Source organism: Rhodococcus ruitaii (genome assembly GCF_055230935.1).
In genome coordinates this window covers 1-115343 of sequence record NZ_JBUYWC010000003.1, presented here as the reverse complement: position 1 = coordinate 115343, position 115343 = coordinate 1, and the positions used below count along the sequence as shown (strand labels likewise).

Genomic DNA, 115343 nt, shown 5'->3' with positions numbered 1-115343 from the left:
TCACCAATGCGTGCCAGTTCTCGACCTCGATGCCTTCGATGGAACCGACGGTGACATCACCGATTCGCACCGGTGAATTCTGCGTCAAGGTAGTCACGTTCGGCATTCTGATCTGAATCAGGTAGGCGTCGTCACCTCGCCCCGCGGCACCGGGCAGCGGAACGGAGTTGAGCCCGTCCCACTCGCACGCCGATACTGTCGCCGCAGCGGCGACGATCGAGACCATCGCCGCGAACCGAGTTGCCTTCCGGCCGATTCTCATCGTCCTCCTCCCGGCTGCAGTAGCGATCCCAGATCGTCCGGAACCGTGATTCCGGGAAGTCCCGAGATCAGCCCGTCCAGCGGCGATGCCGGCATCTCCGCCTGCTGCGGCGCCGTTCCCCGCCCGGCAGACGCACCTTCGAGCCACGGCTCGGAGTATTCGATCTGGTCGGGGAAGGCCTGTACCCCGGCCAGCGGATTTGTCATGAACGGAAGATAATTGGCCTGTATCGAGTTCAGAACCGGACCGAGCTGCTGTCTGCACAGTTCCTCGCTCCGTTCCGACGTGGCGTTCGCCGCGGCACCGGCAGCACCACACATCCATTCGATCGGGTTCGCCGCATTGTTGAGCGCCAGCGCACCGGTGAGCGATCCCTGGGCCGGCTTGTAGATGTTGTAGAAGTTCGACAATGCGGTGGGCGCAGAGTGCAGGACGTGCTCGATCTCGGGGCGTTTGTCCGCGAGCACTTGGGTCGCGTCGGCGAGTCGTTGCACCGATTCGGTCAATCCTGCCCGGTTGTCCTGCACGAATCTCTGCACGTCTCCTACCGCTACATTCAGGTCGGCGAGAGAGACGCCGAGTTGGTCCGAGCTCTGGGCGAGCACGTCCGACACGGACGCCAAGCGGCCACCGAACTGAACGATCTGTTCATTGCTCTGCGACAGCACCGACACGAATGTCTGCAGGTTGCGGATCGTCCCGAAGAGATCGGTGCGCCCTTCCGACAGTATGTGCATCGTGTGGGACAGTTCGCGCAATGTGCTGTTGATCGTCGCGCCATTGCCATCGAGATTCTCCGCGGCGGTGTCGATGAATCGCCCGAGCGAACCCTGCGGATCGAGCTCTTCCGGCCCGAGCGCTTCCGACAAGCGCATCAGCTCGGTCTTGATCTCGTCCCATTCCACCGGAGATGCGGTGCGCTCCAACGGGATCGTCGCACCGTCCGAGATCTCGTCGCCACCCGAGTACACGGGTGTCAACTGCACGAATCGCGCCGACACGAGACTTTGCGCAATCGTCACGGCCTTCGCATCGGCCGGCACGTCCACCGAGCCGTCGATTCGCATCGTCACCCGAACGACCTCGTCTCCTGGGTCGATGTCGGTGACCTTCCCGACCGGAACGCCCAGCACACGCACGTCGTCGCCCTCGTACAGCCCACTCGTCGAGAGGAACTCGGCATGAATCGTGCGCTTACCCCAGCCGGAGAACACGACGAACCCGACGGCGACGAGCACGACGACCACAACACCGGCGATCGCAGGTATCACCCAGGCGGGTCGGCCTCGGGCGGCATTCTCGTTGGGTGTGGTCTGCGCGTTCATTCGCCATCCCTCTTGATCGACGGCGGATCCGTCGGAATTATGTCCTGCAGATCCTGCGGCAACAGCTCGGGTGCCACTTGACTGTCCACGATGGCCTTCCACCACGGTGCCGGGAGGATATTCGACACATAGGCATTGAAGAACGGTCCGCTCGCAACGGATTCGCCGAGCGCACTGACGTAAGGGCCGAGCCCGTCGAGCGCAGCGGCGATATTCTCCTTGTTCGCCTGCAGGTTCTCGGTGACGGAATTGAGCACCTCGAGCGTCGGCCCCATCTGGGCCTGATTGTCCTGGACGAGGCCGGTCAACTCACGCGACACCGACGAGATGTTCGTGATGAGTGCGGTGATGGCATCGCGTCGCAGGCTCAGCTCACCGAAGAGCGCGTTCGCGTCGACGATCAGCGCGTTCACCTGATCGCTGCGCTCCGACAGGATCCCGGTGACCCCCTCCGCGCGTTCGAGCAGCTGAGTGAGCGACTCGTCGCGCGCATTGATGGATTGGGACAGTCTCGTCATCCCTTCGAGGGCACCGCGAATCTCGGGGGATGTGTCCTGCAACGAATCCGAGAGCGCCTCGAGCGATTCGTTGATCTGCTCCGTGTCGAGTTCCGACGCAGTCGTCGTGAGATCGCCGAGTGCGTCGGTCAGGGAGTACGGCGAGTTGGTGCGCTCGAGGGCGATCACGGAGCCCGGCCGCATCACGCCATCTCCACTCGGTCGGACCGCCAAGGATTTCGCCCCGAGCACCGTATTGGTCTTGATGTCGGCACCGGTGCCGTCGCCGAGCCCGATGCCATCGCGCACGGTGAACGTGACGAGCACTGCCTCACCGTCGAGCTCGACATCGGTGACCGAGCCGACGTCGACGCCGGAAAGCATGACATCGTCTCCTGCCATGAGGCCGCCTGCGTCGGCGAACCGCGCCGAATAGGTCAGGCCACCGGACAGGAATTGCAGCTGATCGTATTGCAGGCCCGCCACCACGATCGAGACGGATACAGCCAGACCGATGGCGCCGATCCGGAGCGTATTTGGTTCTCGGATTCCACTCATTCGATCTTCGCGCACCTTCCGGTCGTCTGTGCGGCAGACTCGAACCGGATGGTCGTACCGTCCGGACCGGACACCTTGAAAGTGTTGGCGCACAGGAAGAATTGGAAGAAGTTTCCGTATGCACCCACGCGGATCAGCTTCTTGTAGTCCGACGGGAGCCGTTCGAGGGTGGTATTGATGTCGTCCTCACCCAGGTCCAATTGGGTCATGGTGCGGTTCGTCTCGGCGATCACCGATTGCAGGTCCGGTCTCGTGTTCTGCAACAGTGACGCCAGATCTGCGGTGCCAGCGGCGATCTGCGGGATCGCGGCGCCGATCGGATCTCGATCCTCGGCGAGTCCACCGACCAACGCATGCAGTTGGTCGATGGTCTCGGTGAACTCCTGATCGTGGTCGTCGATGGTACCGAGAACGTCGTTGAGGTTGTTGATGACGTCGCCGATCAGTTGATCGCGGTCGGCGAGTGAATTGGTGAACGAGTTGGTGGTTCCGAGCAACGACACCAGCGTGTCGCCCTGGCCTTGGAAGACCTGCAGCAACGCACCGGAGAGGTCGTTCACCTGCTGGGAATCGAGCCCCTTGAGCAGAGGCTTGAATCCGCCGAGCAGAAGGTCGAGGTCGAGAGCGGGCTCGGTCTGGTCGAGCGGGATAGCGCCTCCCGCGGCGAGAATCTCCACACTCCCCGGCCCCTCGAGGAGCTCGAGATAGCGATCGCCGACCAGGTTCTCGTAGCGCACCGTGGCCCGGGTGCCCTGGAACAGGGTGTGATGGGAATCCACATCGAAGGCGACTTCCGCATGATTGCCATCCCCGATGTCGACGCCCGTGACCGACCCGACCTGCACTCCTGCGATGCGCACTTTGTCTCCGGCCTCGAGTCCCGACGCGTCGGCGAACGTGGCGTGGTAGTCCTCGGTACTCGTGAAGCGCGCTTGACTGAATACCACTGCAAGGCCTGCGAACACGAGAACCATGACAACGGCGAACACGGTGAACTTGACCGTGGTGTCTCTCATGGTCACCGCCCTGTCGGAAGGTAGTCGCCGAACATGTATCCGAAGATCGTCGGGTACCGAATCCACGCTTCCGTGGTCGGCTTGTACGGAACGGTCGCAGTGTCGGTCACCACGAACGACGCGTTACCGTCGCGGACCGGATCGAAGTTCGGCATGCCGTGGCAGTTGGGGCCGCCCGATGCACCGACCACCGGTAGATCGTCCTCCTGGTTGTAGGCCGTCGCACCACCCATGAAGCTGGTACTGAGCATCAGGGCCGGGTACTTTCCGGTGCCCGTCATCGGCTCGAATGCAATTCGAGCGTCGTTGAGGCCGATGATGAAGCATGTGAGCTCGGGCGAATACTCACCGAGCAGTGTGGTCGTATCGGTGAGGAGATCGAGCGCCGTCGTGAGCTGCCCTTCGTTCTCCGACAACACGTCCCGGCCCGTGTTGGCCAATCCGGTGAGATTCATCAGCAGAAGGTCGAGCTGCTCTTGCTCGTCGACGATGGTGTTGCCGACATCCGTTGCGTTCCCCACCGTCGCCATCAGATCGGGTGCGGTGTCGGCATACAGTTGTGCAACAGTGGCTCCCACTTCGAGGTCGTATTCCAGTTGCGGCAGCGAGGGGTTCATCTCGGCGAGGTAGTCGTCTGCTGCGACGAGAGTGGCACCGAGCTCGTCTCCCCGTCCGTTGAGCGCCTCGGACAGCGCACCGAGGGTCGCGTTGAGCTTCTCGGGCTGAATCTGCGCCAGCACCTCGGAGAGGTGTTCGAAGACGGTGTTGAACTCGACGGTCACGTTGTCGGCCGCTATCACCGCACCCTCCTGCAACGATGTCGACGACGGGTCGTCGGGGACGATGAGGTTGACGAACTTCGCGCCGAACACGGTGGTCGATTCGATCGACACCTGTGCGTTCGAGGGGATCAGGTTCATCTGACCCGGCTGCATCGCGAGTTCGAGAACGGCACCGGACGGACTGTGCTCTACCGACGCGACCCTGCCCACCTCGACCCCACGCAGTTTCACCTTGGCATCGGTCTCCATCACCAGACCCGACCGGGCCGAGGTGACGGTGACCGGTGTCGTGGACGTGAACCCGCCGACGAACAGAGTCAGTGCCACGACGACCATCACGATCAGTCCGCCGACGAACACGCCGGCGGCAAGTTTCTTCTTCCACGAGGGAGTATCCATGCGCTTCGCCCTACCCCGACAGGTTGAAGTTGCCCGAGGTGCCGTACACCGCGAGGGAGATGAGCAAGGTGACGGTGACAACGGCGATCAGGGACGCCCGCACCGCGTTGCCGACCGCGACGCCCACGCCGACGGGGCCGCCGCTCGCGTTGAATCCGTAGTAGGTGTGGATCAGCATCACTGCGATCGCCATCACGATGGCCTGCACGAACGACCACAGGATGTCGGTCGGAGCGAGGAACGTCGAGAAGTAGTGATCGTAGACACCGGCCGACTGCCCGTACAGCACGACCGTCGCGAAGCGGCTGGCGATGAACGAAGCGATGACTGCGAGCGAGTACAGCGGAATGATCGAGATCATCCCGGCCATGACGCGCGTGGAGACGAGATACGGAATCGACGGAATCGCCATGGTCTCGAGCGCGTCGATCTCCTCGGACACTCGCATCGCGCCGAGTTGCGCGGTCGAGCCTGCGCCGATCGTCGCCGCGAGACCGATGCCCGCGATGGTCGGTGCGGCGATTCGCACGTTGATGAATGCGGCGAAGAAGCCGGTGAGTGCCTCTACCCCGATATTGCCGAGCGAGCTGAATCCCTGCACTGCGATGATTCCGCCGGTGAACAACGTCAGGAAACCGACAATGACGACGGTTCCGCCGATCACCGCGAGAGCGCCCGTTCCCATGCTGATCTCCGCGATCAGCCGTACCGTCTCCTTCGGGTAGTGCATCACCGCGCGCGGCATGGTCCCCACCGCGCGGGCGAAAAACAACGCCTGCTCGCCGATCTTGTCGATCGAACCTGACGTCTTTCCGAGTTTTCTTGTGACTCTGGAGAATCGACCTGTCATCAATGCCATAGCGTGTTTCCCCTCCCCCTCATCCGCCGGTCAGCTTGATGCCGACGGCAGTGACAAGGAGGTTGACGACGAACAGCGCCATGAATGCGAACACAACCGTCTGGTTGACCGCGTCGCCGACACTCTTCGCACCGCCCCTGACGTTCAGGCCGAGATACGAGGCGACCAGCCCGGCAATCATGCCGAACAGACCCGCTTTGATCTGAGAGATCATGAGTTCCCCGAATCCGGTGAGCAGAGTGATGCCGTTGACGAAAGCGCCCGGGTTCACACCCTGGAAAAAGACAGAGAATCCGAAACCGCCGAGGATGCCGATGGTGCAGACGAGTCCGTTGAGTAGCAACGCGACCACGGTGGAGGCGAGAACCCTGGGCACCACGAGGCGCTGAATCGGATCGATTCCCAGCACCTTCATCGCGTCGATTTCCTCACGAATGGTTCGCGCGGCGAGGTCGGCGCAGATCGCGGTCGCTCCGGCGCCGGCGACGATGAGCACCGTGACCATGGGACCGACCTGAGTGACGGCACCCAGCGCAGCTCCCGCACCACTGAGGTCGGCCGCGCCGATCTCCCTCAGCAAGATGTTCAACGTGAAGCTGACGAGCACGGTGAAGGGAATCGCGACGAGGATGGTCGGCATCAGGGAAACCCTGGCGACGAACCATGCCTGGTCGATGAATTCGCGCCGCTGGAACGGACGGACGAAGGCGGCACGCGCGGTCTCGCCCGTCATGGCGAACAATCCGCCGACGGCACGAAGGGGAACTTCGAAGAGGTCTACCACCGCACTCCCCCTTCGATCGCTGATTTGCTTGCGCCACGCCACAACAGCGGCACCGCTGTGACCCGCATCATATTAACTAGAACGTGTTCACGTGTCAAAGATGCATCGCTTCCACGGGATGTGTACCGGTTTCACTGACGAGAGAACTCGATCGGACCTCAGGGCGCCGACCGCATAGAATGCTGTTTACGCTGGTAATTCAAGGTAATGCGAACCACCGAGCAACCTGAACGCATCGCCGGGACGATGGCGCTACGGCAGCGAAAAGGGGGCGCGACCGGGACGCAAAACTAGAACAGATTCTCTGTTTAGTTCGACATCGAGAATGCCACCCTCACAACTGTCGGAGTCCGGGCGCCGACACCCCGAGGGCGCCCGGACTGCACAGTAACCGACACCGATAGTTGCAGTAAACCCGATCCGGACGGATGTCCGAGTCGAGCCTTGATGCAAAGCTTAGAGGTGAATCACAGATCGAGAGCCGCGGACGCCGAGAACGTCTTGGCCGGATCCCGGTCGGCGAAGTACCCGCCGAGCTCGGCCGCGAGATCAGCCGGGGTCCACCTTCCGTCCGCGTCGAAGCGCTGCTCGACGGTCGGCGCTGCCATCAACGCAACCATCGGGCCGTAGACGATGAAGACCTGACCGTTGATCGTCTCTGCCGCAGGAGAGGCGAGATACGACACCAATGACGCGACATGGTCGGGGGAAAGGGGATCGATCTCCCCGTCGGGGGCGTCGCCGAACACGGCTTCGGTCATGGCGGTGCGAGCCCGCGGGCAGATCGCGTTGGCACGGACGCCGTACCGTGACAGACCACGAGCCGCCGACACGGTGAGCGACGTGATCCCCGCTTTGGCTGCACCGTAATTGGCCTGCCCCTCGGGGCCGAGGAGCCCGGCTTCGGACGAGGTGTTCACGATCCGCGCGTACACGGGACCGCCGGCCTCCTTCGACTTCCCGCGCCAGAATGCAGCGGCGTTGCGGCACAGGAGGAAGTGACCGCGCAGGTGCACCGAGACGACGGTGTCCCACTCCTCGTCCGACATGTTCGGAAGCATCCGGTCGCGAACGACGCCGGCGTTGTTCACCACGATATCGAGACCGCCGAACCGGTCCACAGCGGTGGCGACCATTGCATCGGCGGTCTCCCGTTCGGCGACGCTGCCGGGCACGAACTCGGCGTCGACCCCCAGCTCCCGGATCTGCGCGAGGGTGTGCTCCACTGCCTCACCGGCCGCGAGGTCGTTGACGATCACCGTCGCTCCCGCACGGGCCAGCCCGAGCGCTTCTGCTCGCCCGAGGCCGGCACCGGCACCGGTGACAACCGCAACCTTGCCTTCGAGCGACACATCCTCGTCGCGACCGTTGCCGACAGCACTCATTCACGCACTCCCTTGCGAAAATCGAGCGGGGCATCCGAGATACCCCCACCCGTGGTCCACCCCGGAGATCCGAAGTCGCCCCGGAATCTAGAACTTGTTGCTGTTTATGACAAGCCCCGGTGGACCTTCCGCCGGCTCGGCGCTACCCGACTTCGGACAGCGCCGCACGCGGGCACTGCGCGATCGCGTCGCGAACCAGCTCCTCGCTCCCCGCCGGAACAGGGTGCACGACGATCAGTTCGTCGTCGTCGTTCAGATCGAAGACCTCGGGTGCGATACCCACGCACACACCATTGGCCTCACAGCGGTCGAAGTCGACCTCGACATCCATTTCCGGACCTCATTTCCTCGCCGTACGAGTCGTTCGAACTTACACTAGAACGCGTTACAATTCTGTGCAATGATTCGTCGGATCCTAGACGACGAAGGAGCGTTCGTGGACATCGATTACACCCCCGAGCAGCAACATCTGCGCGAAGAGCTTCGCGAGTACTTCACCGGCCTGATGACAGACGAACGACGCGAAGCACTCGCAGCCACCACCGGCGAGTACGGCTCGGGCAACGTGTACCGCGAAGTCGTCCAGCAGATGGGCAAGGACGGGTGGCTCACCCTCGGCTGGCCCGAAGAGTTCGGCGGCCAGAACCGCTCCGCGATGGATCAGCTGATCTTCAGCGACGAAGCCGCGATCGCCGGCGCACCTGTTCCATTCCTGACCATCGACTCGGTCGCGCCGACGATCATGCACTACGGCACCGACGAACAGAAGGCATACTTCCTCCCTCGCATCTCCGCCGGTGAACTCCACTTTTCCATCGGATACTCCGAACCGGAAGCCGGCACCGACCTCGCGGCACTGCGCACCAGCGCCGTACGCGACGGCGACGAGTGGGTGATCAACGGGCAGAAGATGTGGACGAGCTTGATCGCGTATGCCGACTACGTGTGGCTTGCTGTCCGGACCGACCCGGGGGCAAAGAAGCACAAGGGGATCAGCATCCTCATCGTCCCCACCGATGCCGAGGGATTCTCCTACACGCCGGTGCACACCATGGCCGGCCCGGACACCAGCGCCACCTACTACCAGGACGTCCGGGTACCCGCCTCCGCCCTCGTCGGCGAAGAGAACGGCGGCTGGGCCCTGATCACCAATCAACTCAATCACGAGCGGGTCGCCCTGACATCCGCCGGGCCGGTCCTCAGTGCCCTGCGCGAAGTCCGGACCTGGGCCCAGCAGACGACACTTGCCGACGGCCGGCGTGTCATCGATCAGGAGTGGGTACAGATCAACCTTGCCCGGGTGCACGCCAAGGCCGAGTACCTCCAGCTCATGAACTGGGACATCGCTTCCGGCACCGGACCGCTCGGCCCCGCCCCGGCCTCCGCGAACAAGGTCTTCGGCACCGAGTTCGCCACCGAGGCATACCGCCTGCTCATGGAGATTCTCGGCCCCGCCGCGACAGTGCGGCAGAATTCGCCCGGCGCACTGCTGCGCGGACGCATCGAGCGGATGCATCGCAGTTCGCTGATTCTCACCTTCGGCGGCGGCACCAACGAAGTGCAACGCGACATCATCGCGATGACCGCACTCGGCCTGCCGCCGTCCAAGCGCTAGAAAAGGACATCCAGCGTGGATTTCACCCTCACCGAAGCGCAGCAGGACCTCTCGGAACTCACGCGCAGCATCGTCACCGACGTCGTCACCAACGAACATCAGCGCAGCCTCGATACGGCGCACGACCGCACCGATCATGCCCTGTGGGATGCACTTGCGTCGTCGGGTGTGCTCGGGGCAGCGCTTCCCGATTCCGTCGGCGGCGACGACTTCGGCCCTCTCGAACAGGCCGGCGTCCTCATCGAACTCGGACGCGGCGCTGCAACGGTCCCCTATCTCACCTCGATCGTCGTATCTGCGTCCGCAATAGCGGAGTTCGGTGCGGCGTCACAGTGCAAGGAGTGGGGCGAACCCGCCGCGTCCGGCGAGACGATCCTGACGGCCGCGTTGACCGAAGAGGTCAACGACGATCCACTGCACCCCACCACCTCCGCCACCGCGTCCGGTACCGGCCATGTGCTCGACGGCACCAAGATCGTCGTCGACACCGCACCCGCCGCCGACGGCTTCCTCGTACCCGCCGCCACTGAGAACGGGGTGGTGGTGTTCCTGGTGCGCGCGGATGATCCCGGCGTGCGGGTCACCCCGCAACAGACCACCGGTGCCGGATCCGTCGGCATGGTTGCATTGGACGGGGTCGAGCTCGGGCCGGATCGCGTGCTCGGCCGTGACGGCGCCGCCGTCGCGGCCCGGCTTCGCGACCGTCTGCTCCTCGGATCGGCCGCCTACCAGAGCGGTGTCCTGGAGCGAGGCCTCGAACTCACTGCCGAGTACGCGCGCGAACGAATCCAGTTCGATCGGCCCATCGGCAGCTTCCAGGCCGTCGCTCAACGTCTGGCCGATGCGTATATCGACGTCAGAGGCGTTCGACTGACATTGTGGCAGGCAGCCTTCCGTATCGCCCAGGGCTCCCCCCACATCACTGCCCTACGCACCGCCGCATTCTGGGCCGCCGATGCCGGACACCGGGTCGCGCACACCGTCGTGCACGTCCACGGTGGAGTCGGACTCGACGAAGACCATCCCGCTCACCGGTACTTCCTCGTTGCGAAGCATCACGAGTTCCTGCTGGGATCTGCCACGACGCAGTTGCGCGCACTCGGCCGGGAACTCGCCGACGCTCCTGCCTGACGTTCGGAGGTTGTCATCATGTCCGACACCGTGGCCGCTCTGCTCGGTCGCCTGGCCGGAATCGACGACCGCGGCCTGCGGTTCGAAGGGTCCTTCGTCTCGTGGAGCGAGCACGTCACGCTCTCGCACGACCGAGCAGCGCTGCTGCGCGCCATTCTCGATCCGTCGCGTCCACGGCACGTCGGCGTGCTCCTCGACAACGTGCCGGAGTTCTCGCTGCTGCTCGGGGCTGCGGCGTTCTCGGGATCGGTAGTGGCCGGCCTGAACACCACCCGGCGAGGTGAGGCGCTCGCCCGCGACATCCTGCTCGCGGATTGTCAGGTCGTGTTCACCGAGACCGCACACATCGGACTTCTCGACGGCCTCGATCTTCCGGGTGTGCGGGTGATCGATGTCGATTCCGCCGAGTGGCGCGCGACGATATCCCCTTACGCCGACTCCGAGCAGGTCGTCGACGCCACCGAACCGGATGACCTCCTCATGCTGATCTTCACCTCCGGTACCAGTGGTGATCCGAAGGCCGTGCGGTGTACCCACGCGAAGATCTCCGACCCCGGCAGCATGCTGGCCGAGCGGTTCGGTCTGGGTCCGGCCGACACCGTCTATCTCTCGATGCCGATGTTCCATTCGAACGCGATGATGGCCGGCTGGGGCGTCGCGTTGGCCGCCGAGAGTTCGATCGCGCTGCGTCGCCGGTTCTCCGCGTCGGGGTTCCTGCCCGACCTGCGCAAGTTCTCGGTCACGTACGCGAACTACGTGGGTAAGCCGCTGTCCTACATCGTCGCGACACCTGAACTACCTGACGATGCCGACAACCCGTTGCGCATCATGTACGGAAACGAAGGTAGCGCGCCCGCTGTCGCCGAGTTCGCCCGCCGATTCGACGCGACCGTCGTGGACGGGTTCGGTTCCACCGAGGGTGGTATCTCTATCCGCGCCACTGCCGGCAGGCCTCCCGGCTCATTGGGGTTGCTTCCCGACAATGTCGTGATCCTCCACCCGGACACCGGGCTGGAGTGCCCGGTCGCGGAGTTCGACGCGAACGGCCGCATCGTCAACGCCGACGAGGCCACCGGAGAACTCGTCAACAACGAAGGCGCCGGAGCATTCTCCGGCTACTACAAGAACCCACAGGCCGACGCGGAGCGAATCCGCGACGGCAGGTACCACAGCGGCGACCTCGCCTACCGAGACGTCGACGGCTTCGTGTATTTCGCGGGCCGTAGTTCCGGGTGGTTGCGGGTGGACGGCGAGAATCTGGGTGCCGCCCCCATCGAACGAGTCCTGCAGCGCTATCCAGGATTCGCACAGGTGACGGTGTACGGTGTGCCGGACCGAGATGTGGGCGACCGGGTGATGGCTGCGGTCGTGCCCACTGCCGACGACGAGTTCGACCCGATCGCCTTCGCCGCATTCCTCCGGGCTCAGACCGACCTCGGACCCAAACAAACTCCGACGTTCATTCGGGTGGCCCGAAGCCTGCCACGTACTGCAACGTTCAAGATCCTCACTCGTTCACTCTCAGCGGAGCGGTGGGACTGCGAGGACCCAGTCTGGATCCGCGCTCGCAACGAGAACGAATTTCGTTTGCTTACAACCGAACCGAACCAGTCCATGGAACCACGCCCGGCGCGTACCTGATACCACAGCTCCTTCTACCGCAACGAGAGAGTCCCACGTGAGCATCAAATTGGTTGCAACAGAGAGACTCCGGAACACTTCCGGTCGACATATATGCTCCCGACATACACGAGTACGACGGCGAGCATGAGACCTCCGACAACACCGAGAGCATAATCGACAAATGGGACCACGGTCACGGCGATCCACACGAGGGGCCGCCGCTCCTGAATCGGCGGTGCATGCCTGGCGCGGAACTTTCCCCACGGCTTGGAAATCGCCACGAATCCGACTGCGATAAGCACGATGACAAGGATCCAACCCGAGACGATGGTGGCGCGCGCTGGCCCATACTCTCCGTGATGAGTAGCGTCGACGGTGGCATGTAACCACCCGCCGACCGCAAGTGAACCGAACACGAGTCCCGCGATAGTGGCGACGAGTTTCACTGTGACCCAGTAGTACCGCATCAACCCCCACGATGTCATCAGCGCAAGCATGATTCCTGTGTAGGTGACCGCAAGCGCACATGGTACGAGTAGTTCGTCGTCCAGGAACAAGCTCATTTCAGCTGCAAACCGCTGGTCGAGTGGATCGCCTCCGAGGGCGCGCGTCAGCAATGCAGCTTCAGCGACGGCCGTAACAATCCATCCGCATCCGGCGGTGATGTGGACCAACAGGAGCAGTTGCCGAAGACGTCTCACGGTCAGAACATCTGCCAGTCGCATCCGTACACTCCTACATTGATCAGACTCTTGTACCGGCCGGTCGTGCCGGTCCCGTTCCCACCGACGACGTCGTCCGCCACACCGCAATCGCCAGGGCGATGATCCAGATCCAGGTCAAGGTCGTGAAGGGAACGATGATGGCGAAGTTGACGAGAAGGGCACCGAGGAGCCAACCGAGACCGGCCACGATCCCTACGCCACCAAGCACCTTCGACCAGGTTTGCGCTCCGATCACCGCCAAGGCCAGCAGTCCTACCGCTGCGCCCAGGAGCGCCTGGGAGACGAACGCCGCGCTGCCGAGAACCAGCAGCATCGCTTCGGCGCGCTCGGTCACTACAGCCGTCGGCACGTCGTGGAGTTGAGCAGCCGCAGACCAGAGCCCGACAGCGTGGATTCCGAAGTAGATGCCGAAGGCACCACCTGCAATGCTCCAGACGGAGTTTGCTACCGCCCCACGACCACTCGACAACACACCGCTGACCCGCATCAACGCGGCAGCACTGGCCCACATGACCACAGCCGCAACATTTGCAAAATGTGCGATTGTCCATAGCCCACGTTCGTTCACGTACTCGAGCGTGGCCGCAGCATCCTCTATCGGCGGGTTCCCGTGCAATGCGGTTGGCAGAACATAGAACACGACTCCGGTCGCCAGGAGCGCAACGGCACTCCGGCGCTGAGTACGGATGGTGTTCATACTGCTCGTCGACCGATCGACGGTCTCCGATCGGGCTTTCATTCGTTCTCTACCGAGTTCGGACATGACACATCCTTCTTAGTAGGCATGTTATGTCTATGAGGATAGACCGCTTAGGCATAGAATGTCTAGGTGCCAGATTCGACGCAGAGTTTCAGGTCTCCACTCGCCCTGCTGTTACTCGGATTGCTGTCCGAGCATCCGATGCACGTGTACGGGCTGCAGAAGGTGATCCGCGAACGCGGCCAGGACCGCTTGGTGAATGTGGAACACCGCAACAGCGTCCGCCAGACCGTGGACCGGCTCGAGCGCCAAGGCTGCGTGAGTGTTTCCGATGTCCGGACCAGCAACGCTGGGCCTCACCGGACGGTGTATCGCATTACTGCGCACGGCGAGTCGATGCTGCACTCGTGGCTTACCAACAGCATTACGAGTCCCCGGCCTGAGTATCCAACCTTCCCGGTTGCTGTGTCGTTGATGTCGTTCCTCTCACCCGCGCATGCCGGCAAGCTCCTCGAGGTCCGCCGTGAACGGCTCACCGACCAACTCGACACCCTGACCGAGGCGACGGAGTCCGCCACGGACCACCTTCCGGAAGTGTTCCTGGTGGAGAACGAACTCGTCATCGCGATGCTGCGCGCCGAGATGCGGTGGATCGACGACACCCTCGAGAGGATCAGTACCGGCGACCTGACATGGGATACGCAGGAACTCTTGGACGCCTCGCCCTTACCGGAGGTACTCGCGACCGGCGACTGATCCGAGTTTCCTCCGATACGCGCCGGAAGAATCGAGAAGGTCGAAGTTTCGGTTGTGTGTTCTCGGTCAGGGTGGTGAACCGATGGGTCAGATGACGCCTTGCTCTCGTAGCTGACCACGCTCGCTCTCGGTCACGCCCAACAGGTCGCCGTACACTGCGGCGTTGTCGTATCCGGCGATCGGCGGACCGGCATGCCTCACCGACCCCGGAGTGCCCGTCATGCGCGGCACCACACCGGGTCCGAGAATATCGCTGCCGGTTCGCTCGTCGCGGTGAGGCACCAGCATCTCGCGAGCCTGGAACTGCTCGTCGGTAACCACCTCGGCGACCGTGTTGACCGGTCCGGCAACGACACCCGACGACGAGAGGTGATCGAGCAGGTCCGCAAGGGGCCACTTCGCCGCCCACGCGCCGATGAGGTCGTCGAGCTCGTCCTGGTGGACGCCACGTGCTAGGTGGTCGGCGAACTTTGCGTCGTCGGCCAGGTCGGGACGGTTCATCGCCGCGCACAAGCGTCGGAAGACGGTGTCCTGGTTGGCGGCGATGATGATCCACATGTCGTCGGACGTGCGGTACAGATTCGACGGCGCGATGCCCTCGAGTCGGGTGCCGGACGGGCCGCGAACCACACCGGCAGCGTCGTAGTCGGGTATGACCGATTCCTGGATGGCGAGGCATGCCTCGGTCAGCGCTACGTCGACGACCTGCCCACGCCCGGTCCGCTCGCGGCTGAGCAGCGCAGCGAGCACGCCCTGGACGGCGAACATGCCCCCGAGGGTGTCGCCGAGAGACAACGCAAGTCGAGGCGGAGCCTGACCCGGGTAGCCGTTCAAATGCCGCAGACCGCTTTCCGCCTCCGCGACCGAGGCGTATCCCGCGCGCGTCGCCCTGGGGCCGGTCTGTCCGTACCCGGAGACACGGGCGAGCACGATTCCCGGATTGACTTCGGAGAGCACGTCATAGCCGAGGCCCCACCTTTCGAGGGTGCCGGGGCGGAAGTTCTCGACAATGACGTCGGATTCGGCGACCAGACGACGGAACAGGTCCTGCCCGTCCGGCGAGCGCAGATCGAGGGTGATGCACCGCTTGTTGCGGGCATGCACGGTCCAGAAGAATCGGTGACCGTCCCGCTCCCCCTGCCCCCACGTGCGCAGCGGGTCGGGGCGCTTCGGGTCCTCGATCTTGATGACGTCGGCACCCATGTCGCCGAGCAGTCGCCCGGCGAACGGCCCCGCGATCAGCGTGCCCAATTCGAGCACCCTGATCTCCCCGAGCGCACCCGTGGACGGGGTCTGTGCTGCCGATTCGCTTTCGTTCGACGTACCCACATCAATCACTCGGTGTCCCCATTCCGTCCGGTCAGTTACCGAGGTGAACCGACTTCTCCTCGGTGAAGGCCGCGAGGCTGCTGCGCCCGAGCTCGCGCCCGGTATCGCTCGCGTAGCGACTCACCCAGGGTAGTGCCGAATGAGCACATTACGTCTACGGGTCGAGCCCACCTCGACTCACCACATCGACATCGGAAGGGCGCTTCTCGACCGTCAGACGGAGCTGGTCGCGGGCACCCACGTCAGGCGTAGTCGCCAAGCCTCAGGGCCCCGCTCCATGTAGTCGACACCGAGCCGTCCGTCGACACGGTCGGCGAGTTGACGGAGCAGTGGGATCGGATCGTGAGGTGCGACGAGCACGAGCGCCCCACCTTCGGGAACCGCGTCGAAGGCCCCGAACACCGTAGCGTGCCGGATGGCATGCGGGATCTCCCGCACGTCGAGAACGGGCTCGGGGCGGCCGTGTTCCCCACACTCGCATGCGTGGCCCTCACGATCCGGTTCCGCGTGCCCGCCCAGCAGGTCGTGCATGCCCTGCAGGACCCCGGCCAGCGAGACGTCGGGGTCTGCGGCGACGAGCGGGAGTATCCGGTCGTTCTCATCGACAAGGTGCGCGTCGAACACGATCTTCAACGCATACGCTGCCGCAGCGACACGCACCGGAGACGTGTCGTTCGCGATCCGGTCGACGAGGTCACCGATCACTCGGTGCACTGCGATCATGGATTCGACGAGCAGCTTGGCTTCACCGCGACGGGCGGCCGCGGGGTAGAGCGCGTCCTCCTCGGCAACGGCATGCGGCAGCAGCGTGCCGGTGAGGTAGTCGACCAGCGCGCGGCGAGATCCGTCGACGTCCGTTTCTCCGGCTCCGACGGTATCCCGGGCGACGGCGGTATCCCGGGCGACAGCGTCGAGCAGGTTATCGGTGAGGGTCGCGATACGTCCTGCGATCTCACTGTGGTGATTCTTTACGGCGTCGACGGCGTACGCATCCTCCGCTGTGGTGGCGACGACGACCTGGTCGGTACTCATGCCGGCTCCTCTCGGTGGCGCCGCGACGGATGCGCGGCGGGCTGGCTTTGCCTCCGTCAATTTACTACAGTTATTTCCGTGGAAACTAGGGAACTTCGGCCCGGCCCGCACGCGACACCGGCACCGGCGTCTCACCTCGCGCTGTCGCCTCAACGGATCACGGTCCTCGACGATGTCCGCGCTCATGCCCCCACGCGCATCAACGACATCGCCCAGCGGCTCGGCCTGCACGCCAATACCGTGCGCGAGCACCTCGACGCGCTCGTCGGGCATGCCCTCGTCGAACGCACCACCGAAGCCGCCCGGGGACGCGGGCGTCCCGCCAAGGTCTACCGGCCCACACCCGCGGCCGACCCGACTCTGTCCGGACGCGACTACGCCGGTCTCGCGACCGCCCTCGCCGGACACATCGCCCGAACCAGCACCGATCCGGAGGGCGACGCGCGTGCCGCCGGACGCGAATGGGGACGCGAACTCGCTCTCGAATCCGACTACGACACCGCAGATCCGCACGCATTCACCCTCGACCTACTCACGCGTCTCGGATTCGCACCCCACGACCGCGGACCCGCACTCGGTGTCGCGCTGCCGCTGTGCCCCCTGCTCGACGCTGCGCGCCGCTACCCGACCGTCGTGTGCCAGGTACACCTCGGGATCGTCGAGGGCGCGCTCGAAGAAATCGGCGCACCGACCCGCCCAGGACTCGATCTCCTCCCGTTCGCCGAACCCGACGCGTGCCGGCTTTTCCTGCCCGAACCCACGATTCCCGAGGTGTGCTGCTGTCCGCGGAGCGAATCGTGAGCTCCGCACTCCCGGAGGTGTCCGAGTGAACGAGCGTGGCAGCTGGCATCTTCGGGCCGGCGCGGTGGTCGCTGCGTGGTTCGCGGCACTGGTGGTTGTAGCCGTCGCCCACCGGTGGATTCCGCAATCCGGTTGGCTACTCGTGCATCTGCTCGGCCTCGGGGCCGCGAGCAACGCGATCCTGATCTGGAGTGGGCATTTCACCGATGCACTCCTCCGGCGACCCGCCGGAGAAACCCGGCGTGCCGATACCCGGCGCCTGATCGCATTCAACACCGGTGCGGTCGTCGTAGTTGCCGGCATGGTTACCGGATGGTGGCCCGCGGTATTGGCCGGTGGGACGGTCGTCGTCGGTGTCGCCGGATCGCACGGCATCACGCTGCTGAGGCGGCTGCGGTCTGCACTGCCGTCGCGGTTCGGGCACACCGTGCGCTACTACATCGCCGCAGCGGCCATGCTACCGATCGGTGCGGGGATCGGCATCGCCATGGCGAACTCCGGTCTACCCAACGATCTGCACGAACGACTCGTACTCGGCCACGCGGCCGTCAACATCCTGGGCTGGGTGGGGTTGACGGTGCTGGGCACGCTCGTGACCCTGTGGCCGACGATGCTCCGCACCCGCATGGCTCAGCGCGTGGAAACCGCAGCACAGCGCGGACTCCCAGCGCTACTGCTCGCTCTCGCAGTCGGTGTCGCCGGTGCGATCGCGGGTGTGCCCCTCCTCGCGGCAGCAGGCGCCCTCGGGTATCTCGCCGCCGCGGTCTATGTCCTCGAACCACACCTCGACGAGATCCGTCGCAAGCATCCCACCGATTTCGCGACGTTGTCGGTGTTCGCGGGTATCGCGTGGCTGCTCGGCTCACTTGCCTACCTCACGATAGGCCTGGCCACCGCAGCAACCCCGCTGGACGCCGCCGAGGCAGCGGGTGCGGTGACTGCGGCGCTGCTCGCCGGGTTCCTCGTCCAGGTACTGCTCGGCGCTTTGACGTATCTCGTTCCGGTCGTCATCGGTGGCCGCGCCGCGGTACAAGGCGCGATGGCCGAACTCGAACGCGGCGCTCCATGGCGCCTGTCGGTCGCCAATGCGGGCCTGCTCCTGTGTGTCCTTCCGGTACCGAGCCTGGTGCGCGTGGCGTGCTCGGTGCTGGTCCTGGTGGCGTTCGCATCGTTCCTCCCGCTGGTTGTGCGCGCGGTTCTGATCGCTCGCCGTATGCAGGGGGTGCCGTCGAAACCGGGCCGCCCCGAACCTGTTCCGGTACGCAGGCGCCTCGGAGTCGCGGCCGCGGGCCTCGGGGTCGTCGTGTTCGCGGCCGCAGCCGGTGTCGCAGCCGACCCCGCAGCCGTCGGCATCTCCACTGCCGATGTCGGAAATGTGGCAGCCAGTGGGCACACCACCGAAATCGAGGTGCGCGTCGAGGGGATGCGGTTCGTTCCCGATGTACTCGACGTGCCGGTGGGTGATCGCCTGGTGATCACCCTGGTGAACACCGGCACCGATCGTCACGACCTCGTGCTCGCCAACGGTACCCGCACCGGCCGTATCGACCCGGGTGAGACTTCGACGCTCGACGCCGGGCCGGTTGGAGGACAGCTGGACGGGTGGTGTTCGGTCGCCGGGCACCGACAGATGGGGATGACACTCGCCGTCCAGCCGATCGGCGTCGTCGACGATCTGGCACATTCCGATCACAAGTCCGGCACGACGGAAGCTTCTCTCAACTCGTCCGATGTGTCGCGGAGCCTCGGCGCGCAGCCCGACGACGACTTCGTCGCACACGATCCGACCGCGCCTCCTGTGGCGGCCGATCACCGGATCACCCTGGCGGCAACGGACGAGCAACGTGAGGTCGCACCTGGGCTCACCCAGCGACTGTGGACCTTCGGTGGCACCGCCCCCGGCCCCACGCTGCGTGGAAAGATCGGAGACGTCTTCGAAATCACCCTGGTCAATGACGGATCCATCGGCCATTCCATCGACTTCCACGCGGGTTCGCTGGCCCCGGACGAACCGATGCGCACCATCGAACCGGGTGAGTCGCTCGTCTACCGATTCACCGCGACCCGGTCCGGAGTGTGGTTGTATCACTGCTCGACGATGCCGATGTCGCTGCACATCGCGAACGGAATGTTCGGTGCCGTCATCATCGATCCACCCGATCTGCCGCCCGTCGACCGCGAGTATGTCCTGGTGCAGTCGGAGCTGTATCTGGGTCCGGCAGGTGGAGAGGCCGACGCCGACAAGGTACTCGCCGACGAGCCGGATCTCGTTGTGTTCAACGGATATGCAAACCAATACGATTACGATCCGCTCGACGCGAAGGTCGGCGAACGTGTCCGTATCTGGGTGCTCACCGCTGGACCGAACCGTGGTTCGGCGTTCCATATCGTCGGCGGGCAGTTCGACACCGTGTGGTCGGAAGGTGACTACCGCCTGCAACCGGGCTCCGGCGGAAGCCAGACCCTCGGATTGTTTCCGGCACAGGGAGGATTCGTCGAACTCGAATTCCCCGAGCCAGGACGCTATCCGTTCGTGTCACACTCGATGGTCGACGCCGAGCGCGGCGCGCACGGTGTCGTCGACGTCCAGGAGTGACCGGGTACTACCGCGCCCGGTTCAACCGCGCGACAGCCGTGTCGTAGCCGTCGACGAGCTCCGCCATGATCTCCGCCACCGGCCGGATCTCATTCATCCGTCCGACGATCTGCCCCACCGGCATCGCCACGACCTCCGGATCGTTTCCGGCCGAAATACGCTGGTGTGCTTCGCTGACGAGGATGTTCTGCAACGGCATGGGTAGCGGGCTCGGCGCGTCGGGCTTCGCCCAGGCTTCGGTCCACTTCGTCTTGAGCAATCGCGCCGGCTTGCCCGAATAGATACGCGACCGAACGGTGTCGGACGAGCTCGCGCCGAGCAACGCCCGTTGGATCGACGACGGGCCGTCGGCCGCTGAACCGAGCTTGTACTCGGAGGTGGTCAGCCAGTACGAACCCATCCAGACACCGGAAGCTCCCAGCGCGAGAGCTGCGGCGACCTGTCGTCCTGACCCGACGCCACCCGCAGCGAGCACGGTCGCGGAATCGCCGACAGCATCGACGATCTCGGGCCACAGCACCATCGACGCGACCTCGCCGGTGTGGCCGCCGGCTTCGTACCCCTGTGCGATGACGATGTCCACACCGTTCTCGACGTGCCGCTTCGCATGGTCGACGGCGCCGGCCAGAGCAGCGACCGGCACCCCCTTCTCGTGTGCGAGATCGATAACGTCCTTCGGCGGCGACCCGAGAGCGTTGGCGATGAGCGCGGGGCGGTGCCCCAGTGCCACGTCGACGTGGGAGCGCGCGACCGAGTGCAGCCAGCCCAGCACACCGGTGGCGTGTTGCGCGTCGTCGCCGAGCGGTGGAACTCCCAGCTCTGTGAGTGTGCGATCGACGAACGCACGGTGTTCGGCCGGTATGAGGCTGTCGAGATCGACGGCGGTACCTTCGGTGGGCACCTTCGCAGGCATCACGATGTCGACACCGTACGGCTTACCGTCGGTGTTCTCGTCCATCCAGGTGAGGACCGCGTCGAGTTCTTCGGGATCGTTGAACCGGACACAGCCCAGCACCCCGAGACCACCGGCCCTGCTGATGGCCGCCGCGACATGCTCGGACGGCGTGAACCCGAAGACGGGGTACTCGATGCCGAACTTCTTGCTGAGATCGGTCTGCATGTGTGTCCTTATCATCCTGTCGATGCGGTGGCTTCGCCGCCGGGTCTCACGCCCTGCTCCTGCGGGCGGTGAGGGAGGCTGTGGGCACGACGTCGATTGCATGCTTCACGTGGGCTGCGAAATCGAGTGCCATCTCATCAAAATAGAACGTGTTACTGTCCCTGGCAAGGCTCGGTTGAGATCCAGTTCACAACACATCAGGAGTTCTCAGTGTCCCCCACAGCATCCACCGGCGCTGCCGAAACGTCGGGCACCTCGGAGCGTGCTCCGCACTGCCTCGTCGAGCAACGCGGGCACACCTTGATTGTCACGATGAATCGCCCCGAAGCACGAAATGCGCTGTCCGGCGAGATGATGGCAATCATGACCGAGGCGTGGGATCGCGTCGACAACGATCCCGAGATCCGTGTCGCAATCCTGACCGGAGCGGGAGGCGCCTTCTGCGCGGGCGCCGACCTCAAGGACATGAACAAGTCCGCACCCGGCGACAAGTTCGAAGGTGGCGGCTGGGATCTGTCGAAACTGCCCGCGCTCCTCAAAGGGCGCCGGCTGAAGAAGCCCCTGATCGCGGCAGTCGAAGGACCTGCCATCGCAGGCGGCACCGAGATCCTTCAGGCCACCGACATTCGTGTCGCTGGTGAGAGCGCGAAGTTCGGTGTGTCCGAGGCGAAGTGGGGACTGTTCCCGCTCGGGGGCTCGGCGGTGCGCCTCGTCCGTCAGATCCCGTACACGATCGCCGCAGACATCCTGCTCACCGGCCGTCATCTGAAGGCCCCCGAAGCCAGGGAGATCGGGCTCATCGGTCATGTCGTCGAGGACGGTCAGGCACTCGGCAAGGCTCTCGAGATCGCCGAGATGATCTCTACCAACGGACCGGTCGCGGTGCAGGCGATCCTCGAAACCATCCGCCGCTCCGAGGGGCTCCACGAAGAAGAGGCCTTCCGCATCGACGCAGAACTCGGAGCTGCCGTATTCAAGAGCGCCGACGCGAAAGAAGGCCCCCGCGCCTTCGCCGAGAAGCGCACCCCGAAGTTCACCGGCCGCTGATCACGTACGCGCGGTGCGCGGGCAGAAACACCCGGTCGACGGAGTGCGCCTGCCCGCGCGCCGCGCGTACGTGTCGTTGATCAATTATCCCAGAACTACCTCGGCGAGTGACCGCACATGCTCCGCGTCGCGACACGACACCAGGAGCATCGTGACGCCGGCGGCTTCCCACCGCTTCACTCCCCGGCGCACGTCATCGTGGTTGCCGACGATCATCGTCTCGGTGACCATATCGTCGGGGATCGCTTCAGCTGCCTCGTCCTTGCGCCCGGAACGGAACAACTCGGTGACCTCGTCGACGACGTCGCCGTAGCCCATCCGCCGATAGACCTGGGCGTGGAAGTTCAATTCGGGGGCACCCATACCTCCGACATAGAGCGCGGTGACGGGCTTCATCGAGGCGATCGTCGCGACACGGTCATCGGTCACCACCACCTGGCAGGTCGCCGCGATCTCGAAGTCTTCACGAGCGCGACGCGCCCCCGGACGGGCGAATCCTTCGTCGAGCCATTCGTCGTACATCGGTGCGAGGCGCGGGGAGTAGTAGATCGCGAGCCAGCCGTCGGCGATCTCGGCGGTGAGCGCGACGTTCTTCGGCCCTTCGGCCCCGAGCCAGATCGGAATGTCCGGCCGGAGCGGATGGGTGATGGGTTTGAGTGGCTTGCCGAGTCCGGTCGCGTCGTCCCCGGTGTACGGCAGTCGATAGTGCGGGCCGTCGCTGGTGACCGGCCCGGTGCGCGCGAGGACGTCGCGGACGATCGACACATATTCCCGGGTCCGGGCGAGCGGCTTCGCGAACGGCTGCCCGTACCAGCCTTCGACCACCTGCGGCCCGGATACCCCCAAGCCGAGGATGTGCCGGCCACCCGACAGGTGATCGAGGGTCAGGGCGTGCATCGCGCAATTCGTCGGGGTGCGCGCCGAGATCTGCGCGACCGAGGTGCCGAGCCGCACTCGCTCGGTCGCCGATCCCCACCACGCGAGCGGGGTGAACGCATCCGATCCCCACGACTCGGCCGCGAAGACCGCGTCGAAACCCGCGGCTTCGGCAGCAGTAACAAGTTCCGGTCCGTTCGCGAGCGGCTGCGCACCCCAGTACCCCAGTTGCAGTCCCAGTTTCATTGCACGCCTTCCAGGTCGGGCGATTGGCCATGCCGTGCTGTTCACACGCTACTCTTGCCAGCGACTTTAGAACCTGTTCTACTCGAATACGTGAGCCTGGGAAAGAGCGCGGTCGTCGAGCCGCCACTGAGCGCCCCGTTGAATCTGCAGTTCGACTACACCCGATCCACCGGTCCGACGATCGGGGCCTTCGTCACCGGGTTGCGCGACGGACGAATCATCGGCGCGCGTAGTTCGGACGGCCGGGTTCTCGTCCCTCCCCCGGAATACGACGCGGTCACTCACGAGCCTCTCGTCGATTTCGTCGAGGTCGCCCGGACCGGCACCGTGGTGAGCTGGACGTGGAATCCCGACCCATTGCCCGGGCAGCCGTTCGACCGGCCGTTCGCCTGGGCCCTGATCCGACTCGACGGCGCCGACTCATCGCTGCTGCACGCCGTCGATGTCGCGTCACCCGAGGACATCAGCACCGGGATGCGGGTGCGCGTGCGTTGGGCCGACGAGCGGGTGGGCGACATCCACGACATCGTTGCGTTCGAACCCGGCGAGGCCGACGACACACCTGCGTCCGTCGCCGATTCCGACCCGGTCATCATGATCTCCACCCCGCTCGACCTGCACTACACCCACACCGCGTCTCCCGAGGAATCGTGGTACCTGCGCGGATTGAAGGAAGGGCGGATTGTCGGCGGACGCACCGGCCCCGGCGACAAGGTGTACATCCCGCCGCGCGGCGCAAGCCCCACCGACGGCGTTCCGACGAAGGAACACGTCGAACTTTCCGACAAGGGCATCATCACCACATTTTGCATCGTCAACGTGCCGTTCATGGGCCAGCAGATCAAGCCTCCGTACGTTGCGGCATACGTGCTACTCGACGGCGCCGACATCCCGTTCCTCCACTTGATCCTCGAGTGCGACGCCGCAGACGTCCGCATGGGCATGCGCGTCGAAGCGAAGTGGCGACCGCAGAAGGACTGGGACTACACCCTGCGAAACATCGAATACTTCCGTCCCACCGGCGAACCCGACGCCGACTTCGACGCGTTCAAACACCACCTCTAGGAGCCGCGGAATCATGACAGACATTGCAGTCGTCGGCTTCGCGCACGCTCCACACGTCCGCGAAACGCACGGCACCACCAACGGTGTCGAAATGCTCGTGCCCTGCTTCCAGGATCTCTACGGAAGGCTCGGAATCACCAAGTCCGACATCGGTTTCTGGTGTTCCGGATCGTCCGACTATCTCGCGGGCCGCTCATTCTCGTTCATCTCGGCCATCGACGCGATCGGCGCAGTCCCTCCGATCAACGAGTCGCACGTCGAAATGGACGCGGCGTGGGCGCTCTACGAGGCGTGGGTCAAGCTCATCACGGGCGAGGTCGACACCGCGCTCGTGTACGGGTTCGGCAAGTCGTCTGCCGGCACTCTGCGTCGCACCTTGTCGCTGCAGCTCGATCCGTATCTCGTCGCCCCGCTCGGTCTCGACGCCGTTTCTCTCGCCGGTCTGCAAGCGCGGATCGGACTCGACTCCGGCAAGTGGACCGCAGAGCAGATGGCCGAGGTCGCTGTGCGAGCCCGCGCTGCGGCGAAGGCCCGGCCCGACGCCCAGATCAGTGGCGATGTCACCGTCGAGGAACTTCTCGCACAGCCGTACGTCGCCGATCCACTGCGCCCTCACGACTGTGCTCCGGTCACCGACGGTGCCGCCGCAATCATTCTCGCGTCCGGCGACCGCGCGCGGGAACTGTGCGCGAACCCCGCCTGGATCACCGGGATCGAGCATCGCATCGACTCCCCGAACTTCGGTGCATCCGACCTCACCACTGCACCATCCGCACGCGCTGCCGCACAGTCCGTCACCGGTGGTGACACTTCGTTCGACATCGCCGAACTGCATGCGCCGTTCACCCACCAGGAATTGATCCTGCGCGAGGAAATCGGATTGAGCGGCAACACCGCGATCAATCCGTCGGGTGGCCCGCTGACCGGCAATCCGATGTTCTCCGGCGGGCTCGAACGCATCGGTTTCGCCGCTCAGGCGATCATGGACGGAAAGGCCGGCAGGGCACTCGCCCACGCGACGGGTGGCGCTGTGCTGCAACAGAATCTGGTGGCCGTTCTGGAGGGACGAAACTGATGGCGAAACAACCTGCGGCGGTCCTCGGAACCGGACAGACCTACTACGTCGCGAAACGGAACGACGTCTCGATGGCGGGGCTCGTCCGCGAAGCACTCGACCGCGCCATGGCCGACGCCCACGTCGGTTGGGACGACATCGATGCCGTCGTGATCGGCAAGGCACCCGATCTGTTCGAGGGCGTCATGATGCCCGAACTGTCGATGGCCGACGCGATCGGCGCCACCGGCAAGCCACTGCTGCGCGTGCATACCGCCGGCTCTGTCGGCGGCTCCACCGCAAACGTGGCCACGAGCCTGATCCAGGCCGGTGTCCACCGTCGCGTGCTCGCCGTGGCATGGGAGAAGCAGTCCGAATCCAACGCGATGTGGGCGTTGTCCACACCGGTGCCGTTCACGATGCCGGTCGGCGCCGGAGCCGGTGGTTACTTCGCGCCGCACGTCCGGTCGTACATCCGTCGTTCTGCTGCCCCCGAGCACATCGGTTCGATGGTCGCGGTCAAGGATCGGCTCAATGGCGCGAAGAACCCGTACGCCCACCTCAAGCAGCCCGACATCACCCTCGAGAAAGTCCAGGCATCGCAGATGCTCTGGGATCCCATCCGCTACGACGAGACCTGCCCGTCATCGGACGGGGCGTGCGCCGTGGTGCTCGGCGATGCGGAGAGTGCGATGGCGTCCGAAGCTGCCGGACGCACCGTCGCGTGGATCCACGCGACCGCGATGCGCACCGAACCCACCACCTATGCCGGCCGCGACCAGGTCAGCCCCGAAGCCGGCCGGATCGCCGCCACAGCACTGTGGCGGCAGGCGGGGATCACCGATCCCCTCACCGAGATCGACTGCGCGGAAATCTACGTGCCGTTCTCGTGGTTCGAACCGATGTGGCTCGAGAACTTGGGATTCGCCCCGGAAGGTGAGGGGTGGAAGCTGACGGAGGCGGGCGAGACCGCGATCGGCGGGCAGCTTCCCGTCAATATGTCCGGCGGTGTATTGTCATCCAACCCGATCGGTGCATCGGGGATGATTCGCTTTGCCGAAGCCGCAATGCAGGTCATGGGCAAGGCCGGCGACCACCAGGTGGACGGTGCGCGTAAAGCACTCGGCCACGCGTATGGTGGTGGATCACAGTACTTCTCGATGTGGGTCGTCGGGGCGGACAAACCCACCCACTAGCCATACCACCAGGAGGATCCCCCCAGTGAAGTTCACCGTCGGCGTCGCCATGACACCGCTCGACCAGTTACCCGGTATCGCGCAGACCGCCGAGCAGTGCGGCTTCTCGTCGATCGCACTGCCGGATTCCCTGTTCTACATGGAGAAGCAGACCGTCGACTATCCGTACACACCGGATGGGTCGCGGATGTGGACGGCCGACACGCCGTGGGTGGACCCGTTGATCGCCGCAGCTGCGATGGGGGCAGCTACGTCGACCATCGGGTTCTACACCCAGGTGCTCAAACTCGGCTCCCGCAACCCGGTCCTGCTTGCCCGTCAGGTCGGCTCGGTCGCAAATCTCACGGGGAACCGGTTCGGTCTCGGCGTCGGGATCGGTTGGGCTCCTGAAGAGTTCGACTGGTGTGGGGTTCCGTATGCGAAGCGGGGCAAGCGGGTCGACGAGATGATCGATGTACTGAAGCTGATCCTCGACGGCGGGATGGTCGAGCATCACGGTGAGTTCTACGATTTCGACAAACTCCAGATGAGTCCCGCCCCCAGCAAACCGGTACCCCTCTACGTAGGTGGGCACACCGACGTAGCGCTGCGCCGCGCGGCGAGAGTCGGCGACGGCTGGACGTCGGCGATGATCAAGTTCGACGATCTGGTTTCGGTGATCGACCGGCTTCGGACGCTGCGTAGTGAATACGGCCGCAGCGACACACCCTTCGAGATCCAGACGGTCTGCATCGACAGGTTCGGCTCGTCCGGGTACGCCGAACTCGCCGACGCCGGTGTCACCGACAGCATCGTGGTGCCGTGGATATTCGACGGCCACGGATTCGACTCTCCGCTCGAAGCGAAGCAGGAATCGATGCGGACGTTCGCCGACAAGTTCATCCACGGGAAGGTCACAGCATGAGCGAGGAACATCCCGCACGCATCGCAGCGCGCGCATCGCAGACCGCCGCGAGCAGCAAGCGTAAGGACGAGTGGCTCGCATTGTTCGCCGACGATGCCTGTGTCGAGGATCCAGTCGGTCCGTCGGGTTTCGATCCGGAAGGTAAAGGACATCACGGGATCGAGGCGATCGCGAAGTTCTACGACATGACGATCGCGAACACCGACAGTCTCGAATTCCTCGTCGACGACGTGCTGGTGTGCGGCGACGAGTGCGTCAACATCGGCACCATTCGCACCACGATGGCCGGCAACATCATCGACGCCGAGGGCGCGTTCGTGTATCGGGTGAACGACGCAGGCAAGATCGTGTCGCTGCGCGCATTCTGGGAGGTCGATCGAGCAATGAAGACGGTGCGTCCGGCCCCGTAGAGTCGGGGTATGGGTACTGCCGGGATCGTGCTCGCTGCTGGGGACGGCTCACGGTTGGGTGGACGGGCCAAGGCCCTGCTCTCCCACCGGGGCCGTCCCCTGCTGCATTCTGTCATCGACGCTCTCGAACACGGCGGGTGTGACGAGGCGATCGTGGTGGTCGGCGCATACGCCGACGAGGTGGCCGCGGCATGCCCGCCCGGCGTGACGGTGGCACGGAACTCCCGATGGGAGGAGGGCATGTCGACGTCGCTTCGGTGCGGGGTCGACGCCGCCGGCGGCGCGGACGTGATCGCGTTGACGGTCGTGGACTTCCCGGGCATCACCGCCGAGCTGGTACACGCAGCACTGATGGCGCACGAGGCAGGAACCGTGACGCTGCCGATATTCGCCGACCTACCGGGCCATCCCGTCGTCTTCGATCTCGCCGACGCCATTGAGGCAGCTCAGCAGGCAACCGGCGACGAGGGCGCCCGATCGTTCCTCTCCCGCAACCGCGGCCGCGTCCGACGACTGGACTGCACGGGTCTCGCGGACGTCGGTGACATCGACACTGTCGACGACCTGCGCCGGTTGAACTGACTCTCCCGTTACCGATCCACGCACACAGGAATAATTAATTGACTTACTAGTCGATCAATTATTAACCTGAGGTCATGGCCCGCACCGCAGACCCCGAACTGCAAGCGCAACGCCGCGCCACCATCACCGACGCTGCTGCCGCGCTCTTCGCCGAACGCGGCTACGACGCAACACCTGTCACCGCGATCGCGAAGATCGCAGGCGTCAGTTCGGGCACAGTGTTCCACTACTTCGGCGACAAACGCGGGGTCTTCCGAGCAATCTTCGAGCGCGACATCCCGGAGGCACGGGCGATGGTCGAACGCTACCGAGATGCCGAAGATCCCCTCGCGGCGATACTCGACACCGTCACCGAACTGGTCGAACCCGCCTCCGACCCACTCGCCGCAGGACTCGTGATCGAGGTGATACGGCAGGTGTCGCACGACCCACAACTCGCCGCTGTCCTCGACGAGACGGACGCCATTGTGAACCAAGGGCTCAGCGACCTTCTTCGTCGCGCACACGCCCGGATCGACCCCTTGCTCGACCCGGACATGACCGCCACCTGGATCCGCGCGATCACAGATTCAGCGTTTCTCTACGCAGACAACCCGGCCGCCAGAGCACCCGTGGATACCGTGCGGACGATCATCCACCGCTATCTCACCGGACACCGAGGAGCGACATCGTGACCACAATACGGGACGACGCAACGAAAATTTCGGCTTCCTGGGCAATCCCCGCCGTGGTGGCAGTGGTCTGCACCCTGATCGGCATCGGGCTCGGCTTCGCCGCTCCCCCGATCTGCCGCTGGGCGGTCGACACCCTGCCGGCAGTCCCCGGGCCGGTCGAACTCCTCGCGGAGGTCACCACGGCGTGGTCGCTCCCGATCCTGACCATCGCCGGAATCATCGGAGGCGCGATTCTCGCCATGATCACCATCGGTGAATCACTCACCATCACAGTCGATTCCGACGGCGTACTGCTCGAACAGGACGACGACGCACTCTATGTTGCGCGAGCAAAGATCGTCGATGTCCACCGCGAGGAGAACGACCTGGTCCTCACCGATGCCGACGAACGCGAACTGTCCCGCCGCGGCCTCGGCGACCTCAACCGCGCTGCCGTCGCTCGCGCATTCAGCACCCATGGATATCCGTGGACGGACACACCGATGAGGACGAGCACCTTCACCCGGTGGGTCGACGGCGACCCCGCCCTCGAGGATGCGACCCACGACCTACTGCGCGAACGACGTACCGCGCTCTCCCGCGGGGAATCCCATGTGGCCCAGCGACTCCATGGAACACTGCAGGAACGCGGTATCGTCGTTCGCGATCGCAACAAGCGTCAGGAATACCGCCGGATCAGTGCTTGACCGGGCATCCACCCTGGGTCTTGTAGTCGACCTGGAACTCCTTGATGCCGTTGAGCCACGCAGACCGCAGACGCTGCGGATCGCCAACCTTCGTGATATCCGGGATGTGGTCGGCAATCGCATTGAAGATCAGGTCGATCTCCATGCGCGCGAGGTTGGCGCCGAGGCAGTAGTGCGCACCCGTGCCACCGAATGACAGGTGCGGGTTGGGATCCCGCAGGATGTCGAACGTCCGCGGGTTCTCGAAGACCTCTTCGTCGTTGTTGGCCGACGCGTACAACATCACGACGCGGTCGTCCTTCTTGATCGTCTGCCCACCGAGTTCGGTGTCTTCGAGCGCAGTGCGCTGGAACGAGGTCACCGGGGTAGCCCAGCGGATGATCTCGTCGGCGGCCGTCTTGGGGCGGTCTCGCTTGTAGATCTCCCACTGCTCGGGGTGCTCGATGAACGCCACCATGCCGTGGGTGATCGCGTTGCGGGTGGTCTCGTTACCCGCAACCGCCAGCACGATGAAGAAGAAGCCGAATTCTTCGGGCAGGAGCTCGTCGCCGTCGATGTCGGCCTCGATGAGGGTGGTGACGATGTCGTCGGCCGGATTCGCCTTGCGCTCTGCGGCCATCTGGTAGGCGTAGCCGAGCACCTCCATCGACGCCTCGGCCGGATCCGCGGTGTTCTCGGGATCGTCGTAACCCGTCATCTGGTTGGACCACTCGAAGATCTTCGCGCGATCGTCCTGGGGCACACCGATGAGGTCGGCGATGGCCTGCAGCGGGAGTTCGGCCGCGATCTGGGTGACGAAATCGCCCTGCGCTTCCCGGCATGCTTCCGCCACGATCGTGCGGGCACGCGAATCGAGTTCTTCGCGAAGACCGTTGATGGCGCGCGGTGTGAAGCCGCGTGCCACGAGCTTGCGGAGTTTGGTGTGCTCGGGAGCATCCTTGTTGAGCAGGATGTGGCGTTGAAGTTCGATGGCCTCGCGCGGCATGTCGTCGTTGAAGCGCGGAACTGCGGTGTTCACCCAGTTGGAGAACACATCGCTCCGGCGGGACACTTCGCGGACCTCTTCGTGGCGAGACACCACCCAGAAGCCCTCGTCGTGAAAGCCGCCGACATCCGGCGACTTCTTGTTCCACCACACCGGTGCAGTCTTACGCAGTTCGGCGAACTCTTCGAACGGCATTCGCTCTGCGAAAAGATCGGGATCTGTGAAGTCGATACCTTCGGGGATGTTGGGCTGTGCCACCACTGAACCTCTCCTGCCCTTGCGTGGGATATCACGCTGTAATGTGGAACACGTTCTAGAATCATTGAATCACAGCGCGCGCGTGACGCCAAGGAATCCGTGCATCCAACCAGCGAGACCACGTCTTGCACCGTAGAATAACGTGTTCTACTTTTCGAGGTATCCAGGATTTCCCGAAAGGGCACACAGGAAGGAGCCCGTTGTGGGCACACCCGTCATCGTCGAGGCCGCACGAACCCCGATCGGCAAGCGCGGCGGATGGCTCGCGGGCCTTCACGCCGCCGAGATCCTCGGCGCAGCGCAGAGCGGGCTGATCGAGCGGGCCGGGATCGACCCGGAACTCGTCGAGCAGGTCATCGGCGGTTGCGTCACGCAGGCCGGCGCGCAGTCGAACAACATCACCCGTACCGCCTGGCTGCATGCCGGACTTCCGTGGCAGGTCGGTGCCACCACGATCGATTGCCAGTGTGGTTCCGCGCAGCAGGCCAATCACCTGATCGCGGGTCTCATCGCGACCGGCGCCATCGACACCGGAATCGCGTGCGGTATCGAGGCCATGACGCAGGTGCCGCTCGGCGCGAACGTCGGCGACCAGGCCGGACCCCGCCGTCCGGAATCATGGAACATCGACATGCCGAACCAGTTCGAGGCCGCCGAGCGAATCGCCCGCCGCCGTGGCATCACCCGTGCCGACGTCGACGCCCTCGGCGTGCGTTCCCAGGCCCTCGCGAAGCAGGCGTGGGACGAAGCGCGCTTCGAACGTGAAGTGCTGCAGGTCGTCGCACCCGTGGTCGACAAGGAAGGCAACCACACCGGTGAGAAGCAGACCGTCACCCGCGACCAGGGTCTGCGCGACACCTCACCTGAGTCCTTGGCAAAGTTGAAGCCCGTGCTCGACGGCGGCATCCACACCGCCGGCACCTCGTCGCAGATCTCCGACGGCGCTGCCGCAGTTCTCCTGATGGACGAGGACAAGGCGAAGGCGCTGGGGCTGACGCCGCGCGCACGCATCGTCTCGCAGGCACTCGTCGGCGCCGAGCCCGAGTTCCACCTCGACGGCCCCGTCCAGGCGACGTCGAAGGTGCTCGAGAAGTCCGGAATGAGCATCGGCGACCTGGACCTGTTCGAGGTCAACGAGGCTTTCGCATCGGTGCTGCTGTCATGGGCGCAGGTCCACGGTCCCGACATGGACAAGGTCAACGTCAACGGCGGCGCGATCGCGCTGGGCCACCCGGTCGGGTCGACGGGGTCGCGGCTGATCACCACAGCGCTGCACGAACTCGAGCGGCGCGACGCGTCGACCGCGCTGATCACGATGTGTGCGGGTGGCGCCCTCGCCACGGGCACCATCATCGAACGTATCTGACATGCCGGCCGCCGCAGCCCCCAAGGGACTAGATTCGAAGGCGACGTCCTCGATCATCAAATGGATGTCGCGGGGGAATGTCGCCCTCTACCGGGCCACCGGCGGCCGTCTCGGTGGTAAGTGGCGGGTGGGCAGCGCATTTCCCTGGGGTATCCCGGTGTGCCTGCTCACCACCATCGGCCGGAAGTCAGGGAAGCCGCGCACAGCGCCGCTGCTGTTCCTCGAAGACGGCGATACCGTGGTGCTTGTCGCATCCCAGGGCGGGCTGCCCAAGCACCCGCTGTGGTTCCGCAACATCGAGGCGAACCCCGAGGTGACCGTCCAGATCCGGTCGGACATCCGTCAGATGAAGGCGCGTGTCGCAACCGACGACGAACGGGCGCGTTACTGGCCGAAACTCACGGCGATGTACTCAGATTTCGACAACTACCAATCGTGGACCGAACGTGTCATCCCCGTGGTTGTCTGCGAATGATGTCGACCTCCCCCGACAGCCTCAGGAAGGGCGATACTGGGAACGGTCTTTCCATGCTCTCGAGAAGGGATGTCATCCGATGGCAACCACGAATCACGACCAGGCGCTCGATCGCCGCGAGATCGCGGCCGCGCTACTGCGGGCCCTCGAACGTCGTCACGAGGTACTCGACGCCATCGTCGAAAGCAACGATCGCGCCGCCGCCATCGCCACCGTCAGGTCGCTGCTCGATACCACCGATTTCTGCGCGGAAGCAGTGCTTGCCTTGCCGCTGGGCCGTCTGACGAAGGCCGAGCGCAAGAAGATCCGCGCGGAGCTCGATGATCTCGACGCGATCGTGAAGTGGACGACTGATGCGCGCCCGTACGCGACCGGGGAGCATTTCCGGCTGCGTCCGATCAGCGAGGATCCCGCGGACACCGACCTACTCAAGGCACGCTGCGCCGAGCAACTCGGCGACGGCAGCGACGAGACCGTGGAGACGGAGCGCCGGAAGGGCGCAGCACTGATGGACGACGAGTCGGGCATGTGGCTCGTCGCCGAGGACCTCTCCGGTGACGAGCCGAAAAAGATCGGTTTCGCGTTCGGTGAGCTCAGCGGTAATGAGGTGGAAGTGCGGATCTGGGTTCGCCCCGAGGCTCGCAAGCAGGGCTACGGCACTGCCGCGCTCAAGCAGGCGCGCGTCGAACTCGCGGCGTACTTCCCCGGCTCGACACTGATCATCCGCACACCCGCATAAGGCAGCTGCGCTGCCCGTGCGCGTTTCTGGTAGCCCGCGCTACCAGAAACGCGCACAGGGGGTTATGCGCCGTAGACCGGGGTCGGCGGCTCGGTGGAGGCGATGAGCTTCTCGACGACCGGTCCGAGTTCCTTCGGATCCCAGCGGTCGCCCTTGTCGACGGCCTCGCCGTGTCGCCAGCCGTCGGCCAGCGACACCTTGCCGCCTTCCGCCTCGAACACGCGTCCGGTGACATCCTTCGATTCGCTGCTGCCCAGCCACACGACGAGCGGCGAGACATTCTCGGGCGCCATGGCGTCGAATCCTTCGTCCGGCGCGGCCATCATCTCCGCCATCGCGCCGCCGGCCCCGACGGTCATCCGGGTGCGTGCGGAAGGTGCGATCGCGTTGACGGTGACGCCGTAACGACCGAACTCGGCGGCGGCCTGAATCGTCAGTGTCGTGATGCCGGCCTTGGCAGCGGCGTAGTTGCCCTGGCCGATGCTGCCCATCAGGCCGGCACCGGAGCTGGTGTTGATGATGCGGGCGTCGACCGGGTTACCGGCCTTCGACTCGGCACGCCAGTAGGTCATCGCGTGCCGCATCGGCGCGAAATGGCCCTTGAGGTGCACGCGGGTCACCGCGTCCCACTCCTGCTCGCTCATGTTCGCGAGCATGCGGTCGCGCAGGAAACCCGCGTTGTTGACGAGCACGTCGAGACGACCGAAGTTGTCGAGCGCCGTCTTGATGAGGTTCTCGGCGCCGGCCCAGTCTGCGACGTCGTCACCGTTGATGACGGCCTCACCACCGGCCGCCTTGATCTCGTCGACGACCTGCTCGGCTGGGGTCTCCCCCGTCGCGGAACCATCGGCGCCGGCACCGATGTCGTTGACGACGACCTTCGCGCCCTCGGCGGCGAAGGCCAGCGCGTGGGCGCGTCCGAGCCCACGTCCGGCCCCCGTCACGATGACGACGCGTCCGTCCAGCAGTCCACTCACTTTGTCTCCTTCGTTCGGGCCGCTGCCATGTAGGCAGGGCGTTCACCGCCGCCGTGGACGGTCAAAGTCGATCCGCTGACGTATGCCGACAGCGGCGAGGCCAGGAAGGCCGCAGAATTCCCGATGTCGTCGGGGGTGGCCAGACGCCCCAGCGGCACGGTCTCGCCGACCGCAGCGATTCCGGCGTCGTCGCCGTAGAACAGGTGCGACTGCTCGGTGTGCACCATGCCCACCACCACGGAGTTGACACGCACTTTCGGCGCCCATTCGACCGCGAGGGAGGCTCCGAGACTGTCGATTCCAGCCTTCGCCGCGCCGTACGCGGCGGTGCCGGGCGACGGGCGCGACCCGCTCACACTCGAGATGTTGACGATCGATCCACCGCCGTCCTGCGTCTGCATGACCGCGTTCGCGGCCTGCGCAACGAGCAATGGTGCGAGCAGGTTGAGCTCGACGATCTTCGCGTGGAACTTCGGGCTCGCGTCGGCTGCGAGTGCGTACGGGGAACCGCCGGCATTGTTGACGAGCGCGTCGAGGTGCCCGTGTCGTTCGACGAGGGTCGCCACCATGGCATGGACCTGGTCGGCATCGCGGACATCGCATGCGAGGAACTCCGCGGTGCGTCCGTCCACCTCGATCGGGTTCTCCGGTTCGTTGCGTGCGCACGTCACCACGGTCGCGCCTGCGCGGAGGAACACCCTGGTGATGCCCGCACCGACTCCTCGCACACCGCCGGTGACGAGTACTACTGCGCCGTCGAGTCCGAGATCCATCCTGCCTCCGCATCGATTCCTCACGGCTCCGATTGTGAGCCGTACCTGAAACTTACCAAGCAATCGCTTGGTTCGGTACTGCGGGCCCAGGGAAGTACCGAGCCGACGAACTCGGTACGCGGTCGATATGCGGGTCAGGACGAGCGAGGGCTCAGTTCGACGAGCAGCAGATCGCAGCTGCGCCGGATGTCTGCCTCCGTCTCGGCTGTGGTCGATCTGCCGTTGAGGAACGCGGTGATCACCCCGAACCAGAGCATCGACAGCAACCGCAGCAGGTCCTTGTCACGCTCGGTCGGATCGACGATACCGGCGGTGGCCAGCAGAATCCCCTGGAAGGCCGCCTCGATCTTGACCGTATCGGGCACCGCGGACGGCACCGCCGCGCTGTTGGACTGCAGCATCGCCAACGCGAGCGACGGATAGGCGACCAGTTCCCGGGTCATTCCGATCAACGCGTCGCAGATCGCGGCCTGCACCGACACAGGCGAATCGCTGACGGGCGTGTACCCCCTGAACCGCTCAAGGCGATCGAGCATCACCCCGACGAACAGGTGGGTCTTCGACGGGAAATAGCGGTACAGCGTGCCGATCGCGACACCGGCCCGTTTCGCGACCTCGGTCATCTGCACGCGCGGCAGGTCGAATTCCGTCGCCAGGTGAGCCGCCGCGTCGAGAATGCGCTCGTGCCGGTCGCGCTGCTCGGCCGATGTGGGTTCGGCCCCGTCTCGCGCCACCCCGATCCTGGGCATCGACAACTCTCCCTTCTGTACCGATCGACCTGCCGTGCTGATCTGCACTGACGATCGGCATCGATTGTCCCACCGAGGGGACGATCACCGTTATCGCGCCCACTCCCGCACACTGAGATCCATCATCGGACGGGACGCTTCGCCGTCAACGTGCTCGGTGCAGAACAGTGCGCCCTGTGCGTTCGGTGAAGTCAGACCAGGTTGTCTTCGACCGGAAGCCCGAACGCGGCCCGGCCGTATTGCGCCAGTGCGCGTTCCGGCTCGTTGGCGACGTGCACGCTTCCTGCGTGAGCGTCGCGCCAGGCACGCTGCACGATGTTTCCCAGGAACAGCGACGAACCGCCTGACGTCTTGAACAACAGGTCGATCGCCTCGACGGCGCGTTCAGTCGCCCGCACCTGGTCGCGGCGGGTACGAGCGCGCAGCAGCATCGGGATCTCCCGGCCATCGACCGCATGCTCCCACAGTTCGCGCAGGTTTCGGGTGAGCTGCAAGATCGCCGCGTCGATCTCGGAAGCAGCGCGCCCCACCGACGTCTGCGCGAACGGGTCATCGACGAATCGTCCACCACCCAGGCTCAATCGGACACGTTCGCGCATCGCGGCGAGGTAGTGCTCGTAGCAACCGTCGACAACTCCGACGACAGGCATGCTCACCGCCGTGCCGAACAATGCGCCGAACGGAAGCCGGTACAACGGACCGGTGTTGACCTTCTGGCCGGGCCCACACAGGTTCGCTGTCTCGAAGTTGCTCTTGACCCGGTACTCCGGCACGAACGCCCGTTCGACGGTGATCTCGTTGCTACAGGTGCCGCGCATCCCGATCACGTTCCACACGTCGCGGATCCCGTAGTCGGTGCGCGGCACAAGTACGGTCATGAAGTCGACGGGTCGACCTTCCGGCCCGGTGACGACGGCGCCGAGCAACGCCCATGACGCGTATTCGCAGCCGGATGAGAACAGCCAAGTGCCGGAGAGTTCGTAGCCACCGTCCACCGGGATCAGCTGCCCGACGGGCGCGTATGCCGAACTCACGAGCTCCGACGGGTCGTCACCCCACACGTCGTGCTGTGCGCGGTCGTCGAACAACGCGAGGTGCCACGGATGGACACCGAGCACCGAGGTGACCCATCCGGTCGAACCGCACGCCGCAGATATCTCCCGCACCACCTCGTAGAACCGGACCGGGTCGCTCTCGGTACCGCCGTAGCGGCGCGGCTGCAGCATCCGAACCACCCCGGTCGCGGCAAGCGCGTCGACTACGGCGTCGGGAACCCGTCTCGTCTCGTCGATCGTGGCGGCCCTGCCGGCGATGTCCGGAAGCAACGCACGTACCGCCGTCAGTATGTCGTTGCTCATCTCGAACTCCTGTGGGTGAAACGGACGATGCCACGCCGCGCAGCGGTCGTGGCATCGTCGGGTACAGCATCGGGTCGTGCTGGATCAGCCCTGCTTCGGTGGCGTGAACGCCGCGAGCGGCTCCGATTCGGACCAGTCGTGGCCCCAATAGCTATCGGCTGTGATTTCTTCTGCGGTGTAAAAGCTTTCGTCGACGAGCATGCCTTCAGTGCCGAACTCGATGTCCCAGCCTCCCGGAGCGCGCACGTAGAACGACACCATCTTGTCGTTCGTGTGCCGGCCGAGAGTCGACGAGATCGAGAAACCCAGCTTCCGGACGCGATCGAGCGCCTGTCCGACGGCGTCGAGGGTGTCAACCTCGAGCATCAGGTGCACGAGACCGGGTTCGTCGCCCGGAGGCGCCGGGCACATCGCCAGACTGTGGTGCCGACGGTTCACGCCGAGGAAACGTACCCGGCGCACCGGCGGCGGCGCCGACGGCCCGCCGAGGCGGATGGCGCCACGCGGAAGGAATCCGAGTACCTCGGTGTAGAAGGCGTATTCGGGGTCGAAGTTCGTCACGGGCAGCACGACGTGGCCGAGACCCTCGTCGCCCGTGTGGAAACGGCCGCCGAACGGGGTGACGATCGGGCTGTGGTCGAGGACGGGTCCGAAGAAGACCTCGACACGATTTCCGGCCGGGTCGTCGAACGCGATGACCTGTTCCGCGTCTCGGTAGGTCGCCTCCTCCTCCGACAGGAGCTGGACCTCGACGCCGGCTTTCTCGACGGCTTCGCGCACACGCTGCAGTGCGAACTGATCGCGCACTTCCCAGCCGACAGCGAGCGCCTTGTCGGTGTCGCCGGGCAGCACGATCAGGCGTGCCCGACGCTCGTCGATCCGCAGGTACAGACCGTCTTCCTCGGGCCCGCTGCCGACCGCCATACCGAGCCCGTCGACGACGAGCTCGCGCCACCGCGGAATGTCTGTGGTCTGGATCCTGAGATAGCCCAGGCCCCGGATATCCGTCATGTCCGAATATTCCTTCGCAGTTGTGGTTTCGAGGTTCTCAAATCATTCCGCGCATCGCACCCTGGGGTTCTCCACCGAGTTGCGTGAGCGTTGCCGCGTGGAAGATCGAACCGGGTACGTGAATCGCGTGGCTCAGACCCGCGTGCGCATCGCGCCAGAAGCGCTGCAGTGGATTGGTCAGCTGAAGGGCACCACCCCCCGCGCGGGAGAAGATCTCGTCGACGGCGCGCACCGCACGCCACGCAGCCGCGGTCTGGGTCCGCCGGCCGATTGCCCGCTGATCGAACGTGACCTCCTGGCCTTTCTCCGTCATGTCCCAGAACCTGTCGACGGTCTCGAGCAGCGCTGCGCGCGACGCCGCGATCTCGGCCGCCGCGTCACCGAGCGCCGACAGCACGTAGGGGTCCTGCTTGATCGCCGTTCCGGTGACCGTGACACGCTCGCGTTGTGTCTCGATGTAGCTGTCGAGCGCGCCCTGCGCGATGCCCACCAACGACGACGTGATGCCGAGCGGGAAGATGCACGAGAACGGGAACTTGTAGAGCGTCTCCTCCCGGCCCGCGTCCTTCCACGCGACACCGCCCATGACACGTTCAGCAGACAAGGTGCGGTACTCGGGCAGGAAGGCGTCCTTGACGATCAGGTCCTTCGAACCCGTGCCGCGCAGGCCGACGACGTTCCAGCTGTCCTGGTCGATCTCGTAGTCCGACCGCGGGAGCAGGACGTGCAGGGCCTGCGGCGGGGTCAGTCGGTTGCCGTCCTTGTCGCCGATGGCCGCACCGATCATGACCCACTGGCAGTGGTCGGTGCCCGACGAGAACGACCAGCGGCCGTTGAGGATGTACCCGCCGTCGACGGGCGTGGCAACACCCATCGGGGCGTAGGGCGATGCGATCCAGGTGTCGGGGTCGTCGCCCCAGACCTCCTGCTGTGCCTTCCGATCGAAGAAGGCCATCTCCCACGGGTGCACCCCGACGATGCCACTGACCCAACCGGTGGCTCCGTCCATCGCGCCGATTGCCATGGCAGTTTCGGCGAATTCGCGAGGGTGCGCCTCCAAACCGCCGAACTCCTTGGGCTGCAGCATCCGGATGACACCGGCGTCCTTGAGCCGCTTGGCGCTGCGGTCGGTCAGGCGCATGAGCTGGTCGCCTTCTGCACCGTCGGCACGGATCTCGTCGGCGAACGGCGAGATGGAGTCGAGAACCTGTCCCATTTTCTCTCCAGCTTTCTGATGTGGCGCCCGGAGCTGCCCGGGCGAGGTCTTGTCAGGCCGCTTACCGTCTCGACCTGGCTACGGGGCGAGCAGAGCGACGGGGGATGATGGCTTCTACGGTGGAGGATCAGCGACCGTTGTGTGCGAAATTTCCGCTCAGCGGGAGTTCCACGAGCCGACCGATGCCCGGCAGATCATGCGTCGTTCCGCTTCAGGAACGCGAGGACGGTTGCCAGCCATGCCTCGCGGGCTTCGATCATGGCCCAGTGCCCGCAGTTCGGGAAGATGTGCAGCTCGCCGTGTGCCAGCTCCCGCATCGGCATCATCGCCATGTCGACCGGGCTGACACGGTCGTCGCGACCCCAGGTGAGCAGCGTGGGGACCTTGATCTTCCCGAGCTGCGCCCAGTACGGCGTCTCGTTCGAGGCAGCGGCGGCGCGAGCTCCCGCCTTGAACGCCTCGGTGCCGTACATGCGACGGGCGATCTCGAGAGTCTTCGGTTCCGTGGCCAGGGCCCAGCGCTCCTCGATGAGTTCCTCGGTGACGATCGCCGGATCGAAGACCATCGAACGCAGCCAGCGAACCAGCTTCTCGCGGGTCGGGTCGTCGGTGAACTCCATGAGCAACCGGATGCCCTCACCCGGCGTGGGTGCGAACACGGAGCGGCCGGTGCCGCCGATCGTGACGAGCTTGTTGACTCGCTCGGGTTCGGTGAGAGCGAACTGGGTTGCGACGATGCCGCCCATCGAGTTGCCGATGATCGCGACGTCGGACAGGCCGAGCCCGTCGAGGAAGTCCTTGACCGCGAACTTGGCCATCGCCATGGGGTGCCCGTCGCACGGATCGCTGACGCCGAAGCCGGGGAACTCCAGGACGAGGCAACGGTAGTGTTCCGCGAAGTCGGCGAGGACTCCGCGGTAGTTCCGCCATCCCGTCACGCCCGGGCCCGAGCCGTGCAGCAACAGGAGCGGCGGGCCGTCGCCGGCTTCGTGATAGCGGAGAACTCCGCGATCGGTTGCGAGCTCGCGTGCGGTGCCTTCTTGCGTCAGTTCCGTCGTCATATCCTCGACATTTCCAGTGATACCGTTCACAATGCGCCGGAGTTCCCGTTCAACGAGACGATTTCATTCACATCCACCGCCCGGGTCGGGCCTTACATCCACCGACCGGATTGGGTCGTGACCAAGCGCTCCATCGCTTGCGGCGACCACGACCGAGTGGGCTCGGCCGCGGCGCGGCGGGCACGTCGCGGTGTTCCTAGTTCGGGATGCAGGATGCGGGAGATGTCGCGGGCGGCGTCGGCGACCAGTGGCGCGACACGCTCGAGATGCCCGGGGCGCGCGGGCCCGCACAGGGAGATGCCCGCGACCGGACCGACCGGACTGCGCACGGCTGCACCTACGCATGCCATGCCGTTCTGGGCTTCACCGGTTTCGAAGGCCAGTCCGTGGCGCTGCCTGATGCGGCCGAGTTCCTGATGGAGGGTGGCGAGGTCGGGGATCGTTCGTTCGGTGCGACGCACGAGGTGGGTGTCGTAGAACGCGTCGACCTGCTCGGGCTCGAGGCCTGCAAGGACTGCCTTTCCGCACGCGGTGATGTACGCGGGGACGCGTCCACCTACGCGGGAGGTGAGTGTGGCAGCGAGTTGCCCACCGATCTTGTCGAGGTAGATGCAGTCGCCGCGGTCGAGAATGGCGAGGTGCGCGACCATGCCGGTCTGCAGATGGAGTTCGTGGAGGAGCGGTGCCGCGGCCTCACGGATGCGACTGTGACCGTTGTCGCTTGCGCCGAGCGACTTCGCACGGCGCCCGAGGCAGTAGCCGAACGAAGCGTGGTCGACCCATTCGAGGCGGACCATCTGGTCGAGGATGCGGTGGACGGTCGAGCGGGGCAGACCGGTGCGGCATGCCACCTCTTCGAGGGTCAGGCGCGAACCCGCACCGTCGAATGCATCGAGGATCAGCGTCATGCGCTCGACCATCGACGCCGGAAGCTCACGCTTGGACTCCGACGTGCTCTGCGCGGTGGAGTCCGACGCTTCAACGGCCTGCATCTCTGCAAACTGGACCATCGTTTCTTCCTCTCCGAAATTTGCTTCTACCTGGAAAAACGACAAAAACTGAAATTCATTCTTGTGCCTCCGTGACAAGTATCACCCAGGCAGGGCAGATAACACAAGCGAAACCTTCGTGCACTTCGTCGCCCACTCACCGAACCCGACTCGGCGCAGCCACTCCGGTCCGTCCCACTGAGCAGGAGATCGCGTGGCCCACCGCGTTTCGACGGGTAGAAAAGTCGGACAGGACGTGCATGTGTCCACCCCGCGCTGCCGCGCCCAAATCGGTTCGAGGTGATCGGTCGGATGTATATAGGGATCACGTCACCGGTGGTGGTAGGCCACCCGGCCACTCTCTCCGAGTGGGAACGCTCCGCAGGTATCACCGAACTCGCACGTGTCGCGGAGACCGCCGACGACCTCGGATTCCACCATCTCAGCTGCAGTGAACACGTCGCCGTGCCGACGGACGTCGCACGCGAACGCGGCGGCGTCTACTGGGATCCCCTCGCGACGTTCGGCTACCTCGCCGCGCGGACCTCACGGATCCGGCTCAACACCCGGGTCCTCGTCCTCGGCTATCACCACCCCCTCGAAATCGCGAAGCGCTACGGCACCCTCGACACCGTCAGCGGCGGCCGGCTGATTCTCGGTCTGGGAGTCGGAAGCCTCGAAGAAGAATTCGACCTCCTCGGAGCATCCTTCGCCGACCGCGGCGCACGTGCCGACGAAGCGCTCACCGCCCTGCGCGTCTCCATGTCGACCCCGACACCCGAATTCCACGGCACCTACTACGACTTCGCCGACATCCGTGTCCAACCACATGCGATCCAGCCCCGTGTCCCGTTCTGGATCGGCGGGCGCACCGCTCGTTCCCTGCGACGCGCGACGACCCTCGGCGACGGCTGGTTGCCGTTCGGGCTCACCATCGAACAGACCGAGTCGATGCTGGCGAAAGTGGAGCTTCCGCACGATTTCGAGGTCGTGCTCGCCACCGGCAACCCCCTCGATCCGCTCGGTGCACCCGAGCAGACGCTGCGCGCGCTCGACCGCCGCAGACAGGCCGGAGCAACCATCGTGAGCGCGGCCGTCTCCGCCACTGGTGTCGAGCACTATTGCGACCAAGTGCACGCGCTGCGCGATCTCGCCACCCAGATCGGAGCTGTGTTCGACGCACCTGACGAAACGGCACCTTGCCAGTGACGCGAACGCTCTCCCCTCTGTTCCGGCCCCTGTCGATCCGGTCGCTCGAGCTACCCAACCGCATCGTGATGTCACCGATGACGCGCTCACACTCCCCCGGCGGAGTACCCGGACCCGACGTCGCCGAGTACTACCGGCGACGGGCAGCGGGTGGTACGGGGCTGATCGTCACCGAGGGCGCCGCGATCGGACATCCCACCGCGGTCGACAACCCGCGCGTCCCCCGTATGCACGGCGACGACGCACTCGAGGGCTGGCAGCGTGTGGTCGACGCAGTGCATGCCGAGGGCGGCCGGATCATCCCGCAGCTGTGGCACGTCGGACCGCTCTGGGGAGCGATGAGCTCGGACGTCGATCCCGCTCTCACCCCGATGCGTCCGTCCGGGATCTGGGGCGAGGTCGGCTTGACCTCCTACTCCGAGGAGTACGTCGCGCGGGCATCCGAGCCGTGCCGCGCTATGACCGAGGAGGACATCGCCGACGTCATCGCCGCCTACACCCGGGCGGCACGCAACGCCCTCGAGGCCGGGTTCGACGGTATCGCACTGCACGGTGGGCACGGCTACCTGCTCGATTCGTTCCTGTGGGGCTCCACCAACCGGCGCGACGACGAGTGGGGCGGCGATCTCGCACGTCGCACCCGTTTTCCCGCCGCGGTGGTGGCATCCATCCGGTCCGCGATCGGCGAGGGCTCCCCGCTCTTCTTCCGCTTCTCACAGCACAAGCAGCAGGACTACCGGGCGCGGATCGCGCAGACCCCCGACGAATTGCGGACGATCCTGCGCGCGTTGGCCGATGCCGGCGTCGATGTCTTCGACGCGAGCATCCGCCGCTTCGACGCCGCCGTCTTCGAGGGCAGCGACCTCTCGCTGGCCGGGTGGGCCAAGAAGCTGACCGGCGCGATGTCCATGGCGGTCGGCAGCGTCGGAATCGGGACAAGCCTCCGCGAGAACCGTGCTGGCAGTACGGCTTCCAGCGTCGACAATATTCCCGAGCTCGAGGCAAGACTCTCTGGTGAGGAGTTCGATCTCGCCGCCATCGGCCGGCTCCACCTCGCCGATCCTTCGCTCGCAACCACGCTCCGCGACGGTTCGGCACTACCGGAGTTCGATCGGTCGGTACACGAAGCCACCCTCACCTGACGATCGGTCCACCGACACCACTTTCGCCAGTCCCGATCCCCTCGGCGCCCCGACCTTGCTGTCCCAGCCAACGGGAGATCACGTCGTCGGCAATGCCACGCACGTTAGCGTGGGCGTCGCACCCCGTTCGTTTCATATCGAAGGAAAACCGCCATGACATCCGTTCAAACGCCGGTGAGCACGCGTGCGGTGGCGGTCACCGTGGCCGCCGTCGTACGAGAGACTGCCGACGCATGCTCGCTGGTATTCGACATCCCCGCGGACGCGAAAGACCGGTTCATCTACAAACCCGGCCAGTTCCTGACCCTCCGCATCCCGAGCGATCGGACGGGCTCGGTGGCGCGCTGCTACTCGCTCGCGAGCTCGCCTCACTGCGACGACCGGCTCAAGGTCACGGTCAAGCGCACGGTCGACGGATACGGATCGAACTGGTTGTGCGACAACGTCTCGTCCGGTGATGAACTCGTGGTGCTGCCGCCGGCCGGTGTGTTCACCCCGAGCAGCCTCGACGACAAACTGTTGTTGTGCGCGGCGGGTAGCGGAATCACGCCGGTGATGTCGATCCTCAAGTCGGCGCTCGCGGCCGGCAACCGCAACATCGTCGTGTTCTACGCCAACCGCGACGAGAACTCCGTCATCTTCGCGCAGGAACTGCGCGATCTGGCGCTCCGTCACCCCGGCGCCTTCACCGTTCTGCACTGGCTCGAAACCGTGCAGGGCCTACCCGTCACGGGTCAGCTCACAGCGTTGCTCTCGCCGTACGCCGGGCATCATGCGTACATGTGCGGCCCGCAGCCGTTCATGGATGCGGTACGCGACGGACTCGGGGCGGCCGGGATGCCGTCGGACCGGATCCACGCCGAGGTGTTCACGTCCCTGACCGGAGACCCCTTCGCCGAGATCGACCCGATCGAGGTGTCGGACGACGACGAGACCGCTTCCGTTCAGGTGAGCCTCGACGGCGAGAACCACGAACTGTCGTGGCCTCGTTCCGCAACCCTCGTCGATGTCATGCTCTCCAAGGGTCTCGACGTACCGTACTCCTGCCGTGAGGGCGAATGTGGTTCGTGCGCATGCACGGTCGTGTCCGGCAAGGTCGACATGCCCGAGTCGGCGATCCTCGACGACGACGACGTCGCCAGCGGATACGTGCTCGCGTGTCAGGCCCGTCCGATCAGCGACAGCATCGAGATCGAGTTCTGACCGAGCCAACTCGAACATGTTGAAGGGCCGGTGAGGTGTCCACCTCACCGGCCCTTCAACAGAGTTTCAGCGGTTCAGCAGTGCCCGCATCGCCTTCGCGGCGCCGTGCACCATCCTGTCACGGGGGAAGCCACTGCGCTTGATCGCCGCATCGTAGTTGCCGCCCGCGACCCACACCGGGCCGTCCGCCAGATGCTTCAGCCCCTCACGCGCCACATCCTCAGGCTCCGATACCACCATGCCCGGGACGTCGAAGTTCAGGCCGGCGCGCTCCATGGCGGGTGTACGGGTGACACCGAGGACCAACTCGACCACGTGCACGTTGTACGGCTCGAGTTCGATCCACAGACTCTCTGCAAAGACCCGGCTGAACGCCTTCGACGCGGCGTAGATGCTCTGATGCTCCGAGCCCATGTAGCCGGCCAAGGACCCGAGCAGCATGATGCCGCCGCGACCCATCTCCTTCATGCGCGACCCGAAAAGGTGCGACAACTCGATCTGACGATGCACGTTCAGTTCGATCACGCCGCGGAACCCGTCGAGGTCGCCGGTGACGAACTCGTGGCCGTAGCTGTTGGCTCCGGCGTTGAAGATGAACAGGCCAACCTCGAGTTCGGCGGTCGCCGACCGGATCGTCTCGACAGCGTCGGCCGTGAGTAGGTCCAAGGAGAGCGTGCGCACTTCACCGCCGTGCGCACGCACCTTTGCCGCGGTGTCCTCGAGAGGCCCCGGCTTGCGGGCGATGAGCAGCAGGTCGAATCCGGCGCGGGCAAGTTCGTCGGCGAAGGCCGCACCGACGCCCTCGGAACCACCGGCGATCACCGCCCATCGTCCGTAGCGGGCGCGGTCGATCGAAATTGGTTCGGTCATCAAGATCCTTCGAAAGCGGTTGTTGTGCTTGACGAGCGAGCTCCTGGACGAGCGAGCTACTGAACGATCGGCGCCGGGACGGGCGCGTCGTCGAGGATGTCGATCAGCCCGTCGGAGGCGGCGCGGGTGATGGTGGCCGTCATCGACGGGCACATCGGCGCCGGCGCACCCGGGCGCCGGGGCGCCTGAACCCCGGCCCCGGATTCCCGGTCCCGATACTGATGACACTGCCGACGCGACTGCTGGTCCCACTGCACCTCGGTGTGTTCCCAGCTGTTCTTCTTCACCAGCACCTGCGCCATGCAGTCCTTACACCTGAGGGGCTGCATTCGCGTTCTCCGCATCGGCCTTCGCGGCGACGTTGGCTTCGACTTCCTTCATCCAAGCAGCGACCGGCCGGGTGGTGTCCATCTCGAATTCGAAGCGGTCGGTCATCTCCGGCAAGATGTCGTCGACGTCGACGTAGAACTGTTCGTACCAGCGACGCAGCTGGTAGACCGGCCCGTCCTCCTCGCACAGGAGCGGGTTCTCGATCCGGGTCTTGTTCTTCCAGATCTCGATGTCCTGCTCGAAACCGCGCGCGATGAACTTACCGAACTTCTGCGCGGTCTCCAGGGCTGCATCGCCTTCGAGCTTGTCGGACTTCTTGACGATCATCCCGTACATCAGCACGAACTTGTCGGCCGAGATCGGGTAGTGGCAGTTGAGCAGCACCGATTCGACGTCGTAGCCCTCGTACTCGTACTTCAGATCGTCGATCATGAACGACGGGCCGAAGTACGATGCCTCGGAACGGCTACCGAGCAATTTCGGCTGTCCCGGAGTGTTCGGGCGCATATCGTCACGGGCCTTGCCCTTCATGACCTGCGTCGCCACGTGACCTTCGAAGATGTTCTTGAAGTACACGGGGAACGAGTAGTGCACGTAGAAGAAGTGCGCCATGTCGACGATGTTGTCGATGATCTCGCGGCAGTTGGTGTCGACCTCGGTGGTGTACCAGATCCAGTCGGTCCACTCGTCGCTGTTCGCGCCTTCGATCCGGGGGATCGCGAAGTCGTCCGTCGGCGGATTACCCTGCGGGTCGTGCCAGACGAAGAACAGTCCGTCCTGCTCGAGGGTGTGCCACGAACGGGTCTTCGCGACCGGGGGTACACGACGGGCGTACGGGATCTCCTTGCAGCGGCCGTTGCCGCCCCATCGCCAGTCGTGGAACGGGCAGGCGACGTTGTCGCCCTTGACGGTGCCCTGACTCAGGTCGCCGCCCATGTGACGGCAGTATCCGTCGAGCACCTTCAGCTCGCCTTTGCTGTCCGCCCATGCGACGAGCTTCGTGCCGAACGCCTCGATGGAATGCGGTTTGCCGTCCTTGAAGGACTCCGCCAATCCGAGGCAGTGCCATCCGCGAGCGAAGCGGGTAGGAGCGGAGCCGACGACGATTTCGCGGATTTCGGTGTTACCGGAAGTATCCAGGCTCACGGTCGTCCGTCCTTTCGGAAGTAGTGATCGAGTGAGCGGAACTCTTGTTCCGTTCGTGGCGCGGACTCGTCGCGGGCTGCGAGACAAGTCCTGGTGAGGCTGTACGAACGTCACGGTAGGTGGGTGATGTCGCCGCTGAGCTGCGGATCCCGCTCGGTGAGACCATCGCGCGGCTGCCGTGACAGCCGCGGCCCACCGCGACCTACGCGGAGGTCAACGGCGCCGGCAGCAGCGCGGCCCGGCCTTGCTCGGTGAAGTCGCGTTCGATCTGCGTGCGCGCCTCATCGTCGAGCAGAACGTATTCGGGGGTACGGCCCACCCGGACGTACACCGGGTCGGCGGCGCTCCACGCGGCGGCGCGCAGCGGCGCCTTGTCGATTTTGTTGCTGCCGGTGAGGGGAATGTGGTCGGTCACACGCACGAAGCGCGGCCACCACTTGTCACCCATATCCGGCTGCTCGGCGAGTATCTGCCCGAATACCTGCGGATCGAACACCGCACCGGCATCGAGCTCGACCGCGCACATCACCTGATCGCCCGTCGCAGGGTCCGGGACCGCGAACACCGGCGCCGACAAGATGCCGGGAATTCGTACCAGGATGCGCTCGACGGGTGCTGCCGAGAAATTCTCGCTGTCCACACGCAACCAATCCGATGCGCGGCCGGCGAAGTAGAAAAATCCATCGGCGTCGCGGTAGGCGAGGTCGCCGGACCAGAAGTCGTCGCCTTTGACACGTTCGGCGGCGGCCCCCGGGTTCTTGTAGTAGCCCTCGAAGGCGGCGGCGCCGCCGATCGCAACTATCTGCCCGACGGCCTCGGAGTTGAGCAACCGGCCGGCGGTGTCGAACTGTGCGCGGGGGCATTCCTCGCCGGAGTTCTCGTCCAGGACCCGCACATCGGCGCCGCCCGGCGCCACCCCCAGCGACCCGGCAGGGGTGTCCGGGGTGCGGTTGATACGGAAAACGCCCTCGCTCGAGCCGTAACCCTCGATCACGGTGCACCCGAATCGCTCGGAGAACCGGGCAACATCGACCTCGGATGCTTCGGTGCCGAAGGCGACGTCGAGAGTCCCGGTGCGGTCACGCGGATCTTCGGGTTTGTTGAGCACGTACGACAACGCACGTCCGACGTAGTTGACGAAGGTCGCGCCGTAACGGTGGATGTCGTCGGAGAACCGGCTGGTCGAAAACTTCCGGATCAGGCCGACTGTTGCGCCGACGCGCATGGCGGTGCCGAGATTGAGCATGACGGCGTTGCCGTGGAACAGTGGCATACACAGGTACGCCACCGAGTCGCGGCGCATCTGCGTGCGCTCGACGAGGACGTCGAGGAGCTTGCCGAGCCTGCCCTGCGTGACGATCACTGCCTTCGGCCGACCCGTCGACCCGGAACTGAACAGCAGCAGAGCGATGTCGCCGGGGGCGGGCAAGGTCTCGGGCAGGCCGGCGCCGCGATGCGGTTCGAGGAAACGCTGGTATTCGGGCGAGTCGATGTCGAGGATCCGGCTGGCGGGCAGACCGTGGCCGGTGTCGTCCACGAGGTGCGCGAGGCGCGATTCGGTGATGACGACATCCACGTCGGCCTGCCGGATGTCGTCGGCGATCTCCGCTCCGCTGCGACTCGCATTGATGCCCACCACCACGGCACCGGCGAGCGCACCGGCCCCGATCCAGAACACGAAATCCGGGACGTTCTCGAGAAGAACACCGATGTGTCGCCGACGATCGGCAGGTTCTTCGACGGCGGCGGTGAGCGCAGCCGCACGGTCGGCGCTCTCCTGAACCACCTGGTCCCAGGTCCATTGCCGGTCCTCGAACCGCAAGCCGGTCTTGTCGTCGCCTTTGCGAGAACACACTACTTCCGCGAACGTGTCCAACTTTTCCTCCAGAAAGGTTCGGTCCTGCGCGAGGGCGGTCAGGCGAACGTCGCGCGCCCGCCCGACACCACGGCGTTGTCGCCGGCGCGGACATCGAATTGCAGATCGGTGCTCTCGCCCCAGACGCGGATCTCGTGGTCGTCGCCGGGGAAGGCGGGGGCCGCGAAACGTCCGGACAGCGCCGTCAGGTCTGCCGGGTGCGCGCCGAGAGCGCGGGCCAGCGGAATCGTCGACGCGGCGAGCGTGCACAGTCCGTGCATGATCGGGCGCGGCTGCCCGATGTACGCCGCAGCCTCGGGATCGATGTGGATGTGGTGCCGGTCGCCGGTCAATCGGTACAGCGCCGCCTGATCCTCGCGGGTGTGCAGGTTGACCGTGAACTCCGGTTCGCCGTCGGGTGCGGGCGCTGCCGACGGTCCGCGTTCACCACCGAACCCGCCCGCGCCCGGCGCGAACAGCGACCATGTGGCGGCGAAGAACTCCGATTCGACCAGGACCTCGAACACCGCGGCACGACCCTTGTCCCACACCTCGCCGACCTTGGCCGACATCGTGAGTTCACCCGCCCGCGGCAACGGTGCGCGAACCTCGAGACGTTGCGACCCGTGCACTGCGGTGCGGGTGTCGAACCCACCGCGAGTACCGAGCTCGTCGGGTGCCCACTGCGCGAGTGTGAGGGCGAAGGTCGGGAGCACTCGGAGCCGGTCCTCGAACACGAGATCGAGGTCGGTCGCGGGCGCTCCGACCGCGAGGGCATAGAGGATCGCGTCGCTCTCGTCGTAACGGACGGTGCGCGAACCCAGTTCGACGCCGCGCCAGCGAGCGGCCGACGAGTCTTCGATGATGGTCATGTCGGTCGGTCCTTTCTCCACTGTGAGCAGGCTAAGTGGGGCCGTGACCGCCCTCCTCGAATATCTCACTCACCGGTACATTCGAAGGTCGTGGTCCGGAGCATGAGAGCCTTTCGCGACACGTAAGCGCCGTCGAGGAGGGGAGAGTTCATGACCGTCCCGTCTGATCCGCGGCCGTTCCTGGACCAGCTGATTTCTCGTCTCACGGGCCGGGGTGGGGCCTTCGAGATCGTCATGGGTGAGGTTCTGGGCACCGAGATGCCGGTGATGAAGCACCGGGCGCGGGCAGTCGCCGACCTGCTGTCGCAGTCGCTCGCGTGGGGGGACAGAGAGTATCTCGTCACGTCGGAGCGCAGAATCACGTTCGCCGAGCACGCGCGGGAGGCCTACGCGCTCGCCGCCGCGCTACGTGAACGTTACGGAGTTGCGGTCGGCGACCGGGTCGCTATCCTCTCGGCTAATCGACCCGAATGGGTTACTGCTTTCTGGGCGACGCAGGCGCTGGGCGCCATCACCGTGGGGCTCAATGCGTGGTGGGTGCGGCCAGAAATCGAGTTCGGGATCCGGTACTCGCGTCCGCGGGTGGTGTTCGTGGACGAACAACGTGCCGAAGCCGTTGCCGCTATGGGCGCGAGCGACGCGATCGTCCTCACCATCGAGGATGACATGCCGCGGTTGATCGGAGAGTTCGCCGGTGCGCAGCCTCCCCCGCCGAGGGTCGATGAGGATGATCCGGCGGTGCTTCTGTTCACCTCCGGCACGAGCGGTGAGCCCAAGGGTGCATTGCATTCGCAGCGGAATCTGCTGGCGGTGGCCGACTATCACCGCTACTCCGACGCGATCACCGCCGCCTGGTCCGGGGAGCAGTACGCACACGGCGTCCCCTCCGATACCCGCCATCTACTCACCTCCTCGCTGTGCCACATCACGAGCCTGCACAACACCGTGGTGCCCCGCCTAGCGGCCGGCAGCACCGTTGTCATGAACCAGGGCTGGCTCGGAATCCGGCCCGTACTGGAACTCATCGAAAGCGAACAGGTCACTCATTGGAATGCCGTTCCGTCGATGGCGGCGCGCATGCTGGAAGTCGACGATCTCGACCGGTACGACCTCACGTCACTGATCGGGTTCACGTTGTCCTCGGAACCGTCGACCCCCGAGCTCAAACAGCGCATCCGCGAGAGGTTGCCCTTCGGCAGCCATGCCGTCGTCGACAACTACACGATCACCGAATGCAGCACCTCGATCACTGCCGCAACTGCCGCGTCGCTCCACGAATATCCAGGGACAGTCGGCGAACCGGTGATCACGGTGAGCCTCGAGATCCGTGACCAACACGGAGGATGGCTCCCCGACGGTCAGCTCGGCGAGGTGTGTGTGCGCAGCCCGTTCGTGATGCTCGGGTACTGGGACGACCCCGAGGCCACCGCGGAGGCGATCACCGCCGACCGGTGGCTGCGGACCGGTGATTACGGCATTGTCGAGGGCGGCCGGTTACGGCTCCTCGGGCGGCGGGCCGATCTCATCGAACAGAACGGGGAATCGATCTACCCATCGGAGGTCGAGCGAGCACTCGGAGGCCACCCTGCGGTGCGTGAATGCCTGGTCAGCGGCGTGTCGCATCCTGAGTGGGGGCAGGAGGTGTGCGCCGTCGTCGTACTGAATCCAGGGTCGTCCACGACGAAGGAAGAGCTGACGGCCTATGTCGCCGATCGCCTCGCGTACTTCAAGGTGCCCACCCGCTGGCGGCTCACGCGGGATCTGCTGCCTCGGAACACCACCGGCAAGATCGTCCGACGCCGCTTTCCCGGGGACGACCTGCCCGGATACTGATCTGCAACTCGATGTCGCTGCATCGGAGAACGGGCATGTGCTAACTTACCAAGCAATCGCTTGGTTTGGTACCGAAGTAAGGAATACGCCATGGGCATCGCCTCCACCTCCGACGGAGCGGGGATCACCACGGTCACCGTCGACTTCCCGCCCGTGAACGCACTCCCCTCCGCCGCATGGTTCGAGCTTGCCGACGCCATCGTGGCCGCCGGCAAGGACATGAGCACGCACGTCGTCGTCCTGCGCGCCGAGGGTCGCGGCTTCAACGCCGGCGTCGACATCAAGGAAATGCAGGCCACCGAAGGCTTCGATGCCCTCATCGCCGCCAATCACGGCTGCGCCGCCGCCTTCGCCGCGGTATACGACTGCGAGGTCCCCGTCGTCGTCGCGGTCAACGGCTTCTGCGTCGGAGGCGGCATCGGACTCGTGGGCAACGCGGATGTCATCGTCGCATCCGACGACGCGGTGTTCGGGCTCCCCGAGGTCGACCGTGGCGCTCTGGGCGCCGCAACGCACCTCGCGCGCCTCGTGCCGCAGCACCTGATGCGGACGCTGTACTACACCGCGCAGAACGTCACGGCGCAGCAGCTCGAGCACTTCGGGTCCGTCTACAAAGTGGTTCCGCGCGAGGAGCTCGATGCCGCCGCCCTCGAGGTCGCAGGCATGATCGCCGCAAAAGACACCCGCGTCATCCGCCGGGCCAAGGAAGCGATCAACCGGATCGATCCGGTCGATGTGAAGACCGCATACCGCATCGAGCAGGGCTTCACCTTCGAATTGAACCTCGCCGGTGTCGCCGACGAACACCGCGACGAGTTCGTCGCCACGGGTAAGCCCCGAAGCAACCACTGAGTAGTACGAGAACTGGGCAGTACAGAGAACTGAGCAGTACGAGAAGGAGCTTGAACACTCATGCGTGACAAGAGGATGTCGCTCGACGAGGTCGTCGGCGAACTGCGCAGCGGAATGACCATCGGTCTCGGTGGCTGGGGTTCGCGTCGCAAGCCCATGGCGTTCGTCCGCGCGATTCTGCGTTCGGACATCAAGGACCTGACCGTCGTCACGTACGGCGGACCCGACCTGGGTCTACTGTGCTCGGCCGGCAAGGTCAAGAAGGCGTACTACGGCTTCGTGTCGCTCGACTCGGCACCGTTCTACGACCCCTGGTTCGCGAAGGCCCGTACCTCCGGCGAACTCGTCGCCCGCGAAATGGACGAGGGCATGGTCAAGTGCGGTCTCGAAGCCGCTGCCGCGCGTCTGCCGTTCCTGCCGATCCGCGCCGGACTCGGCTCCGACGTGCAGGCCTTCTGGGGCGACGAACTGCAGACCGTCACCTCCCCGTACGCCGACGAATCCGGCAAGCGCGAGACCCTGATCGCGATGCCCGCGCTGAACCTCGACGCTTCGTTCGTACACCTGAACATCGGCGACAAACACGGCAACGCCGGCTACCAGGGCGTCGACCCCTACTTCGACGATCTCTACTGCATGGCCGCCGAGAAGCGGTACGTCTCCGTCGAGAAGGTCGTCGAGACCGAGCAGCTCGTCAAGGAAGTTCCGCTGCAGCAGCTGCTGCTCAATCGCCTGATGGTCGACGGTGTCGTCGAGGCACCGAACGGCGCCCACTTCACCCTCGCCGGCGACTCGTACGGTCGCGACGAGAAGTTCCAGCGCCACTACGCCGAGGCCGCGAAGACCCCCGAGTCGTGGCAGGCATTCGTCGACCGGTTCCTCTCGGGCACCGAGGACGAGTACCAGGCCGCCGTGAAGAAGTTTGCAGAGGAGCAGGCATGACCACCACCGAAACCGTGACCCGCGCCGAGTACTGTGCGATCGCCTGTGCCGAGATCTTCTCCGGTGCAGGGGAAATCGTCGCAAGCCCGATGGCGACGCTCCCGCAGATCGGCGCTCGCCTGGCCAAGCTCACCACGGAACCGGACCTGGTGATCACCGACGGTGAGGCGCTCATCCTCGCCGAGGTACCCGCGCTCGGCGCGAAGGCCCCGGTGGAAGGCTGGATGCCGTTCCGCAAGGTGTTCGACGTCGTTGCGTCGGGTCGCAGGCACGTGGTGATGGGCGCGAACCAGATCGACCGGTACGGCAACCAGAACCTCTCCGCTTTCGGCCCGCTCCAGCAGCCGACGCGTCAGATGTTCGGCGTGCGCGGCGCGCCGGGCAACAGCATCAACCACGCCACCAGTTACTGGGTCGGCAAGCACTCCACTCGCGTCTTCACTGACAAGGTCGACGTCGTGTGTGGCGTCGGCTACGACAAGATCGACCCCGAGAACCCCGCGTTCCGTTTCCTCGACATCCCCCGCGTGGTCACCAACCTCGGCGTCTTCGACTTCGGCGGCCCGGACCACACCTTCCGCGCTGTGACCCTGCACCCGGGTGTCGACGCCGACACCGTCACCACCAACACGTCGTTCGAGGTCGCCGGTCTCGCCGAGGCAGGCGTGACCCGCGAGCCCACCGCCGAAGAGCTGCGGCTGATCCGCGAGGTCATCGACCCGAAGAGCCTGCGCGACCGAGAGGTCTCGCTGTGAGCAACGGGGGAACTGCACAGCTCCTGCGCACCCCGCTGACCGAACTCGTCGGCATCGAGCACCCCATCGTCCAGACGGGCATGGGGTGGGTGTCGGGTCCGCGCCTGACCGCCGCGACATCGAATGCCGGCGGTCTGGGCATTCTTGCGTCCGCGACGATGACCTACCCGGAACTCGAAGCGGCAGTGGCGAAGACGAAATCGCTGACCGACAAGCCGTTCGGTGTGAACATGCGCGCCGATGCGTCGGATGCGGGTGAGCGTATCGATCTGCTGATCCGCGAGAAGGTCAAGGTCGCGTCGTTCGCGCTGGCCCCCAAGAAGGAACTCATCTCGAAGCTCAAGGATCACGGCATCGTCGTGGTTCCGTCGATCGGAGCCGCCAAGCATGCGGTGAAGGTCGCGTCGTGGGGTGCGGACGCGGTGATCGTGCAGGGCGGTGAGGGCGGTGGTCACACCGGCCCGGTCGCCACCACGCTGCTGCTACCCAGCGTGCTCGACGCCGTCGACATCCCCGTGATCGCCGCAGGTGGATTCTTCGACGGTCGCGGCCTCGCCGCAGCGCTGTCGTACGGTGCGGCCGGTGTCGCGATGGGCACCCGCTTCCTGCTCACCCGCGACAGCGCGGTCCCCGATTCGGTGAAGCAGCAGTACCTCACCCGCGGACTGCAGGACACCACCGTCTCCCTCAAGGTCGACGGAATGCCCCACCGCGTTCTCAACACCGAGCTGGTGAACAGCCTCGAGAAGTCCAGCTACGTCAAGGGACTCGTGGCGGCCGCGCGGAACGCGACGAAGTTCAAGTCGATGACCGGCATGAAGTGGTCCACCCTCGTCAAGGACGGACTTGCCATGAAGAAGGCGAGCGACCGTACCTGGCAGCAGATCATCATGGCAGCCAACACACCCATGCTGCTCAAAGCCGGTCTCGTCGAAGGTAATACCGAGGCCGGTGTGCTTGCCTCGGGCCAGGCCGTGGGCATGGTCGACGATCTGCCGAGCTGCGCTGAGCTGATCGACCGGATCATGACCGATGCCGTCGCGCGCATCGACGCGGTCGGTGCACTGCGGGCCTCCAAGAACGTCGTCTGACGAAGCTCGCAGCCCTGGAGTAAAGTTCGCAGCCCTGGTGGATGACCACCAGGGCTGCGAGCTTTACATTTGCCCTGCCTACTTCTGTTCACGGTCGCAGCATGCGCACGATCATCTCCACCGTCCGCGCAGCCGGGTCGGGTCGGGAGTCGGTGATCGGCACGACGATGCGCGTCCAAACCGCGCCGAGGAGCATGTCGAACACGTCGTTGGGATCGATCGTCGGATCGACGGTACCCGGTGGCGCAGCTTCCAGTATCGCGAAGAACTGGGGCCGCACCGAGACGCGCTGATAGGCCGCGCCGTGACCGGCGCCGGACCGGCGATACGCCAGCAGGGGCCCCGCTGCCGCACGTGTCGCCGGATCACTGAACGTGCCGATGTACGCGCGGATGAATCGGTGCAGATCCTCTCGAAGATCCCCAGTCGGGTCCACCTGCAGCGGAGTCTCCATGGGGAAGGCCGCGTCCTCGATCAATTCGATCCGCGACGACCACCTGCGATAGATCGCCGACGCGTGAACACCCGACCGCGCTGCCACGGCCTGGATCGTTGTCGCCTCGAACCCCTGTTCGGCGAGCAGTTCGCGCGCGGCAGCAAGCGTCCGTTCGTCGATGCTGGTGTCGCGCGGTCTGCCCGGACGACGGGACGTGTCCACCATGCGGGCGATCGTACCCAGCCCCACTATTTCAGGAGATAGTCTTCTATATTTCTCCCGACCTTGCTAGCTTTTCTCTCCAGGACTGTGTGACTCGCCACACAATGAGGGAGATCAATGATCCGGCGCACTCTTACCACCGTCGTCGCGGCATGCTCGGCGCTACTACTCGTGGGGGCATGCGGTGCGCCCAACTCCGGCGGCAACTCGGACGAACCGGTCGGAGACCCGGTCTCCGGCGGCTCGGCCACCATGATCCAGGTACGTGAACCCATGTCGCTCGACCCCGCGGCGTTGAGCAACAACTGGGTCGGCCAGAGCCTCCTCGGAAACGCGCTCTACGGAACGTTGATGATCGACAATCCCGACACGCTCGAGATCGAATATCGGATGGCGACCGACTTCTCCACGGCCGACGGCGGCAACACGTTCACCCTCGAGCTGCAGCCGGGGCTGACTTTCACCGACGGCACTCCCCTCGACGCCGAAGCGGTGCACCTCAATTGGTTGCGCATCGCCGACCCCGACACGGGCTCGAGTTCCTTTCCACAGGCCTCCCAGATCTCCGCAACGGAGGTGGTCGACGACCTCACACTGAGGGTGGTCATGGCTGACCCGAATCCGATGTTCGCCTACTCGATCACGAACAGCACGCTGAACTGGATCGCCTCCCCCACCGCGCTGGAGAAGGGCAAGGACGCCTTCAACAACGCCCCGATCGGTGCGGGCCCGTTCACACTCACGGAGTGGCGTCGCCAGGATCGCATGGAATTCATACGCAACCCCGACTACTGGGATGCACCCCGGCCGTACCTCGACAGCATGACCCTCCTCAGTGTCCCCGACGGAAGCCAGCGGGTGAACATGCTCGCATCGGGCGGCGCCGATCTCGCGTCGGAAACCAGCTGGACGGCTCTTGCCAGAGCCGAGGATGCCGGGCTCAGCACCGAACTTGCGACCGTCGGTGGCGGGCAGTACTTCGCGATGAACACCCGACGTGCCCCATTCGACGACCCCCGTGCACGTCGTGCCGTCTCGATGGCACTGGATCTCGACGACATCAACGTCGCCGCGTTCGAAGGCACCGGCGACGTCCCGGAAACACTGTTCCCCGAGTCATCACCGTTCTACCAGGACATTCCGCTGGCCGAGAACAACCCCGAAGAGGCCCAGCGTCTGTTCGACGAGCTCGCCGCAGAAGGAAAGCCCGTCGACTTCACGTTCCTTGCAACGACATTGCCGGAGACCAAGGCAGCCGCGGAAGTCACCCAGGCGCAACTGGCCGCATACGACAACGTGACCGTGAACGTCGAGGCCGTCGATTTCGCCGCGTTCATTCCGCGCAACATCGCCCGCGACTACGACATGATGATCTCGTCGGCGAATGTCCAGGAACCCGATTCCACGTTGTGGAACGCCTTCCACTCACGGTCGACGGGAAACGTCACCGGCGTCTCCGACCCCGAACTCGACGCGGCCCTCGATGCCGGCCGAGTGGGCACGACACCCGAGGAACGCGCCACCGCCTACGAGATCGTGCAGAAACGACTCACCGAAGTCGCCCCGGCCGTCTGGTACACACGGGCGGCTCCGGCGGTCATGACCACCGACAACATTCACGGCATCCGCATGTACTCGCTCGGTTCCCCGCTCCCCGCCGAAATGTGGGTCACGGGTTAACGACACGCCCAGACTCCGCTCTATGAAAGACAGGTACATCCATGTTCGGATGGGTTGTTCGGCACAGAAATCCGGTCTCCGCGCTCGGCGTCTTCTGCGCGGCAACACTGCTCCTCACCGCCTGCGGGTCGGGCGCCGGCTCCACCACGTCTGCCGGGTCCGACGGTGAGCCGGTATCGGGCGGCGTCGCACGTGTCATCCAGGTGCGCGAACCGCTTTCGCTCGACCCCGCGATCCTCGCCAACAACTGGGTCGGCCAGGGTCTGCTGGGCAATTCCCTGTACGGGACGCTCATGATCGACGACCCGCACACGCTCGAACTCGAGTATCGGATGGCGACCGACTTCTCCACGTCCGACGGCGGTGCCACCTTCTTGCTCACCCTGCAACCCGATCTCGTGTTCACCGACGGAACACCACTCGACGCCGAAGCTGTGAAGGTCAACTGGGATCGCATTCTCGACCCCTCGCTCGGATCCGGTTCGCTGACATTGGCGTCGCAGATCGCGGCGACCGAGGTCGTGGACGACGCAACATTGAAAGTCACTCTGGTCGCGCCCAACCCGAAGTTCGGGAATTCGATCACGTCGAGCGGGCTCAATTGGATAGCGTCCCCCACCGCGTTGAGCAAGGGGACCGACGCCTTCAACGCAGATCCCGTAGGTGCGGGCCCGTTCACACTGACGGAGTGGGCACGCCAGGATCGCATGAAACTCGAGCGCAACCCTCACTACTGGGATGCTCCACGCCCCTATCTCGACGCCATCGAGCTCCGCGCCGTCCCTGACGCCAACCAGCGCGTCAACATGATGGTCAGCGGTGGCGCCGATCTCGCGTCCGAATCCAGCTGGGCGGCATTGGCCAAGGCAGAACAGGCGGGCCTGGTCACCGACGCCGTGCCCGTCGGCGGCGGACAGTACCTGGTCATGAACACCCGACGTGCCCCGTTCGACGATCCCCGAGCCCGGGAGGCCGTGAGCGCGGCGGTGGACCTGGACGACATCAACACCGCCGTGTTCGAGGGTCACGGTCAGGTTCCCGACACACTGTTCCCGGAGTCCTCACCGTTCCACGCAGACATTCCCCTCCGCCAGGACGATCCCGAGCGGGCACAGCAACTCTTCGACGAACTGGCCGCAGAAGGAAAACCCGTCGAATTCACCTTCACCGCGACCTCGCTCGTCGAGATCAAAGCCGTCGCAGAGAGCGTGCAAGCCCAGCTCGCAGCGTACGACAACGTCGACGTCCAGGTAGAGGTGCTCGACATCGCGGGATACATGCCTCGTACCGCAGCCCGCGACTTCGACATGATCATCTGGGCCGCGGACAGCCCCGAACCCGACACCACCTTGTGGAACGCCTTCCATTCCACGTCGTCGGGCAATCACACCGGCATCTCCGACCCCGAACTGGACGCCGCCCTCGACGCCGGTCGCACGGGCACCTCGGGCGAGGAGCGCGTGGCCGCCTATCGCACGGTGCAGGAACGGCTCGCCGCGCTCGAACCGGGGATCTGGTACATCCGGTCTGCACCGTCGGTGATCAGCAGTCAGAATCTCCACGGCGTGCAGATGTACGCACTCGGATCTGCACTGCCCGACGGACTGTGGATGACACCGTAGCTATTGAAGCAGGCCGTCGAGTGTGCGGTTCTTGTCGCGTTTCGTGGGTAGTAGCGACGAAAAGTGCACACTCAACGGTGTTTTCAGGCTTTTCCCACGCGCATATTGACTGGCGTGCCGTTCAGATCCCACGCCGTGGATCTGCATCGGTGGAGCCGGTTGCTCGCCGAAGGGAAGGTCGATGTCGGCGTACCCACTGTCGACGTGCTTGCGTTCCTCCGGCCAGTACGGGCCGATCTCGGTCTGGTAGAAGTGCTGGAACCGATCGTCGAGGTCCGCGTCGAGTTGTATCACCCCGTAGCTGACCAACGCGAGAACGGCATCGAAATGTGATGCGAACTGCACCGTCAGCTGGCCTTGACCACATCCGACATCGACCGCGAGATCGGTCGCCGGAGCGAGGGAGGCGAGGAACTCCGCGAGCTCCGCCGGATACGCGGGTCGAAACTGCGCGTAGGCCTGACCACCACGATCGAACCAGTTCTTTCCCGCCATCACGCTGCGAAAGATACATCAGTGATCATCCACAAATCGGTAAACCGACGTGTGCACATCGTTGACCTGGGAATAGCCGACGGTTAACGTTGCCGAAAGCTGTTACTGCCGGTACGGGGGGAATACAAGGTGAAAAGACGCTTCATGAGTGCTGTCGTCCTGGCGGCGGCGACCGCGACCGCGATCACGCTCGCACCTCCGGCCGCAGCCGATCCGTCGGGTGGGGCCGACGCGGCCGGGTGGCAGGAAGTAGTCGATGCGCCCGACGCCTATCCGAACACCGCAGTCGAGTGGGACGTTCCGATCACCCTCAGCGATGGAACCATTCTCCGCGCGAACGTGTTCCGCCCAGCAATGGCAGACGGAACACCGATCACCGAGCAGACCCCGGTGGTTCTCAATCTCACGCCCTACACGAAACTCCTGTCGACGCTCGCGTCCGTCGCGATGGAGGACCCCACGCTCCAACCGCTCGTCGAAGACCTCGGGACGATCCTGGATCTCGATGCGCCCTTCGACGGAATCACCGAGTTTGCCGCCCCCACCGCGCAGCTCGGACGCACCTTCGGGCTCAACCGCGACCTCGTACAGAACGGCTACACCCAAGTCATCGTCGACGTCCGCGGCACCGGCTTCTCCCAAGGCGAATGGCAGGTGCTCGGCCCCCGCGAACAGCAGGACACCGTCGAGGTCATCGACTGGGCGGCGTCGCAGCCGTGGTCCAACGGGCGTATCGGCACCACGGGCGTGTCGTATTCGGCGATCAATCAGATCCAGGCCGCAGGGCACCGGCCTGCCGAACTCGACGCGGTCTTTGCCGTCGAGCCCGGCAACGACCTCCTCCGCGACATCGTCGGCACCGGCGGTGCGATCGGCGTCGGATTCATGCCGGCCTGGCTCGGGCTCGTCAACGGACTCAAATGGGTACCCGACGTCGAAGCGCTGCTGCAGGGCAGATTCGATGCGCAATGGCTCCGCGACCGGATGGCCGATCCGTTCACCAAGATCCCCGAACTCGTCGAGGCGCTCACCGCACCCACCATCGAGGGCGTCTCCCCCGAGGCACTCGAAGTCGCGCAGGACGGCCCGTTCTACCAGGACCGACAAGCCAATCTCGACGCCGTCGAAGTTCCTACATTCGTGTTCGGCAACTGGCACGACATCTTCGCCAACAGCGAGCCTGAGATCTACAATTCGATTCCCGTGTCGCCGGGCCACAAGCAGCTCGTGATGGGCGACGGCTACCACGCCGTGCTCGGCGAAGGCTTCGGAACACCCGGGCATCCGCCGACGATGGCGGCATTGCAGCGCGCCTGGTTCGACCACTGGCTCAAGGACATCGACAACGGCATCACCGAATACGGACCGGTGACGTTGCTGCAGCAGGGCGGCGGCTGGACCACCACCGACCAGTTCCCGCGCGCGGGTGTCGAGTACCAGCGTATGTACCTGTCGGCAGCATCGAGCGGCAGCGCCGCACACGCGGTGCACGACGGAAGCCTGCAGCCCACCGCGCCGGACTCACCTGCACGGCTGACCGTCGCACCTGGCCTGCGTGGAGTGTGCTCGCGGGAGGCCGCACAGGGCACAGCGGGTATCGCAGTTCTCCTCGGATCGAACTGCACGAAAGACGCGCGATTCAACGAGGCGGAGGGCCTGACCTTCACATCCGGGCCGATGGCAGAACCGACACCACTCTCCGGCCCCATCAACCTGCATCTGAACACGGTGCTCGACAGCCCGGACGGATTCTGGTCGGTGTCGATCAACGATGTTGCCCCCGATGGTCGCTCCACCGTATTGTCGTCCGGGTCGCTGGTCTCTTCATTGCGTGAAATCGACGATTCCAAGAGCACGTTCACCGAGTCGGGCGACTACGCGCAAGCTCACCCCTACCTCACCCTCGACACCTATCAACCGGTGGTCCCAGGTCGACCCACCCAGCTCGACATCAGCATGATCCCCACCGACGCGATCCTGCAGCCGGGTCACCGAATCCGGATCGACGTGTACGCGTCGAGCATTCCGCGGTCGCTGCCGCTCGGCCCGATGCTCCACGACAGTGGGCTCGCGCCTCAGCACCTCGAACTCGACCCGTCGGCACCGAGTTTCGTGACGTTGCCGGTCGTGCCCCAGTAGCGCGTCGCGCGTGCCATCTGCACCAGAATGCCGGGTCGGCCATGCCCGCCGAGTGCACTGGTCGGGATGACCATCAGCAACAGCGCTCCCCTGGGTTCACATCACTGGCAGCATGCCGCTCACGCCAGTACTCGCGCTCGGTCATGACCTGGCAGCCGGGATGCAGTCGCCGCTGCAGTGCGACATACCGCATGTAGTCGTGGTCGCCCATCAACGCACCGACCCACCACCACGCTCGACGGACCGCCGTGATCACGGCGTCTCCTCGTCGCGCTGATGAGCGTGATCAGCGTGAGCATGAGCGGCACCAGGTGCACGCACCTTCCCGGAAGCAATGAGCTCGTTCCACTGCTTCTGCAACTCGCGTTCGGCCGGTGTGGGCACGAACCCGGCTGGAGCGAAGATCTTCGACGGCACATCAGGTGACTCGGTCGTAGGCATTCCGCCCATCCGCATCGACCGGATGCACACTACCGCGCCCGCAATCGCGACAATGAGCACGAGCACCGCGAACACGATCGACAGGGTGCCCTGGATGAACGTGTTGCGGATGACGGCGTCGATCGCGTCCGACGAGGAAGCCGAACCGAAACTGGTTGCACCCGAGTTCTTTGCGTCGACAAACGCATTGTGCTGCGCCCAGTAACCGACCGCACGGTCGCTGGAGAAGATCTTCTGCCACGACGCCGTCATCGTCACAACGAGGTCCCAGGCCAGCGGGATCCCAGGGATCCACGCCCACTTCAGCAAACCCCTCTTGACCACGATCGTGAGGACGATCGTCAGTGCGATCGCGGCAAGCAACTGGTTGGCGATACCGAACAGCGGGAACAGTGTGTTGATGCCCCCGAGCGGATCGGTGACGCCCATGAGCAGGATCGCGCCCCACAACGCGCAAACGACGAACGAACAGAACCATGCTCCGGGGCGCCACGATGGGTCCTTGAATCGTTGAGCAGCACCGCCGAAGTTGCCGAGGGAGTCCGACAACATGAAGCGCGCGACACGGGTTCCGGCGTCGACGGTCGTGAGGATGAACAACGCCTCGAACATGATCGCGAAGTGGTACCAGAACGATTTGAGACTGTCGCCGCCGAACAGGTCAGAAAGTACGTTCGACATGCCGAATGCGAGCGTGGGCGCACCGCCGGTTCTGGAGATGATCGACTCCTCCCCCACCGCGGCCGCCGCGCCGGCGATCTGTTCGGGTGTGACATCCGGCGATGACAGTCCGAGGCTGTTCACGTATGCCGCAGCGGTTTCGGGCGTCCCACCGGTGAGTGCTTCCGGAGCGTTGAGTGCGAAGTACAGGTGCTGATCGATGATGCACGCCGTGACCAAGGCCATGATCGCCACGAACGATTCGGTGAGCATGCCGCCGTACCCGATGAGTCGGGTCTGCTTCTCCTTTTCCAGCATCTTCGGAGTCGTGCCCGACGAGATCAGTGCGTGGAACCCGGACAACGCACCACACGCGATGGTAATGAACAGGAACGGGAACAACGATCCCGCGAAAGCAGGCCCGTCACCGTCTATCGCGAACGAGGTGACGTCGGGCATCTGGACCTCGGGGCGGGCGACGAGGATTCCGATCGCGAGCAACGCTATGGTGCCGACCTTCATGAATGTCGACAGGTAGTCGCGTGGGGCCAGCAGCAACCAGACCGGCAGGACCGATGCCGCGAATCCGTACGCGATCATCAGCCATGCAATCGTCACCTTCGAGAGGGTGAACCATTCGACACCCCAATCTGTTTCGGCGACCCAGCCGCCGGCCACGATAGCCAAGACCAAGAGCACCACGCCGATCCCTGAGACTTCGGCGACCTTGCCCGGACGCAGGAATCGCAGGTACACACCCATGAACAATGCGATCGGAATGGTCATTGCGATGGAGAACAGCCCCCATGGGCTTTCGGCGAGCGCGTTGACGACCACGAGTGCGAGGACGGCGATGATGATAATCATGATGACGAAGACGGCGACCAGAGCAGCGATACCCCCGATCGGACCGAGTTCGTCACGTCCCATCTGCCCGAGGCTGCGGCCGCGGCGGCGCGACGAAATCCACAACACGAGGAAATCCTGGACACCACCGGCCAGCACGACGCCGACGATTATCCAGATCGTTCCCGGAAGATAGCCCATCTGAGCGGCGAGAACCGGGCCGACGAGCGGACCGGCTCCGGCGATCGCGGCGAAGTGATGTCCGAACAGCACCCGCCGGTCCGTGGGCATGTAGTCCTTGCCGTTTTCCAGAACCTCGGCGGGCGTCGCGCGATCGTCGCGCGGTTGCACGATCTTGCGTTCGATGAATTTGGCATAGAACCGGTATGCGACAAGGTATGTGCACACCGCCGCGATCACGAACCAGACCGCGTTGATGTTCTCTCCGCGAACCACCGCAATCATCGACCACGCGAATCCGCCGACGATTGCCAAGATCACGAACACGATACGCGCTGTAGCGGACATCGGGGTCCGATCGACGACCCCGACCGGGGGCAGGTCCGGATCTGTCCGCAGATATTCGACATTCGGATCGGTCTGCGACGCGGGGTCGACGGCCATCTCCGCTCCTCACCAGAGCCGATCTGGGGGCGGCAACCGATACGCCCGACGACTCTCGACAACGTGCACAGTTCTGGCCTGCGTCACGCTACCCGCGGGCAGGAGAGCACGAACCCGAATTGCGGATTCAGCGGGCCGCGATCCTCGCCTGGACTTCGGGACGACGTAGAGGTGGCACCGTCGGTGGAGGTTGTCTGCGTTCGGGGAGAAGAGCGAGCAGCCTGGTGGTCGTCGCAGTGACCTCCGCGACCGCCTGCTCGAACGGCTCCCGGGTGGCATCGGACAGTTTGTGGATTCCGCTGACCTTGCGGACGTATTGCCGAGCGGCCGCCTCGATCTCTTCGGCGGTCGCTACCGGCTCGAGCCCGCGCAGCTCCGTGATGTTCCGGCACATACATTCGAGGGTAGGCCTCGTCGTCGAACCGGCTGAGAGAAAACGCGCGCCCGTTCGCTTCCCACACCTGCAATTGCAGTCGCGGGAAGCTGACGGGCGCGCGAGAAGGGCTACCGACTTCAGAGGCGCTCGATGATCGTCACGTTGGCGGTGCCGCCACCCTCGCAGATCGTGAGCAAGCCGTAGCGGCCCTCACGACGCTCGAGCTCGTTCAGCAGGGTTGCCATGAGCTTGGTGCCGGTCGCGCCGAGCGGGTGACCGAGTGCGATGGCGCCGCCGTTGACATTGACCTTGGCCGGGTCGGCGCCGATCTCCTTGATCCACGCGAGCACGACCGGCGCGAACGCCTCGTTGATCTCGATGACGTCGATGTCGTCGATGGTCAAACCGGTCTTCTCGAGAGCGTGCTGCGTTGCTGGGATCGGTGCCGACAACATGAAGATCGGATCGTCGCCGCGTGCGCTCACATGGTGGATTCGCGCGCGAGGCTTCAGCCCGTGCTTCTCGACGGCCTCATCGGATGCGAGCAACAGCGCGCTGGCACCGTCGGAGATCTGGCTGGCGACCGCGGCGGTCATCTTGCCGCCCTCGACGAGCACGTTCAGGCCGGCCATCTTCTCGAGGCTGGTCTCGCGCGGACCTTCGTCGACGGTCGCCTCACCGAGCGGCACCACCTCATTGTCGAATCGACCGGCCGCGATGGCGGCCTTCGCGCGCTCGTGGCTCTGCAGCGCCCACTTCTCGAGGTCCTCGCGGCTGATGTCCCACTTGTCGGCAATCATCTCGGCGCCCTTGAACTGGGACACCTCCTGGTTGCCGTACCGCTCGGTCCAGCCCTTCGACTCGGCCGTGGGGGTGGAGAATCCGAACTGGTCGCCGACGATCATCGCTGCTGAGATCGGGATCTGGCTCATGTTCTGGACACCGCCTGCGACGATCAGATCAGCGGTGCCGGCGAGGATCGCCTGCGCACCGAACTGGATGGCCTGCTGACTCGAACCGCACTGACGGTCGACCGTCACTCCCGGCACGTGCTGCGGCAGTCCCGCCGCCAGCCACGACATGCGCGCGATGTTGCCTGCCTGTCCACCGACGGCGTCGACACAGCCGAACACGACGTCGTCGACCTGGGACGGGTCGATACCGGTGCGCTCGACCAGCGCGGTGATGATGTGCGCGCCCAGGTCGATCGGATGGACGCCGGCCAGGCCACCGTTCTTCTTACCGATCGGTGTGCGTACCGCGTCGACGATGTAGGCCTCGGTCATGATTTCTCCTTATGCGGGGTTCGGATTCGACAATCCGTCGAGAACGATGGATAGGTACTGCTGCGCAACCTGTTCGACTCTGAGCGCACCGCCCGGCCGATACCAGCGCACCGCGACCCACACCGTGTCGCGGAGAAAACGGAAGACGACGTCGACGTCCACGTCGGGCCGGAATGCCCCCTCGGAGATCCCGCGCTCGAGCACCCCCGACCACAGTGTGCGGAACTCGGTGTTGAGTTCGGCGATGTAGGAGAACTTGTCGCCGTCGAGGTGCTTGGCTTCGTCCTGGTAGATCGCGACCGCGGCATGTGATCGGTCGATCGATTCGTAGGACGTGGTGACGAGCGCTTCGAGGGTCTCGCGCGGGTCGAGACCGGCTGCCACGATCTTGCGGTACCGATCGAACAGGTCGTCGAGGAAGCTTCGCAGGATCTCGTCGACCATCGACTCCTTGGAGTCGAAGTGGTGGTAGAGGCTGCCCGAGAGGATGCCCGCGGCGTCGGCGATGTCGCGGACCGTGGTGGCGCGGACACCGCGCGAGGCGAAGAGGTCGGCCGCGATGTGGAGCAATTCTGCGCGGCGGCCGCTCTTCGCCGAGTCGTCGCGAGGTGGGGTCATGAGGGAAGAACCTTTCGAAGAACTACTAGGCCCGCTGCGAGGAGATCGACACGATCTCACCGGTCAGATAGGTGGTGTAGTCGCTCGCCAGCATCGCAATCGTCGCCGCGATCTCCCACACCTCCGCCGCTCGACCGTACGCTTCGTCGGAGGCCAGCTTGTCGAGCAGTTCCTCGCTGGTCACCTTCGCGAGGAAGGCGTGGCGCGCGATGGACGGCGCGACGGCGTTGATGCGGACGCCGTATTCGGCTGCCTCGATCGCCGAGCACCGGGTGAGCGCCATGACGCCGGCCTTCGCCGCGGCGTAGTGCGCTTGCGAATGCTGGGCACGCCAGCCGAGAACCGACGCGTTGTTGACGAGGACACCGCCGTGGCCCGCCGACTTGAAGTAACGCAGGGCTGCACGTGTCGCGCGGAAGGTGCTGGTGAGGGTGACGTCGAGGACGCGGTCCCACTGCTCATCGGTCATGTCGACGACCGGGGTCTCACCGCCGAGACCGGCATTGTTGATCAGCGTGTCGATGCGGCCGAGTTGCTCGGCGGCGCCCGCGATGAGGGCATCGACCTGTTCGGTCGACGACACATCGCACACGATGGACGAAACCTGCTGCTCGGGGAACTCCGCGGCGAGCTTGTCGGCGGCCTCGCCGAGGCGGCGCTCGTGGAAGTCGGAGACGAGCACGTCGGCGCCCTCGAGCAGGGCGCGCCGGGCGGACGAGAAGCCGATGCCCGTTCCGGCCGCCGCGGTGACGACGACTTTCTTGCCGGCGAGCAGTCCGTGGCCCGGGGTTTCGGCCGGGGGAACCGACAGGGGTGAGGTGGTCATGCGCGTGCCTCTCGGGGTAGGCCGAGCACCCGCTCGGCGATGACGTTGCGTTGGATCTCGTTGGATCCGCCGTAGATGGTGTCGGCTCGGGTGAACAGGAACAGCCGCTGCCACTCGGCGAGCTCGAGATGTTCCGGGTCGCCGATGTTCGAGGGTGTTCCCGCGTGATCGTGGTCGGGGCCGACGAGGGAGGCCGCGCCTTGGGCCTCCATCGCTAGGGCACCGAGGTCACGATGCCAGTTGGCCCACAACAGTTTGGCGACCGAAGCCTGCCCGGGATCGGCGTCGCCCAGGGTGCGGAGCGCGTGGGCGCGCATCACGCGCAACCCGACGCGGGCGCGGGCGATCTTCTCCCGGATGTTCGGATCGTCGATCGAGCCGTTGGCCCGTGCGAGGTCGACGACACCGTCGAGTTCGCGGGCGAATCCGATCTGCTGGCCGAGCGTGGAGACGCCGCGCTCGAAAGTCAGCAGACCCATCGCGACCTTCCACCCGTCACCGGGTTCGCCGACGACGAGGTCGGCGTCGGTCACCGCGTCGTCGAAGAAGACCTCGTTGAACTCGGACGTGCCGGTGAGTTGCTGGATGGGCCGCACCGTCACACCGGGCTGATCCAGGGGGACGAGCAGAAAGCTGAGGCCCTTGTGACGGGTCGAGCCCGGCTCGGTGCGGGCGATCACGAACGCCCACTGCGCGACGTGCGCGAGGGACGTCCACACCTTCTGGCCATTGATGACCCATTTACCGTCTTCGAGCCGTGCGGTGGTCGAGACGTTGGCGAGGTCGGATCCGGCGCCGGGCTCGGAGTAGCCCTGGGCCCACAGTTCGGTGACGCTGCGGATACCGGGCAGGAAGCGCTGCTTCTGCTCTTCGGTACCGAACGCGATCAAGGTGGGGCCCAGCAACTCTTCACCGAGGTGGTTCACCCGGGCCGGGGCATCGGCCTTCGCGTATTCCTCGTGGAAGGTGACACGCTGCTCCATGGTGGCTCCGCGTCCGCCGTATTCGGTGGGCCAGCCGATGCAGGTCCACCCGGCCTCGGCGAGGTGACGGTCCCACGCGAGTCGCTGTTCGAAGAACTCGTGCTCGCTGCCGGGCCCGCCCTTGCCTCTGAGCGTGGCGAATTCCCCGGTCAGGTTATCGTCGAGCCACGTCCGCACGGTGGCCGCGTACTCGGTATTTTCCAGGCTCTCGCTCTCTTGCACGTCTGTACGATAACCTACCAAGCAATTGCTAGGTAGGGAGCTCCGTGAACACATATCCGAGAACCACGCCGGCCGCCTTGGCCGAAGCTGCCGGCACCCGGCCGGACCGGCTCGCGATCGCCGACGGCGACACCCGTCTGACCTTCGCACAACTGCACGACCTCGTGCGTGATTTCGCTGCCGCCCTCGTTGCTCGCGACGTAGAACCCGGTGCGCGCGTCGCGATCTGGTCGCCCAACACATTCCACTGGGTGGTCGCAGCACTCGGTGTGCACTGGGCCGGCTGCGTGGTGGTGCCGATCAATACCCGCTACACCGGAAACGAAGCCGCCGACATCATCCGGCGCGTGGACGCTGCGGCACTCGTCGTCGTCGGGGACTTCCTCGGCGCCCAACGCTACGCGCAGCTGCAGCAGACCGACCCTGAGCTCACCATCCCGACGATCGTGCGAGTCCCGGTGGGTGGGAACGACACCCCCACCGACGATGTGCTCGAGTGGGAGGACTTCCTCACCCTCGCCACCGACGCCTCCCGCGCGGAGGCCGACACCCGCGCGGAGGCCGTCACGCCCGACGACATCGCCGACATCCTCTTCACGTCCGGCACCACCGGCAAGAGCAAGGGCGTACTCAGCGCACACCGGCAGACGCTCGGCGTCGCGCGGGCATGGGTCGAGTGCTCGGAACTCACCGAAGACGACAACTACCTGATCATCAATCCGTTCTTCCACACATTCGGCTACAAGGCCGGCATCGCCACCTGTCTGCTGGCCGGCGCGACCGTCATCCCGATGGCCGTGTTCGACGTGGAGAAGGTCATGGCCATGGTCTCGGCCGAGCGGATCAGCGTGCTCCCCGGCGCCCCCACGATCTACCAGAGCATCCTCGATCATCCCCGGCGCGACGACTACGATCTGTCGAACCTTCGTCTCGCCGTCACCGGAGCCGCTCCGGTGCCCGTCTCACTCGTCGAACGCATGCAGAACGAACTGAGCTTCGACGCGGTGATCACCGCGTACGGCCAGACCGAGGCGGTGGTGGCGACGATGTGCCGCACCGACGACGACCCCGTCACGGTGTCCACCTCGTCCGGTCGCGCGATCGCCGACTTCGAGGTCCGCATCGGCGACAAAGGGGAAATCCTGCTGCGCGGCTCCAACGTGATGCTCGGCTACCTCGACGACCCCGAGGCCACGGCCAAGACGATCGACGCCGACGGCTGGCTGCACACCGGAGATGTGGGCACCCTCGACGAACGCGGATATCTCGACATCACCGACCGCCTCAAAGACATGTACATCAGCAACGGGTTCAACGTCTACCCCGCCGAGGTCGAGGCAACATTGCTGCGTACCCCGGGAGTGCGTGAAGTCGCCGTCATCGGCATCCCCGACGACCGCGCCGGCGAAATCGGCCGCGCCTACATTGCCACGCTGGAGGGGCACGAACTCACCGAGGACGACGTACTCGCGTACGCCAAGGAGAACCTCGCGAACTTCAAGCGACCTCGGTCAGTGCGGTTCGTCGACCACCTACCCCGGAATGCGTCCGGCAAGGTCCTGAAAAACGATCTGCGACAGGAGAAGTCATGACAGTCCCATTCGAGCCCGACGTCGTCACCTGCGAGGTGCGCGACGGCGTCGCGATCGTCACCCTCAACCGCCCGGACTACCGGAACGCGCAGAACTCGGTGATGACGTACGCCCTCGACGCCGCCTTCGAAAAGGCTGTCGAGGACGACGACGTGAAGGTGATCGTGCTCGCCGGTAACGGCAAGCATTTCTCGGCCGGCCACGATCTCGGCACTCCCGGTCGCGACCACCACGTGCACTACGACAACAAGGCCGTCATGTGGTGGGACCACGTCGACAAGCCCGGCGGCGACCAGCGGTATGCCCGCGAGATGGAGGTCTACCTCGGGATGTGCCGCCGCTGGCGGGAGATCCCCAAGCCGACTATCGCGATGGTCCAGGGCGCGTGCATCGCCGGTGGCCTCATGCTCGCGTGGGTGTGCGATCTCATCGTCGCATCCGAGGACGCATTCTTCTCCGATCCCGTGGTGCGCATGGGCATCCCGGGCGTCGAGTACTTCGCGCACCCGTGGATCCTGGGCACCCGCTTCGCGAAGGAGATCCTCTACACCGGCGACCGTTTCACCGCGCAGCGCGCGTACGAGGTGGGCATGGTCAACCGGGTCGTGTCGCGCGACGATCTCGAGTCCGAGACACTCGCCCTGGCCGGACGGATCGCCGAGATGCCGCGCTTCGGCCTGGCACTGACCAAGCGCGCCGTCAACCAGTGCGAGGACCAGATGGGCATGCGCAACGGCATGGATTCGGTCTTCGGTCTGCATCACTTCGCGCACTCCTACAACGCCGAGGCCGGGGCCGACTCCCTCGGTGGGATGGACGCCAAGTCGATGGCCGCCAGCGCACGTCCGGTCGAAGGGAGCAAGTAGTGGATCTCGAACTCGACGCCGCCACCGTCGCTTTCCGCGACGAGGTCCGGGCGTTTCTCGCCGAGAACGTCCCGAAGACACCGCTGAAGTCGATGGACACCGCGGAGGGCTTCGAGGAGCACCGGGAGTGGGAACGCACCCTCGCCGATGCTCGCCTGTCGGTCGTGTCGTGGCCCGAATCGCTCGGCGGCCGCGACGCGACGCTCGAACAGTGGGTCGTGTTCGAGGAGGAGTACTACCGCTCCGGTGCGCCCGGTCGGGTGAGCCAGAACGGTATCTTCCTGCTCGCCCCCACCTTGTTCGAGCACGCGAAGCCCGAGCAGCTCGACCGGATCATGCCGCGGATGGCCCGCGCCGACGACATCTGGGCACAGGCCTGGTCGGAACCCGAATCCGGCAGCGACCTCGCGTCGCTGCGCTCGACGGCGACGAAGGTCGACGGCGGATGGCTGCTCAACGGCCAGAAGACATGGAGCTCACGGGCCTCGTTCGCCGACATGGGCTTCGGCCTGTTCCGCTCCGACCCGGAGGCACAGCGCCACAAGGGCGTCACGTACTTCATGTTCGATCTGCGCGCCGAAGGGGTAACCGTCCGCCCGATCGACCAGCTCGACGGCGAACCCGGCTTCGCTGAGATCTTCCTCGAGAACGTGTTCGTCCCCGACGATCCGGCGAACCCCGCCGAGTCCGGCGTGATCGGTGAAGTCAACGCGGGATGGCGTGTCGCGATGAGCACCGCCTCCAACGAACGTGGTCTGTCGCTGCGCGCGCCGGGACGGTTTCTCGCGACCACCGACCGCCTGCTCGACCTGTACTCGACCTCGGAGCGCCGCGGCGAGACGGCGATGCAGAACAAGGTTGCCGACGCATGGATCGGTGCGCGTGCCTACGAACTGTCGACGTGGGGCACCGTCACCCGGCTCACGAACGGCGGACAACTCGGCGCCGAATCGTCGATCAACAAGGTCTTCTGGTCCGAGTGGGACATCGCCGCACACGAGACCGCCCTCGAACTGCAGGGCGCGCACGCGGAAGTCGTCGACAACTGGACCGACGGCTACCTGTTCTCGCTATCCGGGCCGATCTACGCCGGTACCAACGAAATTCAGAAGAACGTCATCGCCGAGCGGCTGCTCGGCCTCCCGAAGGGCGACCGATGAGATTCGCACTCGATGAATCCAACGAGGATTTCGCGTCGAGCATCGACGCGCTCCTCACCAAGTCCGATATGCCCGCCGTCATCCGCGCCTGGAACACCGGCGACACCGCGCCCTGCCTGACGGTGTGGCAGCGTCTCGCCGAGACCGGTGTCAACGGCCTGCTCATCGCCGAGGAGCACGATGGTCTCGGCGCCGACGCGGTCGACCTCGTCGTCGCCGTCGAACAACTCGGCCGCCACGCGGTACCGGGACCGGTCGTCGAAACCGTCGCAGTCGTTCCGGCGCTGCTCGCCGCGGTCGCTCCCGAGCGTCTCGCGGCGCTGGCATCCGGGTCGCTGGCGACGGTCGCGGCAGCCCCGCACGTACCGTTCGCGGTCGATGCCGACGCCGTCGACCTGATCCTGAATGTGGCTGGCGATACCGTCTCCACCGCCGTCGCCGGTGCGCAGCACGCGTCGGTGGATCTGGCGCGTCGTCTGTTCGACGTGTCGCCCGCCGAGACACTGGGTTCGACCGCGTTCGACGCCGCCTTCGACCTGGGTGCACTCGCGACGGCTGCGCAGTTGCAGGGCCTCGGCCGGACCCTGCTCGACACCTCCGTCGAATACGTGCAGCAGCGCAAGCAGTTCGGTCGCGTCATCGGGTCGTTCCAGGCGATCAAGCACCACCTCGCGGAGGTAGCCATCGCGTTGGAGATGGCCCGTCCCCTGCTGCACGGCGCAGCAATCGCCGTCCGCGACGGTCTCCCCACCGCGGCGCGCGACGTGTCGGCCGCCAAGGTCGCGTGCGGCGACGCCGCGTACCTCGCGGCTCGTACGGCACTGCAGGTGCACGGCGCGATCGGATACACGCAGGAACACGATCTGTCGCTATGGATCACGAAGGTCCGTGCGCTCGTCACCGCATGGGGCACACCGGATCTCCACCGCGCGCGCGTGGTGGCAGCCCTCGAGAGCGACGTGGCGTCATGACTTTCGAAACCGAGGAGCGCGCGGCACTGCGGGAGTCGGTGCGCAACCTGCTCGCGAAGCATTCCGACTCCGCCGCGGTCCGCACGGCGATCAGCTCCACCGACGGCTACGATCCCGGCCTGTGGTCGCGGCTCGTCGAGCAGATCGGTGTCGCGGCACTTGCGATTCCCGAAGAGTACGACGGCGTGGGTGCGTCGTGGGCCGAAACCCACGTGGTACTCGAAGAACTCGGCCGCACGCTGACGCCGTCACCGTTCCTCGGTTCGGCGGTGCTCGCCGCGCGGGCTGTGCTGCTGTCCGGCGACGCCGACGCCGCATCTCGCCTGCTGCCGGGCATCGCGGCCGGGGAGATCGTCGCCGTGTGTTGGGCGTCGGAAGCGGGCTGGCATCGACCCGGTGTGGTTACCGACGGTGAGTCGCTCACCGGTACCGCGCATTACGTACTCGGCGGCGATACCGCATCGACACTGCTGGTGATCGCCGCCGACGGCGAGTCGACAGCACTGTTCGAGGTGGATCCGGAAGCGGACGGTGTCGTGTGTCGTCGGGTTCCGACGATGGACCCGACCCGCACGCTGGCCGAGGTGTCGTTTTCGGCTGTCACCGCACGCCGGCTGTCGTCGCCCGACGATCTGGTGGAAAAACTGCGGACGGCCGCGGTGATCGCGGTGTCGGCGGAGCAGGTGGGTGCTGCGCAAGCGACACTGGATCTGACGGTCGAATACACGAAGAACCGCAAGCAGTTCGGACGCGTGATCGGCTCGTTCCAGGCGCTCAAGCACCGCATGGCCGACATGTACGCGCTGGTGGAGACCGCGCGGTCGATGTCATACGCGGCTGCGCTGTCACAGGATCCGCAGGATGCCTACGCGGCGAAGATCTACTGCTCGGAAGCATTCCAGCAGGTCGCGGCCGAGGCGGTGCAGTTGCACGGCGGCATCGCGATCACCTGGGAGCACGACACGCAGTTGTTCTTCAAGCGCGCGCACGGTACCGCGCAGCTGTTCGGGCAGCCGCGCGAATATCTGCTCGCAGTCTCTGCCTGACCGCGCTAACCTTCCGCGGTGCCACTTCTCGATGCCTCCGCGCTTGTCCCCGACCGCCCCCGCCGCATCGTCGTGGCGGGGGCGGCGGGCTCGGGCAAAACCACGCTCGCGGCGCGGATTGGCGAGCAACTCGGCATCGCGCACATCGAGATCGACGGACTGCACCACGGACCGAACTGGACGCCGCGGCCGTCGTTCGTCGCCGACGTCGAGGACTTCACTTCGAAGTCTTACTGGGTGACCGAATGGCAGTACACGGTGGTGCGTCCGCTGCTCGCCGACCGCGCCGATCTGATGGTGTGGCTCGATCTCCCTCGCTCCATCGTGATGCGGCAGGTGATTCGGCGGACGCTACGCCGCCGGATCCGCCGTGAGGTGCTGTGGAACGGCAACGTCGAACCGCCGCTGCACACCATCTTCACCGACCGCACCTACATCATCCGCTGGGCGTGGTCGACGTACGCCCTCTTCCCCGAGCGCATTCGCGAGGTTCTCGAGCGGCGTCCCGAACTTCCGGTTGTGCGGTTGACGAGCAGATCCGATGTCGACGACTGGGTGCACCGTCTCGAGATGTGAGTCGCGACGTTTGCGCACAGGCCGGTTCCTGGTGTGTGCTGTCCCTCGAGCTGGACAACCGACCAGTTCACTGAGGAGGCCCCGATGCACGCACGCCGCAGAACCGTCCTCGCCGGGTTCATGGCGGCCCCCGCAGTTGCGGCACTCGCCGGGCCCGCACACGCCGAGTCCATACACGCACCTGCGCGACGGAACCCACCTGCCGGATCTGGTTTCCGCGCCGGTGTCGGCGTCTCCGACGTCACCGGGCCCGTCGCAGAGGTCGGCATGATGGGCTATTCGAGCTTCGATCAGGTCGCGCACGGCCTGCACCAGCGCACCCGCGCCCGCGCCTATGTGTTCGACACCGGCGACGGCTCCGCTCGCGTCGCGTATGTCTGCACCGACACCTGCATGATCTTCCAGTCGGTCCACGACGCCGTCCTCGCGCGCCTCGCGCAGCGCTACGGCGACCTGTACACCGAACGGAACGTGCTACTCACCGCCGTGCACTCGCACGCAGCGTGTGGCGGGTCGTCGCACGACTACGCGTACAACCTGGCGGTACTCGGCTTTCGGCAGCAGGTGTTCGACGCAGAGGTCGACGGCATCGTCGAAGCGATCACGACGGCCCACGACGACCTCGCGGACGCCTCACTGTCATTCGGCCGCAGCGAACTGCTCGACGCGAGCGTCAACCGCTCGCGGGACGCGTTCGACCGCAATCCCGCTGTCGACCGCGACTACTACCCGCACGGCATCGATCCTTGGATGCGGGTACTGCGTATCAGCCGCGACGGCACCGACGTGGGTGCCGTCAATTGGTTCCCGACACACTGCTCCTCGCTGACCAACGAGAACCTGCTCGTCTCGGGCGACAACAAGGGTGCCGCAGCGTACTTCTGGGAGTCCGACGCGGGCGTCCGCCACCTCGACGGTGTCGTACCGTTTGTCGCGTCGTTTCCGCAGACCAACAGCGGTGACATGTCACCGAACCTCGCATTGGAACCCGGCAGCGGACCCACCGACGACGAGTTCGCCAATGCCCGCATCATCGGCGAACGTCAGGTTTCGGCGGCACGCGCGGCGTTCGAAGCAGCGTCGACGCTTCCGGCCGGTCCGATCGACTCCCGCATCCTGTATCTCGACATGGCCGATCAGACCGTCACGGGGCGTTTCACCGACGACGGTCGCGAACACCGCACGTCACCCGCATGTATCGGTGCGGCGATGAGCGCCGGGAGCACCGAGGACGGACCCGCACTCGGCCTGTTTCCGGAGGGAGCACCGAACCCTGTTGCCGATGCGCTCGGCGGCATGAACATCGACGTCCCGCAATGGCTCGCCGATGCGCAGTACCCGAAACTTGTGCTCGCGCCGGTCGGGTTGCTTCCTCCAGACGGTTGGGTGCCACACGTCGTCAAGATCCAGCTTCTTCGGATCGGCGATCTCTACATCGCCGGTGGCCCCGCCGAATTCACGATCGTCGCGGGGCTGCGCATCCGGCGCACCGTCGCCGAAGAACTCGGGGTTCCGCTCGAGAACGTGATCTTCCAGGGATACGCGAACTCGTACTGCAGCTACTGCACCACGCCCGAAGAGTACGACGCACAGCATTACGAAGGTGGCTCCACCCTGTTCGGCCGCTACACCCTTCCCGCGTATCAGCAGGGTTTCGTGCGACTCGCGTCTGGGCTGCGCGACGGAACCGACGTTCCGCGCGGCCCTGCACCGCGCGACCTGTCGCACATGCAACCGTTCTTCGGTCCGACTGTCGACTACGACGAACCGCTGCCGGGAACGACTTTCGGTGACGTGATCCTGGATGCCGCGACCTCGGTGCGTGCGGGAGAACTCGTCGCGATCGAAGTCGTCACCGGCCACCCGCAAAACGACATTCGCCGCGGCAGCACCTTCCTCGAGGTGCAGTACCACGACGGCACGCAGTGGGTACGGCACGCCGACGACGGCGACTGGACCACCAAGTTCCACTGGCGTCGCGAAGGCACACACTCCGCGATCGCGCGGATCACCTGGGACATTCCTGTGGGAACCCCGCCCGGCCGCTACCGCATCCGGCATTTCGGCGAGGCGAAGGGTCGCAGCGACGGTGCTGTCTCGTCGTTCACGGGCACCAGCAGCGAATTCGACGTGATGTGACCGGATCGTACCGTTCCCACGAGGGGAGGTGCGTGATCCACAACGGTGCACCCCGGTGCACCGTTAGCCTCGAGGCATGAGCGCTCCCGACATCACGCTGAATTCCGGAACCACCATCCCGCAGCTCGGTCTGGGAGTGTGGCAAGCCACCAACGACGAGACCGAGCACGCCGTACGATTCGCGATCGACGACGCCGGCTACCGGCACATCGACACCGCCGCGGCCTACGGAAACGAGGAGGGCGTGGGCCGCGCACTCGCGGGCACGTCGGTTCCGCGCGAGGACATCTTCGTCACCACCAAGCTGTGGAACTCCGACCAGGGCTACGAGCCGGCGTTGAAGGCGTTCGACGCGAGCCTGGCAAAGCTCGGCACCGAGTACGTCGATCTGTACTTGATCCACTGGCCGCTGCAGGACAACGATCGTCTGCTGCGCACGTGGGATGCGCTGGAGAAGATCGCCGAGTCGGGTCGGGCGAAAGCCGTGGGTGTGTGCAACTTCGAACCGCACCACCTGCAGTTGCTCGTCGACCGCGGTGGGTTGCTTCCCGCCGTCGACCAAGTGGAACTGCACCCGAACCTGCCTCAGCAGGCGATCCGCAGGGCCGCCGCCGAACACGGCATCGCGGTCGAGTCGTGGAGTCCGCTCGGCGGTACCAGCAACTCCGGTTGGGGCCCGAATTCGAAGCCCAACACGCTGCTCACCGATCCCGTGATCGACCGGATCGCAGATCGCCACAGCACGAGCGCGGCGCAGGTGCTGATCCGGTGGCATCTGCAGAACGGTCTGATCGTGATCCCGAAATCGGTGCACGACGAGCGCATCGCGCAGAACATCGACGTGCTCGATTTCGAACTGTCCGACCTCGATCTCAGCGAGATCGACACACTCGACAACGGCAATCGCGTGGGCGCGCATCCGGACGACATGAATGTCGGTGCGCCGAATTGAGCATCGTCGCCCTGTTCCCATAGTTTCTAGAACGTGTTCTCATTACTGCTATGAGCGACATTCACATGGTGCTGGGCACACCCGTCGAGATGCCCGTACAGGTGCGCACAGCGACGGCGTTCATGGGCGTCTTCTCCGTCCCCGTCTCTCCCGCTCAGGCCCTGATCGACCACACCGGACTCGAGATCCTGCAGTACCGGCCCGGGCGCGGACTGTGCACACTCGTGTTCGTCGACTACGTGGACGGCGATCTCGGCCCGTACAACGAGTTCGGCGTCTGCTTCCTCGTGCGCGACCACGCCCGGCGCGGCGGCGGCGTACCGCAGGATCTGCGCGACCTCGCGACCGGGGGCGCGGGCGCGCTGATCCATCAGTTGCCGGTCGACGGCGAGTTCACACGCGCGGCAGGCCGGGACATCTGGGGCTTCCCGAAGATCCTCGCGGATTTCGACACCGACCACCGCAGCGCCACCAAACGAGGAACTGTGAGCTGCGGCGGCGAACTGATCGCGGAGATGTCGGTAACCCCCGGAATCCCCGTCCCGGGCAAGGGCCTCGCCGCGTCGCTGGCCGCATACTCGCACCTCGCCGGCGTCACGCGTCGGACCAGGTGGGACATGAATCCCAGCGGCGTGCGCACCCGACTCGGCGGTGCGACACTGCGGCTGGGCACCCATCCGATCGCCGAGGAACTACGCCGCCTGGGTCTGCCACGACGCGCACTTGTCACGTCGTCGATCCCCGATCTGAAGATGACGTTCGGCAACGCGGTCGCTCTCGGCGACTGACAAAAATGTGGATCCGAACCCGGTTTCCGGGCTCGGATCCACACTTTCTCATCTGCCGTCGCGGAGCCGATCGACGGTGTCGTGCATGTGCTCGACAAGAAGCTTGCGCACGACGCCGGGCTCGGCGGTGCGGATCGCCTCGCGCAGCGCAACGTGCTCGTCGACCTGCACGTGCAGATCCCGGTAGGTCGTGTGCAGCGCCCCGAGACACATGCGAGTCTCGACGAGGAGCGTGCGCGCCGACCGGATCAGCCGCGGGCTCGCGGCACCGGCGACGAGGGTCTCGTGGAACATCTGGTCGCCGTCGGAGACACCGCCGGCGTCGCCCCTGTCCGCTGCCGCGCGCATTGCGTCGATCGCTGCACCGAGATCCTGCCACGTCTTCTCACGCTGCCCGTCGAGTACGAGATCCAGCGCACCGCCCTCGATGACGCGACGATTGTTGTAGATGTCGACGACGTCGTCGAAGGTCAGTTCGGTGACGAAGATGCCGCGGTTCCTGACGCTGTAGAGCAACCCCTCCGACACGAGACGCTGCATGGCCTCCCGCAGCGGCCCGCGCGACACGGCAAAACGTGTCGCGAGTTCGGCTTCGCCGAGCTGTGCGCCCGGTTCGAGGGCTCCGCGGACAATTGCCGACCGCAGTTGATCGGCGATCAGTTCTGCCGTCGACGGTTGAGCCACGGGGTGGAGATCCCCGAGATCACCGAGCGCCATGATCGACACCTTCCTCGAACAGTGTGCCCAATTCCGGGCGTACACATGTATATCCCGCGAGCCGGAGTCCCTCCCACACCGAGACCTGATTGGCGGTGAGAACCGGTTTGCCAACACGCTTCTCGATCTCCGGCAAGAACCGCAGCGTGTGCATAGCGGTGTCGGGGACGAGAAGCACCTGCGCGTCGGGGTGATCGTTGGCTGCGGCGAGGTCGAGCACCTCGCGGGAGGTCAGGGTGCCCACTTGGGCTGCAGTCTCGATGCCCGCGCCGGTGAACGAGACGACGTCGATGCCCGCCACCCGCAGGAACTCGACGAACAGTTCGCTCACGTCGCGGGGGTAGCTGGCGGCGACGGCGACACGTGTCGCACTGAGCCGCAAGTCGAGGGCGCGCACCGCTTCCACGAACGCGAAGCTCGTGCTCGACGCCGGGATTCCACCCGCAGCTGCCGACAGCCGGTCGACCTGCCCACGAGCACCGTCCGGTCCGTACACGAAACTGCCGGACGTGCACGCCCACACGATGACGTCGGGCGACTCCGGTTCGAGTTTCGCCGCGCCGGCCGCCAGCTTGGTAGGGCTGCCCAGATCGAGGAGTTCGGGCACCGCATGTAGGTCGGTACCATAGATGTGGACGATGGGGAGCCGGACATCGAGGAGTTCGGCGGCGAACGGATAGTCGTCCTCCGCGGCGTGGTCGGGGTAGATGATCCCGACCGCCGGACGGCTGTACATCAGAAAACTCCCCTCAGCCACTGCCCTGGCCCGGTCATCGGCAGGTTCATCCGCCCCAGGCACGCCCAGATCGTGAGCTGATTCGCGGTGAGCACCGGTTTGCCGAGTTCACGTTCCAGCGGTGTGATCAGGTCGTAGGTCGGTAGGTTGGTGCAGCTGACGAAGATCGCCTGGGATTCGGGGGTATCGGCACCGATGATGCGTTCGGCGATCGTGCGGTAGTTGACCTTCCATATTCCACCGCCGAGCCCGAGATACTCGGAACGCAGAACTTCGGTTCCCGCTTCCGCAAGGAAGTCGCGCAAGAGCAGCGTCAGCTCCTCGTCGTACGGTGTGAGCACCGAGATCTTCGTCAGGTTCAGTTCGTGGAGCGCTTCGAGCAGCGCTCCCGAGGTCGTCAGCGCGGTGGGCGCACCGGCCTCACAGATCGCATCGCACAGTGTCTTCTCGAACGTCACGCCCTTGATGAAAGACCCGGAGCTGCAGAGGTAGGCGACCACCTCGGGTTCGACCTGCAGGATGTCGCGGGTAGCGGCCATGAGGTGACGACGATCGGAGACGAGTTCGGCCATCGCTCTGCTCACCGCGACGGGCTCGAAGGGTGTGCGCGCGAGGTGCAGGCTCACTTCGAGCGGAGCCCACCGCCACAACTCGCGTTCGAGCGCGAGATCGAACGGTGCGATGATGCCGATGCCTCGCTGCGCGAGGGGTCCCTCGAACTCGGGGATGTTCAGTTCCATGGGGCCCTCTACTTCTACCCGACGACACCACCGTACGAGGATTGTTGACAATAATACGATGCACTCATACGGTGTCAATCGTGACAGCGAATCCTGTGGTAGCGGTGCTACATGCCGAGACCGTGCCGGACGAGACGCTCCTGGCCCCGGTGGCCGAACACGCCGAAATCCGATACACCGACAGCGTCGGCCTTGCTACAGCCCTGAGGGGCGCCGACGCCCTGTTCGTCTACGACTTCCTCACCGACGCACTCCCCCACGCATGGCACGCTGCCGAGTCGCTGCGCTGGGTGCACGTGGCAGCCGCAGGCGTGGATCCCCTCATGTTCCCGGACCTACGCGACAGCGACGTCATCGTCACGAACTCCCGTGGGGTTTTCGATCAACCCATCGCCGAATACGTTCTGGCGCAGATCCTCTCGTTCGCGAAGGATCTTCCCGAGTCGTTGCGGCTCCAGCGCGAACACACGTGGCACCACCGCGAATCCGAACGTATCTCCGGACGAACCGCGCTCGTCGTCGGGACCGGCCCCATCGGGCGCACGATCGCACGCGTGCTCACCGCGGTCGGCATGAAGGTTCGGGGCTCGGGCCGACGCGCACGCGACGAAGACCCCGACTTCGGCATCGTGACCGCCACCGAAGATCTACCCGACGCACTCGCGAGCGCCGACTTCGTGGTCGTCGCCGCGCCGCTGACCGAACAGACACGCGACATGTTCGACGCCACACTGTTCCGTGCAATGAAACCGAGTGCGCGCTTCATCAATGTCGGACGTGGCGATCTCGTCCGCACCGACGATCTGGTCGACGCACTTCACTCCGGTGAGCTCGCCGGCGCTGCACTCGACGTCGTCGACACCGAACCGCTCCCGCCGACGCACCCACTGTGGGATATTCCGAATGTGATGATCACACCGCATAATTCCGGCGACTTCGCAGGATGGAGAAATGCGCTGGTCGACGTGTTCGTCGACAACTTCCAGCGATGGCGCACCGGTGGGGAGCTCGAGAACGTCGTCGACAAGCATCTCGGCTACGTGCCGAGTACCTGAGGCCTGACGCCCGGAGCGGGCCCGAACATCAGGGAGGCAGCGCATGAAGCCCACCGAGATGACCGCCGTGGAACTGGTGACTGCCTACTCTGCGGGCGAGCTGTCACCCGTGGAGACGGCACGGGCAGTTCTCGACGACATCGCCGCGCGCGACCGCGACATCAACTCGTTCTGCCTGGTCGACGAGGAACGCACCCTCGAGCAGGCCCGGCTCGCCGAAGAGCGCTGGCGCACCGGATACGCCAAAGGACTGCTCGACGGCGTACCTATCTCCATCAAGGACATCTTCCTCACGAAGGACTGGCCCACACTGCGCGGTTCTCAGGCCGTCGACCCCGACCAAGCGTGGGACGTCGACAGCCCGGCCGTCGCACGCCTGCGCGAAGACGGGATGGTATTCGTCGGCAAGACCACTACTCCGGAGATCGCATGGAAGGCCGTGACCGACTCCGCACTGTACGGAATCACCCGCAACCCGCTCGACACCACGAAGACGGCGGGTGGATCCTCCGGTGGGAGCGCAGCTGCCGTCGCCGCCGGCTTCGGTCCCTGCTCGATAGGCACCGACGGGGGCGGAAGCATCCGCATTCCCGCGGCGTTCTGCGGTGTCGTCGGATTCAAACCGACGCACGGACGGATCCCACTGTTCCCCGCGAGCCCGTTCGGTCCGCTCGCACACGCCGGGCCGATCACCCGAACAGTCGAGGATGCCGCCCTGCTCCTCGACATCCTGGCGCTGCCCGATCCTCGCGATCCGACTGCGCTCGCACCTCCCGTCATGACATTCCGCGGATCCTTGGACCGTGAGGTCGTCGGTCTCGGTGTCGCGTACTCGAAGACGCTCGGCTATGTCTCGGTCGACCCCGAGGTCGGCGACATCGTCGACCGCGCGGTGCGCCGGCTCGCCGATGCCGGGCTGGTCGTCACCGAGACCGATCCCGGATTCGACGATCCGCTCGAAGCCTTCGAGGTGCTGTGGGCGTCCGGCGCCGCCGCGATGCTGAAGAACTTCCCCGACGGCACCCGCGACAAGGTCGACCCAGGACTTGGACAGGTGTGGGAACGCGGCGAAACACTCAGCGCTGTCGAGTATCTCGATGCGCGCGCCGTCGCCGCCGCCGTGGGTATCACCATGGGCACGTTCCACATGACGCACAATGTGCTGTTGACCCCCGCGGTGCCGATACCGGCGTTCGAGGCCGGCTACGATGTGCCGCCCGGATCGTCGGCCACGACCTGGCCGCAGTGGACGCCGTTCAGCTACCCGTTCAACCTTTCGCAACAGCCGGCGATCAGCATTCCGGCGGGGACGACGGCGGCGGGGCTTCCCGTCGGACTCCAGATCGTGGGGCCGCGGCACTCGGACGACCTGGTTCTCGCCGTCGCACGGTTCGCGGAGTATGCGCTTGCCGACTAGAGCTTTCCTGCGGGCGGTCGTCGAGCAAGACCAGCGTCAGAGAGACAACGCCGTGATGCCAGCCGGGTGCATGACGTCGGTTACCCCCGTCCGACCGGCAGACCCGCCGAACGGAAGCTGCGCCACACCAACGATTTCGGCATACACGAGCTCATGACGAACGAGTTCGTGCATCGAATGAAATTCGTCCTCATCAACTGGTAGCGAGACGTGTTGAACTAGGCCGTGTTTCATAAATGTGCGCTCCGCAACCACACATTGATCGCCGAGATACCAACCGTGGCCGCATAACGAACCGCGAGCTTGTCGTACCTCGTTGCCACAGCACGATTCTGCTTGAGCAGATTGATCCCGCACTCGACTGCATGACGCTGCTTGTAAAGCTCGGGATCGAACTGCGGCGGCCGGCCACCGGCCGACCCTCGGCGCTTGCGATGCCTGGCCTGGTCGGACTTGACCGGGATCGTCGCCCGGATACCACGTTTACGCAGGTGATCACGAATAGCGGCGCTACTGTACGCCTTGTCTGCCAGTACACGATCCGGGGGGACCTCATCCGTCACAGACCGATCACAAGAGTGAGGCGGAGAACCGCGCTCTGCGTCCCGCGTTGGCGTCTAAGAAGATACGGCTGCTGACCGAGGCGAAGGTGACGCGTCTGCTCACCGACCTGAGTGGCGCCAAGATCACTGCTGCCGAGGCTGAGTACCGCGGCCGGACCATCCGGATTGTCGCGAAGCAGTTCGTGGTTTCCGCGGGAGCGGTGAACACGGCGGCGCTGTTGTTGCGCTCCGCCACCGAGAAACACCCCGAGGGCCTCGGTAATTCGTCCGGCCTGCTCGGCCGGAACTACATGGTGCACAACAGCACCTTCTTCGTCGGTGTCAACCCGTTCCGAAAGAACACCACCGCCTGGCAGAAGACGCTGGGAATCAACGACTGGTACGAGCCGGGCCCCGACAACGAGTACCCGCTCGGCAACCTGCAGATGCTCGGCAAGCTGCAGGCGGCTCACGCAAAGGGTGTGCGACCGTGGGCCCAGATGTGGGCCCTGGGGATGTTCACCGACCGCAGCCTCGACATCTACCTGACCACCGAAGACCTTCCGGTACTCACCAACAGGGTTCGAGTAGACGGCGACAAGATCATCGTCGACTGGACACCCAACAACGTAGTTCCGCACAGGGAACTGGTTCGCCGAGTGTCGGCAGCCGTCCGCAAGGCCGGCTACCCGATGATCCTGACCGAGCGGATGGGCATCACGACCAACTCGCACATGTGTGGCACAGCTGTTGCAGGCAAGGACGCGACGAAGAGTGTGCTCGACCCGTTCTGTCGCAGCCACGACGTCGACAATCTCTGGGCCGTCGACGGATCGTTCTTCCCGTCGTCCGCTGCGCTCAACCCAGCGTTGACGATCGCCGCGAACGCATTGCGCGTAGCGCCGGTGATCGCAAGAGCTGCAGAGTAGCGACACCATCCGGAGCATGACAGGTGGCCTGGTCTCGGGACGCTCCCGAGGCCAGGCCACCTGTGGTCGTCCGATCTAATTGGACAGCCGGTCGGTCACGTTTTCACGAGAAATCCTGCGTCGATCGGGAAGGCCGTCGCCGTGATGTAGCGCCCCGGCTCGGTCACCAGGTAGAGGATCGCGTTGCTCACGTCCTTCGACTCCATCCACGGCACGGGCAGAAGATGGGTGCCGGTGAACGCGTCCACGACATCCTCCCGAGTCGGCTTCTCGAGATCAGGCCGGAACAGCCCGTACACGAAGTCGTTATTGATCATGTGGGTGTCGACGCAAGTCGGGTTCACCGAGTTCACACGGATGTTGTACTGACCGAGTTCACGGGCGAGTGAGGTCATGAGCCCCGTGACGCCGTGCTTGGAAGCCGAATAGGACGAGATGTTCTCCGAGCCTTTCAACGCCTCGGTCGAGCCGGTGAAGACGATCGAACCACCCTCACCTTGCGCAATCATGGTGGGCACCGCCGCTTTGACTGTGTGAAAGACACCGTTGAGATTGATGTCCACCATCTCACACCACGCGTCCGGGGTGATCTCCCAGGTCTTCGCGCCGGCGCAGATTCCTGCGTTGGGAAGGACGATGTCGACGCGGCCGAAACGCTCGATTCCACGGTCGAAGACCGCCTGAACTTGTGCGTAGTCACGGGTGTCCGCGACCTCGACGTGGATGTCGCGTCCGGTTTCCTTCACGAGGCGGACGGTCTCCTGGAGGTCCTCCTCCGTGGCTCCGTCGTACGCTGTCGTCGTGGGCTTCGCGCACATGTCGAGACCGATGATGTCTGCGCCTTCCGTCGCCAGGGTCAGTGCATGCGAACGTCCCTGTCCGCGAGCCACACCCGTGACGAACGCGACTTTACCCTCCAACTGTCCCATTGCCCTTCATCACCTTTCGATTCGACATTGTCTTCCTGTCTTCACGTCCTCGTCCCGCCTCCGCTCGGTGCGGTCCGAGCAGAGGCGGGATGTAACACCGGTCAGTCCCCCACGAGTGAGGAGTCCTTGCCCGGCAGCTCGTCGGAGCGCTCGCCGAGCGCCCCCTGTCCATCCTTTTCGCGATGCGACCGAAGCAGGTTCGCAATCTCGATCGCGTCGCCCTCTGCCGCGTCGGACCGCTCGTACGGCTTCGAGATCATCATGTACGCCAGGCCGACTGCCGCCACGACCACGAACCCGATCAGCGCGATCCAGCGGTCGTAGAATGGAAGGCTGGTATCACCGTTCGGGCGGGCGAGCAGGACCATCGACGCGATACCGTAGGCGAACGCACCGATGCTCACCGGCCACCCCCAACGTCCGAGGCTCCAGTTGCCGCCCGGCTTCCAGCCCTTCGTTCGGGCGCGCATCGCAGCGAACACCACCATCTGGAATGCGAAGTAGCCTGCGAGCATCTGGAATGCAGCCACCCGGAACAGGGCGTCGGGAAGGAAGTAGAGCAGGAAGAACAGGATGATCGGAATTCCTGCCAGCGCGATGGTGGCATTGAGGGGCACCTTCCGCGCCGAGATCTTCTTGAACACGCGGCTTCCGGGGAACATGTCGTCCCGCGCGAACGAGAAGATCAGGCGGCTTCCTGCGGCCTGCTGACCCATCACGCATGCGAGGAAAGAGGTGAGCGCGACGATCAGAAACACTTTCGTACCGAAGACTCCGAGGGAATCGTTCAAGATCGCGGTGATCGGGTTTGCAACCTCTCCGTTCACGATTCCTTGCAGGTTCGGCGCGGCCAGGATGTACCCGATGAAGGAGAACAGCGCCGCAGCCCCGCCCAGTACAACGGTCATCATCATCGACCGCGGAATGGTGCGACTGGGGTTGGGGGTCTCTTCCGCGACCTCGCCGCATGCCTCGAATCCGTAGAACAGGACGAGGCCGATGATCGCTGCGGTGACGAAGGCATTGAAGTAGTCGCCGTCGCCGGCACCCATGGTGTCGAACAGAACCGAGAAGTCGTTCTCGCGCCGGAAGATGAGCAGGTACAGCCCGACCAGGATGATGCCGGTCAACTCGGCGGCCAGGCCGATCTTCGCGATCTGCGCGAGGGTCTTACTGCCGGTGGAATTCAGTCCGAGTGCGATGAGCACCACGATGGTCGCGATCACCAGCTTCTGTCCCGGGGTGGACGAGATGTCCGAGTCCGTGTGGAACAGTGCCAATACGAAATCCGCGCTGAACATTGCAGTCGTCGTGCACCCGACGACGACTCCCGAGATGTAGATCCAGGACAGAATCCAGGCGTACTGACCGTTCCAGAGACGTCGCGCCCACTGGTACAGGCCACCAGCGATCGGGAACTGCGAGACGATCTCTCCGAACACCATGGCGACGAGGAGCTGCCCGCCTGCTGCAATGACGATCCAGATGATCGAGGGTGGCCCTGCAGTCGTGAGGGCCTGCGTGAACATCGAGAGGACCGCCACGAGCGGCGAGAGGTACAGGAACCCGAGAGCGAAGTTCGACCACAGGCTGATCTTGCGATCGAAGTTCTCTTCGTATCCCAGTACCCGCAAGTGGGCGTCATCGCCCGAGAGTGGCTTTCCTGGACTACTGGTGGACATGTTGCTCCTCTTCGGTGAATGCGGAGTGGGCTGTGGGCCAGTGGGATCGGCGTCGGTGAACGATCCGTGTTCTGTCATCCGTGCTGTGTCGTGAGGTACCCGGTCCGGTCGCTGCCGTTGCACGGACGCGGTCGAGGGCTTTTGCGCAAGACGGTTGCCTACTCGTGCTCACAGCGGGAATCACCGGTGTGATTCGCTGCTTGAAGCCTGTGACGGTTGCCACTCTTTCAATCTCGCACCACGGCGAGACCGGCGGCATACCCAAACAGTGCAATTGCCCGGCGCGCCGCTTCACCCGTTGCGCGTAGAGTTACCGGGTTGGATCGGCCTGGCTACGTGCCCACCTGTCCCGGAGCGGCCATGGCATGAACCACACCGCTTCCTGTTAGATTCTGGTGACCGCACCTACGAGTTCGCCACGCCGATCCGGCCCATGCCTCTCCACAGCGGTCCCGGCTGCTTCAGCTTCCGCCGCGAGCGCTTGCAGCCCAACCTCAGATGACATTCACTCCTACGAAGGGCAATGACATGTCCGACAAGTCGATCGAGAGCAACGTGCAAGTTCAGCTGTTGCACGACAGAATTCTGGCTGAGGAGCGGTCGATCTCGTTCGACCGATTCGACCACGCCGATGCCTGGGCGGTGGGAAGCCGACTCGTCGAGGTCGCTCGCCAGCGACGTCACCCTGTGGCGATCGCGGTGGTCTTCGGCGAGCAGAGAGTGTTTCACGCTGCGCTACCGGGCTCGTCGGCCAACAACGACGACTGGCTCGATCGAAAGTTTCGGGCGGTCCGGCGACACGATTGCTCGTCGTATGCGCTGGGCTGCGCGCAGCGCGCCGCCGGGGCCGACTACTTCCGGAACAACGGATACGAGCGACGCGAACTCGCAATTGCCGGCGGCGCAGTTCCGCTGCGGGTCAGCGGATCACTGATCGGTGCGGTGGGTGTATCCGGGCTGGCAGAAGAGGAGGACCACGCGCTGGTTGTCGAGATCCTGAGCGAGTTCCTGCGAGCCGACTGAGACACGAACGGGTGGTACCGGAGGGCTGCGGTGCAGCGCTTCCGTACCACCCGTTCTCGGTCGGACAGTCCCTCAGGGCCGCGACTGCTACCCGGATCCCGCCTCCGCTATCTCCACCGATCAGCAGGCGGCGCCAATCGTGAACCGGGCAGACCCTCGTAGAACCCGTCGGTCGAGCACGTCGTCAGCTCCATCTGAAGACCCCACGGTGCGCGGAAATAGAACCACCGTTGTCCTGCCACCGGAGCATTCTCGTCGACCGCGTTCGGTCCTTCCATCACCTGGACTCCGGGGATCGACTTCACATACTCGTATCCTGCATCGATGTCATCGACGTAGAAGGCGAGGTGGTGGCCGCCGATGTCGCTGTTGCGAGGTGATGTTGAAACCTGATCGGGTGCATCATATTCGAACAGCTCGATGTTCATATTCTTCCCCATCCGCACCATCGCGATCCGGCACACGGCCCGGGGTGCGACATGCAGGCGCCGAAACATTCCGTCCGAGTCCCCGTCGAGGAAGGGGCCGTCTTCGTAGACGAGCTCGCCACCGAAGTGGTCGGTGAAGAAGGCCACCGCTTCGTCCAGGACGGGGACGGTGAACGCGACGTGGTCGATCGATCTCAGCGTGGGCACACGAGGTGACTCGGGACGGGACACTGTTTGCTCCAATCAGACGGGCCCCGCCGACCCAGGGCGCCGAGTCGGATCTCGGCATCCGGATTCACCTGGGGACAAGGGTAATTCCTACTCCACGGGTAGTTTCGGCGGGCTCGTGCTCGCATACTCGAGTAGTGTAAATCGGCGTGCACATCCACACCGATGATCTTCGCGCCTTCCTTCGCTAATTCGACGACGTGTTCCCGCCCCTGGCCGCGCGCTACACCGGAAATGAAGACTACTTTTCCATCGAACTTACCCAACGGATACTTCCTTAGGTCGAGAGTGCTGAGATCGATCTCGCGGCATCTTCCGGCATCGAAACCTATTCTCCAAGAACAGCTAACCGTCATGAAAGACACATCGTGTGTTGCCGGACGCGCACCGGGTGCGCAGTGTGTCCACCCATTCCGGTCGACGTGCAACGCCTGCACGACGTACGAACGTGGGCTCGTCCCCACTTCCAGAACGCGAGATGCCCAAGTGGCCATGACGACATTCACTGCTGCGCCCGACCGACCGAAGTGGATTCCGGCAGTTCGTCAACGGGCGACATGGTCTGTCGACGATCCGGTCGCGTACCAGACCAGCTGGAGAACGCACTGATGGCACAGATCGTGAAGACCGCCAGCCACTGGACGACGCTCAGCGTCTCGCCGAGGATCACGAACCCGCACAACGCAGCAATTGCCGGATACAGCGCCATCAAAGTGCCGTATGCGGCGCGGGTGAGTCGGCGAATTGCGAATAATTCGAGCAAGGGAGGAAGCACCGACGCCAGGACACCGGCGGCGGCACCGACCCACAGAACCCGGGGGTCGGCAAGCGCCGGCCCGGCGGAGACGACTCCGGCGGGAACCACGACGAGCGCCGCCGCCGTCATTGCCACTGCCGGTCCGCCGTTTCCGGGAATCGACTCACCGAGAGCCCCATTGAGCATGATTGCCGTAGCCCAGCAGCCCGCGGCGACGAACGCGAGCAGGATTCCGACCGCATCGACATGGCCTCCCGCCCCGGTGAGCACCATGACCGCGCCGGCAGCGGTTGCAGCGCAGCCGGCGTCCCGCCACCTCTTCGACATCAGCAGCGAGACGGCGAGCGGTCCCATGAACTCGATCGTCACTGCGAGGCCGAGCCCGATCCTCTCGACAGCGGCGAAGAGGGTGAGACTCATCGCAGCCATCACAAGACCGAGGCAAACGACCTGGAACCGTTGCCTACGAGCGAAGTGGCGCAATCGCGGCCGGCCCACGACCAGGAGCACCGGCGCCGCGACTGCCATGCGGATCGCCACCACCCCGACGAAACCGATGGCCGGCATGATCAGTGCCCCGAGTGCCGCTCCCAGCTGGAACGACAGGCCGCTGAGGATCACTGCGCCCAGCGCGAACTGATGGGTTGATTTCTCCGACATCATCGTCGTGCTCACCGATCGATGGTTCGGGCCGCGGCACAGCACGTGGCGACGGCCAGCAGCGGGATCAGCATCGCCGCGTTGAGTGGGATGTGTTCGGCCACCCATCCGATCAGAGCGGGGCCGGCGAGAAGCGCCACATAGCCCAGGCCGACAACACGCGAGAAGTCGGTCCCGGACATCCCCTCGAGGTTTCCGGCGGTGGAGAGTACTTGAGGAATACACCCGGCGAGCCCGAGTCCGAAGGCCGCCCAGCCGATCATGGTAAGCGGCACGACGGGCGAAAGCACCACGATTCCCAACCCGATGAACGCAATCCCGCACCCGACCCGCACGATCCACCTTCCTCCCCTACGTCTGGCGACCGCATCCGCGGCGAATCGACCCACCGTCATCATCGCTACGAACGAGCCGAAGGCGAGCGCGCCGGTCGATGCCGAGGCACCGAGATGTTCCTGCGCATGGATGCTGCTCCAGTCCATTGCCGCGCCCTCGGACAGGAACAGCAGGAAGGCGAGGGCACCGAGAACGAGCACCCGGCGGTGCTTCGCCGTGCTCGGTGCTACAGGAACGCTTCGCTCGGCGGGTTCAGTTATCAGTCGGGTCGGCACCCTCAGGTGCGGAACCGTCGACAGGGTAAGGGTCAGACACAGGCCACACATCGCCGTGGCGGTTCCGGCCATACTCCACCCCGCGGCGAGAGTCGCCGCTCCGACGAGGGATCCCAGAACGCTACCCAGGGAGAAGACCGCGTGGAATGCCGACATGATGGGTCGCTCGTAGTTTTGCTCCACCACCACGGCTTGCGCGTTCATTGCCACGTCGGTCGCACCCATCGCGATGCCGAACAAGACCAGGCCGATGCCGAGCTGCAGGGGACTCGTGGCGAGCAGTGGCCCACTCAGCAGCAGTGACATCGCCGAGGCCGCCACGACCCCCGTGGTGCCGGCGCCGAACCGGGAGATGAGCGGACCCGAGAGTTGCATTCCGGTTACGGCGCCGGCGCCGAGCAGCAGGAGCATCGTGCCCAGCATCGATGTCGAGATGCCGGTCTGGCGTTGGATCGTGGGGATGTGGACCGCCCAGGTGGACATGGCCAGACCGAATACGACGAACAGCCCGAACACCGCCGCCCTCGAACGTCGAAGGGGTGGTGCTACCGCGGTGTGCATGGGGTTTGCTTTCGTTTGTTCCGCTCGCCGACCGGCCGCGGCGGTGAGGGGGTCCGGCCTGGTGTGCAGGCCGACCAGCCGGACATGTGCTGGGTGCCCGGCTCGTTCTCCGGTGCAACGTGCCGGGCACCGCGGTCGAAATGTGCTCAGGCGAGCACGCCCACACGGCGTGCCGCCCGCTCGCCCTCGTGGACGGCTTCGAGCATGGTCCTGCTGGCGACGGCGTCTCCGATGCGTTCGACCGGAACGTCGCTGCCCTTCAGGGCGAAGTAGAGATCGACCACCGGACGGTGCCACCCTGCCAGGATGACGGTGTCGACCCCTTCAAGGTTCTCCTCACGTCCCTTCTCGTGGATCCGAAGCGTCGAGCCCTCGACTGCGGTGAGGCTGGTGAAGGGATGGGTCGTGATGCCTGCATTGTGAATTCGAGGCACCGCCAGGTTCGCACTGAACGGCCCCAGCTTCGACCCGGCGAAGGGGAGCGGGGTGAGCAGCTCCACGTCGCGACCTTCCTCGGCGTACTGGAGTGCCAGACCGATTCCTTTCCATCCGCCTTCACCGTCGTCGACGATCACGACACGGTTCCCGACGGGCTTGGCGTCTTCCAGCACGTCCCACACCGACAGGACGTGTTCCTGGTCGAGGCCGGGAGTGGAGGTGATGCCGAGTGACACGTTGCCGACGATGTCGTCGCCCGGAGCGGAACCGGTGGCAACGATGACATGGTCCGGAGACAGCGCGAGAACTTCGTCCGCTGTCACGTTCCATCCGAGTCGGACGTCCACACCGTACTTGGCGACCATCACGTCGAGGTGGTCGATCACCAGCCCGATCTCGTCGCGGCCCTTGATCTTCTCGGCAATCCTGAGCTGCCCGCCGGTCGCCGCACGCCGCTCGATCAGGATCACGTCGTGACCTTGGCGAGCAGAGGTCTCGGCGGCCTTCATTCCGGCGGGACCGGCACCGATGACGACCACTCGACGGCGGATCGTGGCCTGTACCAACGTGTCGGAACCGAGTTCGCGCTCGAACCCTGCTGCCGGATTGTGGACACACGAGCTGTGAGTGGGCTTGAACAGCCTGTCGATGCATCCCTGGTTACAACCGATACACCGACGGATCTCGTCGAGGCGGCCCTCCCTGATCTTGTTCACCGTATCCGGGTCGGCGATCTGCTGGCGCGTCATGGCCACCATGTCGGCATGGCCCTGGTTGATGATGTCGACGGCGTCTTCGGGCACGTTGACCCGGCCGACCGCGATGACCGGCACATCGACGACCTCTCGGACACCAGCGGCCAGGTGCTCCCAGATGCGCTTGGGATGCTGCATGTCCGGGACGTTCTGGTGCGCTTCCAGGTACGTTGCGCCTTTGACGATGAGATAGTCGATCGCTCCGGTGGCCGTGCACGCGAGTGCGATCTTCTTCGCATCCTCGAGTTCCAGTCCACCGGGGCTGAAGTCGCTGCCCTGCAGGTTCATGCCGACGAGGTAGTCGGGGCCCACCTCTGCACGCACCGCCTCGATGACCCGCAGCAGGAAACGCATCCGGTTCTCGAGTGAACCGCCGTATTCGTCGGTGCGCTGGTTGGAGAAGGGAGACAGGAACGAGGCCAGGAGGTATCCGCCGTAGCCCGAGTGGATCTCGACGCCGTCGATTCCCGCCTGCTTGGCATGACGCGCACTGAGTGCATGTCCCGCGACGATCTCGTCGATGTCCTCGACTTCTGCCTCCTTCGGCATCTCGAGGTTGAACGGGCACGGGGTGTTGGATGGGCCCAGGAGTGCGCGGCCTGTCCACGTCGAGCTGCTCTGTCGACCGGTGTGGCCGAGCTGCATGACGATCCGGGCGCCGAACTCGTGAACCGCGTCGGCGATCTTCGTCAGGCCCGGTACGACCTCGGGCAGGTACGCGCGCACCTCGTTGGGCACGTTCTGCGAGGACGGGTGGACCTGTGGGAAGGCCATTCCTATCAGACCGGCTCCGCCCTTCGCGCGCTCACGGTAGTACGCGACGTGCTGGTCGGACGGCAGGTGGTTCTTCGCCATTCCGGTTCCGTGGCCGGTCATGACGACTCGGTTTCGGATCTCCACCTTGCCGAGGGTGATCGGTTCAAAGAGGGGTGCCAGCGCCGGATCGACGGCGGCGACATCGGTCTCGACGGTTGAAGTCATTTCCTGTACTCCTTGCAGCGGGGTGGGAACTCGGGGTTCTCGACGTGTGGTGCGTCAGTCGGTGAGCTGACCGGACTTGCCCAGTCGGAGCGAGAGGGCCGCGACGGTGATGGCGGGGTTGACCGCCGCTGACGACGGGAAGGTGGAACTGTCGGCGATCCAGAGATTGTCGAGGTCGTGTGCCTTCAGCCCGGCGTCGACCACGCTGGTCCGTGGGTCGTCGCCCATCCGTGCGGTGCCGCACTGGTGTGAGGTCGCTTCGATTCCCAGGCTCTGTGTGAGGACGATCGGAAAGCCGGCCTTCCGAACGACTTTTTTCATTCGCTTGATGAGTTCGCGATGGGCCGACACATTGGTTTCCCGGCGCTCGACGACGATCTGTCCTTCGTTGCCGACGGTTACCCGGTTCTCGGGCAGCGGGAGGTCTTCGGTCTGGATGAACAGGTCCAGCGTGTACTTCGTGACCTCGTCCAGGATCGGGAGCGGAACCCACGGTTTGCCGCGCTTCGCCATAGGTCCTTGCAGCTTTCCGAGGCCCTGGACGTTTCCGAGCGGCCATTCCGTAGTGGGCCCGGCCTCGTACCAATCGTTGATGCCGATGGTCTTCTGGTAGACGGCTTGGTTCTTCTTCCGCGGATCGATGGCGAGGAAGAAGGTCGTCACGTGGGCCATGTAGTTGCGGCCGACCTGGTCGGAGGAGTTGGCCAATCCGTGGGGATGGGCGTTCGATGCCGAACGAAGCAGCAGGGCAGCTGTATTCGCTGCGGCACACGCGAGAACGAACCGCTTCGCCCGAATCGAGATCTGTCGCTGCCCCTTGTGGGTCACTCGCGCAACGGTGACCGTGCGACCGGAGGCGTCCGTGTCGAGTCGGGTCACCTCGGCATTGGTCAGCAGTTCGACGTTCCCGGCTCTCAGTGCGGGACGTACGGCGGCAACGTCCGCGTCACCCTTGGCGTCGACCATGCACGCGAACGAATCGCACGTCTCGCAGAGAACACACGGCCCGCCCGGTCGCCAGTTGAGCGATTGCGGCGCGTGGAACGGATGCAGACCCTGCGCGGTCGCACTCTCGACCAAACGTGCCATCGCGCCTTCGTGCGGCACACCCGGGAAGGGGTAGTCTGTCGATCGCCACGGGTCGGTCGGGTCTACACCCTTGTTGCTGTGTACCCAGAACAGCCTCTCGGCTTCGCCGTAGAACGGTTCCAGATCGTCGTAGGTAATCGGCCAGGCCGGCGACATACCGTCCGGGTGGGCGATTTCACCGAAGTCCGATTCGCGGAAACGCGGAAGGGTTGCCCCGTAGAGTTTGGTGCTGCCGCCGACGTAGTGGTAGTTGCCGGGAACGAAGTCCTTCCCCGTCGTCCTGTCATGCCACGGGGCGGAGTTCTTGTAGCGACCATCGCTGTGAATGGCTTCAGCAGACCAGTTTTCGCGCTCAATCGGGAGAAAGTCGCCCTGCTCGACGAGGAGAACCCTGGCGCCCGAGTTCCGGAGTGCATAGGCAAGCGTGCCGCCGCCCATGCCGGAGCCGATGATCGCCACATCGTAGTCGAGTTCATCTGGCGGCTCGTGGATTACCTGTGACTGCAGAGCGGCTATCGAATCGGACATACATCACTCCCTGTGGGGCTGGTCTACTCACCCGTGAAGCGGGGCTAACACCCAAATCTAATGAGGCGATGCGGCCGATCAGAGGGGCAATGTGAGCCTGATCTCAAGGGAGGGTTGCGCAGTATGTGCAACTATCATCGCGGTGCGAGCAGCCTGCTCCACGTCAATGCCCCGAAGTAAGCCCAGGCTGACCTAGTGCGGCGACCGTGGGCGCAACTTTATCCCTGTTCGAAGGCAGGACGCTCCTGCCTGTGCAGTAGGTCGTGACCCCGGACCGCGAAGACCAACGCCTGTCGAGCGTCGGTCTCGTCCAGTGACCGACCGAGCAGTTCGGTGATGCGCTCGAGCCGGTAGTAGAGGGTCCGTCGCTGAACGAACAGAAGCTGCGCCGCCTGGGACTTGTTCCCGTCGCACGCAAGGTAGGTCCGCAGCGTCGGGAGCAACGGATTTGCTGCCTTGGCATCGTGCTTCAGCAACGGACCGAGCTCGTCCTCGATGTATCGGGCAAGTTCCGGCCCCTGCGCCAAGGATGCAAGCAGCCGAAGCACCCCGAGATCATCGAACCGGTGAACAGCCTTCTCGGGCCGCGCCGACGCCACCGACGCTGCGCTCCTTGCCTGTTCGATCGCCGTCGACAGCTGCGCCGGCTCGACTTGCCTGCTGATTCCGGCGCTCACGCGCAGGGCCGTGAGACGCCCGATCACCCGGACTTCCGCCTCCGGTCCCGTCAACCCCATAACAGCCAGCGTGTGATCACCGAGATCTGCCACGACCGCAGGTATGTGCAGTACGCGACAGAACTCGTCCATGGCATCCTCACTGGTCCGACCCGCTGGCGTCTCCTTGAGCACGAGCACCGCGATCAGGGTGCGATCACGCAGATCCCGCCCCATACGGAGAGCTCGCGTGACGAACATATCGCCGGAGATGTCTCCGAGAAGAAGCCGGCTGACAAGCGCATTCTGACGTTGCGCGGCCTTCGCCCCGCTCTCTCGTACCCCGAGAAGAGCGATGGCGATTCCGTCGGCTGCACGGTCCAGCGCGTAAGTCTCAGTGCTTGCGAGGGTGGATCCTCCGTGCAGCGCATGCAGCCAACCCCACCGTTCGCCACGGAGAACCACCGCCCGGCGGGTGCAACTTCCGGCCTCGTTCGACCCGACCATCGCCGAACCAGGCTGATCATGCTCGATACGAGAGTGATGCTCCCACTCGGAGAGGGTGCGGTCCGCCAGGTCGTTGGCCCCCGAGTAGGAAACGACCTGCCGGGTCGAATCCTCCAGCACCACAGCGCAACCGATCTCCTGCGCCAGAGCGTCAGAGAAGTGGACGTAGTCCCGGCCCGCCAGTAGGAGTTGCATGAAGTTGGCATTGAGCCGTTCGTACGCAGTCAGATCGACTACTCTCTGGTCGACTATCGACTCGTGAACTTGCGCAGACACCTCCACGAACGGGATCTCGCCATCAAGTCCGACCAGCGGGAACTCGAGGCGTCTCGCGGCCTCGACCAGGGTTGCCGGCATCTCGCCGAAAGTCCGGCCGCTCAGTTCGACGACGAGCACCGCAGCACCGGCCGTCGCCACCTCTTCGATGTATTGGCGCTGCTTGTCGCTGGTTTTTCCGATTCCCAGCCCGGCGGTCAGGAGCATTTCCCCACCGCTCAGGAATCGCGCGATGTCGGCCACCTCGCTGGGGTGAACCCATCGGATCGACCTATCGAGATTTCCTTCACCCGAGTAGACCGTCAATCTCGTGCGGCTGAAGACTTCGAGTTCCAGGGCTGTCTGGACGGTCATGGCCATGAGGACGCCTGCTTTCGTGATTGCCACAGACTGGGAATGGTTCGTGCAGAAGTATGCACAGGATGGGTCTGGAGATCGAGCATCCATGGTTGCACACTTACGTGTGAAGGTGGTCACATCCATACGGATCCCATGGTGACGTGCAACAGGACACGAACGTCGGCGCGAGCGTGAAACGGATCGGTGCTCGTACACCGAACCGACGTCGGCGCCGATGTACCCGCGTCACTCGAACGGAGCCGGGCGATCGCCGCAATGAAGGATCCCGCGCTGGCGAACATGGACGCGGGACCACCCATCAGAGAGGATTTTCAATGCCTAGGCTCAATGGCGGACAGGTCATCGGCCGGATCTTGAAGCAGTACGGGGTCCCGTACGTTGCCGGTATCCCCGGCCACGGCATCTGGGGTCTAATGGATGCATTCAACGAAGAAGAATCGAAGATCCCCTTCATCCAGACGTACCACGAGCAGAGCGCGGTGCACCTGGCCGACGGCTTCTACCGTGTGTCCGGTCAGCCGATCGCCGCCGTCACATCCATCGGCGCCGGCGCATCCAACACCGTCCTCGGTCTCGCGACCGCTTACAGCGACTCGACCAGCGTGCTTGTCATCACCGGCGGACCGCCGCGCCACATGCGTGGTCGCGGCGTTCTCCAGGAACTGGACCGCCAGAAGGACAACGGCTTCCCGCAGGTCGCCGAAGCAGTATCGAAGCGCAGCTGGGTGGCGAACAGCATCGAGGATCTGCCGTTCATCATGCATCGCGCCTTCAGCGCGATGCTGACCGGACGTCGAGGCCCCGCACACATCGAGGTGCCGTGGGATCTGCACGCCGAGACCGCAGACGTGTCGTTCCACGACCTCGAGCGTCGACTCCCCGTCGGGCTCCAGTATCCGGACCCCGAAGCCGTCCGCAGGGCAGCCGACCTACTCGCCGGATCCGAGCGTCCCGTGATCGTCGTGGGTGGCGGTGCGATCAGCGCCAACGCCACCGAGGAGGTCCTCGCACTGGCCGAGGCACAGAACATCCCCGTCGCTACCACCTGGAACGGCAAGAGCGCCTTCCCCGAGGACCACCCCCTCTTCGTCGGCAGTGTCGGACAGACCGGTACGATCCACGGCAACTACCTCACCGCCAACGCCGACGTTGTCATCTCCATCGGGTGCCGCTTCACCGACTGGTCCGCCTCGAGTTACAGCCGCGGAAAGTCCTTCTCCTTCCCGCCTGCCAAGCTCATCCACATCGACATCGATCCGCACGAGATCGGCAAGATCTACCCGGCCGAGGTCGGCATCGTCGCCGACGCCAAGCCCACTGTCGCTGCAATCGTCGACAGCCTGCCCTCCGCCAAGCCGTCGCGCTCGGAGTACGTCGCCGAAGTCGCGGAGCACAAGGAGAAGTGGGAGGAGGCGCTCGCCGGTCGCCGCAACTCCGACCGTTTCCCGTTCACCCTCCAGCGTCCTCTGGGTGCGCTGCGCAACGTGATGGACCGCGACGGCATCGTTCTCGTCGGCTCGGGCAACACGCAGGGCGCCGTGAAGCAGACCTTCCCGGTCTACGAGCCCCGCACCCACCTGACAACCGGTGGCTTCTCCTCGATGGGCTGGCCGGTTCCCGCTGCGCTCGGCGCGAAACTCGCCGCCCCCGAGCGTCAGGTCGCCTGCATCACCGGTGACGGAGACTTCCTCATGACAGCACAGGAGATCGGCGTCGCGATTCAGCACGACATCCCGGTCGTGTTCGTCGTGCAGGACAACTCCGGCTACATCTCGATCCGCGGTGGGCAGCGCAACGCCACCGACCGCATGATCGGCACCGAGTTCAACCGGCCCGACGGCACCCCGTACAGCCCGAGCTTCAAGGATCTGGGCAAGTCCTTCGGACTCGAGTCCTTCCGGGTCGACTCCCCTGCGGAGCTCGAGCCTACCTTCAAGCGCGCATTCGACGCCAAGGCACCGGTGCTCGTGGAGGTCCCGACCGACCGCGACCTCGCGAGCCCGTTCACTCCGGGGTGGCTCGACTTCCCGCCGCTGCCGCACATCACTGACGAGCGCGCGGACGAATACCGCGAAGCGCGCGCGAACGAGCAACACCAGTAAGATTCGCTCCTCCGCCGCCGCAGGACGCAATCCTGCGGCGGCGGTTGTCTATTCAGAAGACTCCAGACACCCACGGCGGTGGGTCCGCGTACAGAAAGCTGAGGAATACGTGATTCGTCTCGACGGGAAGGTCGCCCTCGTCACCGGGGCCGCGCGGGGCCAGGGCCGCTCGCACGCGGTGAGGATGGCGGAAGAGGGCGCCGACATCATCGCGCTCGACCTGTGCAGCCAGATCGACACCGTTCCGTACCCGATGGCCACCCCGGAAGACCTCGAGAAGACGGTCACCGCGGTGGAGGCACTCGGTCGCCGCATCGTAGCCCGCCACGTCGACGTGCGTGATCTCGCCGAGCTGGAGACGGCCGTCACCCAGGGAGTGTCGGAACTCGGAAAGCTCGACGTCGTTGTCGCCAACGCCGGCACCCTGAACGGGACGGCGACTATGTGGGAGCTCACCGAGGAGCAGTTCCAGGATCAGATCGACGTCAATCTGACCGGCGTCTGGAAGACGATCAAAGCGACCGTCCCGACACTGCTCACTGCGGGCAGCGGCGGTGCCATCATCCTGATCAGCTCGATCTCTGGACTGACGGCGGAACTCAACGTCGGCCACTACTCCGCGTCCAAGCACGGAGTGAACGGTCTGATGCGCACGCTGTCCGGCGAACTGGCGCCGTACGGAATCCGGGTGAACTCGATCAATCCCACCAACGTCAACACTCTGATGATCGACAACCCCGAGTACAACAAGCTGTTCGCCGGAGGCAAGACGGGCGCGACCCAGGCCGACGCGCTGTCCGCACTGCAGGCTATGCACGCGCTCCCGGTTCCGTTCCTCGACCCGGTCGACGTGTCCCACGCCGTGGTGCACCTGGCCTCGGACACAGGCCGATTCGTGACCGGCACCGCACACGTGATCGACGCCGGTGCCATGGCCCCGTTCAAGGCCCCGCACCTGCTCGCATGACCGACGCGCACGGCGGCTGCACAGCGTGACCGGAGAACCGAAAGGGTACCCATTGTGAGGGAGTTCGTCTTGTGAGGGAGTTCGTCGAATTCCTCGGTGAGCAGCCGCCATACGATCGCCTGGACGACGGTGATCTGGCGATCCTCGCCCGGAATGTCGAGGTCGAATACTTTCCCCGGGGAACGGTGATCGTGTCGGAAAGTTCTCCCCCACTCGACACCATGTACGTGGTTCGCACCGGATCGGTGGAGGTCCTGGATCGGGGGCGGGTCACTGATGTCCTCACCTCGGGAGACACGTTCGGCCACATATCCCTGCTCGCCGGGCTCCCGCCGGCGATGACGGTCTGGGCGGTCGAGGACACCCTGTGTTACCGGTTGCCCGACCCGAGGGGAATCCTGGAACAGCCCGAACAGCTGCGGTTCGGGCACTACGGCACGATGGTTGCCCGCGAGCGACTGTTGTCGGCAGGAGGCTCTCCCATCCAGCTCGAGCGGCCCTTGTCCACCACGATGCAACCTGTGCTGTGGTGTTCTCCGGACGATCCGATTCGAACGGTCGCCGCTCGGATGGCGGCGGAGAGTCGCTCGTGCGCCGTATTCGTCGCAGACGGTGACACCGGAATCGTCACTGAGAACGACCTCAGCCGCCTGGTCGCCACCGGCAAGTTCGGAATCGACGCCCCTGTCTCCGCCGTCGCGAGCACCCCTGCCCGCAGTGTGTCCGTCGCCATGCCGGCACGGACCGCATACCTCTACATGGTTCAGCACGGCGTACACCACCTCCTCCTTGACGACGTCGAGGGGAATCCGGTGGGGATCATCCGCGTGGTCGACGTAGCCGCCAGCGAGATCCGGGATCCGCTGACCATACGTGGAGGGATCGCATCCGCACAGAGTCTCGACGAGCTGCGCGAAGTGACGAAGCTGCTCAAGCCGACCACCGTGGAACTGTGGGAAGCCGGTGTGTCCGCGACCCACCTCGGTTCGGTGCTGTCGGCGATCTCGGAGGCGTTGCTGCACAAGATCATCACAATGCACTCGGAACGAGGGCTACTCAGCGAGCTCGAATGCAGCTGGATTCTGCTCGGCTCGCTGGGCCGGGGTGAGCCCATGCCCAACTCGGACATCGACACAGCGCTCGTCTGGAGACCCGTGGATCCGAACCGGACGGTGCACAACTCGGAAGTCCTGCGTTCCATCGCACCGATATTCGACGCCATCCGAGCCTGCGGCCTGACGCCGTGCCCTCAGGGTCTGAACGCCTCGTCTCCGCTGTTTTGCCGTTCCCAGCGTGACTGGCTCACCATCGTCGAAGGGTGGCGTCGCAGTCCGGGAAGTACGGACAGCCTACTCATGGCCTCGACGATCCTCGACGGTCGAGCGATCACCAACCCGCGCCTGACCCATCGGGTCAACCGCGAGCTCACAACCGGGGATGGACGCCGCGCATTCACCTCGGCACTGACGAAGAACGCCCTGAGCCTGCGCCCACCGGTCGGTTTTCTCAAGGAGTTCGTCGTAGGCCATTTCGGTGACCAGAAAGGACACCTCAATCTGAAGAAGAGTGGATTGCGTCCGATCGCCACACTCGCTCGTGCGCTCGCCCTTCGCGCCGGCGACACATCAGGGTCGACACCCGAACGCCTCACCCGCGCACATCAGGCCGGATACCTTCGGTCGAGCGAAGCCGAATCACTCAAGGAGGCGTTTCACCTGTGCTTTGATCTCTCGATCGACAGCCAGGTCAAGGCGATCCGGCAGAACAGGCCGGTCGAACCTGCAATCGCGGCGATCGATCTCAATCCCCTGGTCCGCCGCTACCTCCGTGACACCTTCAGGACGATAAGTCAAGTGCAGGATCGTTTTTCGAACTACTACGGAACTCGCCTGTGAAACCGTTCGGCTTTCTCTCGCAACGCACGGTCCGAGAAGTTCCTCCGCCGTCCACCGCCGTTCTCAATGCACCGTGGAGGGCCGCCGAGTACCTCGTGCTGGATCTCGAGACCACGGGACTGCGCCCGAGCAAGGACCACATCGTGTCGTTCGGCGCGGTGCCGGTGCGCGGGGGGCGGGTTCACCCCTCCGAGGCGACCTACAGCCTGGTGAAGACCAAACGTCCGGTGCCGGGCGCCTCGATCAAGGTTCACGGCATCCGCGGCGGCGATCTGGCCGACGCACCGACCATCGCAGAGGTCGTGCCCGTCCTGTGCGCGCTCCTCACCGGTCGAGTGTTAGTCGCGCACGGCTCGCGGATCGAGATGTCGTTTCTACGGAAGGCATTCGAGTCACAGGCATACACGTTCCGCAGCCCGGTGATCGACACGGCACGGCTAGTACCTACACGCGACGAGCCCTGCCTCCGTTCCGGAGACGTCGTGTCCCTCGAATACGCCGCCACGAGGATGGGGCTACCGGTCCACACCCCGCACCACTCGCTGGGGGACGCGGTCACGACTGCCAACGTCTTCATCGCAGCGGCAAGCACGTTGGCACGATCCGGGCCGCTCTCTGCGGCAGACATGATCGCGTACTCGTCGCAGTGATCTCTCGGGTTGCCCGCCGGACCGTTCACAACCCTCAGTGTGGTTGTCCGGCGGGGCTCCCATACCAGGTCAGTCCGGTGTCGGCGCGTCGTCGCGGATCAGGCGCGCTTCCCGCAGGTCGATCCACACCTGCTGTGGAACAGCGGTCGTGAAAAGGTCGTCGTTGCGCTTCTGCTGCTCGACGTTGCGGGCACCGATGCAGATGCTCATCACCGCGGGATGCGCATACGCGAACTGCAGTGCCACCGCCGCGAGGGGCACGTCGTGGTTCCGGCAGATGTCTTCGAGCTTTCCCGCCCTGTCCTTCACCGACTCCGGAGCGAGCGCATAGTTGAATCGCGCCGCCGGTGTCGGGCCGGTAGCGAGGATTCCACTGTTGTACACGCCCCCCAGGACGATGCCGATTCCGCGCTCCTCGCACAGTGGAAGCAACTCGTCGAGAGGGTCCTGCTCGAGCAGCGTGTAGCGGCCTGCGAGCAAGTACAGGTCAGCGTCCGTGCTCCGGACCGCGTCGACGACGACGTCGGTCTCGTTGACGCCGAATCCGATTGCCTTGACAACCCCCTGGTCGCGCAGTGACTCGAGGGCCGGATATGCCCCCTCGATTGCCTGCTTGAACAGGTCGGACTGCTCTGCACCGTGAGTGTACCGATCCACATCGTGGATGAAGAGGATATCGAAACGGTCACACATCATGCGCTGCATGCTCCGTTCGACCGAGCGCATCACGCCGTCGTAGCTGTAGTCGAACTGCGACACGAATGGTGGGATGTCGACGTACTGGCCATCGCTGTCAGGAGCATTGAAGCGTGGTGTGACAACACGGCCCACCTTGGTCGATAGAACGTAGTCCGACCGGTCGTAGTCGCGCAGTGCGTTTCCGAGTCGGTACTCGCTCAGTCCGTTGCCGTAGCCGGGGGCGGTGTCGAAGTAGCGGACTCCTAGATCCCATGAGTTGGCGACTGTGGAGCGCGCCTCTGCATCCGTGAACGGGCCGTTGAAGTTGCCGATCGGAGCTCCACCGAATCCAGTTGGCGTAAACTCGATCCCAGACCGACTGTGCCTGCGTTTCATCCTCACTGAGATTCCCTCCCCGTATCGTGATCACAACTGAAATCTCACACGCCGGGTCAGGATTGAGATCGCACGTAAACAGTCCTGCGGATCTCTTGAGCGCGGCGCTGATAGTCAAAGACTAGATACCCAGGGGGACCATCAAACATGCACATAGTGCGCAGTTATCCGAATGGAATCTTCCCGACTTGCAATGCTGACTTCTTGGCGCCTTGCGGGCAGTTGCAGACTTCCGGGACCTACCCGATTCCGGATCGCGGCCCGAAAGCCATCCCGGCGGTCCACCCCCAGAGGTACTTCCACGGGCGGGGATCACCCAGTGGTCGGGAACGGATCCCCGGCCAGCGCGGTGAGCTCTTGCCGATGTTGTGGACCGCGACGTGGAAGAACCACTCACCTCGGGCCCGGTCGAGACCACATCCGGTGAACCGTCGGAAACCGAGGTTGTGTTTGGCGTGACCGAACGGGGTCTCCGCAATGTGGGATCTCTTCCAATACAAGGTCATTGCCTCCTCGGTACGCAACCGGTGCTCCATCGCCGCGACCGGGCCCGCGTCCGGTGGCGGTGATCCCTCGACCGGATCGGTCGCCGCGGCCCGTTCCAGGTCCCGTCGTTTACCGACGGCGATGAGCCGGTCCGGTCCCTCAGCGGTCAGATTCGCCTCCGAGCAGTACTGAGGTCCCCCCCCCCCGAAAGTGGACATCGATTTGGCGGGACACCGGTCCCGCTGGAAGACATGTCACCATGCCCCCTCGTAAACGCCAGTCGTTCACCGCCGAGTGCAAAGTCGAGGCTGCCCATCGCGTGATCGATTCCGGTCACACCATCGCCGAAGTCGCCCGGGAACTGGATCCGAACGAGAGCCTGCCTCGCCCTGGACGCACCCTGACTCCGGTGTCTGAAACCCGCCCGACAGTGTCCTCTTCAGAGCGCGCGCACCTGCGGTTGCTCCTGGACCGACCGCGGTCGAGACGACGCCGTAATCTGCGGGGGTGGGTAGCCCCGCGCCCGCTGGCGTCGTCCATCGGATACGGAATTCTTCTGGCAGGTGGTACGCCGAAACATCGAGTCGAGACGCTCACCCGCAGGCGGCCACGCGCCGCTTGCGTTCCGGCATCGGCTCCGTCGCCGGCTCGGGGCTGTTGTCATGCGATCCTGGGGACATGTTCGTGCCCGAGGAGCGCTACCTGAACGTCTGGACGTTTCTGATCGCCGGACCGGATGCACCGCACGACGCTCCGGCGAATATGGTCGGTGCATGTCACGCCGTGGGGCGAGATCTGCAGTGCCGCTGGCACGGTCCCGACACCTATATGCAGAACTGCCTGTGGACGGTGTCAGTGCTTGATTCCGGTCACTGTCACCTGTTGCTCGCCGCTGGCCCCCGACCCCGGCACAAAACTGTGGGAACCACGACGCTCGAGAGCCTCGGGTTCGGGGGTCCGCACATCGAGCAGTCGGTGCAGGAGTTGACCGTGTTCATCGCCGGCGAGGTGCAAGATCAGTTGGCCGGGGGAATGCCTTTCGTGCAGTGGCCCATCAACGAGCAGCGACTGTTGATGCCGACGCTCCAAGACGGCAATCCTGTGTGGGTGGCGCGTAGCGCTGATCGCGTGATCGCCGACATCGGCGCGTTGTGCTCGAGGTGAGCGCATCCCACGGGCCCCACTCGAGCAGCAGCGATCGGTCGCGGCGACCCCGCAAGGATTATGCAAATCGCTGAGACTGGGCACCGAAAACCGGATCGATGCACCGACCGCGGCGACACGGTCGAATAGCGTCGCTCGAGGCACACACCCGGCCCAGATTCGGATCGTGGTCGGACGCGCAGTAGGCCGAATTCCGGTGTGCGGCGTCCTGTCCGGACGTTTCGTATGGTGTACAGCGGCTACCGACGACAACTCCTGTTACTGGTCCTGGTCGCATTGCTCTTCACCTGTGTCGATGACTCTGTGCGCCGCACCGCGCTGTGTGTGCAGCTGCTGGACGACGTAGTCGAGCCGGTCCAGGTACGCCGCGATCTCGGGGTCTGTGCGCAGTTGGGCGAGGACGGCGGGATCGGCGTCGACGTGCAGTTCCGCGATGCGCTGGCACTCTTCTTCGGTCATACCCGGTTGGACGCACCGCGTCGGGGAATTGTATAGATCCCAATTATGTGGGTTAGTCTAACCTAAGTATCAGATCGGCCGCTTTCGACAGGAGTACCTCGTGCGCCCACCACGCCGTACCACACGCACAGCATCCGTCCTTCTGACACTCGCACTGCTGACCGCATTCGCTTCCGCGTGCGCCGGCAGCCAGACAGCAACGGACGAAGAAACTCGAATCATCACCGACCGGTTCGGGACCGTCGAGGTCCCCGCCGATCCACAGCGCGTCGTCGCACTCGGCTGGCAGGAAGCAGACACCATGCTCGCTCTCGGCGTGCAACCCGTCGGCACCGCATCCTTTCCGCTGTCCCCCGATGGGCAGGTGCCGTGGCAGTCCGATCTGATCGAAGGTGAACCGACGCGGGTCAACACCACCCGAGCCGGCTTCGATGCGATCGATCTCAACCTCGAGTCCATCGCAGCGCTGCAGCCCGACCTCATCGTTGCGACGACGTTCGCAGACCTCGAGACCTACCACGACCAATTGAGCGAGATCGCACCGGTGGTCGGTCCGGAAAGCGCCACGTACCTGACGGTCCCGTGGCAGGACCAGGCCCGCCAGGTCGGTCGCGCACTCGGCCGTGAGGACGCCACCGAAACTCTCATCGACGAGGTCCAGACCCATATCGACGACACCGTCGCGCGCAACCCCGAACTCGGCGGGGTGACATACACGCTCGGCATCGCCACGCCTGTCGGCTACAAGGCCGTCAACGATCCCGACGATTTCAGCAGCGTCATACTCGGCGAATTCGGAATGACCCTCACCGACACCATCAGCAACCTACCCGACACGGGCGACGGCTCCGGGTCGGCGACGATCTCTCCCGAGAATGCGCACCAACTCGATGCCGACATCCTGCTGTTGAGTTTCTTCGCAGTGGGCGGGTCACAGCAGGCGTTGTCGGATCCGGTCTTCACGTCGATTCCGGCCGTCGCCGACGGCCGGTACGTCGACGTCGACGCCGCATCCCTCACAGCGCTGCGCAATGCCTCACCACTGTCGATCGACTACACGATCAGCGAATTGATCGAGGGACAGATCGCACCGAACGTTGCCTCGCACAATTGAGCATGTGACGCTCCTGGGGGCAGATGCGCCCAGGAGTGTTCACGAGTTCGTGTCAGATCCCGATGTCGAGGTCGTCGGTGGCAAAGACGCCGCGCCCTGCCTCCATCGACGACCGAGCAGCTTCGAGCCGAGCAACATCGATTCGCGTGTTGGATATTCCGCGCTTCCAGTAGCCGAAGACCTGGATGCTCTCGGCACCCAGCACGAGGTCGTCCCGACAGCGGCGGCGGACCTCTCGCACATCCTCGCGCTCCCCCGCCGCCCACACCGAAGCACCGGCCGGTACCTCCATTCCGGCGAATGCGGTTGCGAGGGGCCGATCGACTCCCGGTACAGCACGCTGCACTGTGACGGAATCCCTCCGATCCCCGAGATCCCCCTCGACGAGATCGATCTCGTCGAGGGGCGCGGCAGCGACGAGCACCGTCGGAGCCTCGATCGGCAGGCGAGTGAGGATACGGACCGCCGCGGGCAGTGCCGAGGAGTCGGCCAGCAGGATGCGCGGCGATCCCGGCCCCGGAACACGGTGTGGGCGAGGACCGGCGACCGGTACGACATCTCCACGGCACACCCGACCGAGCCACTTCATCGCCGGCGACGATTCATGGTGACGGACGATGTCGAGCGCGACCGTCCTGCTCTCGATATCCACATCGGCGACGGTATAGACACGGGCGGTGGTGTCGGGTGCTCCGTCGATCCCCGCGAACTCCGCCGACCGCTCCGGAAGCGACAGCCGAACGGCAGTGTTGGGCCCAGCCCAGTCCTGCAGTGAGTGCGTTCCGGAGATCGTGCCGCTCACTCGGATCAGTCCGGCCGCGCGATCGGCAACGGAGACGACGGTGAACGTCGTCTCCTCGAGCCCGGCCTGGTGCTCGGGTGTGCGCAGCACTTCCATCAGGTCGGCGACCCGGTCGGCAGTCAACGGTGCTTCGTCCGGCATATCAACCTCGATTTTCGTCGTATGGACCCATCCCGATAACGTTAGTGAGTCTAACCTAACAACTACTCCATGGGAGAATGCTCGCATGTCCTCACCTGGGCGACCTCGGCTCGTCACTCGCGAACGCCTCGTCGACTCCGGGGCGCGTATCACACTGCCCAAGTTGAGCATCCGAGCGATCGCCAGCGATCTGGGAGTGAGCGAGATGTCCGTGTATCGCCATGTCGGCGACCTCGACGGACTGCACCGCATCGTTGCCGATGGCATCGTTGCGCGCGCCCCACTACCGGTGCCGACCGCCGACGATCCGGAGGACGCGCTTATTGACCTCGCGTTGGCTCTGCGCGATTTCGTCGTCGAGAACCCGGGGATCGGCAGATTCCTCACCGAACTCACACCGCGCTCCGAAGGCGCGCTGGGCGCGATCGACCGCAATCAGAGGCAGTTCGCAGACCGCTACGGCTGGGATCCGGCCAATGCAAGCATCGCACTGTCCGTCGTTGCCGAACACGCAGTCGCACTCGCCGAGATCAACCCGGTCGCACACCGCGACGATCGAGATACCGTGCGCTCCTCGAGGGCTGATGGGTTCCACACGATCAACTCCGGCGCACAGAAACTCGGCCACCTCACACCTCGTGAAACCTTCGCGTGGTCGATGCGCGCAACCGCGCGCGGAGTGATTGCGATGCTCGGTGTCGAATCCTGACGCACGATACCCCCGGCGCGGTGGAGTTGGGGTACCGGTAGTACTCACCGAAGATGCAACGAGGTTGGCGGAGTTCAGCGGACTGTGAACCCGTTACGGATCGGACCAGCCACCCGCTCGGACGTGGACCCCGCAATGCGAGGTCCATGTCCGTGACTGCTATGTCCGCAGGGGGGAGGCCGAAGCCCGCACGCCCCACAGCTCGTGGCGCCGAGTGTACGTTTGCGTGACCTCTCGGTCACTCGACTCAGTCGAAGCGGTCGAACCAGCCCTCATCGACTTTCGGAGCCATCCGCACTCCGAGAACACTGGCGGGCAGGCGAACCTGAGGCGTCTCAAAACTCAACGATCTGGGTTGTTGTGGGATGCCCACAAGTCGCCGACCACACCCCGGGTCAGTTGACCCGAGGCGTAACGACGCCCACACAACGCTAGCGCATGCGCTAGCATGAGATAGGTGGCGAAGGCCGACAAGATCCGAGCCGCACTCGAGCGGAACCCACGCTCGGTGTCCTACGACGAGCTGCACTCACTGTGCGTGCGGATCTTCGGACAGCCGCGGCAACAGGGAACCTGCCATGCAGTGTTCCGAATGCCGTGGCCGGAAGACCCCCGAGTGAACATCCAGCGAGGCAAGAACGGCGAGGCCGAGCCGTACCAGGTCAAGCAGGTACTCGCAGCGATCAAGAAGATGGAGGAGCAGTCATGAGCGGTCCCGACGTCCGGCGTTATTCCTACCGCGTTCAGTGGTAGCCGGAGGACGAAGAGTACGTGGCGACGGTGCTCGAGTTCCCGTCACTGTCCTGGCTCGACCAGGACCAGACCAAGGCGCTAGAGGGGTTGGTCGAGAGGTGGTGGCCGGCGTCGTCAACGACCTGGCCAGCGCGTAGCTGGGACGCAACCCGGCGTCGGCCTGCTCCGGTGTCGTAGCCCGCACACCTGCGTCCGCATATCCCGCACCGCATCCGGGCTCGTGCTGCCGGGCGTACCGCGACGATTACCGCACCGGTGTCATCGTCGAAATCGACGCCGGTGACCACTGTTTTTCGACACCGAGCACCTGACGCCATACCCTGTGTGCGCACGCTGTTTCCGGCGACCGCTCACCGGTCCGGGTCAAAGGCAAAGTCTGCATGAGCCCCATCTTTGCCCTGCTCGGGTCAGGAACCATCAAGGTGGACCGCGGCCTACAGTGCTCGAGCGAAGCTCAGCGTCTCCCCCGCGACCCCCTGTATCCACAACTCGTTGCATGCGACGGCGAGTTCGGTCAGCCCGTCCTCGATGGTCGCGAACACATTCCCCGGCACCCAGCCGACGTCACCGTTGATCAGCAGGTTGTTGCGGCCGTAGAACAGGGCCAGGTCGGTAGCGCCCTGTTCGTGGTGGGCCTCCGATCCCGGTTCGTACCCGTACGCCGGGTTTCCGATCTCCCACGGTTCGAAATCGAAGAGGCACACATCACCGGGAATTGGTGTCACCGTGGGGTTTTCACGATGAGGCGCCGTCGTGATCCGCGAGACCAACGTGTAGAGCTCGTTGCGAGCGTATTTCGCGTGGAACGCGGCGCCGCTCTGCGGTAGGGCGTTCCATACCGCTTCGCAGGTGAGGGGAGCTTCGGCATCGAGAAGTCGTGCACGGCAGTAGATGCCACGCTTGTCGAGCGTGATCGTGATGTAGCGGCCCACAGAACCTCCTTCAGCGCAATCACACTTCGGCGAGGACCTCGGACCAGATTCCGAGTCCGTCCTCGACCTGCTCCGATGTGACGATCAGCGGCGGAATCATCCGCACAACGTTCATGTACGCGCCGCACATCAGGAGCAGAAGACCTTTACTCGACGCGAGCTTCTGTGCAGCCGCTGCGCGTTCGCGATCGGGTGCGCCGTCTGCGGTGACGAACTCGCTGCCCACCAGCAACCCGAGTCCTCGCACATCCCCCACGGAATCGGTCGCCCGGGAGCGCGCACCGGCGAGCAGTTCGGCCCCGCGCGCCGCAGCGTTCTCGACGAGGCCCTCCTTCTCGATGACGTCGAGAGTCGCGACCGCCGCCGCACACGACACGGCATTGGCACCGTAGGTTCCGCCCTGGGATCCGGGCCATGCCTTCGCCATGAGCTCTTCGGATGCCGCAATGCCGGACAGGGGGAAGCCGCTCGCGAGCCCCTTGGCAATGGTGATCACGTCGGGCCGGGTGTCGAAGTGCTGGTGTCCGAAGAACTTTCCGGTGCGCCCGAATCCGGTCTGGATCTCGTCGAAGACGAGAAGGATGCCGTGCTGGTCTGCACGCTCACGCAGGCCCTGGAAGAATCGGGTGTTGCCCGGGACGTAACCACCTTCGCCGAGAACGGGTTCGACGATGAACGCCGCGGTTTCGGCCGGTGAGGTGACCGTCGCGAAGAGGTAGTCGAGTTCTTTCAGCGCGAAATCGGTGGCCTGTTCTTCGGTCCATCCGTAGCGGTAGGCGTTGGGGAACGGCGCGATGTGCACGCCGCCCATCAGGGGGCTGAACCCCGCGGAGAATCGTGTGCCGGAGGTGGTCATCGACGCGGCGGCGACGGTACGGCCGTGGAATCCTCCGTGGAACACGATCACGTTGGGGCGTCCGGTGGCCTGGCGAGCGAGACGCAACGCGGCTTCGACCGCCTCACTCCCCGAGTTCGCGAAGAACAGCGAGTCGAGGCCCTCGGGCAGGACGGCGCCGAGTCTTTCGGTGAGTTCGAGCAGGGGTTTGTGCATGACGGTCGTGTACTGGCCGTGAATCAGCGAGCCGATCTGACGCTGCGCCGCTTCGACGACATGCGGGTGGCAGTGGCCGGTACTGGTGACACCGATTCCCGCCGTGAAGTCGAGATACCTGCGTCCGTCGGTGCCGTAGATGTAACTGCCGGCGGCGTGGTCGACGGTGACGGGCGTGGCTTGCTGAAGCAGTGGAGACAGTCGAGTCATGACAACCCTCCCGGGTTCGGCGACCGAGTTCGAATCCCAATCCTATTGTTGGATTGTTGACAATATGCATAACATGGGCGGAGGTCGAAGGCAACGGACGAAAGGCATGCCATGCCCGATCAGGCGGTCACACATGACGACAAGCTCAGCCCGAACGAAGACGCAGCCATCCGCACGGTCCCGACGGGCCTTTTGATAGACGGGCGGTGGCAGGATGCCGACCGCACGATGCCCGTCGTCGATCCGTCCACTGAACGGGAGTTGTGTGCGATCGCCGACGCCGGCCCCGCCGACGGGATGCGCGCTCTCGACGCAGCGTCTGCGGCCCAGGATTCGTGGGCGCAGACGTCACCGCGTGAACGCTCGACGATCCTCACCGATGCATATCGGCTCATGATCGATAACGTCGACCGTCTCGCGCTCATCATGACGCTCGAGATGGGTAAGCCGCTCACCGAGGCACGCGGCGAGGTCAGCTACGCGGCCGAGTTCTTCCGCTGGTTCGCCGAGGAGGCCGTACGCATCGACGGCGGCTACATGCAGGCTCCCGCCGGCGGATCGAGATTCCTCGTCACCCGGCAACCAGTGGGTCCGGCCCTACTCATCACCCCGTGGAATTTCCCGATGGCGATGGGCACCCGCAAGATCGGCCCGGCAATCGCCGCCGGCTGCACGAGCGTGATCAAGCCTGCGTCGCAGACCCCGCTGTCGATGCTCGCCCTCGCCGACCTCCTGCGCGAGGCAGGACTTCCGCCAGGGGTCGTCAACGTCGTCACCACGTCGCAGTCCGACGACGTGATGGCCCCCCTGATCCTTGATCCGCGTTCTCGCAAACTGTCGTTCACGGGCTCGACCGGGGTCGGCAAGCACCTGCTCGAACTGTGTGCGCGGACCGTCATGCGCACGTCGATGGAACTCGGCGGCAACGCACCGTTCCTCGTGTTCGACGATGCGGATCTCGACGCCGCCGTCGACGGCGCGATGGCCGCGAAGATGCGCAACATCGGGCAGGCCTGCACCGCCGCGAACCGCATTCTCGTCCAGCGCGGTATCGCCGAGGAGTTCACGGAGCGCCTCACCGAGCGCATGTCTGCACTGCCGATGGGTCGCGGTGTCGAGGACGGGGTGGTCGTGGGCCCGCTCATCAACCGCGCCGCCGTCGACAAGGTCGGACAGCTCATCGACGACGCCGTGACCCGCGGCGCGACCGTCGCCCTCGGCGGCGCCCCCGTCGACCGACCCGGCTACTTCTATCCGGCATCGGTGCTCACCGACGTCACCGACGACGCGCAGATGTGCCACACCGAGATCTTCGGTCCGGTCGCGGCGATCAGCACCTTCGAGACCGAGGACGAAGCGATCCGCCGCGCCAACGACACTCCTTTCGGGTTGGTGTCCTACGTCTACACCGAGAACCTCCGACGGGGGTTGCGCGTATGCGAAGCGCTCGAAGCCGGGATGGTGGGGCTGAATCAGGGAGTGGTCTCCAACCCTGCTGCACCTTTCGGCGGAATCAAGGAGTCCGGACTCGGGCGCGAAGGCGGCTTCACCGGAATCGACGAGTTCCTCGAAACCAAGTACATCGGTGTAGCGCTGTAGTCATTCTGAGCCTTGACGCCCTCCCCGGCCTGAAAGCCGGGAATTCCGACCAGCACCCATACCGGCACTCTCGGTGGGTTCCTGTTTCACAGAGTCGTGCTCCCTCGCTACGCGGGGAGGCTTACCGTCTCTCGCAGGCGTTTCGCCTCTCCGCCCGTCCGGCGGCGAGGATATTCTTGGCAGCGTTGAGATCGCGGTCGTGGACCGCCCCGCACGGGCAGATCCATTCCCGGACCGACAGTGGTTTCTTCCCGTCGACCCTGCCGCAATCCGAGCAGGTCTGCGACGACGGGAACCACCGGTCCACCGTGATCACGGTCCGCCCGTACCGGGCGGCTTTGTACTCGACCAGGCCCACGAACTGCCCCCACCCGGCGTCGTGCACCGATTTCGCAAGGCGGGTGCGGGCCAAACCGTGCACACACAAGTCCTCGACGTAGATCGCTTGGTTCTCGCGGATCAACCTCGTGGACTGCTGGTGCGCGAAGTCGCGTCTGGCGTCGGCCACCTTCGCATGGGCTTTGGCGACCCGCAGGCGTGCCTTGGCCCGATTCTTGCTGCCCTTGTCCTTGCGGGACAGGGCTTGTTGCGCCTTCCTCAACCGCCGTTCGGCACGGCGGAAAAACTTCGGGGACTCGATGACCGTGCCGTCCGAGCACACCGCGAACGTCGCCAACCCGAGGTCGATACCGACGTCGGTGTCCAGCTCGGGCAGTGGTTCCGGGGTGGTCTCCACGACGAACGATGCGAAGTATCGTCCCGCCGCATCCTTGATGACCGTTACCGACGAGGGTTCCGACGGCAGGTCGCGGGACCACCGCACCGGGATGTCCCCGATCTTCGGCAGCCGCAACTTCCCACCCTCGGTGACCGTGAACCGGGCGTTGCGGGTGAACCGGATCGCCTGCCGATTGTCGCGGCGGGACCGGAACCGGGGTGCACCGAGTGTCGGGCCGTTCCGTTTCCCCGACA

General features: G+C 64.9%; 108 protein-coding genes and 2 pseudogenes (1 of these 110 running past the window's edge). 52 read left to right on the top strand and 58 right to left on the bottom strand.

Features of this window, described 5'->3' with window-relative positions; all coding sequences use genetic code 11:
- The 9 genes from ACZI8W_RS03755 to ACZI8W_RS03715 all read right to left on the bottom strand — a co-directional run.
- A protein-coding gene (locus ACZI8W_RS03755) for an MCE family protein (protein ID WP_463367150.1) crosses the window boundary here: on the bottom strand, window positions 1-262 show its 5' portion. The gene continues 956 nt to the left of window position 1, outside the view; only the first 262 of its 1218 coding nucleotides appear in the window; its start codon is at window positions 260-262; its stop codon lies off the left edge, out of view.
- A complete protein-coding gene (locus ACZI8W_RS03750) occupies window positions 259-1587 on the bottom strand; it encodes an MCE family protein (RefSeq protein WP_463367149.1) in 1329 nt (442 codons plus the stop codon). The genes ACZI8W_RS03755 and ACZI8W_RS03750 overlap by 4 nt, the downstream gene beginning before the upstream one ends.
- The gene (locus ACZI8W_RS03745; protein WP_463367148.1) at window positions 1584-2642 is read right to left on the bottom strand and encodes an MCE family protein; all 1059 of its coding nucleotides are present in this window, start codon (window positions 2640-2642) and stop codon (window positions 1584-1586) included. Before ACZI8W_RS03745 ends, ACZI8W_RS03750 begins: the two co-directional genes overlap by 4 nt.
- On the bottom strand, window positions 2639-3658 hold the full coding sequence (locus tag ACZI8W_RS03740; protein WP_463367147.1) for an MCE family protein: 1020 nt from the start codon (window positions 3656-3658) through the stop codon (window positions 2639-2641). Before ACZI8W_RS03740 ends, ACZI8W_RS03745 begins: the two co-directional genes overlap by 4 nt.
- Window positions 3659-3660: 2 nt before the next feature.
- Window positions 3661-4839 (bottom strand): MCE family protein, encoded by a 1179-nt coding sequence (locus tag ACZI8W_RS03735; protein ID WP_463367146.1) that lies wholly within the window; start codon window positions 4837-4839, stop codon window positions 3661-3663.
- Between the two features lie 10 nt (window positions 4840-4849).
- Window positions 4850-5698 carry an MlaE family ABC transporter permease gene (locus ACZI8W_RS03730; RefSeq protein ID WP_463367145.1) on the bottom strand — a complete coding sequence of 283 codons (849 nt, stop codon included), beginning with the start codon at window positions 5696-5698 and terminating at the stop codon, window positions 4850-4852.
- 19 nt (window positions 5699-5717) lie between these two features.
- Entirely contained in the window at window positions 5718-6482 is a 765-nt protein-coding gene (locus tag ACZI8W_RS03725) for an MlaE family ABC transporter permease (RefSeq protein WP_463367144.1), read from the bottom strand.
- Window positions 6483-6949: 467 nt separating this feature from the next.
- Window positions 6950-7867, bottom strand: a complete 918-nt coding sequence (locus tag ACZI8W_RS03720; RefSeq protein ID WP_463367143.1) for a 3-oxoacyl-ACP reductase — start codon at window positions 7865-7867, stop codon at window positions 6950-6952.
- Window positions 7868-8009: 142 nt separating this feature from the next.
- Window positions 8010-8198, bottom strand: coding sequence for a ferredoxin (locus tag ACZI8W_RS03715; protein WP_463367142.1), 189 nt, complete (start codon window positions 8196-8198; stop codon window positions 8010-8012).
- Window positions 8199-8303: 105 nt separating this feature from the next.
- On the opposite strand from ACZI8W_RS03715, the gene ACZI8W_RS03710 reads away from it, so the two are divergent.
- Genes ACZI8W_RS03710 through ACZI8W_RS03700 form a run of 3 tightly spaced genes read left to right on the top strand, consistent with a single transcriptional unit; the run spans window position 8304 to window position 12254 of the window.
- Window positions 8304-9482, top strand: a complete 1179-nt coding sequence (locus ACZI8W_RS03710; protein WP_463367141.1) for an acyl-CoA dehydrogenase family protein — start codon at window positions 8304-8306, stop codon at window positions 9480-9482.
- Between the two features lie 15 nt (window positions 9483-9497).
- A complete protein-coding gene (locus tag ACZI8W_RS03705; protein WP_463367140.1) occupies window positions 9498-10613 on the top strand; it encodes an acyl-CoA dehydrogenase family protein in 1116 nt (371 codons plus the stop codon).
- A gap of 18 nt (window positions 10614-10631) precedes the next feature.
- Window positions 10632-12254 (top strand): long-chain-fatty-acid--CoA ligase, encoded by a 1623-nt coding sequence (locus ACZI8W_RS03700; RefSeq protein WP_463367139.1) that lies wholly within the window; start codon window positions 10632-10634, stop codon window positions 12252-12254.
- Between the two features lie 44 nt (window positions 12255-12298).
- On the opposite strand, the gene ACZI8W_RS03695 is transcribed toward ACZI8W_RS03700, so the two are convergent.
- Window positions 12299-12961 (bottom strand): hypothetical protein, encoded by a 663-nt coding sequence (locus ACZI8W_RS03695; RefSeq protein ID WP_463367138.1) that lies wholly within the window; start codon window positions 12959-12961, stop codon window positions 12299-12301.
- Between the two features lie 19 nt (window positions 12962-12980).
- Window positions 12981-13724: a hypothetical protein gene (locus ACZI8W_RS03690; protein ID WP_463367137.1), complete on the bottom strand. Its 744-nt coding sequence runs from the start codon at window positions 13722-13724 to the stop codon at window positions 12981-12983.
- 66 nt (window positions 13725-13790) lie between these two features.
- Here ACZI8W_RS03690 and ACZI8W_RS03685 point away from each other — a divergent pair, with 66 nt between their 5' ends.
- Window positions 13791-14417 carry a PadR family transcriptional regulator gene (locus tag ACZI8W_RS03685; RefSeq protein WP_463367136.1) on the top strand — a complete coding sequence of 209 codons (627 nt, stop codon included), beginning with the start codon at window positions 13791-13793 and terminating at the stop codon, window positions 14415-14417.
- An 87-nt stretch (window positions 14418-14504) separates the two neighbouring features.
- On the opposite strand, the gene ACZI8W_RS03680 is transcribed toward ACZI8W_RS03685, so the two are convergent.
- Together ACZI8W_RS03680 and ACZI8W_RS03675 are read right to left on the bottom strand one after the other, a co-directional pair.
- Complete coding sequence (locus ACZI8W_RS03680; protein ID WP_463367135.1) at window positions 14505-15755, bottom strand: CaiB/BaiF CoA transferase family protein; 1251 nt, start codon at window positions 15753-15755, stop codon at window positions 14505-14507.
- A 204-nt stretch (window positions 15756-15959) separates the two neighbouring features.
- Window positions 15960-16778: a DUF2249 domain-containing protein gene (locus ACZI8W_RS03675; protein ID WP_463367134.1), complete on the bottom strand. Its 819-nt coding sequence runs from the start codon at window positions 16776-16778 to the stop codon at window positions 15960-15962.
- Between the two features lie 78 nt (window positions 16779-16856).
- Between ACZI8W_RS03675 and ACZI8W_RS03670 the strand changes: the two genes are divergently transcribed.
- On the top strand, window positions 16857-17579 hold the full coding sequence (locus ACZI8W_RS03670; protein ID WP_463367133.1) for a helix-turn-helix transcriptional regulator: 723 nt from the start codon (window positions 16857-16859) through the stop codon (window positions 17577-17579).
- A gap of 25 nt (window positions 17580-17604) precedes the next feature.
- On the top strand, window positions 17605-20175 hold the full coding sequence (locus ACZI8W_RS03665; protein ID WP_463367132.1) for a multicopper oxidase domain-containing protein: 2571 nt from the start codon (window positions 17605-17607) through the stop codon (window positions 20173-20175).
- A gap of 7 nt (window positions 20176-20182) precedes the next feature.
- On the opposite strand, the gene ACZI8W_RS03660 is transcribed toward ACZI8W_RS03665, so the two are convergent.
- Window positions 20183-21295 carry an NAD(P)H-dependent flavin oxidoreductase gene (locus ACZI8W_RS03660; RefSeq protein WP_463367131.1) on the bottom strand — a complete coding sequence of 371 codons (1113 nt, stop codon included), beginning with the start codon at window positions 21293-21295 and terminating at the stop codon, window positions 20183-20185.
- A gap of 210 nt (window positions 21296-21505) precedes the next feature.
- Here ACZI8W_RS03660 and ACZI8W_RS03655 point away from each other — a divergent pair, with 210 nt between their 5' ends.
- Window positions 21506-22342, top strand: coding sequence for a crotonase/enoyl-CoA hydratase family protein (locus ACZI8W_RS03655; RefSeq protein WP_463367130.1), 837 nt, complete (start codon window positions 21506-21508; stop codon window positions 22340-22342).
- Between the two features lie 84 nt (window positions 22343-22426).
- On the opposite strand, the gene ACZI8W_RS03650 is transcribed toward ACZI8W_RS03655, so the two are convergent.
- Window positions 22427-23464 carry an LLM class F420-dependent oxidoreductase gene (locus ACZI8W_RS03650; RefSeq protein WP_463367129.1) on the bottom strand — a complete coding sequence of 346 codons (1038 nt, stop codon included), beginning with the start codon at window positions 23462-23464 and terminating at the stop codon, window positions 22427-22429.
- Between the two features lie 90 nt (window positions 23465-23554).
- On the opposite strand from ACZI8W_RS03650, the gene ACZI8W_RS03645 reads away from it, so the two are divergent.
- The 8 genes from ACZI8W_RS03645 (at window position 23555) to ACZI8W_RS03610 (ending at window position 30035) form a co-directional block, all read left to right on the top strand.
- Window positions 23555-24529 (top strand): Zn-ribbon domain-containing OB-fold protein, encoded by a 975-nt coding sequence (locus tag ACZI8W_RS03645; RefSeq protein WP_463367128.1) that lies wholly within the window; start codon window positions 23555-23557, stop codon window positions 24527-24529.
- A 13-nt stretch (window positions 24530-24542) separates the two neighbouring features.
- Entirely contained in the window at window positions 24543-25604 is a 1062-nt protein-coding gene (locus ACZI8W_RS03640; protein ID WP_463367127.1) for a thiolase domain-containing protein, read from the top strand.
- Entirely contained in the window at window positions 25604-26779 is a 1176-nt protein-coding gene (locus ACZI8W_RS03635) for a thiolase domain-containing protein (protein WP_463367126.1), read from the top strand. The genes ACZI8W_RS03640 and ACZI8W_RS03635 overlap by 1 nt, the downstream gene beginning before the upstream one ends.
- A gap of 25 nt (window positions 26780-26804) precedes the next feature.
- Window positions 26805-27683, top strand: coding sequence for a TIGR03619 family F420-dependent LLM class oxidoreductase (locus ACZI8W_RS03630; RefSeq protein WP_463367125.1), 879 nt, complete (start codon window positions 26805-26807; stop codon window positions 27681-27683).
- On the top strand, window positions 27680-28093 hold the full coding sequence (locus tag ACZI8W_RS03625; RefSeq protein ID WP_463367124.1) for a nuclear transport factor 2 family protein: 414 nt from the start codon (window positions 27680-27682) through the stop codon (window positions 28091-28093). Before ACZI8W_RS03630 ends, ACZI8W_RS03625 begins: the two co-directional genes overlap by 4 nt.
- Window positions 28094-28102: 9 nt before the next feature.
- A complete protein-coding gene (locus tag ACZI8W_RS03620; protein WP_463367123.1) occupies window positions 28103-28675 on the top strand; it encodes a nucleotidyltransferase family protein in 573 nt (190 codons plus the stop codon).
- 74 nt (window positions 28676-28749) lie between these two features.
- A complete protein-coding gene (locus tag ACZI8W_RS03615) occupies window positions 28750-29349 on the top strand; it encodes a TetR/AcrR family transcriptional regulator (RefSeq protein WP_463367122.1) in 600 nt (199 codons plus the stop codon).
- Window positions 29346-30035, top strand: coding sequence for a YqeB family protein (locus ACZI8W_RS03610; RefSeq protein WP_463367121.1), 690 nt, complete (start codon window positions 29346-29348; stop codon window positions 30033-30035). Before ACZI8W_RS03615 ends, ACZI8W_RS03610 begins: the two co-directional genes overlap by 4 nt.
- Here the strand turns inward: ACZI8W_RS03610 and ACZI8W_RS03605 are convergent.
- A complete protein-coding gene (locus tag ACZI8W_RS03605) occupies window positions 30025-31278 on the bottom strand; it encodes a cytochrome P450 (RefSeq protein ID WP_463367120.1) in 1254 nt (417 codons plus the stop codon). The two genes, ACZI8W_RS03610 and ACZI8W_RS03605, sit on opposite strands and share 11 nt — an antisense overlap.
- 202 nt (window positions 31279-31480) lie before the next feature.
- On the opposite strand from ACZI8W_RS03605, the gene ACZI8W_RS03600 reads away from it, so the two are divergent.
- The 3 genes from ACZI8W_RS03600 (at window position 31481) to ACZI8W_RS03590 (ending at window position 33858) form a co-directional block, all read left to right on the top strand.
- Window positions 31481-32644, top strand: coding sequence for a steroid 3-ketoacyl-CoA thiolase (locus ACZI8W_RS03600; RefSeq protein ID WP_463367119.1), 1164 nt, complete (start codon window positions 31481-31483; stop codon window positions 32642-32644).
- Between the two features lies 1 nt (window position 32645).
- Window positions 32646-33119: a nitroreductase family deazaflavin-dependent oxidoreductase gene (locus tag ACZI8W_RS03595; protein ID WP_463367118.1), complete on the top strand. Its 474-nt coding sequence runs from the start codon at window positions 32646-32648 to the stop codon at window positions 33117-33119.
- Window positions 33120-33198: 79 nt separating this feature from the next.
- The gene (locus ACZI8W_RS03590) at window positions 33199-33858 is read left to right on the top strand and encodes a GNAT family N-acetyltransferase (protein ID WP_463367117.1); all 660 of its coding nucleotides are present in this window, start codon (window positions 33199-33201) and stop codon (window positions 33856-33858) included.
- A gap of 62 nt (window positions 33859-33920) precedes the next feature.
- Here the strand turns inward: ACZI8W_RS03590 and ACZI8W_RS03585 are convergent, their stop codons facing one another.
- From ACZI8W_RS03585 to ACZI8W_RS03550, 8 genes are all read right to left on the bottom strand, one after another.
- Window positions 33921-34835, bottom strand: a complete 915-nt coding sequence (locus tag ACZI8W_RS03585; RefSeq protein ID WP_463367116.1) for an SDR family oxidoreductase — start codon at window positions 34833-34835, stop codon at window positions 33921-33923.
- Window positions 34832-35608, bottom strand: coding sequence for an SDR family oxidoreductase (locus ACZI8W_RS03580; RefSeq protein ID WP_463367115.1), 777 nt, complete (start codon window positions 35606-35608; stop codon window positions 34832-34834). The genes ACZI8W_RS03585 and ACZI8W_RS03580 overlap by 4 nt, the downstream gene beginning before the upstream one ends.
- 134 nt (window positions 35609-35742) lie before the next feature.
- The gene (locus ACZI8W_RS03575) at window positions 35743-36357 is read right to left on the bottom strand and encodes a TetR/AcrR family transcriptional regulator (protein WP_463367114.1); all 615 of its coding nucleotides are present in this window, start codon (window positions 36355-36357) and stop codon (window positions 35743-35745) included.
- A 191-nt stretch (window positions 36358-36548) separates the two neighbouring features.
- Window positions 36549-37715, bottom strand: a complete 1167-nt coding sequence (gene hsaA, locus ACZI8W_RS03570) for a 3-hydroxy-9,10-secoandrosta-1,3,5(10)-triene-9,17-dione monooxygenase oxygenase subunit (RefSeq protein ID WP_463367113.1) — start codon at window positions 37713-37715, stop codon at window positions 36549-36551.
- A gap of 84 nt (window positions 37716-37799) precedes the next feature.
- Window positions 37800-38726: a biphenyl-2,3-diol 1,2-dioxygenase gene (gene bphC, locus ACZI8W_RS03565; protein WP_463367112.1), complete on the bottom strand. Its 927-nt coding sequence runs from the start codon at window positions 38724-38726 to the stop codon at window positions 37800-37802.
- Window positions 38727-38763: 37 nt separating this feature from the next.
- Entirely contained in the window at window positions 38764-39942 is a 1179-nt protein-coding gene (locus ACZI8W_RS03560) for an acyl-CoA dehydrogenase family protein (RefSeq protein ID WP_463367111.1), read from the bottom strand.
- Between the two features lie 194 nt (window positions 39943-40136).
- Window positions 40137-41003: an alpha/beta fold hydrolase gene (locus ACZI8W_RS03555; RefSeq protein ID WP_463367110.1), complete on the bottom strand. Its 867-nt coding sequence runs from the start codon at window positions 41001-41003 to the stop codon at window positions 40137-40139.
- A gap of 92 nt (window positions 41004-41095) precedes the next feature.
- Complete coding sequence (locus ACZI8W_RS03550) at window positions 41096-41995, bottom strand: IclR family transcriptional regulator (protein ID WP_463367530.1); 900 nt, start codon at window positions 41993-41995, stop codon at window positions 41096-41098.
- Between the two features lie 309 nt (window positions 41996-42304).
- On the opposite strand from ACZI8W_RS03550, the gene ACZI8W_RS03545 reads away from it, so the two are divergent.
- From ACZI8W_RS03545 to ACZI8W_RS03535, 3 genes are all read left to right on the top strand, one after another.
- Window positions 42305-43201, top strand: a complete 897-nt coding sequence (locus ACZI8W_RS03545) for an LLM class F420-dependent oxidoreductase (RefSeq protein ID WP_463367109.1) — start codon at window positions 42305-42307, stop codon at window positions 43199-43201.
- Window positions 43198-44343: an NADH:flavin oxidoreductase gene (locus ACZI8W_RS03540; RefSeq protein ID WP_463367108.1), complete on the top strand. Its 1146-nt coding sequence runs from the start codon at window positions 43198-43200 to the stop codon at window positions 44341-44343. The genes ACZI8W_RS03545 and ACZI8W_RS03540 overlap by 4 nt, the downstream gene beginning before the upstream one ends.
- 153 nt (window positions 44344-44496) lie before the next feature.
- A complete protein-coding gene (locus ACZI8W_RS03535) occupies window positions 44497-45546 on the top strand; it encodes a 2Fe-2S iron-sulfur cluster-binding protein (RefSeq protein WP_463367107.1) in 1050 nt (349 codons plus the stop codon).
- Window positions 45547-45612: 66 nt separating this feature from the next.
- Here the strand turns inward: ACZI8W_RS03535 and ACZI8W_RS03530 are convergent, their stop codons facing one another.
- The 5 genes from ACZI8W_RS03530 to ACZI8W_RS03510 all read right to left on the bottom strand — a co-directional run bounded on the left by ACZI8W_RS03530 (window position 45613) and on the right by ACZI8W_RS03510 (window position 50619).
- The gene (locus ACZI8W_RS03530; RefSeq protein WP_463367106.1) at window positions 45613-46416 is read right to left on the bottom strand and encodes an SDR family NAD(P)-dependent oxidoreductase; all 804 of its coding nucleotides are present in this window, start codon (window positions 46414-46416) and stop codon (window positions 45613-45615) included.
- A 56-nt stretch (window positions 46417-46472) separates the two neighbouring features.
- The gene (locus ACZI8W_RS03525) at window positions 46473-46745 is read right to left on the bottom strand and encodes a hypothetical protein (protein WP_463367105.1); all 273 of its coding nucleotides are present in this window, start codon (window positions 46743-46745) and stop codon (window positions 46473-46475) included.
- Window positions 46726-47892 carry a 3-ketosteroid-9-alpha-monooxygenase, oxygenase component gene (locus ACZI8W_RS03520; RefSeq protein WP_463367104.1) on the bottom strand — a complete coding sequence of 389 codons (1167 nt, stop codon included), beginning with the start codon at window positions 47890-47892 and terminating at the stop codon, window positions 46726-46728. Before ACZI8W_RS03520 ends, ACZI8W_RS03525 begins: the two co-directional genes overlap by 20 nt.
- A 202-nt stretch (window positions 47893-48094) precedes the next feature.
- Window positions 48095-49768: an AMP-binding protein gene (locus tag ACZI8W_RS03515; RefSeq protein ID WP_463367103.1), complete on the bottom strand. Its 1674-nt coding sequence runs from the start codon at window positions 49766-49768 to the stop codon at window positions 48095-48097.
- A gap of 38 nt (window positions 49769-49806) precedes the next feature.
- On the bottom strand, window positions 49807-50619 hold the full coding sequence (locus ACZI8W_RS03510; protein ID WP_463367102.1) for a MaoC/PaaZ C-terminal domain-containing protein: 813 nt from the start codon (window positions 50617-50619) through the stop codon (window positions 49807-49809).
- A 150-nt stretch (window positions 50620-50769) separates the two neighbouring features.
- On the opposite strand from ACZI8W_RS03510, the gene casG reads away from it, so the two are divergent.
- The 5 genes from casG to ACZI8W_RS03485 all read left to right on the top strand — a co-directional run bounded on the left by casG (window position 50770) and on the right by ACZI8W_RS03485 (window position 56092).
- A complete protein-coding gene (gene casG / locus ACZI8W_RS03505) occupies window positions 50770-52452 on the top strand; it encodes a steroid-24-oyl-CoA synthetase (RefSeq protein ID WP_463367101.1) in 1683 nt (560 codons plus the stop codon).
- Between the two features lie 90 nt (window positions 52453-52542).
- On the top strand, window positions 52543-53304 hold the full coding sequence (echA20, locus tag ACZI8W_RS03500) for a (7aS)-7a-methyl-1,5-dioxo-2,3,5,6,7,7a-hexahydro-1H-indene-carboxyl-CoA hydrolase (RefSeq protein WP_463367100.1): 762 nt from the start codon (window positions 52543-52545) through the stop codon (window positions 53302-53304).
- A gap of 60 nt (window positions 53305-53364) precedes the next feature.
- Window positions 53365-54246, top strand: coding sequence for a cholesterol ring-cleaving hydrolase subunit IpdA (ipdA, locus tag ACZI8W_RS03495; protein ID WP_463367099.1), 882 nt, complete (start codon window positions 53365-53367; stop codon window positions 54244-54246).
- Window positions 54243-55001, top strand: a complete 759-nt coding sequence (locus tag ACZI8W_RS03490) for a CoA-transferase subunit beta (RefSeq protein WP_463367098.1) — start codon at window positions 54243-54245, stop codon at window positions 54999-55001. The genes ipdA and ACZI8W_RS03490 overlap by 4 nt, the downstream gene beginning before the upstream one ends.
- On the top strand, window positions 54998-56092 hold the full coding sequence (locus ACZI8W_RS03485) for an NAD(P)H-dependent flavin oxidoreductase (RefSeq protein ID WP_463367097.1): 1095 nt from the start codon (window positions 54998-55000) through the stop codon (window positions 56090-56092). Before ACZI8W_RS03490 ends, ACZI8W_RS03485 begins: the two co-directional genes overlap by 4 nt.
- An 88-nt stretch (window positions 56093-56180) precedes the next feature.
- Here ACZI8W_RS03485 and ACZI8W_RS03480 read toward each other — a convergent pair whose 3' ends face one another.
- The gene (locus tag ACZI8W_RS03480) at window positions 56181-56753 is read right to left on the bottom strand and encodes a TetR/AcrR family transcriptional regulator (protein ID WP_463367096.1); all 573 of its coding nucleotides are present in this window, start codon (window positions 56751-56753) and stop codon (window positions 56181-56183) included.
- Between the two features lie 114 nt (window positions 56754-56867).
- On the opposite strand from ACZI8W_RS03480, the gene ACZI8W_RS03475 reads away from it, so the two are divergent.
- Together ACZI8W_RS03475 and ACZI8W_RS03470 are read left to right on the top strand one after the other, a co-directional pair.
- Window positions 56868-58430, top strand: coding sequence for an ABC transporter substrate-binding protein (locus tag ACZI8W_RS03475; protein WP_463367095.1), 1563 nt, complete (start codon window positions 56868-56870; stop codon window positions 58428-58430).
- A gap of 41 nt (window positions 58431-58471) precedes the next feature.
- Window positions 58472-60052, top strand: coding sequence for an ABC transporter substrate-binding protein (locus ACZI8W_RS03470; protein WP_463367094.1), 1581 nt, complete (start codon window positions 58472-58474; stop codon window positions 60050-60052).
- Here the strand turns inward: ACZI8W_RS03470 and ACZI8W_RS03465 are convergent, their stop codons facing one another.
- Window positions 60053-60547 (bottom strand): class I SAM-dependent methyltransferase, encoded by a 495-nt coding sequence (locus ACZI8W_RS03465; RefSeq protein ID WP_463367093.1) that lies wholly within the window; start codon window positions 60545-60547, stop codon window positions 60053-60055.
- Window positions 60548-60691: 144 nt separating this feature from the next.
- On the opposite strand from ACZI8W_RS03465, the gene ACZI8W_RS03460 reads away from it, so the two are divergent.
- Complete coding sequence (locus ACZI8W_RS03460) at window positions 60692-62686, top strand: CocE/NonD family hydrolase (RefSeq protein ID WP_463367092.1); 1995 nt, start codon at window positions 60692-60694, stop codon at window positions 62684-62686.
- Window positions 62687-62759: 73 nt separating this feature from the next.
- On the opposite strand, the gene ACZI8W_RS03455 is transcribed toward ACZI8W_RS03460, so the two are convergent.
- The 7 genes from ACZI8W_RS03455 to ACZI8W_RS03425 form a co-directional block, all read right to left on the bottom strand.
- Window positions 62760-62942 carry a YbdD/YjiX family protein gene (locus ACZI8W_RS03455; protein WP_463367091.1) on the bottom strand — a complete coding sequence of 61 codons (183 nt, stop codon included), beginning with the start codon at window positions 62940-62942 and terminating at the stop codon, window positions 62760-62762.
- Entirely contained in the window at window positions 62939-65257 is a 2319-nt protein-coding gene (locus ACZI8W_RS03450) for a carbon starvation CstA family protein (RefSeq protein WP_463367090.1), read from the bottom strand. Before ACZI8W_RS03450 ends, ACZI8W_RS03455 begins: the two co-directional genes overlap by 4 nt.
- Window positions 65258-65384: 127 nt before the next feature.
- Window positions 65385-65651 carry a DUF2277 domain-containing protein gene (locus ACZI8W_RS03445; protein WP_463367089.1) on the bottom strand — a complete coding sequence of 89 codons (267 nt, stop codon included), beginning with the start codon at window positions 65649-65651 and terminating at the stop codon, window positions 65385-65387.
- Between the two features lie 119 nt (window positions 65652-65770).
- Window positions 65771-66919 carry an acetyl-CoA C-acetyltransferase gene (locus ACZI8W_RS03440; RefSeq protein ID WP_463367088.1) on the bottom strand — a complete coding sequence of 383 codons (1149 nt, stop codon included), beginning with the start codon at window positions 66917-66919 and terminating at the stop codon, window positions 65771-65773.
- Window positions 66920-66928: 9 nt separating this feature from the next.
- Window positions 66929-67537, bottom strand: coding sequence for a TetR/AcrR family transcriptional regulator (locus ACZI8W_RS03435; RefSeq protein WP_463367087.1), 609 nt, complete (start codon window positions 67535-67537; stop codon window positions 66929-66931).
- A 25-nt stretch (window positions 67538-67562) separates the two neighbouring features.
- Window positions 67563-68363: an SDR family oxidoreductase gene (locus ACZI8W_RS03430; protein WP_463367086.1), complete on the bottom strand. Its 801-nt coding sequence runs from the start codon at window positions 68361-68363 to the stop codon at window positions 67563-67565.
- A complete protein-coding gene (locus ACZI8W_RS03425; RefSeq protein ID WP_463367085.1) occupies window positions 68360-69568 on the bottom strand; it encodes an acyl-CoA dehydrogenase family protein in 1209 nt (402 codons plus the stop codon). The genes ACZI8W_RS03430 and ACZI8W_RS03425 overlap by 4 nt, the downstream gene beginning before the upstream one ends.
- Window positions 69569-69612: 44 nt before the next feature.
- On the opposite strand from ACZI8W_RS03425, the gene ACZI8W_RS03420 reads away from it, so the two are divergent.
- From ACZI8W_RS03420 to ACZI8W_RS03380, 9 genes are all read left to right on the top strand, one after another.
- Window positions 69613-71160, top strand: a complete 1548-nt coding sequence (locus ACZI8W_RS03420) for a FadD3 family acyl-CoA ligase (protein ID WP_463367084.1) — start codon at window positions 69613-69615, stop codon at window positions 71158-71160.
- A complete protein-coding gene (locus ACZI8W_RS03415; RefSeq protein WP_463367083.1) occupies window positions 71157-72026 on the top strand; it encodes an enoyl-CoA hydratase in 870 nt (289 codons plus the stop codon). Before ACZI8W_RS03420 ends, ACZI8W_RS03415 begins: the two co-directional genes overlap by 4 nt.
- The gene (locus ACZI8W_RS03410) at window positions 72026-73186 is read left to right on the top strand and encodes an acyl-CoA dehydrogenase family protein (protein WP_463367082.1); all 1161 of its coding nucleotides are present in this window, start codon (window positions 72026-72028) and stop codon (window positions 73184-73186) included. Before ACZI8W_RS03415 ends, ACZI8W_RS03410 begins: the two co-directional genes overlap by 1 nt.
- Window positions 73183-74157 (top strand): acyl-CoA dehydrogenase family protein, encoded by a 975-nt coding sequence (locus tag ACZI8W_RS03405; RefSeq protein WP_463367081.1) that lies wholly within the window; start codon window positions 73183-73185, stop codon window positions 74155-74157. The genes ACZI8W_RS03410 and ACZI8W_RS03405 overlap by 4 nt, the downstream gene beginning before the upstream one ends.
- Window positions 74154-75203: an acyl-CoA dehydrogenase family protein gene (locus tag ACZI8W_RS03400; protein WP_463367080.1), complete on the top strand. Its 1050-nt coding sequence runs from the start codon at window positions 74154-74156 to the stop codon at window positions 75201-75203. The genes ACZI8W_RS03405 and ACZI8W_RS03400 overlap by 4 nt, the downstream gene beginning before the upstream one ends.
- An 18-nt stretch (window positions 75204-75221) precedes the next feature.
- Window positions 75222-75779, top strand: a complete 558-nt coding sequence (locus tag ACZI8W_RS03395) for a P-loop NTPase family protein (RefSeq protein WP_463367079.1) — start codon at window positions 75222-75224, stop codon at window positions 75777-75779.
- A gap of 84 nt (window positions 75780-75863) precedes the next feature.
- Window positions 75864-77918: a neutral/alkaline ceramidase gene (locus ACZI8W_RS03390; RefSeq protein WP_463367078.1), complete on the top strand. Its 2055-nt coding sequence runs from the start codon at window positions 75864-75866 to the stop codon at window positions 77916-77918.
- A gap of 76 nt (window positions 77919-77994) precedes the next feature.
- Window positions 77995-78870 carry an aldo/keto reductase gene (locus tag ACZI8W_RS03385; protein ID WP_463367077.1) on the top strand — a complete coding sequence of 292 codons (876 nt, stop codon included), beginning with the start codon at window positions 77995-77997 and terminating at the stop codon, window positions 78868-78870.
- Between the two features lie 65 nt (window positions 78871-78935).
- A complete protein-coding gene (locus ACZI8W_RS03380) occupies window positions 78936-79658 on the top strand; it encodes an acetoacetate decarboxylase family protein (RefSeq protein ID WP_463367529.1) in 723 nt (240 codons plus the stop codon).
- A gap of 48 nt (window positions 79659-79706) precedes the next feature.
- Here ACZI8W_RS03380 and ACZI8W_RS03375 read toward each other — a convergent pair whose 3' ends face one another.
- The 3 genes from ACZI8W_RS03375 to ACZI8W_RS03365 are packed head-to-tail and all read right to left on the bottom strand — an operon-like array spanning window position 79707 to window position 81851.
- A complete protein-coding gene (locus tag ACZI8W_RS03375; protein ID WP_463367076.1) occupies window positions 79707-80375 on the bottom strand; it encodes a GntR family transcriptional regulator in 669 nt (222 codons plus the stop codon).
- Entirely contained in the window at window positions 80362-81111 is a 750-nt protein-coding gene (locus ACZI8W_RS03370) for a maleate cis-trans isomerase family protein (RefSeq protein WP_463367075.1), read from the bottom strand. The genes ACZI8W_RS03375 and ACZI8W_RS03370 overlap by 14 nt, the downstream gene beginning before the upstream one ends.
- A complete protein-coding gene (locus ACZI8W_RS03365) occupies window positions 81111-81851 on the bottom strand; it encodes a maleate cis-trans isomerase family protein (RefSeq protein ID WP_463367074.1) in 741 nt (246 codons plus the stop codon). The genes ACZI8W_RS03370 and ACZI8W_RS03365 overlap by 1 nt, the downstream gene beginning before the upstream one ends.
- 80 nt (window positions 81852-81931) lie before the next feature.
- Here ACZI8W_RS03365 and ACZI8W_RS03360 point away from each other — a divergent pair, with 80 nt between their 5' ends.
- Together ACZI8W_RS03360 and ACZI8W_RS03355 are read left to right on the top strand one after the other, a co-directional pair.
- A complete protein-coding gene (locus tag ACZI8W_RS03360) occupies window positions 81932-82906 on the top strand; it encodes a D-2-hydroxyacid dehydrogenase (RefSeq protein ID WP_463367073.1) in 975 nt (324 codons plus the stop codon).
- 43 nt (window positions 82907-82949) lie between these two features.
- Window positions 82950-84323 carry an amidase gene (locus ACZI8W_RS03355; RefSeq protein WP_463367072.1) on the top strand — a complete coding sequence of 458 codons (1374 nt, stop codon included), beginning with the start codon at window positions 82950-82952 and terminating at the stop codon, window positions 84321-84323.
- 230 nt (window positions 84324-84553) lie between these two features.
- On the opposite strand, the gene ACZI8W_RS03350 is transcribed toward ACZI8W_RS03355, so the two are convergent.
- Window positions 84554-84886 carry a transposase gene (locus tag ACZI8W_RS03350; RefSeq protein ID WP_463367071.1) on the bottom strand — a complete coding sequence of 111 codons (333 nt, stop codon included), beginning with the start codon at window positions 84884-84886 and terminating at the stop codon, window positions 84554-84556.
- A 47-nt stretch (window positions 84887-84933) separates the two neighbouring features.
- On the opposite strand from ACZI8W_RS03350, the gene ACZI8W_RS03345 reads away from it, so the two are divergent.
- Window positions 84934-85794 carry a GMC oxidoreductase gene (locus ACZI8W_RS03345; protein ID WP_463367070.1) on the top strand — a complete coding sequence of 287 codons (861 nt, stop codon included), beginning with the start codon at window positions 84934-84936 and terminating at the stop codon, window positions 85792-85794.
- A 95-nt stretch (window positions 85795-85889) separates the two neighbouring features.
- Here the strand turns inward: ACZI8W_RS03345 and ACZI8W_RS03340 are convergent, their stop codons facing one another.
- Window positions 85890-86723, bottom strand: coding sequence for a mycofactocin-coupled SDR family oxidoreductase (locus tag ACZI8W_RS03340; RefSeq protein ID WP_463367069.1), 834 nt, complete (start codon window positions 86721-86723; stop codon window positions 85890-85892).
- Between the two features lie 101 nt (window positions 86724-86824).
- Window positions 86825-88405 carry an APC family permease gene (locus ACZI8W_RS03335; protein ID WP_463367068.1) on the bottom strand — a complete coding sequence of 527 codons (1581 nt, stop codon included), beginning with the start codon at window positions 88403-88405 and terminating at the stop codon, window positions 86825-86827.
- A gap of 528 nt (window positions 88406-88933) precedes the next feature.
- On the opposite strand from ACZI8W_RS03335, the gene ACZI8W_RS03330 reads away from it, so the two are divergent.
- Complete coding sequence (locus ACZI8W_RS03330) at window positions 88934-89428, top strand: heme-degrading domain-containing protein (protein WP_463367067.1); 495 nt, start codon at window positions 88934-88936, stop codon at window positions 89426-89428.
- Between the two features lie 107 nt (window positions 89429-89535).
- Here the strand turns inward: ACZI8W_RS03330 and ACZI8W_RS03325 are convergent, their stop codons facing one another.
- The 7 genes and pseudogenes from ACZI8W_RS03325 to ACZI8W_RS03295 all read right to left on the bottom strand — a co-directional run bounded on the left by ACZI8W_RS03325 (window position 89536) and on the right by ACZI8W_RS03295 (window position 98290).
- The gene (locus ACZI8W_RS03325) at window positions 89536-90087 is read right to left on the bottom strand and encodes a VOC family protein (protein ID WP_463367066.1); all 552 of its coding nucleotides are present in this window, start codon (window positions 90085-90087) and stop codon (window positions 89536-89538) included.
- 137 nt (window positions 90088-90224) lie between these two features.
- Window positions 90225-90350 (bottom strand): annotated as a pseudogene (locus ACZI8W_RS03320) (SDR family mycofactocin-dependent oxidoreductase); the annotation flags it as partial.
- Window positions 90351-90586: 236 nt separating this feature from the next.
- Window positions 90587-91516, bottom strand: a complete 930-nt coding sequence (locus tag ACZI8W_RS03315) for an EamA family transporter (protein WP_463367065.1) — start codon at window positions 91514-91516, stop codon at window positions 90587-90589.
- Complete coding sequence (locus ACZI8W_RS03310; RefSeq protein ID WP_463367064.1) at window positions 91513-92673, bottom strand: MFS transporter; 1161 nt, start codon at window positions 92671-92673, stop codon at window positions 91513-91515. The genes ACZI8W_RS03315 and ACZI8W_RS03310 overlap by 4 nt, the downstream gene beginning before the upstream one ends.
- A 146-nt stretch (window positions 92674-92819) precedes the next feature.
- Complete coding sequence (locus ACZI8W_RS03305; RefSeq protein WP_463367063.1) at window positions 92820-94847, bottom strand: oxidoreductase; 2028 nt, start codon at window positions 94845-94847, stop codon at window positions 92820-92822.
- 54 nt (window positions 94848-94901) lie between these two features.
- Window positions 94902-96464, bottom strand: coding sequence for an FAD-dependent oxidoreductase (locus ACZI8W_RS03300; protein ID WP_463367062.1), 1563 nt, complete (start codon window positions 96462-96464; stop codon window positions 94902-94904).
- Between the two features lie 218 nt (window positions 96465-96682).
- Entirely contained in the window at window positions 96683-98290 is a 1608-nt protein-coding gene (locus ACZI8W_RS03295) for a PucR family transcriptional regulator (protein WP_463367061.1), read from the bottom strand.
- Window positions 98291-98577: 287 nt separating this feature from the next.
- Between ACZI8W_RS03295 and ACZI8W_RS03290 the strand changes: the two genes are divergently transcribed.
- From ACZI8W_RS03290 to ACZI8W_RS03275, 4 genes are all read left to right on the top strand, one after another.
- Window positions 98578-100365: a thiamine pyrophosphate-binding protein gene (locus ACZI8W_RS03290; RefSeq protein ID WP_463367060.1), complete on the top strand. Its 1788-nt coding sequence runs from the start codon at window positions 98578-98580 to the stop codon at window positions 100363-100365.
- A 109-nt stretch (window positions 100366-100474) separates the two neighbouring features.
- Complete coding sequence (locus ACZI8W_RS03285; RefSeq protein ID WP_463367059.1) at window positions 100475-101332, top strand: mycofactocin-coupled SDR family oxidoreductase; 858 nt, start codon at window positions 100475-100477, stop codon at window positions 101330-101332.
- 71 nt (window positions 101333-101403) lie between these two features.
- Window positions 101404-103227, top strand: a complete 1824-nt coding sequence (locus tag ACZI8W_RS03280) for a putative nucleotidyltransferase substrate binding domain-containing protein (protein WP_463367058.1) — start codon at window positions 101404-101406, stop codon at window positions 103225-103227.
- Window positions 103224-103877, top strand: coding sequence for a 3'-5' exonuclease (locus ACZI8W_RS03275; protein WP_463367057.1), 654 nt, complete (start codon window positions 103224-103226; stop codon window positions 103875-103877). Before ACZI8W_RS03280 ends, ACZI8W_RS03275 begins: the two co-directional genes overlap by 4 nt.
- Before the next feature lie 69 nt (window positions 103878-103946).
- Here ACZI8W_RS03275 and ACZI8W_RS03270 read toward each other — a convergent pair whose 3' ends face one another.
- Complete coding sequence (locus tag ACZI8W_RS03270) at window positions 103947-104951, bottom strand: aldo/keto reductase (protein WP_463367056.1); 1005 nt, start codon at window positions 104949-104951, stop codon at window positions 103947-103949.
- Window positions 104952-105304: 353 nt separating this feature from the next.
- A pseudogene (locus ACZI8W_RS03265) lies at window positions 105305-105625 on the bottom strand (transposase); the annotation flags it as partial.
- Between the two features lie 71 nt (window positions 105626-105696).
- Here ACZI8W_RS03265 and ACZI8W_RS03260 point away from each other — a divergent pair.
- On the top strand, window positions 105697-106143 hold the full coding sequence (locus ACZI8W_RS03260) for a transposase (protein WP_463367055.1): 447 nt from the start codon (window positions 105697-105699) through the stop codon (window positions 106141-106143).
- Window positions 106116-106601 carry a hypothetical protein gene (locus ACZI8W_RS03255; protein ID WP_463367054.1) on the top strand — a complete coding sequence of 162 codons (486 nt, stop codon included), beginning with the start codon at window positions 106116-106118 and terminating at the stop codon, window positions 106599-106601. The genes ACZI8W_RS03260 and ACZI8W_RS03255 overlap by 28 nt, the downstream gene beginning before the upstream one ends.
- Window positions 106602-106859: 258 nt before the next feature.
- Here the strand turns inward: ACZI8W_RS03255 and ACZI8W_RS03250 are convergent, their stop codons facing one another.
- The gene (locus ACZI8W_RS03250; RefSeq protein WP_463367053.1) at window positions 106860-107060 is read right to left on the bottom strand and encodes a hypothetical protein; all 201 of its coding nucleotides are present in this window, start codon (window positions 107058-107060) and stop codon (window positions 106860-106862) included.
- 100 nt (window positions 107061-107160) lie between these two features.
- On the opposite strand from ACZI8W_RS03250, the gene ACZI8W_RS03245 reads away from it, so the two are divergent.
- Window positions 107161-108174 (top strand): ABC transporter substrate-binding protein, encoded by a 1014-nt coding sequence (locus ACZI8W_RS03245; RefSeq protein WP_463367052.1) that lies wholly within the window; start codon window positions 107161-107163, stop codon window positions 108172-108174.
- Between the two features lie 52 nt (window positions 108175-108226).
- On the opposite strand, the gene ACZI8W_RS03240 is transcribed toward ACZI8W_RS03245, so the two are convergent.
- Window positions 108227-109117, bottom strand: a complete 891-nt coding sequence (locus tag ACZI8W_RS03240; protein ID WP_463367051.1) for a siderophore-interacting protein — start codon at window positions 109115-109117, stop codon at window positions 108227-108229.
- A gap of 85 nt (window positions 109118-109202) precedes the next feature.
- Between ACZI8W_RS03240 and ACZI8W_RS03235 the strand changes: the two genes are divergently transcribed.
- Both ACZI8W_RS03235 and ACZI8W_RS03230 read left to right on the top strand, forming a co-directional pair.
- The gene (locus ACZI8W_RS03235; protein WP_463367050.1) at window positions 109203-109826 is read left to right on the top strand and encodes a TetR/AcrR family transcriptional regulator; all 624 of its coding nucleotides are present in this window, start codon (window positions 109203-109205) and stop codon (window positions 109824-109826) included.
- A 457-nt stretch (window positions 109827-110283) separates the two neighbouring features.
- Window positions 110284-110535: a toxin HicA gene (locus tag ACZI8W_RS03230; protein WP_463367049.1), complete on the top strand. Its 252-nt coding sequence runs from the start codon at window positions 110284-110286 to the stop codon at window positions 110533-110535.
- A gap of 478 nt (window positions 110536-111013) precedes the next feature.
- On the opposite strand, the gene ACZI8W_RS03225 is transcribed toward ACZI8W_RS03230, so the two are convergent.
- Window positions 111014-111511: a DUF3830 family protein gene (locus tag ACZI8W_RS03225; RefSeq protein WP_463367048.1), complete on the bottom strand. Its 498-nt coding sequence runs from the start codon at window positions 111509-111511 to the stop codon at window positions 111014-111016.
- A 19-nt stretch (window positions 111512-111530) separates the two neighbouring features.
- On the bottom strand, window positions 111531-112772 hold the full coding sequence (locus ACZI8W_RS03220) for an aspartate aminotransferase family protein (protein WP_463367047.1): 1242 nt from the start codon (window positions 112770-112772) through the stop codon (window positions 111531-111533).
- A 192-nt stretch (window positions 112773-112964) separates the two neighbouring features.
- Here ACZI8W_RS03220 and ACZI8W_RS03215 point away from each other — a divergent pair, with 192 nt between their 5' ends.
- Window positions 112965-114371 carry an NAD-dependent succinate-semialdehyde dehydrogenase gene (locus ACZI8W_RS03215; protein WP_463367528.1) on the top strand — a complete coding sequence of 469 codons (1407 nt, stop codon included), beginning with the start codon at window positions 112965-112967 and terminating at the stop codon, window positions 114369-114371.
- 121 nt (window positions 114372-114492) lie between these two features.
- Here ACZI8W_RS03215 and ACZI8W_RS03210 read toward each other — a convergent pair.
- On the bottom strand, window positions 114493-115343 hold an 851-nt coding region (locus ACZI8W_RS03210; protein WP_463367046.1), incomplete at its 5' end, for an RNA-guided endonuclease InsQ/TnpB family protein.

Coding starts and splice junctions, on each gene's coding strand:
- ACZI8W_RS03750 (WP_463367149.1), bottom strand. CDS start 1,587: ATGAACGCGCAGACCACACCCAACGAGAATGCCGCCCGAGGCCGACCC.
- ACZI8W_RS03745 (WP_463367148.1), bottom strand. CDS start 2,642: ATGAGTGGAATCCGAGAACCAAATACGCTCCGGATCGGCGCCATCGGT.
- ACZI8W_RS03740 (WP_463367147.1), bottom strand. CDS start 3,658: ATGAGAGACACCACGGTCAAGTTCACCGTGTTCGCCGTTGTCATGGTT.
- ACZI8W_RS03735 (WP_463367146.1), bottom strand. CDS start 4,839: ATGGATACTCCCTCGTGGAAGAAGAAACTTGCCGCCGGCGTGTTCGTC.
- ACZI8W_RS03730 (WP_463367145.1), bottom strand. CDS start 5,698: ATGGCATTGATGACAGGTCGATTCTCCAGAGTCACAAGAAAACTCGGA.
- ACZI8W_RS03720 (WP_463367143.1), bottom strand. CDS start 7,867: ATGAGTGCTGTCGGCAACGGTCGCGACGAGGATGTGTCGCTCGAAGGC.
- ACZI8W_RS03715 (WP_463367142.1), bottom strand. CDS start 8,198: ATGGATGTCGAGGTCGACTTCGACCGCTGTGAGGCCAATGGTGTGTGC.
- ACZI8W_RS03700 (WP_463367139.1), top strand. CDS start 10,632: ATGTCCGACACCGTGGCCGCTCTGCTCGGTCGCCTGGCCGGAATCGAC.
- ACZI8W_RS03695 (WP_463367138.1), bottom strand. CDS start 12,961: ATGCGACTGGCAGATGTTCTGACCGTGAGACGTCTTCGGCAACTGCTC.
- ACZI8W_RS03690 (WP_463367137.1), bottom strand. CDS start 13,724: ATGTCCGAACTCGGTAGAGAACGAATGAAAGCCCGATCGGAGACCGTC.
- ACZI8W_RS03675 (WP_463367134.1), bottom strand. CDS start 16,778: ATGAGTACCGACCAGGTCGTCGTCGCCACCACAGCGGAGGATGCGTAC.
- ACZI8W_RS03660 (WP_463367131.1), bottom strand. CDS start 21,295: ATGCAGACCGATCTCAGCAAGAAGTTCGGCATCGAGTACCCCGTCTTC.
- ACZI8W_RS03650 (WP_463367129.1), bottom strand. CDS start 23,464: ATGAAACTGGGACTGCAACTGGGGTACTGGGGTGCGCAGCCGCTCGCG.
- ACZI8W_RS03640 (WP_463367127.1), top strand. CDS start 24,543: ATGACAGACATTGCAGTCGTCGGCTTCGCGCACGCTCCACACGTCCGC.
- ACZI8W_RS03635 (WP_463367126.1), top strand. CDS start 25,604: ATGGCGAAACAACCTGCGGCGGTCCTCGGAACCGGACAGACCTACTAC.
- ACZI8W_RS03625 (WP_463367124.1), top strand. CDS start 27,680: ATGAGCGAGGAACATCCCGCACGCATCGCAGCGCGCGCATCGCAGACC.
- ACZI8W_RS03620 (WP_463367123.1), top strand. CDS start 28,103: ATGGGTACTGCCGGGATCGTGCTCGCTGCTGGGGACGGCTCACGGTTG.
- ACZI8W_RS03615 (WP_463367122.1), top strand. CDS start 28,750: ATGGCCCGCACCGCAGACCCCGAACTGCAAGCGCAACGCCGCGCCACC.
- ACZI8W_RS03595 (WP_463367118.1), top strand. CDS start 32,646: ATGCCGGCCGCCGCAGCCCCCAAGGGACTAGATTCGAAGGCGACGTCC.
- ACZI8W_RS03590 (WP_463367117.1), top strand. CDS start 33,199: ATGGCAACCACGAATCACGACCAGGCGCTCGATCGCCGCGAGATCGCG.
- ACZI8W_RS03580 (WP_463367115.1), bottom strand. CDS start 35,608: ATGGATCTCGGACTCGACGGCGCAGTAGTACTCGTCACCGGCGGTGTG.
- ACZI8W_RS03575 (WP_463367114.1), bottom strand. CDS start 36,357: ATGCCCAGGATCGGGGTGGCGCGAGACGGGGCCGAACCCACATCGGCC.
- hsaA (WP_463367113.1), bottom strand. CDS start 37,715: ATGAGCAACGACATACTGACGGCGGTACGTGCGTTGCTTCCGGACATC.
- bphC (WP_463367112.1), bottom strand. CDS start 38,726: ATGACGGATATCCGGGGCCTGGGCTATCTCAGGATCCAGACCACAGAC.
- ACZI8W_RS03560 (WP_463367111.1), bottom strand. CDS start 39,942: ATGGGACAGGTTCTCGACTCCATCTCGCCGTTCGCCGACGAGATCCGT.
- ACZI8W_RS03555 (WP_463367110.1), bottom strand. CDS start 41,003: ATGACGACGGAACTGACGCAAGAAGGCACCGCACGCGAGCTCGCAACC.
- ACZI8W_RS03550 (WP_463367530.1), bottom strand. CDS start 41,995: ATGCAGGCCGTTGAAGCGTCGGACTCCACCGCGCAGAGCACGTCGGAG.
- ACZI8W_RS03545 (WP_463367109.1), top strand. CDS start 42,305: ATGTATATAGGGATCACGTCACCGGTGGTGGTAGGCCACCCGGCCACT.
- ACZI8W_RS03535 (WP_463367107.1), top strand. CDS start 44,497: ATGACATCCGTTCAAACGCCGGTGAGCACGCGTGCGGTGGCGGTCACC.
- ACZI8W_RS03530 (WP_463367106.1), bottom strand. CDS start 46,416: ATGACCGAACCAATTTCGATCGACCGCGCCCGCTACGGACGATGGGCG.
- ACZI8W_RS03525 (WP_463367105.1), bottom strand. CDS start 46,745: ATGCAGCCCCTCAGGTGTAAGGACTGCATGGCGCAGGTGCTGGTGAAG.
- ACZI8W_RS03510 (WP_463367102.1), bottom strand. CDS start 50,619: ATGACCATCATCGAAGACTCGTCGGCCGCTCGCTGGCGCGGCGTCGAA.
- casG (WP_463367101.1), top strand. CDS start 50,770: ATGACCGTCCCGTCTGATCCGCGGCCGTTCCTGGACCAGCTGATTTCT.
- echA20 (WP_463367100.1), top strand. CDS start 52,543: ATGGGCATCGCCTCCACCTCCGACGGAGCGGGGATCACCACGGTCACC.
- ipdA (WP_463367099.1), top strand. CDS start 53,365: ATGCGTGACAAGAGGATGTCGCTCGACGAGGTCGTCGGCGAACTGCGC.
- ACZI8W_RS03490 (WP_463367098.1), top strand. CDS start 54,243: ATGACCACCACCGAAACCGTGACCCGCGCCGAGTACTGTGCGATCGCC.
- ACZI8W_RS03480 (WP_463367096.1), bottom strand. CDS start 56,753: ATGGTGGACACGTCCCGTCGTCCGGGCAGACCGCGCGACACCAGCATC.
- ACZI8W_RS03475 (WP_463367095.1), top strand. CDS start 56,868: ATGATCCGGCGCACTCTTACCACCGTCGTCGCGGCATGCTCGGCGCTA.
- ACZI8W_RS03470 (WP_463367094.1), top strand. CDS start 58,472: ATGTTCGGATGGGTTGTTCGGCACAGAAATCCGGTCTCCGCGCTCGGC.
- ACZI8W_RS03465 (WP_463367093.1), bottom strand. CDS start 60,547: ATGGCGGGAAAGAACTGGTTCGATCGTGGTGGTCAGGCCTACGCGCAG.
- ACZI8W_RS03460 (WP_463367092.1), top strand. CDS start 60,692: ATGAGTGCTGTCGTCCTGGCGGCGGCGACCGCGACCGCGATCACGCTC.
- ACZI8W_RS03450 (WP_463367090.1), bottom strand. CDS start 65,257: ATGGCCGTCGACCCCGCGTCGCAGACCGATCCGAATGTCGAATATCTG.
- ACZI8W_RS03445 (WP_463367089.1), bottom strand. CDS start 65,651: ATGTGCCGGAACATCACGGAGCTGCGCGGGCTCGAGCCGGTAGCGACC.
- ACZI8W_RS03440 (WP_463367088.1), bottom strand. CDS start 66,919: ATGACCGAGGCCTACATCGTCGACGCGGTACGCACACCGATCGGTAAG.
- ACZI8W_RS03435 (WP_463367087.1), bottom strand. CDS start 67,537: ATGACCCCACCTCGCGACGACTCGGCGAAGAGCGGCCGCCGCGCAGAA.
- ACZI8W_RS03430 (WP_463367086.1), bottom strand. CDS start 68,363: ATGACCACCTCACCCCTGTCGGTTCCCCCGGCCGAAACCCCGGGCCAC.
- ACZI8W_RS03415 (WP_463367083.1), top strand. CDS start 71,157: ATGACAGTCCCATTCGAGCCCGACGTCGTCACCTGCGAGGTGCGCGAC.
- ACZI8W_RS03405 (WP_463367081.1), top strand. CDS start 73,183: ATGAGATTCGCACTCGATGAATCCAACGAGGATTTCGCGTCGAGCATC.
- ACZI8W_RS03400 (WP_463367080.1), top strand. CDS start 74,154: ATGACTTTCGAAACCGAGGAGCGCGCGGCACTGCGGGAGTCGGTGCGC.
- ACZI8W_RS03390 (WP_463367078.1), top strand. CDS start 75,864: ATGCACGCACGCCGCAGAACCGTCCTCGCCGGGTTCATGGCGGCCCCC.
- ACZI8W_RS03385 (WP_463367077.1), top strand. CDS start 77,995: ATGAGCGCTCCCGACATCACGCTGAATTCCGGAACCACCATCCCGCAG.
- ACZI8W_RS03380 (WP_463367529.1), top strand. CDS start 78,936: ATGGTGCTGGGCACACCCGTCGAGATGCCCGTACAGGTGCGCACAGCG.
- ACZI8W_RS03375 (WP_463367076.1), bottom strand. CDS start 80,375: ATGGCGCTCGGTGATCTCGGGGATCTCCACCCCGTGGCTCAACCGTCG.
- ACZI8W_RS03370 (WP_463367075.1), bottom strand. CDS start 81,111: ATGTACAGCCGTCCGGCGGTCGGGATCATCTACCCCGACCACGCCGCG.
- ACZI8W_RS03365 (WP_463367074.1), bottom strand. CDS start 81,851: ATGGAACTGAACATCCCCGAGTTCGAGGGACCCCTCGCGCAGCGAGGC.
- ACZI8W_RS03355 (WP_463367072.1), top strand. CDS start 82,950: ATGAAGCCCACCGAGATGACCGCCGTGGAACTGGTGACTGCCTACTCT.
- ACZI8W_RS03340 (WP_463367069.1), bottom strand. CDS start 86,723: ATGGGACAGTTGGAGGGTAAAGTCGCGTTCGTCACGGGTGTGGCTCGC.
- ACZI8W_RS03335 (WP_463367068.1), bottom strand. CDS start 88,405: ATGTCCACCAGTAGTCCAGGAAAGCCACTCTCGGGCGATGACGCCCAC.
- ACZI8W_RS03330 (WP_463367067.1), top strand. CDS start 88,934: ATGTCCGACAAGTCGATCGAGAGCAACGTGCAAGTTCAGCTGTTGCAC.
- ACZI8W_RS03310 (WP_463367064.1), bottom strand. CDS start 92,673: ATGCACACCGCGGTAGCACCACCCCTTCGACGTTCGAGGGCGGCGGTG.
- ACZI8W_RS03305 (WP_463367063.1), bottom strand. CDS start 94,847: ATGACTTCAACCGTCGAGACCGATGTCGCCGCCGTCGATCCGGCGCTG.
- ACZI8W_RS03300 (WP_463367062.1), bottom strand. CDS start 96,464: ATGTCCGATTCGATAGCCGCTCTGCAGTCACAGGTAATCCACGAGCCG.
- ACZI8W_RS03290 (WP_463367060.1), top strand. CDS start 98,578: ATGCCTAGGCTCAATGGCGGACAGGTCATCGGCCGGATCTTGAAGCAG.
- ACZI8W_RS03270 (WP_463367056.1), bottom strand. CDS start 104,951: ATGAAACGCAGGCACAGTCGGTCTGGGATCGAGTTTACGCCAACTGGA.
- ACZI8W_RS03260 (WP_463367055.1), top strand. CDS start 105,697: ATGCCCCCTCGTAAACGCCAGTCGTTCACCGCCGAGTGCAAAGTCGAG.
- ACZI8W_RS03255 (WP_463367054.1), top strand. CDS start 106,116: ATGTTCGTGCCCGAGGAGCGCTACCTGAACGTCTGGACGTTTCTGATC.
- ACZI8W_RS03250 (WP_463367053.1), bottom strand. CDS start 107,060: ATGACCGAAGAAGAGTGCCAGCGCATCGCGGAACTGCACGTCGACGCC.
- ACZI8W_RS03240 (WP_463367051.1), bottom strand. CDS start 109,117: ATGCCGGACGAAGCACCGTTGACTGCCGACCGGGTCGCCGACCTGATG.
- ACZI8W_RS03235 (WP_463367050.1), top strand. CDS start 109,203: ATGTCCTCACCTGGGCGACCTCGGCTCGTCACTCGCGAACGCCTCGTC.
- ACZI8W_RS03220 (WP_463367047.1), bottom strand. CDS start 112,772: ATGACTCGACTGTCTCCACTGCTTCAGCAAGCCACGCCCGTCACCGTC.